Raw genomic sequence first — 112,895 nt, forward strand, 5'->3', positions numbered from 1 at the left:
TGGCGACGGGCGAAAGTTACGATGGCGCGCGGATGCTTGACGCATCGGCAGTCGCCGCTTGAGAGATCGGCCGGTCGGCGTTCGCCACACCGGTTGAGCCGGAGCTGCAAGAGGGGAGCAGATGGTAGGATCGATCGATCCGAGGTGCGAGACAGTCCGTGGGACCCATTGGCCGAAGAAAGGTCGTGAGGCTGTTTGGAGCTCGCGTCGCGGAAACCATCTTGGCCAGCGGTCTAAAACACACCGCATCAACAGGCCGGACATATGGATGCAAGCGATCCGATCAGACCCTGAAGAACTCTTGTGGCACGGGGGCCGTCCACATATGGGTCCCGGCTCGCGCTTCGCTTGGCCGGGACGACGGGAGATTTGTTGTCGGGGCTAACCCACCTTCAGCGTAATCCCGCCATCGACGATCAACTCAATCCCGGTGATGTATTTCGATTCGTCGGAGGCGAGAAACAGCGCCGCGTTGGCAACGTCCCAGGCATCGCCCATGTGCCCCATCGGCACCTGCGCGTCGCGCGCCCGCCACATCGCCTCGACATCGCCCTTGGCATAACTCGCCGCCAGCCCGGCGGAGTGTTCAACCATCGGTGTCTTCATCAGGCCCGGAAGAATGGCGTTGACCCGGACATTTTGCGGCGCGAATTCGACAGCTGTCGTGCGCGTCATCTGGTTCATCGCGGCCTTGGTCGTTGCATAGGAGACATAGGAGATTCCGAGATGGCGGATCGAGGCGATCGACGAAATATTGATGATCGAGCCGCCGCCCTGCCGCGCCATTACCGGAATGACGTGCTTCATGGCGAGATACGCGCTTTTGAGATTGACCGCGAACACGCGGTCCCAATCCGCCTCCGATATTTCGACCACGCTTCCGATTTCGGCAATCCCGACATTGTTGTCGAGCACGTCGATGCGGCCATAGGCCTTGAGGCAGGCCGCCACCATCACCTCGACATCACCGGCGCGGGAAACGTCAGCGGTGAACGCGATCGCATTGCCGCCTTCGGCGGCGATAATTTTGACGGTCTCTTCCGCGGCAGCCGAATTGCGGTCGACGCAAAACACCTGCGCGCCCTCGCGCGCAAACGTCACGGCGGTCGCCTTGCCATTGCCCCAGCCCGGACCGATCGAGCCGGCGCCGACCACCATCGCTGTTTTTCCCTTGAGCCGTTGCATCGACTTCTCCTTTTTGATGTCCGCGAGGCTCCTGTAGCCCCGGCGCCCGAGGCAAGCCGGGCTAGCTACGGCGCTGTTTGATTGCGCGTCTCACGGCTTGCTTGGAATGTCTTGCTTGGAAGGTCTTGCTTGGAATGTGCGGTTGTAGCCCGGATGCAGCACCTGCGAAATCCGGGAGTGCTGGGGGCGCGCGGCGGGGGCGGACATAACGGTTGCCGTCGCAACGGCAACGGTAATCAACCTTGACTTCATAAATAGTTCTTTCCCCATCGATTGGGCCGGAAAGTGACCGGATGAAGGCCCGCGGTCAATCGTTCAATTGCCCAAGGCGCGGAGACCAACGAGCGGAGATGAATCTCCAATAATTCCAAAGTCCCTGCCTATATTCGCTTGCCACGGTAGCCCAAACCGGCATGAATGCGGCCGCAATCAAGACCCCCGGCCAGCCAGCCGGGGTCATGTAAAAAGCGCTCCGGGGGGAAGCATGGCCGCAGAAGGTCGATCGCCAGGCAATTCAACGCCCGACGACAACGTCATCACCGTTTCCGACGAAGCTCTGCACAAGGCCGAGTTATTCGTCGAAGCCGAGGAAGGCGCGACCAACCGCCTGATGGGCTGGCCGGGGCGAATCTCGACGACCATTGCCGTCGTGATGAGCCTGTTTCATCTCTACGCGGCCTACGCGATCGTTCCCACGCAGGAACTTCGCTACATCCATGTCGCCTTCACGCTGGTGCTGAGCTTCCTCTTGTTTCCGCTGGCGACGCGGTTTCGCAACCGTGTCCGCTGGTGGGACGTCGTGCCCGGCATTTTTGCAGTGGCGACCATCGTCTACGCGCTGTGGGGGGGCGAAGATTTTACCGACCGCGCCACCTCACCGGATCGCTGGGACGTCATCGTCGGCATTGTCTTCATCGTGCTGCTGCTGGAGGCGACGCGGCGCACCACCGGGCTGATCATGCCGGTGGTCGCGGTGCTGTTCATCGCCTATGCGATGCTCGGCCCGCATCTGCCGGCGCCGTGGACCCACCGCGGCTACGACCTGCCCCGTCTGGTCGGGCATCTCTTTGTTACCTTGGAAGGCATTTTCGGCGTCGCGGTCGACGTGTCGGCGACCCTGATCATCCTGTTCACGATCTATGGCGCGTTCCTGGCGCAATCCGGCGCCGGAAAATTCTTCATCGACTTTTCGCTGGCGCTGATGGGCGGCAAGCCGAACAGCGCGGGGCGGACGGTGGTGCTGTCCTCGTTCCTGCTCGGCGGTCCCTCGGGCTCGGGCGTCGCCACGACAGTGATGATCGGCACCGTGGCCTCTCCGATGCTGGCCAAGGCCGGCTTCGAGAAAAACGCCGCCGGCGGATTGCTGGCGGCCGGCGGATTGGGCGCGATCCTGTCGCCGCCGGTGCTGGGGGCCGCGGCCTTCCTGATCGCCGAGTTTCTCAAGATCAGCTATCTCGACGTGATCTGGATGGCGACCATCCCGACCTGTCTTTATTACATGTCGCTGCTGTTCATGGTCGAATTGGACGCCAAAAAATTCGGCGCCAAGGACGTGACCTTCGTGCCGGAGATGTCGCTCGGCCAGATGACCAGGCGCTACGGCTTCCACTTCATCTCGCTGCTGGCCGTGGTCGTGTTCATGATTGTCGGCTATTCGCCGTCGCTGTCGGTGTTCTACGCCACGGTGGTCACCTTCGCGCTGAGCTTCCTGCGCAGGGAAACGGCGCTGGTGCCGAAGAAGCTGGTGAAGGCGCTCGCCGACGGCTCGATCGGCGCGCTGAATGCAGCGACCACCTGCGCCTGCGCCGGCATCGTCGTCGGCGTCGTGACGCTGACAGGCCTCGGCCTCAAATTCTCGTCGATCGTGATCAGCTATGCCGGCGGCAGTCTGCTGCTGACCGCGATCTACACCTCGCTGATCGTGTGGATCATCGGTCTCGCAGTGCCGGTGACTGCCTCGTACATCATCTGCGCCGTAATCGCCGCACCGGCATTGATAAAACTCGGCGTGCCTGATTACGCCGCCCACATGTTCATCTTCTATTACGCCGTGCTGTCCGAGGTGTCGCCGCCGACCGCGCTTTCACCGTTTGCGGCAGCCGCCATCACCGGCGGCGATCCCTACAAGACCACGCTGCAGTCGTGGAAATACACGCTGCCGGCCTTCCTAGTGCCGTTCGTGTTCGTGCTCGATCCGCAGGGCGTCGGCCTGTTGATGTCGATCCCCAAGGGCGGCTCGTGGGTCGATATCCTTGAGATCACGATCAAGACCACCATCGGGCTGCTGGCGCTCGCCGCGGTTGCCCAGAACTGGGCCCTGCGACAAAATACGCTGGTCGAGGGCGGCCTGCTTCTGCTATCCGGATTGCTGCTGGTGTTTCCGAGTTTGATCGAAGCGATCATCGAATGGGTCATCGGCCGCGATATCAGCTACACCTACGTGCCGGGCCTGATCATCGGCCTCGGCGTGCTGCTGTGGCAGGCGAGAACGCGGACGCCAAAACAACCGGCGCTTACAACATAGTCAGGGAGTGAGTAGATGATGACGACAATGAAAAAGACCGCGGCGGTGCTGGCCGTTACGATTTCGGCAGGGCTCGCCTTCGCCGGCATTGTCCATGCCCAGCAGAAGACCATGTCGATCGGCACCGGCGGGACCGGCGGCGTTTACTATCCGCTCGGCGGCGCCATCGCCAACGTGCTGTCGAAGAATCTTCCCAACGTGCAGGCCACAGCCGAGGTCACCGGCGGTTCGATCGACAATCTCAAACTGATCAGCACCGGCCAGAGCGAGCTGGGATTCACCATGGCCGATGCCGCACTCGATGCGTTGCAGGGCCAGGACAAGTTCAAGGGCGGCAAGGTGCCGCTGCAGGCGCTGCTCGTGGTCTATCCGAACCGCATGCATGTGGTGACCGTCGAGGGTACGGGCATCGAGACCATGGCGGACCTCAAGGGCAAACGCGTGTCGACGGGATCGCCGGGCGGCGCCACCGAGGTCATGGCGTTCCGCGTCATCGAGGCCGCGGGCCTCGACAAGGATAAGGATATGAAGCGCGAACGGCTCGGCGTCGCCGAGTCCGTCAACGCCATCAAGGACCGCAAGATCGACGCGTTCTTCTGGGTCGGCGGCATCCCCACCGCGGCGGTGACCGATCTCGCGGCAACACCGGGCATGAAAATGAAGCTGATCGACCACGGCGATACGGTCGAGAAGATGAATGCCAAATACGGCAAGCTCTATACATCGGCCAAGATCAAGGCGGGCTCCTATCCGGGCTACGACAAGGATAACGCCATCGCCGAGGTGTGGAATCTGATCGTCACCGGCGACAAGATGAGCAACGACGACGCCTATACGATCGTCAAGACGCTGGTAGAGAAGAAAGCCGACATCGTCGCGGTGCATAAGGAAGCCGAAAGCTTCTCGCTCGACAACCAGGTGCAGGATCGTTCACCGATCCCGTTCCATCCCGGCGCGCTGAAGTACTTCAAAGAGAAAGGCGTCGGCGGTTAACGCCTCGTCTTCGCGCAACGCGGCCGCCACCGGCATCGGTAGCGGCCGCTTTCACGCTGGCCACAATGTGGTTCCCCGCGTATGTTGCGAAACCGGCCCATCAGAGGCCGGTCTTATCGGGGAGAACGCCACAATGCCTGTCAATCAAGCAGTTGGATTATGCTTGGGCGCAGCAATCCTGCTCTGCAGCTCCGCCTTCCATTTTGCCCACGCCAAGCCCTTCATGATCGTCGGCAACGACGAGAAACTCATCTGGGACGATGATGGAAAGCCCGTCCTGTCCGCGCCCGGCAAGGATTCCGTCCTGATCGTCGATCTTGCCGATCCGGAAAATCCAAAGATCGTCGCCACGCTGCCCCTGAAGAATTCGATCGTTGGACCGCCGGTGAATCTCGACATCGATCCGACCGGATCGATCGCACTGGTGGCGGATTCGGTCGATGTCACCAAGGAGGGAGACACGCTGAAACAGGTGCCGGACAACAAGATCTACGTGATCGATCTCAAGGCCAATCCGCCCAAACTGGCGGCGACGGTCACCGGAGGCAAGCAGCCATCGGGCCTGAGCATCAGCCCTTCCGGCAAGATGGCGCTGGTCGGCAACCGCGGCGATAATTCGGTCAGCGTGCTTTCGATCAACGGCACCGACGTCAAGGTTACCGACACCATCGCATTCCCCGACCCTGTCGCGCATGTGGTGTTCACGCCGGACGGCAAGCGGGCGCTGGCCGTGAGATTCCCTGCGCACAAGGTCTCGGTGCTCGATATCGCCGGCGACAAGGTGACCTACAACAAGGTCGACCTGGCGACCGGCCAGTGGCCCTACAACGTCGTGGTGACACCTAACGGCAAGATCGCGCTGACCGCCGACAATGGTGCCGCCGGCTCGTCCGACGGCAGCGTCGACACAGCAAGCGTGATCGATCTCGAAGCCAACCCGCCGCGCATTATCGACCGGGTGGTGGTGGGTGACGGCCCTGAAGGACTGGCGATGCACCCGAAAGGCAATCTTGCGGTCGCCGCCATCCTCCGCGGATCGAACATGAAGAAGGCGTTTTACCATCAGAAGAACGGCAGCATCTCGGTGCTGAAGATCGACGGCAAGAAGGTGACCAAGACCCAGGATATCGAGGTCGGCGGATTGCCTGAGGCCGCAATGTTCACGCCCGACGGCAAGTATCTTCTGGTCGGGAACTACCTGACCCAGGACTTTTCGATCCTGAAGGTCAACGGCACCAAGGTCACGGACACCGGCAAGCGCTTCAAGGTGCCGGGACATCCGGCAGCGGCGCGGATGAGCCACTAAGAGCTGCACGCATCCGGATCGCAACAGCGGGTGATCGTCTTGGCGAAATACCCGCTTGTTGCCAGACCTCGCGCGATACGCTGACCGGCCACTATAGAGGCGTCCGGATCGCCGGAGGACATGCAGCGTTACGTCCTTGCGAAAACCGGGAAGTGGAGCAAGGCCGCCAGGTTTGCCGGCATCAAGCCGGAGTAATCACCGCAGCGGTTCGCGCCCATCACTGAAACGTCATGTCCAGGCACTTCGCGATGTCGGAGCCGAGGCCGGATGAGATGATGATGCAGCCGCGCACTTTCTGCGCGGTGTTGTCGCTCGCCCAGACCGCATAGCCGCCGGTGCCGAAAAACGCATTGGTGTTCGGCGGCTCGGTTTCGGTCGCATCGAACGAGTAATCGGAGTCGGTCTCGAAGATGCGGGGCTTTTTGGTGCAGCCGCCATCGGACTGCACGTTGATCACTTCCTTGTTGTCGCGCGTCAGTGCCAGGCTGACCTGGCACCGGAAATATTCCGAGGTCTTGACGTTGAAGATGTAAGCGTAGGATTTGCAGGTCGCGGTATTGAGCTTGCCGGGGCTTAAGCCGCGGCTGCAGGAAATTCTCTGGTTATTGCTGAGCTTGAATCCGTCCGCCTGGGCCACAGCAACCAGCGTCAGAGACAACAACGCGACAACAAAACAAATTTTGCGAAGCTGGTTCATCCGAATCATCCCTACGACGTACTTGCAAGCACCGGTTCTAGACCGAAACCGGAACATAGTCGCGAAGTCATGAGCGGGAAATCACAAAACGACGCACGCTGCGGCTAAGAGACCCGTCATATTGACGGGGCAATGACGTTCGTGATTTGTTCAAGCGATTGGCGAGGCGCCAACTTTCCGACCGTTGCTGGGAGCATGTACGATGACGAGATTTTCGACCAAAACCCTTTTGATCGCAGCCGCGCTGAGCGCGCTGACGACATCCGCGTTCGCGCAAGCGGCTGCGCCGACGCCCTGGGTGCTGGCGCCGGACACGGCCTATGGTTACGACAAGGAGGGCAAGACGTTTTCCTACAAGCTGGGAACCAACAATGCCGGCCTGCTGTTGAAGGGCGCGAAGAAGGTGCCGAAGGGTACGCTGTTCTTCATCGGCCACAACGGACAGCTCTATATGCGCACCGGCCCGTACCTCGAGGGCGACGGCAAGTTCATGTTCGGATCGAATTGAGCGTCAGTCCACCCGTAGAGCTCCACCCGCAAAGCTATGATGTCATCATCCGCGAAAGCGGATGATCCGGTGCGCCGCGGATTGCCGGATGCCCCGCTTTTCGCGGGGCATGACGGCCGGAGGCTGGAGCTTTCTAAAACGCCGCTGCCAACTCTTTCGCGCCCGGCAGATTGCAGTTGCTGTCCATCCGCGCATCCGTGACCGCCAGCAGTTTCGCCACCGTGTTGTGGCGGATCGCGACCGGGTTGCGCTCGTAACCGCTGCGCTGGAAAAAATTCGAGGTGGGGACTTGGTCGCGCATCGCCTGCGGCATCGTCACCATGTCGAGCCCGGTGCCGTCGCCGGTTAAGTTCATCATTTCCAGTTCAGCGGCGGTCAGGGGGCGGGTATGCCCCTTGGCGCGCGCGAAGATCACGGATGTGAGCAGCTTGTGCGTCTGCAGCAGTGGGCCGACATCGATGTCCAGCACCATGGCATGCATGGCCCAGCCCTGCGGCGTGTTGCCGATCTTTTCGTGGTGCGCCCACTCGTCCGGCACCGAGCGAGCCAATGCCACCATTCGCTTTAAGACCGCGATCTTGTGATCCATTGCCTTGCGCGGCGCGCCGGACAGATGCGCCGCCTTTGCCGTCAGCTCGTGGAGGACTTCGTGGCCCTGCTCGGCGATCAGTTCGACGCTGTTGGTCGTGAGCAACTGATTGTACCCGATCGCGGTCGAGATCGCGCGCGAGCCCGGGCGCGAAGCGCTCAACCCCGATTGCATGTCGTGATTGCCGTTGCCGCCGGTCTCGAACGAATAGACCCGCACCGCCTGCTCGCGGGTCAGCCCCGCCGCGGCCGCGGCGCGGGCATAGGCGCGCTTGAACTCAAGCTCGCTGCCCGGCCGCTGCGGCGCAAATTGAAAATGCTCCGCCGCTGCCTTCAGCAGGTCGGCGACGACAGGAATATATTTGCGCTCGCGCCGCGGCTCCTCGGGCTCGGGCGATGGAGTTACCGGCCGCTTCGGTCCGGTATAAACCGGCGGCTGCGTCAGCACATAGTCATCGAGCCCGATCGATTGGTGTTGGCGCCGCTTGGCGTTTCGGCCGCGCCGCTTCTCGGCGATCGAACTCCAATAGGCGCTGGCTTCCTGCTCGAATGCCGAGCGGACCTCCTGATATTCTTTCAGCTTGCGCCGGTAGTCCGCGATCGCCTGGGGCGAGGCCGCCTGCGCCATCGCCTCGACGGTGGCTGCGCGATGCGTGACGCCTTCGATCGCCGCGGCCTGCGACGCGATCAGCAGCAGCGCAAGCGCGAGATATCTGGGATCACGAATCGAACGAAAGCGCATTGGTTTATTGTAGCAAGCGTGCTGCGCAAGTCAGCTCCGAAATTCGCTCACTCCTGCTCGACGCCGCTGGATTTGACGAGCTGCGACCACTTCTTCTCATCCTTATCGATGAAAGCGGCATAGTCTTCCGGCGTGCCGGGCGTGATCTCGGTGCCATCAAGCCCCAACTGCTTCTTCGCCTCGTCGGAGGCGAGCGCCGCCTGCAATGTCTTGTTGAGTTTATCGATCACAGGCCGCGGCGTGCCGGCCGGCGCTACTAGGCCGTAGTAGAGCGACGCATCGAACCCGGGCAAAACCGACTCGGCAATCGTCGGCACGTCCGGCAGCAGGCTGGAGCGGGTCGTGCTCGTCACCGCCAGCGCACGCAGCCGTCCGGCAGAAACATTGGGATGAGACGCCGGGATCGGCGCGAATGCCATCGGGATGTGACCGCCCAACAGATCGGTCAGCGCCGGACCCGTGCCTTTGTAGGGAATATGCACGAGCTTGATGCCGGCGGACGCGGCGAAATATTCGCCGGTGATATGGCTGACTGTGCCGGCGCCGGCGGAGCCGAAATTGACCTTGCCGGGATTGGCCTTGGCGTAGGCAATCAACTCGCCGATGGTTTTGGCGGGGAATGAGGGATGCACCACCAGCGAGTTGGGCGCATTGCCGATCAAACCGATCGGCGCGAAATCCTTGCGCGGATCGTAGCCGGCATTCTTATAAAGTGACGGTCCGATCGCAAGCGTGCCGGTATATCCCAGCGCAATCGTGTAGCCGTCGGGATCGCTGTTTGCGACCGCCTTGGTGCCAACCGTGCCGCCGGCGCCCGGACGGTTGTCGACCACGACCTTTTCGCCCAGCAACTCGCTCATCTTGTCGGCGATGACACGGCCGACGATCGAGGTTGAGCCACCCGGCGCAAACGGAATCACCAGCGTGATGGCGCGGTTCGGAAAGCTCTGCGCCTGGGCTCGATCGGATGCGCCAGCCAGCCCGAACACTACGATGGCGGCGCAAAACAATGTTTTCCAGACCTGCATTCGAGCCCTCCCGGATTTTCTTTTTGTCTCTTCGCACCGTCGTCCAATCACCCGCTATCCGCAAGCCGGCTTCCGGACAACTCCAGTTTGTCGTCAGTGCAAGGAGCAAGGCGACCAAGCAATCCAGTTCTCGTTGAAGAGCTTCCGGATGGCTTCGCGGAGCCTGTCATCGGGCGCGCATTCGCGCAACCCGTTGGCTTTCAATGACAGCCTCAAACTCGATATTCGTTGGCCCTACTTCCAGGCAAAGACCGGCTGTTCCAGTTCGGCCACGCGGGTGTCACGCCCGGCGAGCACTTCGCGGAACTGGTAGATCAGCGCCGCGGTCGGGGCGTGGATGAACTGGCCGGCATGGTGAAACCGGATCACGCGCCGCGTGCTTTCCACAATCTTGGTGAAGTCGAAGGCGGCGGCGTGCTCGATATCATGGAGCGCGATGCGATGCACCGACGCGACCTCTTGCGGATTGGGTGAAATGCCAGCGCTCGTCGCCGCCCACACCACGACCGGCGTGATCAGATAGCCGGAGCGCGTCGGATAATCGTCGAGCAAACCCAGGACGTCGCCCGCGCCCAGTTCAAGGCCGAAGCTCTTCGTGAAGCTCGCGCAACGCCGCCACCGCGGGCGTCTCACCCTCGTCGCAGCGGCCGCCCGGCAGCGCCCATTGACCGCGGTGGGCACGCAGCCCCGCGGCGCGCAGCGTCAACAGCAACGCCGCGCTATTGGAGCCATCGTCGGCCGCGACGAGCGCGATGGCGACAGCGGCCCGCTTCAGTGCCGGTGCCGGTTCGCTGGTGGGCAGCCGCGCAAATGTCGCGCAGCGGCTTGCGATATTCCGCCTCGTGGCATCGTCGAATAGCCTGGTCATGCAGCTTGACTACAACACGTCAACGCTTGATGAAATGACCGGAAATCAGAATTCATCGCCGAGACCGGAAAGACCTAGCATGACCGACAAGGCCGCGGAGAAACTCAAAGCCTCCGGATGGACCATCGTCGAGACCACAGGCTTCCTCCAGTTGATCGGGCCGCTTTTGGCAACGCGTCGTCAATGGCGAGCATGAATATGCGCTGATAACCCAAGACAAACACCACAACCGCCGCGGCCTGGTGCAGGGCGGGGTGTTGATGACGTTCGCGGACCGTAGCTGCGGCATGACCGCACGATACGTATCGGGCCGGCCCACGCTCGCGACCGTCCAGATGGACACCCATTTTGTCGAGGCCGGCAAGATCGGCGAGATCTTGTTGTCAAAGCCGCACGTGGGTCCGCTCGACCCGCAGCCTGATTTTCGTGAGCACCGAGGTGACGGTCGACAAGCGCTGTATCGCCATGGCCAGCGGTGTGTTTAAGATATTGAAGAACGATTGAGCGCGCGGCGCGTTACCGTTGCCCGTCATTGTGAGGAGCGAAGCGGACGAAGCAATCCATATTGCTTCGCGGAGCCTGTCATGGGGCGGCGCACCGACCCGTTGGTTCGCAATGATGATCCACACTCAGAGGGATTTAAGCTGATGCAATATCGTCAACTCGGCCGCAGCGGCCTGAAAATCTCGCCGATATGCCTCGGCACGATGATGTTCGGCGGGCCGACCGATGAGGCGACGTCGACGCGGATCGTCGCGAAAGCGCGCGAGGCCGGCGTCAACTTCATCGATACCGCGGACGCCTATTCCAGCGGCAATTCCGAGCAGGTGGTCGGCCGCGCCATTGCCAACAACCGGCACAACTGGGTGCTCGCCACCAAGCTCGCCAACGCCATGGGCGACGATCCCAATCGCGGCGGGCTGTCGCGGCGCTGGGTGTTGCAGGCGGCCGATGAAAGCCTGAAGCGACTTGGCACCGACTACATCGACATCTACTATCTGCACAAGGAAGACCATTCGACGCCGCTGGACGAGACCGTGCGGGCGATGGGCGACCTGATCCAAAACGGCAAGGTGCGCTATTTCGGCGTCTCGAATTATCGGGCCTGGCGGGTCGCCGAAATCTGCAACATCTGCGATCGCCTTGGCATCGACCGCCCGATCGCAAGCCAGCCCTATTACAATGCGATGAACCGGATGCCCGAGGTCGAGCATTTTCCGGCCTGCAATTATTACGGTCTCGGCATCGTGCCCTATAGCCCCTTGGCACGCGGCGTGCTGACCGGCAAATACCGTCCCGACGCGCCACCCGACAAGGACACCCGCGCGGGCCGCAACGACAAGCGCATGATGCAGACCGAGTGGCGGCCGGAATCGCTCAAGCTCGCCCAGGAAATCCGCCGGCACGCGGAAGCAAAAGGCATCACCGCCGGCCAATTCGCGGTGTCATGGGTGCTGAACTCTTCCTTCGTCTCTGCCGTGATCGCCGGCCCGCGCACCGAGGAGCAATGGGACGATTATATGCGCGCGCTCGACTATCGCTTCACGGCCGAGGACGAAGCGCTGATCGACCGCCTGGTCGCCAGCGGCCATCCCTCGACGCCCGGCTTTAACGATCCGGCGTATCCGATCGAGGGACGGCGGGCGCGGACGGCTGGGGCACCAAACCCGGACGCTTAGAGAAGCCGAAATATCCCTTGCCTGCCCGCCAGGGTTGCGGATTAATGTTCTGCGAGGATTGCGGGGGCAGGTCGGTGTATCTCAGAGCGTTGGGCGCAATCGCGCTGTTGATAGTATCGGCGTCATCGGTTGCGGCGCGAGGACCTTACGGCTCCGTGGCGATTGGAAACTGGTCCGGCGGCGCCTTCACGAATGACCAGACCGGCGCGTTCATTGGATGTATCGCTTCGGCGAACTACAAAAGCGGCGTCACCATGTTTGTGATGGTGAGCGCCAAAACCACCTGGAACCTAGGCTTTACGCACAACAATTGGACGCTCAAACCGGGCGCGGCATTCCCCATCGTGCTGACGTTCGACGGTCGTCCTCCGGTTAACGTCAACGGCCGGGTCGTTTCCGAGCATACGGTCAACGTCGATATGCCCGACACCTCCGAGTTGATCAGGCAATTCAGAGCGTCGACGACGATGAGCGCCTTTGCCGAGGGCAATCTATTCCAGTTCAATCTCGACAAGACCGGAATCCTGCTTCCGGCGCTGGTCAATTGTGTTGCGACCGTAAACCGCGACGGCATAGCCGCCGCCAGGGATTTTGTCTTGCCGCAGCGAACGCCGGCTGCGGCAGCACGCGCTGCCCCATCGGGGGGAACCGGCAGCAGCCTCGCACCCGCGCAAGGACCCTCCACCCCCGAACTTCAACTCGAGGCGATGGAATTTGCGTCCAACTTTATTTTAAAGGCTGCGCTTAACAATGCGCGTGTCCTCAGCCGGGCAGAGACGCCGCCTACCCTGGTCAGCAACGGCGCGGCCTGGCAATCGGATGACGCGATCGGCTTTGTGCGGATCATTCCGGCGCAGGCTGGCGTCAAAGGTCTGGATGTAGCCTCCGCCGTCGTCGCGAACGATGCGAAGGCCTGCAAAGGCAAATTCGCATCGGCCCGCAACAGCGAGTTGGTCGACAGCGATGTCGTGTTCAGGGGCATGTCGTCGTGCGAAGATTCCGAACGCGCGAGCATTTCGCAGTATTTCATCTTGCCGCGGAAGAAGGGCGGCTTTGTCCTGTTCTCGGTGGTTGCAAATCTGCGGATGGGAGAGGCCCGCAACCCATTGCGCGAGGAAAAGAACAAGGATTTTCGAAAGGCTGCCCTGGTGGCCGTCGGCCCGTAAGGCCGCAATTGTACGATTGTTTAGGCGCGCTCGGCGCCGGGGTTCAAAACAGTGAACTACGCCCTCCCGATCCTTGGCCGCGCGCTGTCATTCTCTCCCGTCAGCGCTCCGCGGGCGCCCGCCTTGCCGAAGCCATAGGGCGGCATGCCGCGGACCTCGGCTTGAAAGAAAGTCGTGGCTATTCGGACACAAAAGGCGCACCGTTGTCAGGTGTTCGCCTCTAGCCGATGCTGGCTGCGTTCCGAGGCTGCGAACAGACGATTTGCAACAAAGCTGGCGAAAAGAGCGCGAAAGCGATTCAATCCTCATGGAATCGTCCGGGCCCCGCCAACTCGAGGTAGGTGATCTTGACGAGGTCGCGACGAGAAACCGTGACATTCAAGCATGCGTTCCGGATCAAGGGCATTGAACGCGAGTTGCCGGCTGGAGCTTACGAGGTCGTGACCGACGAAGAACTGATCGAAGGCCTGTCGTTTCCGTGCTTCCGCCGCGTTGCCACCATGATCATGGTTCCGGCCGCATCGCCGCACCATCAGTCGGTCGAAATGATTTCCATCAGTTCGGTCGATCTCGCCGATGCGCAGCAGGCCGATGCGGTTGCGTCGCGTTGAACGGGCATCATACCACCATCGAAACCACTCTCCGCGCTCCGCAGTAAACGCCACACCTCACAGTTAAGGAACGTCCATGCAAATTCTCTCCCCGCGTCACGTCAAAACCGAAGAGTCGCTGCGTCTTGGCGTCGTGTCGGGCTGGTACAGCACCAAGGTCAGCGGCACGTTCGTCACGGGCCCTCACGCCACGCAGGAAGATTGTCTTTCGAAGATTGCCGAACTCAATCCGGTTGCGGCGAAGAAGAAATTCTAACAGAGGCGAAGCATTTTCCGGCTAAGTGGAACCCGGCTAGCCGCAAGAAAACGCTCCTGACCAAATAACTTGCGCAAGACCGGGATCCACTCTTGTGGAATGCGCGCTGGCTGACAGCCCGCTCAATCGAGGAGGCTCCGATATGGCGCTGACCCAGAGCCACTTTCAGGAATACGACTTCGACCGCATGGTCGTGCGCTTCACGATGAAGAATGATCAGGCCACCGTCGCCTGCGCCGTCTCTACCGACGCGATGGATCAACTTGAAGGATCATCCAGAACGCCGCCGGCGCAGCGCGAGCAGCAATTCCTGAGACTGCGCGACCGCATCGAGGCCCGCGCCGCGCGGAAATTCAGCGATGCCGAGCTGGAGGGCAATCCTCCGGGCGTGATCCTTCGCGGCATCGATTTCCGCTGACCGCAATTATAGTTGGAGTGGGGGAATAAAAACTCAGAAGTGGGGGGTTCCAACAGTTATCCGGTCTCGCCTGGGGCCGAACCGTCGCGTTGTTCGAGGAGAAGCTTGGCGCGCTGTCGCGCCCGGCCTGGAGCAGTCGATCCTGTTCCAGGCCTGTCCGCACGTCGGCATGCCTGCTTCTTCGTGGCGGAACGTCAGCGATGCGCGCCGTTCGCCGCCCGCATGGATTGCACGAAGTCGGTCACCGCCAGAATCATCACCCCCACAACAATGATGATGAGCGGGATTTCCTTGACCCAGACCACCATGAATCCCAGAAATGTCATCACAAGCCCAAGGCCGATGATCCCGGTGATCAGATTGGTCATCGCGCTTTCCTTTTCTCCGCGCCGGGCCCACCGGCCCGGACTTTGCGTCGGCCACCGCGGCTAGTGCGCCCGATGTTCTTGACAAGCCAGTGCGCGGTGCGCAAGAGGCGCACATCGTTGCCGCGACGGCCGACAAGCTGAACGCCCAGCGGAAGGCCGGTTTCAGAACTCATCAACGGCAAGCTGATGGCGGGCACACCGAGATAGCTCCAGGTCGTACAAAAGATCGGGCTGCCGGTCGTCCCGATTCCGGGCGCCTCGCCCGGCGCAGCGGGCGTCAGAACGGCGTCGTATTCGTCGAAAATAAGGTCCAGACTCTGGTTGAGCGGCGTGATGCCGGCCAGGGCGTTGCAATAATCCATCGCGAGATGCGCGCGACCGCGCTCGATCAGCTGCCGCAGCTGGGTGCTGAGCTTGTCGCCGCCTCGCTTGTAATCGCGGCGCAGATTGTGCGCCATCTCAACTTCCATTATGACGCGGTGCATATCGACGGCCTGATCGAAGCTCGGCCCAAGCTCGACTTCGCTCGCGGCCTCGCCCAAAGTCTCGACAAGTTCGCCGAAAGCTTCACGCGTCACCGGGTCGGCCTGCTCCCAGACTGCAGAGCGCAAGAATGCAAATCGCGGCGGCAAGGGCGGCTCGCTCGCCGCAACCGCGGAAAAATGCGGGATAGCGAGCGGCCGGGTGTCGAGGTCTTCCTCATCGAAGCCAGCCAGCGTCTCGGCGAGCAGCGCGACATCCTCAACGGTTCGCGCGAATACTCCGACGTGATCCAGCGTGCGCGACAGCAACAGCGCGCCACTGCGCGGAATAAGGCCGTGGGTCGGCTTGAAGCCGACAATGCCGCAGAATGCCGCCGGCCGGATTACCGAGCCGTTGGTCTGCGAGCCGATCGCACCCGGCACCATGTTGGACGCAACGGCGGCCGCGGAGCCGCTCGAGGAGCCACCCGGCGTACGTTCGGCATCATGCGGGTTGCGGGTCTTGCCGGGATGGAAATAGGCGTACTCCGTGGTGACGGTCTTGCCCATGATCACGGCACCGGCGGACCGCAGCCGGGCAACCGCGGCGGCGTCAGTTCGCGGCGTGCGGCCTGCCCACAACGGAGAGCCGAATTCGGTCGGCATGTCGCTGGTGTCGAAAATGTCCTTGATGCCAATCGGCACCCCATGCAGCGGACCCAAAGCCTTGCCCTGCTTGCGGTGGGCATCGGCCGCTTCCGCCTGTTGCATCGCGTAGCTACGGTCGAGGAAGGCCCAGGCCTGCACCTTTTCGTCCACCGCCGCGACCTGCTTGAGACAATCCGCAGTCAGTTCCGCGGAGGTGATGCGCCCCTCGCGAATGTCCGCCGCGGCCTCGGCAAGGCTGAGTGCGCACAGGCTCATTCATGCACTCCGCGCGTGCGCACCATACCTCTCATCGTACCCCATAGAGATAGTCCGGGAGCCACAGCGCGAGCTGCGGAAAGATGTAGACCAGCGCCATGGTGAGGAACACCATGAAGACGAACGGAAGGGCACCACTGAAGATGTCCGTAAGCTTCACCCAGGACGGCGCGACGCCTTTCAGGTAAAAGGCAGCCATCGCGACAGGCGGCGTGTTGAAAGCGGTTTGCGTGTTCAGCGCGACCAGGATGCCGAAGAAGATCGGGTTGATACCGAAATCATCCAGCAGCGGCAGGAAGATCGGCACGAAAATGATGATGATCTCCGTCCACTCCAGCGGCCATCCCAGGAGAAAAATGATGACTTGGGTGAGCACCAAGAACATCGTCGGAGACAGGTTGAGCCCCAGGATGAAGCTTTCGACGACCGACTGACCGCCGAGCAGCGCGAACACTGACGAGAAGGTCCACGATCCGATGAACAGATAGCAGACCATCGCAGTCGCGCGCGCCGTCAGGTACACGGATTCCTTCATCATCTGGAAATTCAACGCACCATAGGCAAATGCCAGAGCGATGCTGCCGAGAGCGCCGACGCCGGCGGCCTCAGAAGGCGTCGCGAGCCCGAACAGAATTGCGCCGAGCACCGACACGATCAGCAGAGCCAGCGGCAGGAACGATGTCGCCAGCGACCACACCACCTCGCGTAATGGCACGTCGGTCTCTTTCGGCGGCAGCTTGGGCGCGAGCGCCGGATTGATCATCGCCCGCACGATCACGTACAGGACGTAGAAGCCCGCCAGCATAAAGCCCGGTATGAACGCCGCAGCGTACAGCTTGACGGCGGAGACGCCGGCGGTAGCCGCATAGACAATGAGAAGGATGCTGGGCGGGATCAGGATGCCGAGGCAGCCGCCGGCGCAAACCACACCAGCGGAGAGCTTCACGTCATAGCCGGCGCGCAGCATGGCAGGGAACGCCAGCAGGCCCATCAGCGTCACCACGGCACCGACGATGCCGGTCGCGGTTGCAAACATCGCGCAGGTTAGCAGCGTCGCGACGGCAAGTGCGCCAGGCACGTTCTTCATCGATATCTGCAGCGAATGGAACAGGCGATCGAGAATGTTCGAACGTTCGACCACGTACCCCATGAACAGGAATAGCGGCACGGCGGTCAAAACGTCACTCGATGTGACCTCGAAAGTCTTCTGCACCAGCAGCGTGAAGATGCGGTTCTGGAAAAACTCCTGGCCGGGCGTGAAGTAGGCGTAGTAGCCGAACCCGACGCCCATCGCGATGAGCGTGAACGCAATCGGGAAGCCCAGCATGATGATGAAAATGAACAGTCCCAGCATCAGCATGCCGATTTGAGGGTCGGTCATGCTCCAGTCTCCTTGTGGCCCGGCAACGGCTCGTCCGCGAGGCCGGCTGCCGCGAGCTGCTGCTGCTTCTCGCGGATGATTACAGACTCGGTTTCCTCGACGTCGTGCAGGCGTTGCGGCCATTCGCCGTCCTGAATGCACAGGATGCAACGAATGATTTCGGCCACTCCCTGGATGAACAGCAGCAGGCCGGTTAGTGGAATCAAGGCCTTGAGCGGAAACACCGGTACGCCGGCGGGGCTGAAGATGCTTACTTCGCGGAAGCGGACGGACATCTCGGCGTACGACCACCCCGCATACATCCAGGCCGCAACGGCGGGGAAAAAGAACAGGATGTAGAGGACGAGATCCATGCTCGCCTGCATGCGTGGTTTCCAGAACCGGTACAGCACGTCCGCCCGCACATGGCCGTTGCGCGATAGCGTATATGCACCAGCCATCAGGAACATCGCGCCATAACTGATGTAGCTGAAGTCGAAAGCCCAGGTCGTCGGCGCCCCAAACACATAGCGCACCAGCACCTCGTAACTGACGCCCAGCGTCAACACCAGTATCAGCCAGCCGAAGCTCTTGCCGACCCACGCGCTCAGCGCATCGATGAATAACGGGATCTTTCTCATGCTAAATCTGAGCGCAAAAGTTCACGCCGTCCCCCAACTTGTGCCCCAGGCGGCGCGGATGCGCCGCCCCTCCATGACCCGCCGGCACGCGCGTGCCGGGCGCTCCTCTCAGATCGCGAGCTTGCCGAAGTGATGCTCGTAAGCGCCGCGGTAGTCCGTGGCGTTGAACAGGTTGTAGTACACGACGCGCTTCACCCAGGCCTTCTGCGACTCCATGACCTTCTTCATGAAGGGGTCCTTATCAAGTTGGGCGATGAGACCGTCCCAAGCCTTGATTTGGGCATCGAACACATCCTTCGGGGTGCGCAGAATATTGACCTTATCCTTGTCCCGCAGCTCGACCAGGTCCTTCGAGTAGTAATCCATGCCCTTCCACTCGTTGGCGGAGGAGGCGGACTCGGCGGCGTATTGCAGGATCGCCTGATGCTCCTTGGGCAGCGCGTTGTACTTCGTCCGGTTGAACATGATCTCGAAGTACTCTGTTGCCTGATGATGGCTGCCCAGCATGTAGTTCTTGGCGACGTCCTGGGCGCCGAAGCGGCGGTCCGAGGTCGGGTTGTTGAACTCGAAGGCGTCGATCACGCCGCGCTCCATGGCGGGCACGATTTCGCCGCCCGGAAGCTGCGCCACCGCAAGGCCCATGGACTGCATCAGGTCGGCGGCAAGACCGACGGTGCGGTACTTCAGGCCCTTCATGTCGGCCATGCTATTGACCGGCTTCTTGAACCAGCCAAGCGGCTGGGTCGGCATCGGCATCGCGAAGAAGCTCTTGACGTTGACCTTCATGATCTGGGTCTGCAGCTCTTCGAACAGCTCCTTGCCGCCGCCATTGTGGATCCAGCCGAGACCTTCATTGGCGTTGAAACCGAACACCGGGCCGGTGCCGAACAGCGAGGCCGCCTTGTGCTTGCCGTACCAGTACACGGTCACGGTGTGAGCGGCATCGATCTGCCCGCCATGCACGCCGTCCAGCACCTGGAAGGGATGCACGACCGCACCGCCGACGAGGAAGTCAATCTTCAGCCGGCCGCCGGCCATTTCATTGACGCGCTTGACGTAGTCTTCGGCCATCTCGTTGAAGACGTCCTTGGCTCCCCAGGAGCCCTGCATCTTCAAGGTTGCCGTCTGCGCTCGCGAGACCTGCGGCATCGCGATTGTTGCCGCGCCGGTTGCCCCGGCGGCGAGCAAAAATTTGCGACGAGTAGTCTTGCCCTTTTCAGATTTTGCGGTCATGGAGGTCCTCCCTAGCGGCGTTGTTGTTCGAACGGCACTTAAGTGCGCTTTTCGTTGTTAACCGCTGGACGCCCGCCGTATTCCAGCGACCTCATCATAGTTTGGACGTAAAAGAGCGCGAAAGCGATTCAATTTTCATTGAATCGTCCGACCAAATCGCTTGCGCAAGACCGGGATTCACTCTTGCGGAATGCGCGCTGGCTGACAGCCCGCTCAATCGAGGAGGCTCCGATATGGCGCTGACCCAAAGCCGCTTTCAGGAGTACGACTTCGACCGCATGGTCGTGCGCTTCACGATGAAGAATGATCAGGCTACCGTCGCCTGCGCCGTCGCTACCGACGCGATGGATCAACTTGAAGGATCATCCAGAACGCCGCGGCGCAGCGCGAGCAGCAATTCCTGAGACTGCGCGACCGCATCGAGGCCCGCGCCGCGCGGAAATTCAGCGATGCCGAGCTGGAGGGCAATCCTCCGGGCGTGATCCTTCGCGGCATCGATTTCCGCTGACCGCTACTATAGTCTGATGACCGCAACTAAAGTCTGATGACCGCAACTAAAGTCTGATCGCCGGGAATAAATGAGTTAACAGTTTGCTGGCCGTTTCCCGCGTCGAAGAGTCGCATCGTTCGGAACTTTCTTGCCAAATCCCGGCGCAAGCCGTTGTCTCCCTTCGCACAAAAAGACGCGCGATCCCCGGGGGGTCGGCAAACGGGGAGAAAACGAAAACCATGACGACTTCCAAGAAGGACACTACATCCAGCCGCCGTCGCTTTCTGAAAGTGGCCGCCGCAGGCGCCGCCGCGACGGTCGCCGCGCCAAGCATTGCGAGCGCGCAGGGCCCGGTCAGCATGCGCTGGCAGAGCACCTGGCCGGCCAAGGACATTTTCCACGAATACGCGCTGGACTACGCCAAGAAGGTCAACGACATGACCGGCGGCGACCTCAAGATCGAGGTTCTTCCGGCCGGCGCCGTCGTCCCCGCCTTCGGCCTGCTCGACGCGGTGTCGAAGGGCACGCTCGACGGCGGCCACGGCGTGCTGGTCTATCACTACGGCAAGCAAAATGCCCTGGCGCTGTGGGGGTCGGGTCCGGGTTATGCGATGGACGCCAACATGCTGCTCGCCTGGCACAAGTACGGTGGCGGCAAGGAGCTGCTGGCCAAGCTGTATGCGTCGATCGGCGCCAATGTGGTCTCGTTCCCGTATGGACCGATGCCGACCCAGCCGCTCGGCTGGTTCAAGAAGCCGGTGACCAAGGCTGAGGACCTTCAGGGCGTCAAGTTCAGAACGGTCGGCATCTCGATCGACGTGTTCACCGGCCTCGGCGCCGCCGTCAACGCGCTGCCGGGCGGCGAGATCGTCTCGGCGATGGACCGCGGCCTCTTGGACGCGGCCGAGTTCAACAACGCGTCGTCGGATCGCATTCTCGGCTTCGCCGACGTTTCGAAGGTCTGCATGCTGCAGAGCTATCACCAGAACGCCGAGCAGTTCGAGATCATGTTCAACAAGACGAAGTACGATGCTCTGCCTGAAAAAATAAAGGCGATCATCGCGGTTGCCACCGAAGCCGCGGGTCAGGACATGGCCTGGAAGGCGATCGACCGCTATTCCAAGGATTACGAAGAGCTGCAGACCAAGGACAAGGTCAAATTCTACAAGACGCCGGACTCGATCCTGCAGAAGCAGCTGGATATCTACGACCAGGTCGTGGCGAAGAAATCGGCGGAAAACCCGCTGTTCAAGGAAATCGTCGAATCGCAGATGGCCTTCGCCAAACGTGCGACGCAGTGGGAACAGGATACGGTGGTGAACCGCCGCATGGCCTATAACCACTACTTCGGGCCGAACGCCAAGAAGAAGACCTGACGACCTAATCCTTGGGGTTACCGCATCATCCGGGATGGCAATCCCGGGTGATGCTTTGTATTGTTTTTTCAATACTACCCCGACCACCCCTGAATTGGCGGCCGCGACACACATGACGCAGCGTTTCCTGCATTTCATTGACGGCATCAGCACCTGGACCGGCAAGGCCTCGGCATGGCTGATCATCGGGCTGATGGCGCTGGTCTGCGCCGAGGTCTTCAAGCGCTACATTCTCAACATGCCGACGGCCTGGATATTCGACGCCTCGAACATGCTGTACGGCACCTTGTTCATGATCGGCGGCGCCTACACGCTGGCGCAAAATGCCCATGTCCGCGGCGACTTCCTCTACAGCTCGATGCGGCCGCGCACGCAGGCCGGGCTCGATCTGGTGCTGTACATCGTTTTCTTCCTGCCCGGCATCGCGGCGCTGGCTTACGCGGGCTGGGACTACGCTGCGCAATCATACAGCATCAACGAGCATTCCAATGTGACCGCCGACGGTCCGCCGGTCTACCAATTCAAGTTCATGATCCCCTTGGCGGGTGCGCTGCTGCTGTTGCAGGGCGCGGCGGAAATCACCCGCTGCATCGTCTGTCTGAAGACCGGGGTATGGCCAAGCCGCCTGAAGGACGTCAGCGAAATCGATGTCGTCGAGGAGCAGCTGGCACACAGCGAACACGTCGATGACGAAACGCGCAGAAAAGCGATCCAGCATGCGCAGAACATAGAAGAAAGCGCGCGTCAGCGCGGCATGGGCGGAGATTTGCAGCGATGAGCGATCCGGCACTCGGGCTTTTGATGCTCGGCCTCATCGTGGTTGTGATCATAATGGGCTTCCCGACGGCGTTCACGCTGATGGGACTGGGCATGTTCTTCGGCTTCTTCGCCTATTATCGCGGCGGCGAGTCCTGGGCCGACAACCACATCTTCGACCTGATGGTCCAGCGCACCTATGGCGCGATGACCAACGACGTCCTGATCTCGATCCCGCTGTTCGTGCTCATGGGTTACGTCATGGAGCGCGGCGCGCTGGTCGACAAGATGTTCTATTCGATCCAGCTCGCCTTCCGGCGCGTCCCCGCCTCGCTGGCGGTGGCGACGCTGATCGTCTGCACCTTCTGGGGCATCGCCAGCGGCCTGGTCGGGGCGGTGGTGGTGCTGATGGGCGTCATCGCCTTCAACCCGATGCTGAAGGCCGGATATGACGTCAAGCTCGCCTCCGGCGTTATCACCGCCGGCGGCACGCTCGGCATCCTGATCCCGCCATCGGTGATGATCATCGTCTATGCGGCCGTCGCCGGGCAATCGGTGGTGAAGCTGTATGCGGCGGCGATGTTTCCGGGCTTCTTCCTCGCGTTCCTTTATCTCGTCTACATCATCGGCTGGGCGCTGCTGAATCCGAAGATCGCCCCAAAACTCCCCGAGAGCGCAACCCGCGTTCCCGTGCGCCCATGGGTCGCCCAGTTGCAGCAGACCTATTCGCACAAGATGTTGCCGGCGCTGTTCGGCGCCGTGCTGGCGCCTGCAAAGGCCATGAACATCACCGTCGACGGTGCCCGCATCGGTTACCCGATGCTCCTGAAGAATTTCGGCTTCGCGCTGGTGCCGCTGGTGCTGGCATTGGCCACGTTGTGGGCCACCTGGTGGTACGTTGTGATCCACCAGCAGCCGGATATCCAGTCGCCGGTCGCGGCCGCAGCCCAACAGCGCATGCAGGATGCGGCCCAGCCGCTCGGCGCCGGCGCCGGGGCGCAGCCGGTGGAAGAAAATCTCGAGGAGCTCGGCGGCGGGGCCGGCAAATCCACGGCGGCAACGAAGAGCGAGCCGGAAGCGCTGCAGCAGATGGGCAGCGCCGAGCTGCAAAACCAGACCAAGGCCGCGCCGTCAGAGGCCGGGCCGTCGCCGGAGTTTTATACTTATTTCGCGTTTATCGCCGGCATCTTCGGCCTCGTGCTCTTGTACTACTACTGGACCATGGAGGCCGAGCAGTTCGAGGTGCTGCGGCTGCTGATCTCCTCGGTGATGCCGCTCGGCATCCTGACCGTGATCGTGCTGGCCGTGATCCTGCTCGGCATCACCACGGCGACTGAATCGGCCGCGGTCGGCGCCGCCGGCGCCTTCCTGCTGGCGTTCCAGGCCCGGACGCTGGACTGGAAACGCACCAAGGAAGCGGTGTTCCTCACCGCCAAGACCACCTCGATGGTGTGCTGGCTGTTCGTCGGCTCAGCCCTGTTCTCGGCGGTGTTCGCGATCCTCGGCGGTCAGGCGCTTCTGGAAAGCTGGGTGCTGTCGCTCAACATGACGCCGCTCCAGTTCATGATCCTGTCGCAGGCGATCATCTTCATCCTGGGCTGGCCGCTGGAATGGACCGAGATCATCGTGATCTTCGTGCCGATCTTCCTGCCGATGCTGAAGCACTTCAACATCGACCCGGTGCTGTGGGGCGTGATGGTGTTCGTGAACCTGCAGGCCGCGTTCCTGTCGCCGCCGGTGGCGATGTCGGCGTTCTATCTGAAAGGCGTGGCGCCAAAACACGTCACGCTCAACCAGATTTTCGCGGGCATGATGCCCTACATGTTCATCGTCATCGTCTGCATGGTGCTGATGTACATCTGGCCCAGCCTCACGCTGTGGCTGCCGAACTATCTGTACGGGAATTGAGGCGCGGGGGGCTTCGTTCGCCTGTCAAATGGCGAATGGTGCCCAGGGGCGGGATCGAACCACCGACACTGCGATTTTCAGTCGCATGCTCTACCAACTGAGCTACCTGGGCACTGCCCTAGCCTGAGGCCCGGGAGCGCCGGTTTATAGTCAGGCCGGACGGCCCTGTCCACCACGCTTCGCCTGCGGCTTCGCGTAGCGCAGCCACGCCGCAGCCGAAGCGTGTCCGGCATAGCTTGAAGGGCGGCGACGGACGAATTGGCCGCGATTCGCGCAAAAAGCACACGGAATCGCGCTTACTCCGCGTCTTCGTCGTCGTCCTTGGCGGCGGGAATCACGTAGGAATTCGACAGCCAGCGGTTCAAATCGACATCCCGGCAGCGCTCGGAACAAAACGGACGAGAAGCCTCGGTGGCCGGCTTGCCGCAGATCGGGCACCGTTTTGCGGCTGCCTTGCCGGCGCGGGCGGCCTTTTTCGGCTTAGCTGGCATTCAACCACCCGAAACGAATCGGGAAACCCTCCCCACCCAGCAGCCCAGTGGTTTCATAGAGCGGCAGGCCCACGATATTGGTGTAGGAGCCGACCAGCTTGACCACGAACGATCCGGCGATGCCCTGCACGGCGTAGCCGCCGGCCTTGCCGCGCCATTCGCCGGAGCCGATATAGGTCTGGATGTCGTCCTCGCTTAAGCGCTTGAAGCGCACCCGCGTCTCGATGAGGCGCTGGCGAAACGCCACCTTCGGCGTCACCAGGCAGATCGCGGTGTAGACGCGGTGGTTGCGCCCCGACAACAGCCGCAGGCATTGCGCGGCTTCGTCGACCAGATTGGCCTTGGGCAGGATGCGGCGGCCGACCGCCACCACGGTGTCGGCGGCGAGAATGAAGGCGCCGCGCAGTTCGTCGTCGAGCTGCACCGATTTGAGCGCGGCGTCGGCCTTGGCACGGGCGAGCCGGTTGGCGCAGGCGCGCGGCAACTCGCCCCGCTTCGGAGTCTCGTCGACGTCGGCGGGACGCAACGCATCGGGCTCGATGCCGGCCTGATTGAGCAAGGCCAGCCGGCGCGGCGAACCGGAAGCAAGAACGAATTTAGGGCGGCCTAGCATGCGGGCTTTTGTCGGGAGGGACCGGAGGGTGAACGCGCGCGGAACCTATCGGAAGGCATTCCTTTGGACAACCACCGTTGTCGTCCCCGCGCAGGCGGGGATCCATAACCGCAGGCGGCCATGATTGAAAGAAAGCTGCCATGGCCACTGCCTCAAGTCGCAACTTCACGGAGTATGGTTCCCCCCGTTCGCCGGGACGACATCCCGGTTATCAGCCGCATCTCCGACTATCGGCCGCATCTCGGTTATCGGTCGCGTCTTTGGTTCATCAGCCATTCGCCGCGCCGGCTTTCGAAAACCGTTTGCGGATGCGCAGCAACAGGCTGTCACAGACCTCGCGATAGGCTTGCAGCTTCTGCTCGCGGTTGCCCTCGGCGCCGGTGGGATCATTCGTCGGCCAGTATTCCACGTCGGCCGCGTGCGTGCGCGTCAGTTCCAGCGCCTTGTGATGCGCCTCGGGCGACAAGGTGATGATCAGGTCGAAGTTGAGCCCTTCCCAATCGTCCAGCTCTTCAAACGTGATCGGCTTGTGGCTAGAGATATCCTGACCCAATTCGGCCATCACCGCGACCGCGAACGGATCGAGCTCGGCTTTCCGGACGCCTGCCGATTTCACGTAAAGCGCATGCGGAAACATCTGCTGCAGCAGGCTTGCTGCCATCGGCGAACGCACGCTGTTCAGGCCGCATGCGAACAACACGGCCTGCGGAGTGCGTACGCGCGAAGGCGCCTCCACGCGTTTAAGCTTCTTTGATTTTGGGCATGACCTCGAGACAAACGAAATCGTTTGTCCGGGAAAACCGGGGCCCACTCGCGGCCCTTCGGGTCCGGGTCATGCGGACGCTCCTGGGCATGACCTTCTCGAAAAACCGGTATCCACTTTTCCGGGTCATACTGAGTCTTTTTTTGCGCATGACCTGATCCGAAATCCGGTGCTCACTTTTCGGGATCATGTGCTAGCCCTTCCAATGCAGCACGCAGATCAGCGTGAACAGCCGCCGGGCGGTTTCGAAATCGACCCGCACCTTGCCCTTCAACCGCTCCTGCAGCGTGCGCGAGCCTTCGTCGTGGATGCCACGGCGGCCCATGTCGATGGCCTCGATCTTGTCCGGCGTCGCGGTGCGGATCGCCTGATAGTAGCTGTCGCAAATCATGAAATAATCTTTCACGAGTCGCCGGAACGGCGTCAGCGACAACAGATGCGCCACCACCGGCGTGCCGTCTTCGCGGCGAATGTCGAACATCAGCCGGTTGCCGGTAATGCCGATGTGCAGGGTGAACGGCCCCTCGCTCGCGCTTTCCGGCGCGAACAGATTCTCTTCGATGAGGTCGTAAATGGCGATCGCGCGCTCGTGCTCGATGTCGGGGCCGGAGCGCCCGATCGATTCCTCGTCGAGCGTCACCGCGACGATGCGATTTTTGGAATCCTCATCTGGCGGCGGCTTGGTCATGACAGATTGAGGCGCAGTCCGACCGAGCGCGCATGGGCGTCGAGACCTTCGGCCTTGCCCAGCGTCATCGCCGCCGGTCCGAGCGCCCGGAGCTGGTCCGGCCCGCATTTCAGGATCGAGGTTCGCTTCATGAAGTCGAGCACGCCTAGTCCCGACGAGAACCGCGCCGAACGCGCGGTCGGCAGCACGTGGTTGGAGCCGCCGACATAGTCGCCGATCGCCTCCGGCGTATGGGCCCCGAGAAAGATCGCGCCGGCATTGCGGATTTTTTCCGAGAGCGCCTCCGGATCTGCTGTCATGATTTCCAGATGCTCGGCGGCGACGGCGTTTGCCAGCGACGCGGCCTCGTCAAGGTTTTTCACGAGGATGACCGCGCCAAACTCGCTCCACGAGGCCCGCGCGATATCCGCCCGGGGCAGCGTGCTCAATTGCGATTCCACCGCGCGTTCAACGTCATCGGCGAGCGCGGCATTGTCGGTGATCAGGATCGACTGCGCATTGACGTCGTGCTCGGCCTGCGCCAGCAGATCGGCAGCGATCCAGCCGGCATTGCCGGTCTGGTCGGCGATCACAAGCACTTCCGAGGGCCCGGCGATCATATCGATGCCGACCTTGCCGAACACCAGCCGCTTGGCGGCGGCGACATAGGCGTTACCGGGGCCGACGATTTTTGCGACCGGCGCGATGGTCGCGGTGCCATAGGCCAGCGCCGCCACCGCCTGCGCGCCACCGACGCGGTAGATTTCGGACACGCCTCCGAGATGCGCCGCCGCCAGCACCAGCGGATTGAGCTTGCCGTCCGGCGACGGCACCACCATCACGACGCGCGCCACGCCCGCGACCATCGCCGGCACCGCATTCATCAGCACCGAAGACGGATAGGCGGCGGTGCCGCCGGGAACATATAGGCCGACCGACTCGATCGCGCTCCAGCGCCAGCCCAGTTCGACGCCAAGCGCATCGCTGAAGCGATCGTCTTTCGGCAATTGCCGCCGATGGAACACCTCGACCCGGTCGCGGGCGAATTTGAGCGCGTCGATGGTTGCGGCGTCGCAAGCCTTCACCGCGGCGTCGATTTCCTCCGCGGTCACGCGCAAGCGGGCCGCATCGAGGTCAAGGCGGTCGAACTTGCGCGTCGCCTCGATCAGCGCCGCATCGCCCCGCGCGGCCACGTCGTCGACAATGGCGCGGGTGGCGCGCTCGATATCGGCCGATACCTCGCGCTTCATCGCGAGAAATTGCGCGAATCGCTGGGTGAAATCGGCACTGCTGCTGTCAAGACGAACGGGCATGGTGGCTTTCCGGCGGGGGTCTTTATTTAAAGACCTGCTGCTCAATGGCGCGGCGGCAATTAGCCGTCAACCCTTTGGTTTGATGGATTAAGTTAAGCGGATCGAATAGGGGCAGAGCTTATCTTCCGTCATTCCGGGATGGTCCGCGAGGACCAGACCCGGAATCTCGAGATTCCGGGTTCGCTGCGCGCCCCGGAATGACGCTTCTATATTAAGCGCGCACGGCCTCACGCGCCTAGCCCCGACGACTCGGCGCCTTCGCCGGGCTCAGAGGTCCCGAGATCGTCGGTGCCGAGATCGGTCAGCTCGCATTCCAGGCATTCGACGTCGAGCCGCAGCACCGCGCCCTGGCCGAACATCAGGACCGCGCTGCCGCTCGGCGCTTCCCTGGGATGAAACTCGATGCCAACCAGCTCCAGCGCGGCCTCCGGCGCCTCCAAATCGATGTTGCGCGATTTGCACGCCAACACGCGGTCGAAACGAAGCGCCGCGATGAAACGGCGCGGAGCGGTTTCGCCGGCCAGGGTCTGCTCCCAATCCAGCCGGTTCATGCCGATCACCAGCCGCTTTTCGCCCTGCCGCCAGATGATGTCCGCGGTGTACACGCGGGCATCCTGGACATGCGCGGAAATAACGGCGAGGTCGTCGGCATCGAGCGCGATCAATTTGAGCTGAGGCGCCACCGATCACCCCTATAGTTTGCGCGTATTCTATTCGCAAAACCGGTGCCCACTTTTGCGGAATACGCGCCAGTATAATTTGCGCGTATTCTATTCGCAAAACCGGTGCCCACTTTTGCGGAATACGCGCCAGTATAATTTGCGCGTATTCTGTTCGCAAAGCCGGTGTCCGCTTTTGCGGAATACGCGCCAGTGTTCAACCGCTGATGCGCTCGATAGTAGCGCCGCACGCAGACAATTTGTCTTCGAGCCGCTCGAAGCCACGGTCGAGGTGATAGACGCGGTTGACCATGGTCTCGCCTTCGGCGGCGAGCCCCGCGATCACCAGCGACACGGATGCGCGCAGATCGGTCGCCATCACAGGCGCGCCGCGCAGTTTGGCGATGCCCTCGATGGTGGCGGTCTCGCCGTCGAGGTGAATCCGCGCACCGAACCGCGCCAGTTCCTGCACATGCATGAAGCGATTTTCGAAAATCGTCTCGGTGATACGCGAAGAGCCCTTGGCGCAGGCCATCAGCGCCATCAGCTGCGCCTGCAGATCGGTCGGAAAGCCCGGAAACGGCGCGGTCGAAACCCTCACCGGCTCGATACCGGCGCCGTTGCGGGCGACCCGGATGCCCTGGTTGTTGACGGAGATCACCGCGCCGGCCTGCGTCAGCACGTCGAGCGCCGATTGCAAGAGTTCGGGGCGCGCGCCGGACAGTTGCACGTCGCCCCCGGTCATCGCTACCGCCATCGCATAGGTGCCGGTCTCGATCCGATCCGGCAGCACGGTATGCCGCGCGCCGTGCAGCTTGGTGACACCTTCGACGACGATGCGGGGCGTGCCCGCGCCGGAAACGCGCGCGCCCATCTTGTTCAGGCAGTCGGCGACATCAAGAATTTCCGGCTCGCAGGCCGCGTTGGTGATTACCGTGGTGCCCTTGGCCAAGCTCGCCGCCATCAGCGCGACATGGGTGCCGCTCACCGTCACCTTCGCAAAGTCGATATTGGCGCCCTTCAGCCCGCCGGGAGCCTTGGCAATCACATAGCCGCCGTCGATCGTGAGTTCCGCGCCGAGTTTCTCCAGCGCCATGATCAAGAGATCGACCGGCCGCGTCCCGATGGCGCAACCGCCGGGCAGCGAAACCTTGGCCTCATGCATCCGCGCCAACAGCGGCGCGATCACCCAGAAGCTGGCGCGCATCCGCGACACCAGCTCGTACGGTGCGGTCGTATCGATGATATTGGCCGCCGAAATATGCAGGGTCTGGCCCTGATACTCATGGTCGCCGGGGCGCTTTCCCGCCGACATGATATCGACGCCGTGATTGCCGAGAATGCGCTGCAGTTGCGCGACGTCGGCAAGCCGCGGCACGTTGTCGAGGATCAACGTCTCCTCGGTCAGGAGCCCCGCGATCATCAGCGGCAGCGCGGCATTCTTCGCGCCCGAGATCGCAATGGTGCCATTGAGCTTGCTGCCGCCAACGATGCGAATGCGATCCATGCCGCCCCCAGTTTTTGCATGCCCAAAGTATAGGGCGAACAAGGCCCTGATGGCAAAAGCTTGCAGTTTGCGGCTATTTGATGGGTTTTGGGGCGCTTTTGCCTAATTGCACGGCTATTCCCGCGGCGGGCGTGCACATCGGGCCATGCGACATCGCCGACATCGCCAATGCTGTTCCCGGGCTGGCTGCATCTCGTTCCAAATCGTGGTTACATCGCCTTGCTGGAGGCAAGGCGTCGAGCTTCCAGAGATGGATTGCGGTCATTATGAATTGCCGGCGTGTGGTTGCCCTGCACGCGGCCGGCAGCCTGCGCGGGGCGCTGACGGAAATCGGCCAAACCTTCGAAAAATCGTCGCAGCTCAAGGTGCAGGCGAAATTCGGTGCGTCGGGCCTGCTCAGGGACGAGATCGCCGCGGGCGCCAAGGCAGAGGTGTTTGCCTCGGCGAATATGGAGCATCCGCAGGCGCTGGCGACCGCGAACAAAAGCGGGCCTGCGGTTCTGTTCGCGCGAAACAAGCTCTGCGCACTGGTTCGTCCAGGGCTCGCCGTGACCAGCGCTACCCTGCTCGACCGCATGCTCGATCCGGAAGTGAAACTCGGAACGTCGACACCCAGGGCCGATCCATCCGGCGACTATGCCTTTGAAGCCTTCCGCAAGGCGGAAGCAATGCGGCCGAATGCCCGGTCGGCGCTGGAGAAGAAAGCGCTGCAGCTCGCCGGCGGTGCCGCGAGTGCTGCGCCGCCGGTCGGACGCAACGCCTATGGCTGGCATCTCTCCGAGGACCGGGCCGACATTTTCCTGGCCTATTGCACCGCCGCCCGCGATGCGCAAAAGGAGAATCCCGGCCTGCAAATGATCGCCCTGCCGGACGCGCTGGCGGTCAGCGCGGACTACGGCCTGACCGTCATGGCCGATGCTTCGCCCGGTGCCTATCGGTTTGCACTGTTCATTCTGTCGTCAGAGGGACAGCGTATCCTTGCCAGCTACGGATTTTCAGCGCCCAATCTGCCGGAATAAAAAGGGAGAGTTTTCGATGAAGATCAGCGCGCGCAATCAACTCAAGGGCACCATCGTCGACGTGGTGAAGGGCGCAACCACGTCGCATATCCGAATCGATATTGGCGGCGGGGTCATCGTCACGGCCTCGATCACCAATGAAGCCGTTGACGAACTCACGCTAACCAAAGGCAAGGCGGCCGTCGCCGTGATCAAGGCGAGTGACGTGATGGTAGGCGTCGATTGATCGACCGCCGCACTCTGATCGCGGGTCTGTCGGCGGCTTTGTTCACGCCGCGCTGCGCATCGGCGCAGACCGTGAACGATGCGGCGGGGCGTACCGTGCCGGTGCCTGCAAAGGTATCGCGCGTGTTTCCCGCCGGACCGCCGGCGGCCATCCTTCTCTATACACTGGCGCCCGAAATGCTGATTGGTTGGCCGCGCGCCAATCGGCCCGAAGAGTGCGCCTACATGCTTCCGGAGATTTGCACGCGGCCCGAAGTCGGGCGCATCACCGGACGCGGCAACACCGCTAATCTGGAAACGGTGCTCGCGCTCAAGCCCGATCTCATTCTCGACGTCGGATCGACCAGCTCCACCTTCGTGTCGCTCGCGGACCGCGTGCAGGAGCAAACCGGCATTCCCTACGCGCTGCTGGATGGTCGCTTCGCCGGGATTGCCAAGACCTACCGTTCGCTCGGCGAGTTGATCGGCCGCCGCGAGGATGCCGAGAAGCATGCGCGCTACGCGGAAGATACGCTCAAGACGATTCTCGGCCGCATCGACCCGATTGCAACGGGCGAGCGGCCGCGGGTCTATTATGCGCGAGGGCCGCGCGGGCTCACGACCGGGCTCGGCGGCTCGATCAATGTCGAGACCATCGAATTGATCAGCCGCAATGTGGCAGGAGAAACACAAGGCGGTCTCGCCAATGTTTCGATTGAACAGATTCTGGTCTGGAATCCCGAGGTGATCGTGACCATCGATCAGGAGTTCGCCGCGACGGTACGCAACGACCCCTCCTGGGCTTCGGTCAAGGCGGTGCGCGACAACCGTGTGCATCTGTCACCCAAAATGCCGTTCGGCTGGGTGGATTTTCCGCCATCGGTGAACCGCCTGATCGGACTTTGGTGGCTCGCCAAAATTCTCTATCCGCAGCGCTTTCCGGAAGATCTGCGTGCGCTGACGCAGGATTTTTATTCCCGTTTCTATCACGTGACGCCGACGGCAGCGCAAATCGACCATGTACTTGCGGGCCGGGATTGATAGCTTCCACCGCATGAAAAAAGCCCGATCCGCCGTGCCCGGATTTGCGATCGCAACCGCGGTCCTGATCGCAGGACTGTTGCTTGCTCTTACTGTCGGCCGCTATCCGGTGGGACTTGGCGACCTCTTGAGCGTTCTTTATGCGAAGGCTATCGGCCATCGTGCGGACGTGTCGCCCGCGCTCGAAAGCGTCGTACTGCAGGTTCGTGGTCCGCGAGTGATTGCTGCGATGCTGGTCGGCGCGGCGCTCGCGGTCGCCGGCACGGCGTTTCAGGGGCTGTTTCGCAATCCGCTGGTCTCTCCCGACATTCTCGGGGCATCGTCGGGCGCGGCGCTCGGCGCCGTCGTTGGCATCTATCTCTCGCTCGGCGTCTTCGCAATCCAGGCTGTTGCCTTCCTCGGCGGCCTGCTTGCGGTCGGAATCGTTTATGCGATCGGCGCCTCGGTGCGTTCACGCGATCCGATCCTGGCGCTGGTGCTTACCGGGGTTGTAGTCGGATCGCTGTTCGGCGCCGGCGTTGGCCTGGTGAAATATCTCGCCGACCCCTACAACCAGCTTCCGGCAATGACGTTCTGGCTGCTGGGCAGCCTGTCTGCGACCGGGGTTTCGGATCTGCTTCCGCTATTCGGTCGTGTCGCGGCCGGAACGGCGGTCCTGGTCGCATTGCGCTGGCGAATGAATGTGATGTCGCTTCCGGAAGAAGAGGCGCGCGCTCGGCGTCGCCACCGGGCCGTTGCGCGTCGCCATCGTGGCCGCCGCGACGCTCGTCACATCCGCAAGTGTGGCCACCGCCGGCATCATCGGCTGGGTCGGACTGGTCGTGCCGCATCTTGCACGCTCGCTGGTCGGTCCCGATTTTGCGCGGCTGTTACCTGCTGCGGCAATTCTTGGCGGGGGTTATCTCTTGCTGATCGACACGCTGGCGCGAACCATGGCACAGGTCGAAATTCCGCTTGGCATTTTGACGGCCGTCATCGGCACGCCCTTCTTCATCTGGCTGCTCGCCAGCGTGCAAAAGAACTGGTCATGATCCTCGAAGGCCATAAGCTCACCATTGGCTATCAGGACCGCGTCGTCGGCGCCGGGCTCGATGTCAAACTGGAGAAGGGCGAGGTGCTGGCGCTGCTGGGACCGAATGGCGGCGGCAAGACCACATTGCTCAAGACGCTGCTCGGACTATTGACGCCGAAAGCGGGTGAAGTGCGGCTCGATGGAGCGGCATTGTCTTCCCACACGGCTCGAGAACGTGCACGCCTGATCGCATACGTGCCGCAAACCCACGTCGCGACATTTGCATTTTCCGTGGAAACGGTCGTCTTGATGGGCCGCACGGCGCACGGAGATCTGTTCGCCCGGCCGACGTCGAAGGACCGGATGGTAGCTGCGACCATGCTCGACCGGCTCGGTATCGCGCAGCTTGCGCAAAGGCCCTACACCTTGATTTCCGGCGGCGAGCGTCAATTGGCGTTGCTTGCGCGCGCGCTGGCGCAGGAGCCGCAGTTCATCGTGCTGGACGAGCCGACGGCAAATCTTGACTTCGGCAATCAGGGCAAGGTCATGCGTGAGATCCGCGCGCTTGCCAGCTCCGGCCTTGGCGTCCTCTTCACCACCCACGATCCCAACCACGCGCTGCGCACCGCAGATCGCGCTTATTTGCTACGAGGCGGCGAGCGCATCGCGGAGGGGCCGGTCAAACAGATTTTGACGCGGGAGCGGCTGGAAGCGCTTTACGGCGCGCCGGTGCAGATGATTACCGATGCGAGCGGGACGGCGTTTGTGCCGGGGTGATGGAGCGAGTCGTCATTCCGGGGCGCGCGCAAGCGCGAACCCGGAATCTCGAGATTCCCCGGTGCGCACTTGCGCACCTGAGGTTCAGCCCTGTCGGGCTGCCCCGGAATGACCAGTCAGATGGAATTGATATCTTCGCTTTCCAGCACCGGCCGTGGATAGCCGTCGCGCGCGACCCTGATCATGGCGCGGCCGAGCTGCTCGGTCGAGGTCATGTATTTTGGCGCAACACGATGGAGCAGCGTCAGCACTGGCGCCGCTACGACGTAGATCGCCTGCACCCAGGCGGTCTTGGACCGGATGCCGTGCAGCGGCTGGATGCCCGCGGGGCGAAACATATAGGCCGCCTTGAACGGCAATTTCAGCAGATCGTTTTCGGTCTTGCCTTTGACGCGCGCCCACATCAGCCGGCCGTGTCCGCTGGAGTCGGTGCCGCGGCCGCTGACATAGACGAACACCATGCCCGGGTTGAGCTTCGAAAGCATCTTCGCTGCCGCCATGGTGATGTCATAGGTCAGTTGGCGATAGCGCTCCTCACCCATGCCGACCGAAGAGACCCCGAGACAGAAGAAGCACGCGTCGTATCCCGCCAATTGAGATTCGATGGCCGAATAATCCTCAAACCTGTCGTGCAGGAGTTCGCGCAGTTTGGCGTGCCGCCGGCCGGTCGGGCTGCGCACGACCGCAAGCACGCTTTCAACGCCCGCGTCGAGCAGGCATTCGCGCAACACGCCCTGCCCGACCATGCCGGTGGCGCCGAACAGGATGACTTTCATCCTTTGATGAAGGCGAGCAGGTCGGCATTGGTGATGGTTGGCATGGGAGCATCTCCTTTTGCATTCCGTCATTCCGGGACACGCGCCTTCGCGTGGACCCGGAATCCAGAAATTATCAGCGCGAGATTCCGGGTTCGTGCTTCGCACGCCCCGGAATGACGAACTCAGGCGAATGCGGGTATCGGCCGATATCGCCGCAGCGCGCCGATGATCATGATGACGAAGAACACCAGCACGATGCCTTGGGCGATGGCGAACGGCGGCTCGCTCGGCGCCAGCGCATGCAGCGCCGGTACTTTCAGGAAGCTCTGGATCACCAGCACGAACACGTTGAGGTAAAGCGAGCTCAACGCCGTCAGCACATAGATCCAGCGCCACCCGCCGGAAAGCTTCTGGCCGTAAAGCGCGAAACAGGCGACCGCCAGCAGCACCAGCGAGAGAGCGCCGATGATGTGAGACGGCAACAGCTTCTCTGACACCAGAGGCGGAATCAGAAAACCGGTAGCGCTGGTCAAGATCGTGAACAGCAGGAATATCGCGGTCAGGCCCGGCATCCGGTTGGAGCCAAGCATTCCGAACATGACGATAATGCCGGCCACGATGCCGATCAGGCTGATGATAACGTGGACGGTGACAAACATAGACAAACTCATACCCAGGATCATGATGCGCTCCCCATTTTAAAATCAGATCGTACGGCCCCCGACGGGGAATTGCCATTCATCTGTCTGGGATTCGGCGTGCAAATCGCGCGCCGCTTGGCATCCATGGTGCGTGGCGACTTTTGTCGAATCGTCTGGTCAATCCTCAGCGATTGAGGAATTCGACCAGCTTGGGAATCACCTGGTCTGGCGCTTCTTCCATCAGCCAGTGTCCGCTGCCCTTGACCAGCACGCCCTCGACATTGGTCGCGACCATCTTGCCCTGCTCGATCAGAAACGGGCCGCCGGCTTTTTCTCCTGACAGCACCAGCATCGGCATCGTCAGTTTGGTCCTGGCGAATCCCGCGAAGTCTTCGGCATCCTTCGGGAAGGCGCGGAAAACTTCCATCCCGGCCTTCATGTGACCGGGCTGGGCATAGGCCTTAGCGTAGAACTGACGGTCGGCTTCCGAAACGGATTTGGTCGGGTCGGCGGCAAAATCATTCCAGAAGTGTTCAAGATAGATCCGTTCGCGACCGGTGACCAGCGCCAGCGGCGTCTTGCCGTAGAAATGAAAATGCCAGAGGTCGCGCAACAGGAAGACGTTATTCCATTCGCCGACGCCGGGCAGGAACGCTTCCATCAGCACGATACGATCGACCTCAGTGGGATATTGCGCGGCATAGGCATAGGCGACCATCAGCCCGATGTCGTGGCCGACGAGGCGAATGCGGTCGTATTTGAGGCTCTTCACCAGCGCGTGGATGTCCTGCGCCATTGCCGCCTTGGTGTAGCCGTCCGCCGGCGCGGACGATTGACCGAAGCCGCGCAAATCAGGCGCGATCACGGTGTGCTTGTCGGCGAGTTTTGCGATCAGCGGCAGCCACATATGGCTGGTCTGGGCGTAGCCGTGCAGCAACACCACCGGATCGCCCTTGCCGGCCACGAGATAGTGCAGCTTGACGCCGTTGACCTCGGCGAACCTGCTTTGCGGCGCCTGCGCAGAAGCCGCGCCCGGATTGAGCAACGCGACAGCCAGCGCCATCAACATGACCAATAGGATGGCACGGCAAATCTTGACCACGGATTGCATCCGGTTTTCCTCATTCTTCGTTGTAGTAGCGCGGGATCGGTCCGTTGTGCGGAGTCTTTCGACTAGAGAGATCGAACAGCGCTTCGTCGACATAACACCAACCCCAACCTTCGGGCGGGTCATAGCCTTCGATCACCGGATGTCCGGTGGCATGGAAATGCGCGGTCGCGTGCTTGTTAGGGGAATCGTCGCAGCAGCCAACGTGGCCGCAGCTGCGGCAGATCCTCAAGTGCAGCCACTGGCTGCCGCTCTTCAGGCATTCCTCGCAGCCGAGCGCGCTCGGCGTGACGGTTTGGATACCGGTGATATGGGTGCAGCGCTTGGACATATCGCACCGCCTACAGCGCCGGTTTCGCGGCATCCCCGAGGAATCCATGCAGCGCCGCCACCACCTGGGCACCCTCGCCGATCGCACCGCCGACGCGCTTGACCGATCCCGACCGCACATCGCCGACCGCGAACACGCCGGGCACCGAGGTTTCCAGCGTCGATGCCAATTGGCCCTCGCTCTTCTTGCATTGCGCGCCGGTGACCACAAAACCTCCGCGATCGACCATGACGCCGCAGCCCTTGAGCCAATCGGTGGCGGGATCCGCGCCGACAAACAGAAACAGATTGCGGATATCGACGGTGTACTCTTCGCCGGACAAGCGGCTACGCCAGCGCACGCGCTCGAGCGCCCCCTCTTCCGTGCCTTCCAGCGCAACCACCTGCGTATTGAACACCAATTCGATGTTCGGCGTGGCCTCGATGCGCTCGATCAGATAGCGCGACATGCTGACACCAAGGCCGCCGCCGCGGATCACCATGTGGACCTTGCGGGCGTGCCCCGACAAGAACACCGCGGCCTGTCCGGCGGAATTGCCGCCGCCGACCAGGACGACTTCCTGCTCGGCGCAGAGCCTGGCCTCGATCGGCGAAGCCCAGTACCAGACGCCGCGGCCTTCGAACTTATCGAGGTTTGCAATGTCAGGCCGGCGGTAGCGCGCGCCGCTGGCCACCACGACGGATTTTGCGCGCAATAGTTGCCCGCAGTCCGTCGCAAGCGCAAAGAGACCGTCGCTTTTCGAACAATCGAGCGATCTCACCGCGACCGGAATCATCATTTCCGCGCCGAATTTTTGCGCTTGAGTGAAAGCGCGGCCAGCGAGCGCCTGACCCGAAATGCCGGTGGGAAATCCGAGGTAGTTTTCGATTCGCGCGCTGGCGCCGGCTTGCCCGCCGAAAGAACGCGCATCGAACACGGCTACCGACAGACCTTCGGATGCCGCGTAAACCGCGGTGGCAAGACCGGCGGGGCCGCTGCCGACGACGGCGACATCGAATAGTTTTTCATGACTTCTTCTCCCAATCATGCCCACTGCATAGGCAAGCTCGGTTTCGGATGGATTGCGCAACACCGTGCCATCAGGACAGACCACAAGCGGCAGATCGGCAGGTGAAGGCGAATAGCGCGCGATCAGATCGGCCGCATCCTTGTCGGTGGCGGGATCGAGCAGGTAGTAAGGCTGTCCGTTGCGCGCCAGGAAATTTTGCATGTGCGCCACTCTGCCGAGCGAGGCCGCGCCGATCAGCACCGGGCCGCCGACGCCGCCCTGGATCAAGCTGACCCGGCGCAGGATCAGCGCGCGCATGATCCGCTCGCCGAGATCGGCTTCGGCGACCAGCAGGGCGCGCAATCTATCCGGTGGAATCAACAGCGTTTCGACGTCGCCCTCGGCGTGGCCGTCGACCAGGGAGACGCGCCCCGAGAGCTGACCGATTTCGGCGAGAAACTGACCCGGCCCCTGATCGATGACCGGCGTGACGTGCCCAAGGCCGTCGCGCAGGGTGATCGCCACATGGCCCGACAATATGACAAACATGCCGGGCCCGGGCGTGCCGGTCTTGAACAATGTTTCGCCGTGCTTGTATTGACGCAGCTCGCCGAACCGGCGCATGCGCGCGATCTCTTGCGGCGTCAGCGCCGGGAACGTCTGCTCAAGACGCGGGAACGCGGCCGCCAGCGAAACGCTGCGATCCGTTCCGTTTGCTGTCGTGGTGTCTGCACTCATTTCCTTCTCACATCGCTCGACGAGCCAGCTATTGGCCCGGCTTTTTGCCGCTCTCGCCATGTGGTGAGCCATCATCATCATTGGTAGATGCGATGATGACGTCGCCTCGCGCCCTCGCCTGCGATTTTCGCCGCTTGAGATTTTCGCGCAAAGCCAGCTTCAGCCGATCCTGGCGCGGATTTTTCGCTGCGGCTCCGGCTTGCCCGCGTTTATCGTTCTCGTCCTTCATCGTGAACCTGCTAAAATGCCTCGCTTCTCAAGCGACATTCCCGGGAGAACAACCAGATGGGCGAAACCATGCCCTGGCGCCCCAGCCACAGCGGAGTTTGGATGGTTGGCATCGCTTTGTCGCGTCAGGCGATCGCGACCTGCTGGCCTCGCTTCTGTCAGAACATATTGTGTTTCGTTCGCCATTCGTGCAATCGCCGATTCCCGGACATACCGCGACCTTGCTGGTACTGACGACGGTGGTGCAGATCTTCGAAAATTTCCGCTATGACCGCATCTTTATAGCCGGCTCTCACGATGCCGCGCTGGAATTTGCCGCCAATATCGGCAAATGGCAGCTCAAGGGCATCGATCTCATTAAATTCAACGACGCCGGCCAAATGATCGAATTCGAGGTCATGATCCGCCCGATCAAGGCGCTGCAGGCCTTGGGCGAGGAAATGGGGAACCGGATTGGCCCGCAACTGAGCTGGCAAGCAGGCCGCGGGCGTTCAGCGCTGATTGTGGCTGCTTTTTGATGGCCTCGCGGGGGGTCCGCGCGCTTGCGCGCGAGAGGGCCTTGTGGCAAGGATCGGCCGCCTCGTCGGGCCTTTTTGGCCGATTCTCGCATCCGGGCACGCTGCCGTAGCTCAGTGGTAGAGCACTCCATTGGTAATGGAGAGGTCGACAGTTCAATCCTGTCTGGCAGCACCAGCTTTTTCAGGCTTTTCAGCGCTTTAGCGGTTTCGTCCCACACAGGCTTCCCACACAGCGGAAGGCAGTACCTACACTCAGAATGACAGGTAGCGGAGGCGGCGCTGAACCACAAAAATGCAAAGAATCAAAGAAAAAGGCGACTCTCGCGAGCCGCCCGTTTCCGATTTCATATGTCCCTAGGGGGAGGCCTTGCGGCCCGCGTGTCCTAAAGCTCATGTACGTACATGTATGCTACTTTGACGCTCTGTCAATCGAAGTTTAAACGCTTCGGAACGGAACCTATTAACGGTTCCTTATTCGGACACCTGGATGCCAAGAGACTTTTCGCCGCAAGAACAGTTAAAAATTCCTGCAACGCTTTCAACTCCCCGGTTCGCAACGTACTTCGTCGCCTGCAACAACGACAACGAAGCGGCTCTGCGGCTCTATGGGTGGAATGCTCGCGTTTCCAGCGCTTTTCTATTGCCTCTCCATCTCTTCGAAATATGCATCCGGAACGCGGTCGCGAACGCTGCGACGGCCACCTACAGCCCGACATGGCCGTGGGCCGCAACCTTTGAACGCAGCTTGCCTGACTACCGCCACTTCAGCCCGCGTAGGGAGATCGTGAAAGTTAGACAACGACACCATGCGCCACAGAGCACGGGCAAAGTGATCGCCGACCTAAAATTCGCCTTTTGGGTTTCTATGTTCACCGGTCGCCACGACCGTCGGCTTTGGCGGCCGCACCTTAAAATCGAATTCCCAAACGCGCCTCCGGGCATGACGGTTGAGCAAATTCGCACGCGGATTTTCGCTGTAGCAGACGAAGTACGTCAGCTTAGAAATCGCATCGCGCATCACGAGCCGATATTTCGCCGCGACCTTATTGCAAGCTACGAAGCCATTGAAGAGATAATTGGCTACAGATGTTTGGACACGCTGGCATGGATGCGCAGAGCGGAGACGACGACCAATCTGCTCTTGGTAGATCCGTAGGCGGCTGCGAAAAACATCACGCTCGAACCCTGTATTGATTGGACCGTGCCGCGACTCCCGGAAATCAGCCTTTAGCTTACGCGGGAAATTTCATTGCGGCGTTGATCGCTTCCTTGTGGGACGCCCGACCTTTTCCGTAAGTGTTCAGCGTATTTGACAATCCTATAAGCCCTGACGAAGCCTTCCGCAGGTCAAAACCGAACCATCGTAGAACAATGCAGGTTGGCGATTGCGTGTCAGCGAACGCCCGAATCTGTGACGCCAAATCCCGATACTGATGTTCTGCTTCCTCGAGACGTTCGACATTGTCGGGCGTCGTGTCAGTACCAGCGACGGCGACGACCGCATCACCAACCTGTCTCCACCGCGCCCTGATATTGTCGTACAAGATCATCGTGCGACGAACCTCGGTTCTCAGGTCAATGAACCGCAGCAAAGGCTTTCCGATCGCATTAAAAACGATCCAGCTAAAAAGGGCGACCGCGATGGGTCCTAGGTTGCTCACATGCAGGCCCCGCTACAGCGCGCTCAGGTCATCAGGCACGGCGCCAAATTTCCGAATTACCTTTGCGTCGCTAAAATCGCCGGTAGCAGGGTCACCCGTGCGACTAAACGCGACGGCGCCAACGTGCCCCTCTTTGCGCGAGAGCGCTTCCGCGCGCATCACAGCGGCATTTGGATTGAAGCATTCTGTCGGCTCGCCTGCCGCCACACCGTCGTCACTCGCAACGAACGGCAGCGCAACGTAATACGTCACTTCGGCCATGTTCCTCGCCTCAACTCAATCGTATCAATCCTTGCGGTCGCGTGGCGCCGGTTCGAATTTGCCTCGCGCGTAGCCGCTCGAAACAGCAGCGCGCAGTTCTCGCACTTCCGCTTCTAAGTATCCGTTTGCGACGATCAGCGCCTTCACGGCGTCACGCACATCGCCACCGCACGCCGCTATTGCCTGGTCCGTTGCCTCTTCAAGCTGGCCCGCGTCGGCCTGTGGATTTGGCGCGGCGCTCTGCGACATGACCGATTCCGAGTTGACGGGGTCTTGTAATGTTCTCATTATGTTCTTATAGAGTCGAGGTACTAAAACCGCCCGTTTTCGTCGCGTTGGCGTGTCGTCCAACCCAGCACCGACGCGACTGTGGTACCTTGCCGACGTTGCGCTGAGTCTGCGTACTGAGTCTGCCTTTTCAATTTTTGATACGGGAGATTTGATGCCTGAATCCAAGGCGAAGACCGTCACCACGCGCGGCCATTGGGCCAATGTTAGTGACGATCGGCTGATCGACCTTGATCTTGAGATCGACAATCCGGAAACACTCGAAGGCTTAGTGAGGCAGGTACCGGCCAACTACGCAGACGCCCATGTCGAGTTCAAATATGACCTTCGCGGCATGGACATCCCCGAATTCACCTGCGTGCACGGAAGCCATCAGCACAAGGCCGGCTTCGTAATGAATGTCGATGGCACCCGGTTCATGGTGGGGTGGATCTGCGCCAAGACAATCTACAATGAGGACTTTGACCAATACACCGCAGACTTCGAAGCTGCCATCGGTCGTCGCGATGCGCTGCGACGTGTGCGAGAGATTCGAAGTGCAATCACACAGTTCTCCGGTTGGCTCGACCGCATTTCTTCATCGAACGTGTTGCAAGGATTTTCCACCGTTAGCGACCGCTTGCGGAGTCATATGCCTTGGGTGTTCGAAACAGTGCAATCGGCCAACGGCAGAGCGATTGAGGGCATCGCAATGCCCAGGCACCTGTGCTTGGCACCCACGGATATCCTCGCCGAGTTTGACCGGCTGATGAACGCGACTGCGGCAGTCACGATGTCGCTGACTGGCGACGCTCAACGGGTTGCTGCGTCCATAGGTTCGATCAGAACAGAAATCGACGGCCTGATACGCCGAGCGGAATTGATTTTGGCAAAACTGTCTGATCTGGAACTTTTTTTCCAACCAGCCACGCTGCATGCAATTTGCCAACACGCAGAGAAAGCGGTCCCAAGACGGAAGCGTCATTTCGCCGGCCTGATGAAGTTGTCCACGCGCGACGTATTTGTCGAAATGCCAAAGGATTTTGTCATGCCGAGTGCTCGGCCGGTTGAAGCCCTGCGAGCGGCGATTGCCGGAGCTGTTCCCGTACCCGCCGCACGAGAGCCAACCATCGTCACCGTTTCAGGCGAGACTTACTCCGTCAGCACGCATCAAAAGTCAGAATCGATATGGGTTGCCTCCGGAAACTACAAGGGTGTGCATCACCGCACCGAAGACCGGACCGAAGGTGCCGCCGTCAAACAATGGGAGCATTGGGCCGCATACAAAAGCGGCTCAAGAGGAAGACACCGATGATCTTCTCGCTGAAGATCGTTGCGCGTGGCGCCGATAAGGAAGATCGGGCAGCAGCGTGAACGCCATTTTGAGCGGCTTCCGATTCCAGAAACTCGTTTGCTACGATCATAGCTTTCAGCGCGTCTCGCACGTCACCGCCGCACGCCGCAATCGCTTCATCCGCCGCCGCTTCGAGCCGGTCTGCGTCGGCCTGTGAATTTGGCGCGGCGCTCTGCGACATGACCGGTTCCGAGTTGACTGGACGCACGGAATGTTCTCATTCTGTTCTCATGGAGTCAAGCGACCACAAACGCCGATTTCCGCCGCCTGGTCGAGCAGACAAGCGCCGACGTGTACGACGTGCGCGACGCCAACGGCATTCGATTGGCTTCAGTCCACTGCCGGGATGATCTGCAAAAGTGGTCGTTTGGGCATAACCATTTAACGTCCGACGAAGCCAGGCGCATCGCTGCGGCCATCGCGCGCTTGCCTGAAATGCTGATGCAACGGTCCGGCTTTCACTCACGCGACGGGGGTCACGATCGATGGAAGCCGAGCCGCCCCTACCACGTCGCGCTTGAAGACAGCTATGTTCGCGCGCATTGGGACGAAATCAACGCGCTCTGCAAACTGAACAGCATTCCGCTGAACGCGACGGGCGAGAAGATCCGAGACGGAGGTCTCTGGTGCGTTTATGAATTCACCTGGCAGATGGACGCGATCTTGTTTTGGGATAGGTTCGAGGGGCGCTGGCTGCGCGGCACCGAATTCCATTATCCTGAGCGACCGAAAGATTTGCCGTCGATGAAGCCACTCAAGAACTGGCCAGAGTTCGATCCACGAAAAGCGAGGGGATAAGCTGGTGTGCAACCTCTACAGCATCACAACCAACCAAGCCGCCATCATCGCGCTTTTTCGAGTGATGAACCGATACGTCGGCAACCTGCCGCCGATGCCGGGTGTATTTCCTGACTATCCGGCGCCGGTCATCCGCAACGTCGGCGCCGAGCGAGAACTGACCATGATGCGTTGGGGCATGCCGCCGCCACCGCGCGCCGGCGGTTTCCCCGTCACCAATATCCGCAACACCACTTCGCCGCACTGGCGAGGCTGGCTGAAGCCGGAAAGCCGATGCCTGGTGCCGGCGAACAGCTTCGCTGAATATGCACCGGAGACCAATCCTGCGACCGGCAAAAAGGACGTCGTCTGGTTCGCGCTGAACGATGATCGGCCGCTCTTCGCTTTCGCCGGGATCTGGACTGAATTCAGAGGCGACCGCGGCACCAAGTCGAAGCCTGTCCCCGGCCCACATCTGGTCTACGGCTTTTTGACGACGGCGCCGAACGCGATCGTTGAACCGATACATCCGAAAGCAATGCCGGTGATCCTAACGACGGAAGAGGAATTCGACGTCTGGATGCGCGCGCCGTGGGACGAGACGAAAGCGCTGCAACGGCCGTTACCCGATGATGCACTGAAGATCGTCGCTCGTGGCGACGCAAAAGAAGATCGCGCGGCAGCGTGAGGATATCATAATGCGCAGCTTCCTCCTTGCGACGTTGGCCTTCATGTCCTGTTGTGAATGAGCAATTGCAGAAAGCCGGTGTGCGGCTCGTGTCCTTTGATATTGCTTTTGGAAATTGATCATGCCTTGGGCTGAAGGCGAAGAAAAAAAATGACAGATCCCAGTGATCCGCCCACTGCGTCGCAGCTGGCCGAACCAAAGCCCGAGGAAACTCGAGGTATTCCGTCGTTGGGCGCCGGCGGTGGGGACAGAACGGCAGCAGTCATACGTTCCGTGATCTCGAATATTCCGATCGTGGGGCAAGCGCTGGCGGAGGTCATAACTGAGATTGTGCCAAACCAACGGATTGAGCGCGTCGAAAAATACCTCTTGTATCTGAGCGAGGAAATCGACTCGCTCAGAATTGCGAACGTCGACGCCGCAATGAAAAAGCCAGAAAATGTCGATCTAATCGAGGATGGGGCATACCAGGCTGTCCGTGCACTCAGTGATGAACGAAAGCGGTATCTAGCCCGCGCCGTCGCCCAAGGAATTAGGTCTGACGAAAAAGACAAGCTAAACGAAAAACGCGTGCTGGTGTTGATCGGAGATCTCGATGATGGCGATCTGCTGCTGTTGGACGCCTTCGCGTCGCGAAATAAGGGCCGCGAGAAGTTCGCAAAACTTAGACCAGCGCAACCTACAATCAACAATCAAGATCCGCTAGTCAGGGAGCGATGGGGACTGTATCAGGCCTCGATTGATCGGTTAACCCGTTTGTCTCTGCTCAATAAGCACGTTGATCTCGACAGCAAGACCAAACTTCCCTCGTTTGATACCTTCACCGGCGAACCGAAAGGCAATCTTGAAGTGACCGCGTTGGGTCGTCTCGTGCTAAACCGGGCTGGCTTAACTGATCCGAATAACGTTTAGAGCGGGTTGCCAGAAACGAAAGAAAAACTCATGGATATGTCCGCATCGGCTCTAACGGGAGCATTGCGCGTCGGCCTTCAGGTCGTCGTTGCACGAAAACGCCCAGTGCTTGAGATATATCAAACGCTCAACAATACGTTTGGCCCGCCTTTCGATATTGATATGAAAGATCGCACCGGCACGAAGACGTTACGAACGGACCAACACCGCTTTCAGGACATCTTTATTGATCTCACGCTTATCAATATCGGGAGCATCAGAGCGGAAAACGTCACCTTTAAACTAAGCGGTGACTTTAAGCGAGGCGAGCCCCGCGATGCATTTCCTGAGCTGTTCAATTCAAACGTTCGACAGATTGCTCCAGGCCAGCCGCTTTATCTGATGCGCATCGACGACCACGATCTGAACGTCTACTCACCGGATCCGGAAGGAAGCACCACCGCTTTCCGCGCGTCTGGTATCAAAACGACGGTATTGACGATTGCAGTGGAATACGACGGCCCGGCCTCATTCTTTAATTGGCTAATCAGTCGGCATCGGAAATGGCGTGGCTTGAAGCAATACTCGATGCAATTTACTTTTGATCCAATGACCGTGCTCGGCGATCTGCCGCCTGCGAAGTACGCCTAGCGTGAGCCCCATTACAAAACGGCTCTTGGCCGTTCGTGACACAGCCTGGGTTGGCCGCGCTCGATTAACACCGGAACGATTCGACCGGCACCGTCTTGAATTCCACGGTCAATATAAGAATCCAATCCGCGTCGTCGGCTTCAACACCGCTGAAGGCTGGTCCCGGGACGTTTCAGCTGTCCGCGCAGAACAGCCGTTTCATAAACCGGTTTAGGCGAGGCCTTTCGACGAAAGGATATTCCGGCCTCGCAAAGCTTCCTGATCCGCTCCTTACGGGCTGCAGGGGTGGGGTTTCGTGTGGGTTGTGGAGCTTGCGGGGGGTGTACTAATCGGGGTGGTCGGGGTATTCCGGTCCGATGCACGGAAGCCAGCTTAAGGTTCCAATCACGGGCCGCGTCGATCGCTACCGTCCCGATATTGACGGGCTGCGGGCTGTCGCCGTCATTGCCGTGCTTCTATTTCATCTCGGCTTTTCGAAATTTGCTGGCGGCTTCGTTGGCGTCGACGTCTTCTTCGTCATTTCCGGCTACCTGATCACCAGGATGATCAGGGCTGATCTCGAGCTGGACCGCTTCAGAACCATGGGCTTCCTTGCCCGACGCGGCCGGCGGCTCTTGCCAGCAATGTTCGTCGTCATCGCTGCAACGAGCGGCGCCGCGTTTCTTATGCTTTCTCCCGAGCACCTGCGGAGCTTCGCAGCTTCCGCCGCGGCGTCGGTCTTCGGTGTTTCGAATATCCTGTTCTGGCAGGAGAGCGACTATTTCGATCTTTCCGCCCGACTGAAACCGTTGCTGCACACATGGACGCTTGGCGTCGAGTGGCAGTTTTATCTTGTGTGGCCTGCCTTGGTCGCTTTTGCCATGTCAGCCAGGACGCGATGGTCCGCGCCGCAGATGATCGGAGCCGCCGCGATCGTCAGCTTGGCATCGGCCGTGCTTGCGGGATTGTTCTGGCCAGCGGCCACCTTCTACCTGACGCCGTTTCGGGTTTTCGAATTTGCGATCGGAGCGCTGTTGCTTTGGCTGCCACCTGTTCGCGGAGCCCTTGCGGAACTCGCGTTCCTCATCGGCGTCATCCTGATTTGCTGTGCGGTCCTATTCATAGACGGAAAGGTCTTTCATAACCCTGCCGCAATGCTTGTCCCGACGATCGGCGCGGCGCTCGTGATCCTGGGCGGCGAGACAAGCCGCACCGGGATCGTTCTCAGAAACGAGACATCTGCAGCCTTGGGACGCATCAGCTATTCGGTCTATCTCGTGCATTGGCCGCTGATCGTCCTCACGGAATACTTTTTCTTCCGTGGCCTCACAACGAACGAAGCCTTGAAACTGTTCTTCATCTCGCTGGCGTTTGGCGCCGCGCTTCATTACGCGATCGAACGGCCGATCCATAAACGTTGGATCTTCGACCTGAAGCTGCCGTATGTCAGCGCGACGATGATGACCCTTGCGGCTATAGCGATTTCCATTCCCGCGCTGCTGGCGATACCCGACGGCCTGCCATGGCGTGTCGACGCGAACGCTTTGGGGCTGCGCTACCAGAATACAGAAACGCTGGTCTCCAAGGAAATTCTCGGTCACCTGGGCTGCACCGAGCCTTGCGTATTCGGCAAGGCGGACGGCCCGATGATCCTTGTGTTTGGAGACTCGCACGTCGACCACTTCACCAAGACGCTCGATCGCGTGGGCGGCGACCGCTACCGATTCCACTACGCAGGATATGCGAGCTGCTTTAACGGCGCGACACTAACGACAATATCGTCCGCTTCGCCAAGTCTGACGGCTGGTTGTAAAAAGGCCCGCGAGACGCTGCTGGAGTGGGTGAAAACCTACCAGTACAAGGCGGTGATCGTCGGCCAGCGCTGGCTCAACTACGGTGGGGGCGCCCTTTACCGAGGTGACGAGCAAGTAAAAATTGCCGACCAGGCCACGGCAGAGAATACGATGCTGAGTGAAGTGGCCGCGCTGCTTCCCGGTTTCAAGGGGCCTGTCATCATCGCGGGTTGGGCGCCGATCACCAACACCGCCTGTTACACGCGGCCTCACTACCTCCAGATGACGTGCCCTACAATCTCATTCGCGGAATACGATATCTTCCGGAAGGTGGTATCGGAGTTCAAATCCCGCACCACACTCGATGTGCATTTCGTCGACGTTGCCCAGGCAATCTGCCCCAACGGAAAATGCGCCACAACCGACTCAGACGGGCATATTCTCTACACCGATTCCGACCATCTTTCGATCTACGGAGCCGCGCTTATCGTTCCTCAGTTCCTTTCGATCATCGATCGGGATTAAACGATCTGCACGACGTTACCGACCCAATACAATGGCCGGTGGCCAGGCCACAGAGATGGCCACTGCGGCGCTGGCATAGGAAGGAAGAAGGCCCTCCAGCTTATCCGCTCGGGCAACTGGCGCGCCGGCATTCCCCAACGCATCGTGGTGAGCTCGCGATCGGCGCCCGCGCGCGATGACGACGAACATTGCTGGCAAGAGCCCGCCGGCCGCGTCGGGCCGTCGAAAGGCGAGGAAAACCTATGATCAAACTGCCAAAATAAACCCTGCGGGCCATCCTCCCGCGCCGGACCGGCGCGGTGCTGGAGCTCGCTGATATCGCGTCCTTCGTTCGATCGCTGAACAAGCTAATTCGTAGCCAAGCCCTATCGGGGCCCGATCATTGCTGCTTACCCGCATTTAAGTGACCTGCAGCCAATTCAATGCGCCACTCGCCCTCAGCGCGCCATCCGCCATTAAAGACGGCCACGCAACCCGCTGGCACTGTGGGCGGCCGTATCGTCGTAGCATAAACGGGAATGAGCCAGGCTTCCGGGTTAGGATCTGCGCCGTGGCGACCGCGGCGGCGACGCGCTGGCCGTTTGTCGGGTCGACCGTGAGCTGCAAGCCTGGTTCCAAACTGTCGAACGTGACGACGCCGTTCTTCAGTGCGCCGTCAGAGCGACGCACATCCTTAATCGCACCAGGCTCGGCAACGGCCGTTGCCACCCCGGCAAGCTCGTTGTCGACTTGTACGGCCGACAGCGGTGTCGTCGGCGAACTGGTTTGAAAGTTGCTAAAATTGTAGCTGACTGTGTACGGTGCTGGGTCGGCCATGCGCGATCACCTGAAAGCCTGGTGGCTTTGTGTATCTCAGTGATCGGCGGCGAGCCCGATATAAGCGCCGCAATTAGGAATACATCGCAACCGTGAAAGTAAATAGCGCCGGGGCTGTTCTAGGTGGGGTTGTACGTGGTAGAAATGGCGCCGTTTCTCAATCAGGGGCGGCGCAAATGACGAACAATTACGAAGAAATTCTCGATAAAATCGAACAAGAGAAAAAAGATAGCGACCTCTATACCAGGATGCGAAAGGCCGGCGTCGGTCTAAACGACGAAGACCTCATGAGGACGCTTCGAGAGATTGGCCCTGATGGTCGTGAAACCGATGTCAACTTCGATTGGGACTTCGTGCAGCGTGCGCGCCTCGCATCCGACCAAGGTTTCTGCGAATGCACTCACATGGGCTGGGCCAACGAAGAGCATTACGGATTGACAAATAAAGGGCGCGCGCATTTGGGGCTCCCCCTCATCACTCCCGCCCCGTCGCTCTGGCAGCGTTTAAAGTCACTGGTTGTTGCCGCAGACTAAATCGCAGCCTCTATCGCCGCCGCCCAAAGATTTCCCGCAGAAACAGCGCCAGCATCCGAAAGGTGCGTGTTATCCGCTTGGCGATTGACTGCCGTCCCGGTCAGGCTGTCAGTGTCAGCCCCGGCAAAGATGTTCGTTCCGTTCGCCATGCCGATCTGCGCAGCCTGTACAGCCGCTATTACGGTTCCAGCGTTATAGGTGCATTTTCCGATGAACCATGGCGCGTTGAAACCCGCATTGCGAGGGAACGCGATTACCGTCGCCATATCGGCGGCATAGGATGCCTGACTCGTTCCGACCTCGGCTTCGCCCTGCATCCAGAGAAATCCGGTCACTGACCGACCTAGCGCTCCTGCACGCCGAGCAGCAACAACGAGCCGTTGATTCAATGTCGGGTCTGTTGCCCATGTGCGGACGATAGTCCCGCCGATAGCCACAGGGACAAGAATAACATCGGTGTACTTGCCGTCAGTGATAAGCTTATCGGCCATCCGAGTGAACGCATTCCCCGGGCCCCTACCGGGGACCATCTGGCATCCGAGCAAAGGATCAGCGCCGGCGTATAGCCCCCCATCGTACAGGTTGAGGTTATGGATCTTCGAGCCATTAGTTAGCGATGACGCATTTGGCGTGGTGTTGCAGGCATTTGATTGACCTGCAATTACAAACACACCTGTTGTACCGATCGGTACGCTGCGCGGGTCACGTAGCGTTTTCCCTAGCGTGTTGCGATTGCCGCCAACAGGCTGCTGCGCATACTCATTAGGTAACGCCATCGGATCAGGAGATGATGCCGCGCCAAATGTCATGCCAGCATAGATCCCGTGAGTCCTGACGTAAAATTGGCGGCCGTCGTATCAGTGCCGAACCATGTCTGAGTGTCGGCGCCCCCGCCCATCTCAAGCCATGTCAACGAGTGCTTACCCAAGCCGGGATAGCCATTGTAAAACGAGTTGAGTATTAGCGCCGAAGCGTTGCTAACTCCCCCAGCGCCTCCGGTGGCATCAAACGAAGCAATTCCGGAAGTGCTATCAAGGCCGATACCAGATCGAACATTCCGGATCGTGGCTGTGCTGCTCGAGCAAAATGATAGAGATTGAAGAGATACCCCAATTCCACCAAGCCCCAGCAGAACATCAATCTGGTTGCTCGTGCTTCCATTGACCTGACGCCAAGTCGCGGTTGAATAAGTCCAGGTTAGATTCGGATCGGCAACACGCAAAATTCTTGAAGCTTGGTTATAGGCATTGAAAAGCAGGCGTTTGGCCTTGCTGTCCGTGGCCTGACCGTTAGCGGTGGCGCGGAATGATCCAACATATGTCGCCTGATTGGCTGGGACGCTGATCGTGTTTCCCGTTGCCGAACCAAAGCGCAGCGTTAGTGTGTTTTTGTTGGTGGGAATAGCTGATTTGGAGAAATCTAGTTCCGTTGTCCCGGCCCCCGTCCCGCGGTCGGTGTCCGATGACCATGCCGGCCCGGTGCCAAGCCGCACCGTTCCACTGTCACTTGCTATCCAAAGGTCAAAGTTCTTTCCGCTCTGATGGTATCCGGTATCTGTGTTCGTGGAATCGAGCGCAAGCGTTAGTTCGGAGAACGATGTCGGCACGAATGCGGTGCCGTTCCATATGGGCATGGCGCCGCCAGCAACCGGCGTGAAGTAAATGGAAGTCACGCCCGTCACATCGGCCGTGGTGATGGCAACTCCGCTGGTTAGCGTTAGGCGCCCTTGGGGTGCGGCGACGAAAACCCCGTCCGCACCTTTTTGAGCAACCTTTACCCATTTCCCCGCAGCTAGATCAGTCGCGAACGTTCCGGACACATGCGGCACAAGACAAACGTAAGTTTCGCCGCCTTGGACAACTACACTTGCGGGCGGTCCCGCGACATAGGCTGTCGCGGTGAGCCATGCGGCCGGCGCGGTCCATGCGGCGACCCCGTTGGTGCCGTTGGTACCGTCAGCGCCCGCAAGCAGCGCGGCGACAAACACCCATTTCGCCGCCGCGAGATCGTCCGCAAACACTCCCGACGTGTGCGCGACAAGGCCGCGGTATAGATTGCTGTTGATGACGACGGAGTTGCCGACGAGATAGTCGTGCCCAGTAGCCCACGCGTCTGCCGGCGCGAGCCCTGCGGTCTTCAACACCGGCGATAAACTGTCGTAAGTGACGATGCCGTTCTGCAGCTTGCCGTCCGAGCGCATCACGCCCTGAACGAACGTCGAAACATTTCTGATGCTGTCTTCCAACCCCAAGAGATCCGCGTCGATCTGCGTCCCCGGGAAGGCGTTGTTGCCCTGCGACTGCTGAAAGACGCTGTAGCTATAGCTGATGTCGTAAATCGGCGGATAAGGCATAACGGATCACCACGAGCCAAGAGGCTCTTTTGTCGTTCGGGTGATCGGTTAGCGAGGCCGAAAAGATATCGCCGTGTCGAAATTAGCCTTGAATTGTTTATTTACTCTTAGGAGGCCCCAGCATTGCCACGCTACAGGACAAAGGATCTGCAGCGGCGTAGTCAGGCTGTTCGACTGAAAGCCGCCGAAGCTGTAACTGACGATCGGCCATGACGGATCACCGCGAGCCTCGCGGCTCTCTTGTTTGTCGGGTGATCGGTCGCGAGCTGACGAATATCGCTGCTGAAGGTGTAATCTATTTTTGGTTGTTTGCCAAAGTTGCGGCGCGGTGTGATAGCCTTGCGTATTAACCAAAAATTAGCGCGCGTACACCGGCAGCCAAGTTTCTTTCTTTTTGGCTGAACGAATTTCAGGACGGCGAAGATATGAAGCAGATTCATTTTGTAGCCGCGGCGTCGGCCATTGTCAGGTACTTCAACAGCGGAGACGTTCGACGCAGTCTCGTTCTCGTCATCGCGACAGCTATGCTCGCGGGCTGTTCCGAGACTGAGCAGCTTGCGGAGTGTGTCGCCGATACTGAGCCGACGCTGCTTTTGAGACAACTCAATATGGACGGGGGTACCAAAGAAAGATTTAATCAGTGCGTTGCGGCTAGGAACAAGCTGGACTGCCAGACTGCGTACCTTGGTCGAAATAACTTATTGGAAGCCTGCATGAAGCGAAACGGCTTCGTCTCGGCACCTTTGAGGCTGGACTGTCTCTCCAAGCCGGTCGATGAGCTAAAGTGCTTCAGGAAGAAATGGCTGCAAGACGTTCGTTCCGTATTCGCGAGCGATTAGTGGCGCCGCTACGCCTGCGGATCGAAAGCAATACGGTTCGCGCGAGCAGAAAGACGTATCGCGTTCAAAAAAGTTAGAAAAAATCAGAATTTTTGTACGGGCACCCGACGCGGCTTCGGTTTACGGCGCCAAACCGTACCCCGGGGGGCAGGCCGGCCATCGAGCCGGCGCCGAGCCGCGGCCCGCGCGGCAGAACAGGCCGGGCGCCCGTACAGCGTGGCGTGCTGCTTCGAGCGCGAGCAAATCAACTCGCCGCACCTTCGAGCATAGATTTGATGGACGACGGCGAGAACGGCGGCTCGCACCATTCACATATCCGAGGCGCACAAGCTCAGCTAAAACTTCACGGCGCTGAACGCGGGCGAAGTCGCCACACCCGCGGGGGTGATGATGCGGCAGATCCAGCTCGTTTGCACAATGCGAAAAATCCGGCTGTTTTCGAAGCTAACGGGCCGCGGGCGATCGAAAGCGAGCCGGGGGCAAGTGCGCGCGATCTTCCCCGCCGACTGCCTGGCAGCTCGCGATTCGCAACTTCCCGGTGCGGTCGACCACTTCGCTGCGATTCTGAATGTCCTTAGCATTCAGGCGCCGAGCTTCACGCGCTGGCCCTCTTCGCTCTTATCGCTGGCGCGGCTAAAGCCACAAACCGGCCTGCCGAAAATTTTGGAGCAGCGGCGGTGGTGCCGCGAGTCGGTGGTGCATTCGGCGGCGCGAGCCGGCGGCAAGCTGGCCCGATCGGCGCCGCGGCGCGCCAGGCGCAGCGCCTTCGAGGCCGAATAGTCTCATGAATACTAATACAAGCCAGCATTAACAGGCATTAGTCGAACAAGTTGGGCGCGGCTTGCGCGCAACCGGTCAAAAACGCCTCGTTTTCGCAGTGCAGCGGTCCGCGGCGCGAAATGCCTTCAGGCCTAATCGGTCGCGAAACGAAAAAGGGCGCCACCGGCGCCCCGTCGAGTCGTTTTTGATTGGGCCGTTACGCGGCGATTTGTCCCCGAGCGAGTGCCGCAACGCATCTGTCCCGCAACAATGGATTCGCTGTGTTCATCGCCATTCCCTCCAGCTCTTCTAACGCATAGCGGGCTTTCCGCGCACTAGACGAGCGACGGGCGTCCGTCGCGATTTTCCAGAACATAGTAACTTCGGTTTCGGAGAAGATATTGTTCGCCATAGCTGTAGCTTCCTTTCAAGACCGCGTTCTAAGCGGTGATGTCTTCCGGGGCTAGAAACGCCAGCTACAGTTGGCTCCCGCACGTCTTTAGGCTCGCGCCCTGGACATTCACGTGGAGACCCCGGATTTGAAGGAAAGTTACTCCTGTTGCACATGGGGTTTCTAATCCCGCGCCGATGCTAATTAGTTAGAATGGTGTATGTCAAATCTCTCGTTGTCTTAGAACAGCGTGATACAAACTCGCGATTTGACACTGCATCACGCGCGCTGTTTCATCAGCGAATGGACGACACGCCCGCAGAGAATTGCTTGCCGAATCTGTTGCTTGAGGCTGAGGCCGCGGCACTGCTGCGGTGTTCGCGTGGTCACGTTAAACGACTTCGGCTGGAAAGAAAGTTGGGATACATCCCCGGCCGACCAGTCACGATAATGCAAAAAGATTTGGAAATTTACGTCGCCAGCGCGAAAGTGCGTCGAGTCAAAGCACGCGGCAAGTCTAAAGCCTTCGAATTTATTTCGGCCGGTGCATCACCAAAACCTTTCGCCCTCCTAACCTGGACCGAGGCAGCTGTTAAATTCGAGCGCACTCGGCGCCAGATCAGATATATGTGCTTGCAGGGGCGCGTTCCCTATATTTTGGGGCACCCGGCACTGATCGACGAAGCGGATCTAGCTGAATATTTTGAAGGCAAGCGCCTCACTGCTCTGGCGAAAATTCCGCCGGCGCCAGGCACGCCCGAGTTCGAGGCCTTACAAGATAGAAAGGCAGAAGAGAAAATGCGTCATCGCCTCCGGGTGATAAGAACCAGGCGAGAGGTTGCGCGCATTTTGAAAGACATGGAGGCCCGCGCATCAACCGGCACTGTGCAGCCCGTTGGCGGCACGAAAGGACGAAAATAGTTTCAAAAGCTCGTGGCAAACTTTTATTATTTGGATTTTCAGCAGGCCCGCCACGACGCCCCGGGCCCAGTGAATCAACATGGACCCGTTGAGTTGACGCCGGTTATTCGCCAATCGTGGGCGTCCCCGGTGCGATTCATCGAGACCGTTTCAAGCTGGATGCGGCATGCGAAGGTACGGGCGACGCCAGGCGTGAAACCATTCGGCGCCAAGGCGAGCGTTACAGCGGGTCCGTCAACGACAAACACGCGCCCGGTGCTAACATCGTACATCGAGCTCGGCACCATGCCTGTGTCGCGACTGAAGTCCGCCATCGAGCGGCCAACGTGAGTTTGAAGGCGGGCTGCCCGTTCACTCTCGACTTTGGCTTGGTATTCAGCGCCAGTCTGGCAGCCCGCTAACAGCAGGAACGCGACGGCAGCGGCCAGCGGTTTGCGCATGATGCTGCCCCCATTCAAAAAGCGCACTCGGTTGCAAGTGCCCCATTCTTCTAGCACACGTTTGGCGCTCTGGCGGCCCCCGTGCGGCCGAAAATCAATCGAACAGACTTCCCGGCGGCGTGTTTTTCCCAGTCTCCCGACGAGCGAGCGCGGCAGTCGCTTTCCGAAGTGCCGCGTCGACCTCGTCGGGCGTCATCTGCGACAGGTCTTTTCCGCCGTCGTCCCCGCCAAAATTATTAAAGAACCCGCCCGCTCTGAGAAGCGAATTAACTGCCGACGCTTTCGCCGCGGAGGACGCCTTCGGATCTTTGCATATCGAAAGCGCTGTATCGAAGGCGACGCGCGCCCCTTCCGTCCGCATTCTGCGCGTCAGTGCGTCACGTATGCCGCTTTCGTCCAAATCCTCGCTGTCATCCTCAAAGTCGCTCATGAGAAAATCCCCTCGTCCCCGTCGGTCGGTTTGGCGGCTCGCATCTCCAATTGGGCCAGCTTGGCCCGCGCCACCGCGAGCGCCCTCTCGATACGGACCATTTCGGGGTCTGTGGGCCGCTGGCGAGGCTCTGTGTGTAGCAAGCGCTTGGTTTTGGCATTATGGCGCACCCGATCGCGTTCGGCGCTCCTAGAAGCCCGGCTGCCGCCGGGAGAGTGAGACCGGTGCCAGGCGTCATGCTTGACAAGCTGTTCGGGCGTCATGGCGGCCAACCGCAACGCGCGCTTCGCGGCATATCTTTCTTGGTCGCGTAGCTTTCGATTGAACTTGGCTTCGCCGGCGGGCGTAGAGCAATCCGGAAATTGAACGACGTGCCACTGCCGGCCGCTTGGCGTCTTTCCGCCGTGGACGCCGCACCGCCCGTTTTTCATCGCGGGATTGCAGCACGGCTCGCCGTCGCGCTTGCGAGCGGCGCCGCAGCGAGGCGCGGCGTTGAACTTGGCCAGATTTGCCTTTGCGCTCTTCCGCGCGATCTGACGAAACTCGGCAGACTTACGCCACCGATCGAGGCGCGCTGTGCGGGAGCGCGGCGTCATCACAGCCGCCCCGCTGACATGCGCCGATAAGGTATGTCAGCCGTTTGTGTCCGCTGCGCTGTTCGACCTTGAACTTCGGCCTTGCCCACGACCCCAAAACACCGAGGGGAGCGGCCCAAGCCCACAGGCGGCGGCACGCAGGGCCGTTCCCCGTAGGGGTGAACTTTGCAACGACGGCTCTGCAGGACTTTGAAAGCCCGAAAACATTGAGCTTTGCGGGACTTTGCCTGACTTTGCAGTGGCGACGCTTGCAAAGACCCTGCAGCGAGCAAAATCAACGGCTTAAACGGAGCTTTGCAATCGCGGCCCGGGACTTTGCAGCATACGTTTCGCGCTGACATGGCGGTGCTCAATCAAAAATCTTAGACATACTGCCCGGGTCGATCGACGCGGCCGCGGCTAACAGATTGTCCGGCACAACGACATACCCGGTTACGGGCCGACCGTGTCCGTTGTCGCCGACGCGCTGTTCGCGGATTGCACCCCGACGAAGCAGATCGTGCATGGCTCCCACAATCTTCGCGTCGTCGAAGGGCACCAGGCTATCCGGGTCGAGCGACCGTAAAACCTTCACGGCGAAATACTGGCTGTTTGGCGCCATGTTGAGGCGCGCCGTCGGGTTCACCGCCATGACGGACACAATTGCTTGTTCCACCGCTTCGGTGATGCTGACGACCGCCGCTGCGCCGACTGTCGGCGACACGACGGCCGGCTGCGACCCCGCCACCATTTCGAACGCGCCGCGGTGCCAGCGAACGATCAGCTCCGACCCTTTCGGCCCGTAGTTAGCCTTCATGCCTTCGAGCACGCGGGTATTGCCGCGTTCCGACCCTTTCGGGTGCTTCAAATACAATCGGGACCGGGCGGCGTTGCTCCACGCCGTCGAGCCGGACGTGCCGGAGCCAGAGGATTTTCCGGAGAGCGACGGATGACCGAGGGCGAGCACAGAGCCGCCGATCTCTTGGGCGATGCGCCCGAGGCAGGATTTAACAAACGCGCTGACCTGGGCGCGGTCGATTTCCGAACCGGCGAAGACGTCAGCGATCGTGTCGACAATCAGGACGTCCGCCCGGAAAGCCTTCGCAGCCTGCACCAGCTGGTGCCATACTGGCTGAAGCTTCAGCGCGCCAGTCTGCCGGTCCCACAGGGCGAACGTGTTATCGAAGTGCTTCCGGGAAATGAGGCGTAGATCCGCCAATTCGGCAAATTCGACGCCGAGGGCTTTGTTGATATCGGCCTGGCGCCGGAAGAGCTCGTCTTCGCCGTCTTCGCAGAAAAAGCCCATCACACGCGACGGCCGCGTCGTCTGCCCAAGCCACGGCCGGCTTGTGGCCGCGCATGTCGCGAACTGCATCGCGAGCAGCGATTTGCCGACACCACCGTCACCGTACAGCAGCGTTACTTCGCCCTTTGGCATCCATCCGTCGACTACCCATTCGCGCGGCTGCGGCAGTCGGCCCGCCCAAGTGGTCGGGTCGATGCAAACCAGCGGCTCGACTTCGCGGACTGCGTTCGTCACCACGGCCGGCGCGGCGAAGAGGCTTTCCGGCTCGTCCGGCAGAACGTCGAAAAACGCATCAACCTTTTTGAACTGGTCGGGTGCGTGCTGCTCTGCCAACTCAAAAAGCCAACTCGCACCCCGGCGGAATGGCGGCTTGAACCGGCGCCAGTCCGCCGCCACGATATCGGGGTCGTTCACGCCGTCAGTCCAACGGCTACACCAATCGGCGAAAATCTCGAACGCGGCCGGCTCGTCGTCCGGCAAAGCGGCTTTGATCGCGTAGCCGTAGTCTCGATAGCTCTCGCGAGTGCCGAACGCCGCGGAAGTGTTCGGCGTCGCGGCGACGGCCTTGCGCACCGTCTCGATCGAGCCCCACAACGAAGCCTGGCTGATATCAGTCGTCGTGCCTTCCGTTACCAGCGGCTTGGCGGCCGGCAACAACGTGCGAAGCTCCTCGAGAAATGCGACAACTTGCGCCGGCGAGAACATGGGCAGTTGATCGAAAGGCACCAGCGCAAAGGGCCACGAGTACGGTGCTTTGGTCTTGGGGTGGATGCCGGCGAACACCGCTTGGCGTCCCTCGCCTAGGATCTCGACGCGCTCGCCGTGGCCGAAGTCGAGACGGGTGTATTTTAAGAATCCTGACAGTCGTATCGGATAGCCGGCCTTCGGCCAGTTGCCGACTCGACATGCGAGCACGCCAAAGTGTTTGACGATCGTCATCTGAATGATGGCCGCCAGCGCTTTGTCGAGAGTGTCCGCGTCAATGAAATAAAGCGCGCCACCCATTTTAACGCCAATGCTGGCGGCCATTTTCTGCCAACGCTGGCAGTCTAGTTCGTCGGCCTCGTGCGAAACCCAATCGAAGCTGTGCCACTTGCCGTCAGCGCCGCGAACGCCTGGCGTCTTGCCGCGGCCATCCTGCGATGTCCCGACGCGCTTAAACAGCGAAGAGCGTTCGGAAATCGCGGCGGTGGGAGGAACCACGGGCACTAAACGACGATAACCTAGGCGCCAGAACGCCTCGAAGGTTGAGAGTGTGATTTTTGACGGAGCATTCATTTGTCGCGCCTCAACTACGCATGACCGGCCACAGCGCCGGAAGCGCGAGCCCAACTAGGCAACGGAAAGACGATGGCGCGGACACTGCACTTCAGCCGCTTGCGCGTTGTGCCAGTGGAATTCAGGGCGACGGCGAGAACCGGCGTTTCACCGCCGGCGGCGACTTGCGCCAGCTTGATTCGCGTATCCGGAGAAATGAATAAAAGCCCGCCAACCGATACCGTTGCGAGATCGCTCCACGCAGGGGCGCCGCGCCGGAAGCTTCTGCGAGCGTGACGACTCCAATTCGTCCAACCGTGACAGATCGCATCGGAAAGCTGCTTGCCGGTGAACGGTAGCGCGTGGGCTGTCAGGGCCCGCCTGATCTCGTCGGCGCGAACTTCGGTGAGCAGCACTAGCTCGCCCCACAGCACGTCACTGACCACAACGATGACGCGCTTTCGATTGGCGGAAAATAAACCGTCGTGGCCGGGTTGCGACACGGTCGTATCGAGGTGCTGCCCGATGCGCTCGAACACCGGCGCCAACCCGGCCAGCTGCTCGCCGTGGAGGCTACATGCCGCTCGAACCGCGCTCAGGCCTGGGCCGACTATGGAGCTTCCCGCACGCCTCGAAACGTGGAAGCGCGGACTCTGCGAGCTTTCCACCGCCGCGGCACTCAACCTTGCATCGCCGCGCGAGCGATCTCTTTTCGCTTAGCGCGGGCTTCCTTGCCCCGGTCGTAGGGCGTCCAATCTTCGGCGCTCTCGATAAGAGCAATCAAGCTTTTCGTCTCAACCAATGTGCGCCCGCCGAGCCGCCGTAGTACCAGTCGACCTTCATCAGAGAAGCGATATAGGGACGCAATTGAAACGCCGCAGAGTTCGGCCGCCACCTTCATCGGTTGAAGTGGACGCTCGCGCCAAGGTGTTTGCGGCGCGGGGTTTGCCGGCTGTAATGTCGCGGTCGACGTGGGCTTGGTCACGCGCAGAGTCCTCCTGAAAGGAACGGGGGTCGATCGGACCGCTTCAGGAAAACCGTGCAAACTTTTTAACAGGAGAGCGCAGCCGATAGATAGACGATACCAAAAACCATCACAGACGTCTATGGCATACAATAATGATTGTGATTTATGAAATTCAAGTTAGCCAATGAATTAGCATACAAGTGACATACCTAGCTGCCAATTCTCCGCGTTATTCGCGCCGAACGCGCGGAGGAACGCTTTGCGCGGGCCTCTTTTCCGCGGTCAGACGGTGTCCAAATTTCGGCTGCATTCAGAAGCTCGATCAAGCTTGCGGTCACAACGACGGTGCGGCCTTCGAGGCGCCGAAGATGCAGCCGCCATTCGCCCGCCGCACGATAAAGAGACGCCACGGAAATGCCGGCGATCTCGGCGGCAAGTTGCAGCGACAGCATCGCACGGTCTTGCCAGCGTGTTTCGGCAATGCCGACGCTGAGTCTCGACTGCGGATTCGGAAACTCTGCTTTACCAGCTTTCGACGTGTTCTCGGGCATGGCGCGCTCATCAAGATTGCGAGTTTTGCCGAGACTAAATCCGGACCCTGCAGAGGGAAATCGGGCGAGAAACCCCTATTCTGCGGCCTGCAAGACCAGCGTCGTTTCGCCATTCAGCGACATCGCGTGTTTCCGCGTCAATTCGTCGGCCACGTCAACGATGAATGCGGAGTAGTGCTTCTCGATCATGGTGACCGACGTATCGTGAAGAGCCGCGACCAAACGCACCGGAAGGTTGGCCATCAGGCCGCGCACGATCGAGCTGTGGCGCAGAGCGTACATGATCGTATCGTCCGGGACGCCCGATAGCTCGACCACCTTGGCCCACAGGTTTTTTACCTCCGACGCGCGACCCCACGTGCGCCGTTTGTCCTTGATCCAACGCGGCGGGTTGCCGACACGCTTGTGAACCCACCGATACAGCAGAACTTCCGTAGGAGCGCGTCCGGCTAGGAGAGGCCGCAGCCTGTCCATCACTTCTGCGCTGATGGCGATAGCAGCCGGTGGGCGAGGCTTGCGCTTGCGACCTTTTTTCGAGCTCGGCATCATGATCCGGCTCTTGGCTATCTGGACGTCGGCCACCTTCAGTCTAACAATTTGAGAGTGCCTGGCGCCGGTCACTGCTGCAATGAGCACCAGGTAGCCAAAGTCCTCGTCGATCTCGAACGCCGCTTCAATGACGCCGCGAACCTGTGGGTTCAAGAGAAGCTGTTTGCGCGCCTCCTGTTCTATGGGTTCGATACGTGTGCCGGCTTTTATTTCGTCTTTGATGTGGCCAGGCAGTTCGCGGCGGTGCCGCTCCGCTGCGTCGTTCAGGGCGGCGCGAAGATCGCCGAGCAATCTATTGCGCGTCCCCGGCTCAAGCGGCGGCAGTTCCGGCGGCGGATCTCCGCTCTTCCGTTTCTTTTTAGTTTTCGGAATGCGCCGAAGCTGCGCAACCCAATCCTCGATCGTCTTTGCGATCAGCTTCGCCAGGCGTGTCTTTGCGAAGTCGCAGTTTATCGGAATGTGGCTCAACAGGTGAGCTTCCGAACCTTCCTGGCCGGCGCGCTTTTTGCGCTTGGCTGCGTAGGCTTCGACCGCCGACCAAACGGTCGGGACCGTCGCTTCTTTGGCCGCCTCACGGCTGACTTCGACGATCGCAAACTGCTGCTTGCCCCACTGCAAGGCCGCACCGACGGCCGCCGGAAAGCTCAGCGCCTCCGCGCCGGCGCCTTCGTCATCAGCGACGTCGAGCCGCTCTTCCGTCCTCTCCCCGTCGATGACAACCTTCACCACCCAGGTTCCGACGCCGCGGCCCCTGCGATAGCCAAGCGAGACGCCGCCGCGCCCGCCGCTGATGCCCTGCCAGTAGGGGTTTTTTCGCTTGGGCAGTCGCGCGCGTTTCGCGGGCGTATCGACCTGGCGGGCTTTGCCGGCGCGCGCTGTTCCAAGAGTGTTGCTGGCGTCGGTCATCGTGTTTCCCACACAGCCGTCCCACATAGAGGACCGTAATGTTTAGGATGCACGTGAGACCCGAAAACGAAAAGCGCTTTATTTTACAGCGTAATAGGCATCCCACACATCAGGAAACCGCGCCGAAGGGGTTTAGCAACGCATTGGTAATGGAGAGGTCGACAGTTCAATCCTGTCTGGCAGCACCATTTTTCCTAAACGAGATCGGTACTTAGCGACGCGATCGCTGTTCTTTCCCCCCGCGCCTCGGACGCGAACGGGGCGAGAACTGTCGCGCATATCGGGGAAAATACGGGGAGTCTGTTCTCCGCACGTTCTTCGATTGTGTGCTGTGGCAATCACCGGTCGTCGTTCGACTGGCTTACCCCATGCAGATGGTCCGTTCGATCCACCCATCACGGCGTATGACGGCAACCTGCGCTGAGCGGATAGGGACTTCGTGCGCAACAAACGCCTTGTCTGACGCCAGTAGCGCTCGCCGCCGGCGAGCGCGAACAGACAATAATGCGATGGGGAATGCCGCCGCCGACGGCGTTCAACCGGACGGACGCCAATGTTTTCGCTGTTATCGAAGTCATGAATATGGGCGATCACGAAATTATCGGGCGATCCCGAAAGGCTGAACCAAAACGGGCCTTATCTTGTACCTGCGGAAGTCTGAAGTTCAGTTTGCAGGCGCCGCGAATATTAGCCTTTTGCATCTTCGGCACTGAAAGCAGGACACAGGACAGAAGCGAGGCAACCATGCACAAGACGTCGCGGCCCGGGCTCTCGCGTCGTTCCATTCTGCTTTCGACCGCAACACTCTTTATCGCTGGCGCCACAGGAGCGCGCGCCCGCACCATCGCGGGCAGCCTGCCCTGGGAGCCGAACGCGGGAAATCCACTAACACCGGTCAAACTCGGGCCCTGGGAATTCTTCACCGGCGATGAAGGACGCGCGATGGAAGCTCTTGCCGACCGGATCATCCCGCCGGATCCCCAGACGCCCGGCGGCAAGGACGCCGGTTGCGCGGTTTTCGTCGATCGCCAGCTTGCGGGACCGTACGGCAGGCAGGACGGCCTCTACATTCGTCCGCCTTTCAAGGCGGGAGCAAAAAATCAAGGCCATCAGATGGAAGCGGGACCCGGCCAGCAATATCGCCAGGGGCTTGCTGCGCTCGATCGCGCCTGCAAGTCGAAATATGCCGGGAAGCCATTCGCGGAATTGTCCGACAGCGAAAAGGACATCGTCCTCAACGGCATCGAAAGCGGCGATTTCCAGCTCGAGGGCACCGACGGAAAATCATTCTTCGAACAGGCCATCAGGGATGTGCAGATGGGTTTCTTCGCCGACCCGATCTATGGCGGCAATCGCGACATGGTCGCATGGAAGATGATCGGCTTCCCGGGGGCGCGCTACAATTATCTCGACTGGGTAAACCGTCATAACGAACGCTTTCCGCTCCCGCCCGTAGGCATGACAGGCCGGGCGGAATGGACTCCCCAAACACGTTGAGGACCGGTCATGGCGCGCAGGCTTCCGAAGAAAGACGTCGTCATCATCGGCCTCGGCTGGACCGGTTCGATCATGGCTCAGGAACTGACCGACGAAGGCCTCGATGTTATCGCGATCGAACGCGGCCCCTGGCGCGATACGCCGACCGATTTTCCGCCAAGCTACATGCAGGACGAGCTTCGCTATCGCGTGCGGCATGAGCTGTTCCTGCGCCCAGACCAGTTGACGTTCACATTCCGCAACAAGATGGACCAGACGGCGTTGCCTATCCGGAGCTGGGGTGCGTTCATGCCCCCGAACGGCGTTGGCGGCGGCGGTGTGCACTGGAACGCCGAGATGTGGCGCTTCCTGCCATCCGACTTCGTTTTGAAGAGTCATCTGACCGAGCGTTACGGCAAATCGTTCATGCCGGAGGACATGACGATCCAGGATTGGGGCATCACGTTTGACGACATCGAACCGTTTTACGACAGGTTCGAACATCTTTGTGGGACGTCGGGCACTGCGGGCAATCTGAAAGGACAGATTCAGGAAGGCGGAAATCCGTTCGAAGGCCCCCGTTCGCGGCCCTATCCGACCCCCGCGCAGCCGCAACCCTTTAGCCAAACTTTGTTCGCCAAGGCTGCCCGCGAACTCGGCTACAAGCCATTTCCGCAGCCGTCCGGCAATCTGTCGACGGCCTACACCAATCCGCTCGGCCTGCGCATGGGTCCCTGCACCTACTGCGGATTTTGCGAATGGTTCGGCTGCGGCAACTATTCGAAGGCCAGCCCGCAAACGACGATCCTTCCGGTCCTCGTCCGCAAATCGAATTTCACGGCGCAGGACAATTCGGAGGTGGTCAGGATCAACGTCGACCGTTCCGGCAAGCACGCCACAGGCGTTACGTTCGTGGACAGCAGCGGAGAGGAATGGGAGCAGCAAGCGGATCTCGTGATCCTGTCGGCCTATACGATGTTCAACGTCCAGCTTCTGCTTCACTCGAAGATCGGCCAACCGTACGACCCGATCGCCAACAGCGGCGTGATCGGCCGCAATTACACGCATCAGACGACATCGACCGTGAACGGGTTCTTCAACAACAAGAAATTCAATTTCAACCCCTTCATCGCCTCGGGCTCGATCGGCATGTGCATCGACGAGTTCAATGGCGACAACTTCGATCATGGCCCGCACGGGTTCGTCGGCGGAGCGTATATGGGCCAGGTGCAGACCGGCGCCCGTCCGATTGAGAGCACGCTCACGCCACCCGGCACGCCGAAATGGGGTGCTTCATGGAAGAGCGCGGTGCGTGACAATTACCTGAGCACCGTGAAGCCCGGCACAGGTGTGCACGGGAGCTTCTATGCGTACCGCGACAACTATCTTGATCTGGATCCCGAATACAAAGACCGGCTCGGCCGGCCGCTGATGCGCATCACGATGGATCTCCATGAGAACGAAGTGAAACAGAACAGGTTCATGACCGACAAGTTTGCGGAAATCATCAAGGCCATGGGCGCGGACCAACTCGCGAAGCACTATCGCACTGCGCCCTACGACAACACGGAGTATCAGACCACCCATCTCAACGGTGGCGCCATCATGGGTACCGATCCGAAGACCAGCGCGATCAACCGCTATTTGCAGAACTGGGACGTGTCTAACCTGTTTGTCCTCGGCGCAAGCGCATTTCCGCAGAACGCCGGATACAATCCGACACTTACGGTTGGCGCACTGGCCTACTGGGCGGCGGATGCAATCCGCAATCGCTATCTCAAGAACCCGGGACCGCTCGTCGATGCGTAAGACAACAAACGTGCGGTTGCTCGGTGCGCTCGTTGCCTTTGTGGCGGTCGGAGCGAGCTGCTCTGCCCAAGCGGGAGATTCCGACCCTCAGGCATTCACGCAAATCGAAAGAGGTCGATACCTTGCGGTGACGTCTGATTGCGTGAGCTGCCACACCGTTCCGGATAGCAACCAGCCGTTCGCCGGGGGACGCGCGATCGAGACGCCGTTCGGAAACATCTTCGCACCGAACATCACTCCCGATCCGGAGACCGGTATTGGCGCATGGAGTGATGACGAGTTCGACGCAGCCGTTCGCAAAGGGATCGGCCGAACTGGATCGCCGCTTTATCCGGCAATGCCGTATAACGCCTTTACCAAGATGTCCCGTACCGACGTGCAGGCAATCCGGGCCTATCTGAATACGGTCACGCCGGTGCACAATCCGCGGGCCGCAACCGCGTTGCCGTTTCCCTTCAACATCCGCGCAGCAATGCGGGTGTGGAATGCGCTGTACTTCAAGGAGGGGGAGTACACGCCCGATCCGCAAAAATCATCCGAATGGAACCGAGGCGCATTCCTGGTCGACGGACCTGCACACTGCGGCGCTTGCCATACTCCAAAATCGCTTTTGGGCGGCGACAAGCTGAACCAATATTTGCAGGGTTCCTATCTGCAAGGCTGGTCCGCTCCCGACATCACCAACAGCACGAGGTTGGGTCTCGGCCGCTGGGCCGTCGATGACATAGCCGCCTTTCTGAAAACTGGGCACAACCGGGTTAGCGCCGCGACCGGACCGATGGCGGAGGCCGTTAAGCTTTCGACGTCACAGATGACGGATGCAGACGTCAGAGCGATCGCCACTTATTTGAAGTCGCTGCCGGGTGTTGAGGACGACGTCAAACCGCTGCCGCAGGATAACCCGGCAATGGCCGCCGGCGCCGCAATCTACCGCGATCAATGTTCGGCATGCCACGCGCTGGACGGTCGTGGTGTTGCAAAGCTTTTCCCGTCGATTGCGGATTCCTCGATGGTGCGGTCGGCCGATCCCACCACCGCGATCCGCATCGTGCTTCGCGGCGCACGCAGCGTCGCGACCGCCAGCGAACCCACCGCGCCGGGAATGCCGTCCTACGGACGGCAACTCGGCGACGGCCAGGTGGCTGCGGTACTGACTTATATGCGCAACATGTGGGGCGGCGCAGCGCCCGCGGTGGCGGCAAAAGATGTGACGCGGGTAAGGTCAGAGACCGCGTCTCGCCCGGACTAGCGCGTATTCAAGCGAAGTGGAGCCCGGTCGCGTCAAGAAAACGCGTCAAATCAGGAATCCAAAGCCCCGTTTCGATTCCATCGAAACGGAAAAGCTCTAGCGCATGAACCCATAAATCCAGAGGCGTGGGCGAACGTTCGCCTGGGGCGCATTCCGGACTCAAGCACGCCTGAGCCGAACCCCGACATCAGAAAGAAAAACATTGTTTGTTTGGTTCGCGCTTAACGATGACGGTAGCGCGACCGATCTTGAGCACCTTACGGTTGCTTCCATCGCGCGCCGTACTTCCGATAGCGCTGTCGCGCGACCGAACCCGAGTGGACTCCCGGGGCAAAGCAGTAAGGAATTGCAATGAAAAAGAAAAAGATTGTACTCGCAGGTGTCGCGCTGGCCGCCTTGCTCGGTGGCTCCGCGATGGCGGCGGATCTCTCGACAGCGCCGATGTACAAGGCTCCGCCGGCGGTGGCAGTTTGGAGCTGGACCGGATTCTATATCGGCATCAACGGCGGCTACGGCTTCGGCAACAACGACTTCACCCAATCGCTTACTCAGCCAGGCATCGTCGCAAGCTCATTCGACAAACATACGGTCGCCCCCGAAGGGCGGATTGTTCGGCGGTCAGGCCGGCTACAACTGGCAGGTCGGAAATGTTGTCCTTGGCGTGGAGGGTGACGCCCAATGGGCCGACCAGCATGATACGTCGTGCGGCTTTCTCTGCCAGAATCAAGGGGCTTTAACAGCGGGTATTACCGTGAGCCAAAAGCTCGAATGGTTCGCGACCGCGCGTGGCCGCCTCGGCTGGGCCAATGATGGCTATCTGCTCTACGTGACGGGTGGCGGCGCTTGGGGCGGGATTGACGAAAACCAAACGCTCTTCCTCCCTGCAGGGACACTCGGGGGTTCTTCCAGTACGACCAAGAGCGGCTGGACGGTCGGTGGCGGCATCGAGGCGCGACTGTGGGGCAATTGGACCGGAAAGTTCGAATACCTGCACATGGACCTCGGCAACATGACCAGCGTCTTTGTTCCGGATCCGGTCGCGGGGATTACGATCGTCACGACCAGCCATATCCAGAACGATCTGATCCGCGCGGGCCTCAACTACAAATTTAACTAAAGCCCGATCTAGGTTGGGCGGCGCGGTCGTCGCGAGGTATCGATCTTTATCGTCTCAGCAACTTCAAAGCCCCGGCATGATCCGGGGCTTTTTCGTGCCGGAACGTTTCCAAGACCACCAGCTTGATTCGCGGTTCTCTGCGTGACGAGTTCGCTATGGCCTTCCAGGGTAAGAAACCGGCGGCGATCAGTGTAATTTGTTGAGCCGGATCAATCTGATTTGGGTAGTCCAGCCCCATTTGCAAAAATATTCCGCTTCCCGTTTGACCCAAATCACTTTTAGAACCCTCGCCGTCTCACCCCATGAGAGGGGCGTATCGCGATCGTCACGGACGCGGGGTGGGATGCGGTGGACGCGGCAGCGTCGGGCGCGCATTTCGCAATCGCAGGGCGGGTTGAACCTCGTGAGCGATTTGCGGCGCGCAGACGAACGACGCTAACGCGTACGGCAAAACCGTGTGGTCCTGGCACCCGGTGCTGGTGTCAAGTCGGCGGAGGTTTTGCGAGCCCAACCGGGTTCGGCAAAACCCCAATCCGCCGATGACGGTGACAAGACGAATTCGTCGCCGGGGAGAGCACGATATAAGCCGTTAAAACCATTGCGTGCGGGAATGCCGGGTGTTCCGGTGACCTGCGGTGACTACCGTGTGCTTACTACCATTGCACACGGGCTGCGGGTGCACCGTGCACCCGGCATTCCCCACGCCCTCTGTTGGGCGAAAAATTCCAGCACGACTCGGGCGCATCGCGCCGCGGGATCGCGAAGCCGTGTTTGGTGAATACGAACGCGCCACACTTTCAGTCGTCGTCGCCCGCGAAGGCGGGCGATCCAGTATTCCAGAGACGCTGACGATGGAATCGAGAGGCCGCGGCGTACTGGATACCCCGCATGCGCGGGGTATGACGACTCTTGCCGTCATTGCGAGGAGCGAAGCGACGAAGCAATCCAGCTTTTCTATGCTGGCGGCAATTATGGATTGCTTCGCTTCGCTCGCAATGACGGTCTCAACGCGCCACACGCCCAGCCGTCATCGCCGGCGAAAGAGCGTGTGAAGGATACCGACCTCATCCTGAGGAGCTTGCGAAGCAAGCGTCTCGAAGGATGGACGCAAACGCAGGGACTCGCGGCCATCCTTCGAGACGCGCGCGCAGGGCGCGCTCCTCAGGATGAGGGATATGATCACAACCTCGAAAGCGGCGCACCGAAATCCCTTTCTAAAATTCATTTTAATGGTGCGGGCGGATTGGCGACCCTAGATGGGCTTCACGCATCCGACGTTCTAGCAAACCAAAGTGGAGTTTCGCCTTGTCGAACACCTCGGCAAAAATCGCTTTCGCATCGTTACTGATCTTGGCCACCCCTGCCGCTTCATGGGCGCGAGCCGCGGGCGGAGCGGGAATGGGAAATGTGCCCATCAGCGGCATTACGCGGGGCCCGGCAAACGCCGGCGGGATGAACAACGTGACGGTCGATCCGAGCGGGATTGGAAACGCTTCCAGGATGGCTGCGCCGCCGCCGCCGCGCATAACTGTCCCGACGATTCCGCAGTTTAAGTGATGTGAAGATAACTCACGACTTCGATACGCCCGCGCGGCGGCGCCGCTATCGCCGCTTTCACTTCATGGTTCGTCTTAATGTCAGGGGTCGGCGATGAATATCCTTGATCCACAGGGCCCGATCGGAATCGCCGAAAAAACCATCCTGATCGACTCAGTTGCGATCATGCTTGCGATCGTGGTGCCAACCATCGTCGCGATCTTTGCCTTCGCCTATTGGTTTCGGGCATCCAACGCAAAGGCAGCCCACTTGCCGGACTGGGAGTATTCGGGCCGTATCGAGCTTGTCGTCTGGTCGATCCCTACACTCACCGTCATCCTGCTCGGCGGCGTCGCATGGATCGGCGCCCACGAACTCGACCCCGCGAAGGCGATCGACGGACCTTCGCCGCCGCTGACGATTCAGGCGGTGTCTCTCGACTGGAAATGGCTGTTCATCTACCCCGACCAGAAAATCGCGACCATCAATACGCTGACCGTTCCCGCCGGCGTGCCGCTGCAGTTCCAACTCACCTCGGCAAGCGTGATGAACGCGTTCTTCATCCCGCAACTCGGAAGCCTGATCTACACCATGAACGGCATGACCACCCGGCTCAATCTTCGGGCGGACAAGCCCGGGACGCTTCAAGGCCTTTCGGGGCATTTCAGCGGCGACGGATTTTCCGACATGCACTTTGACGTCCATGTCGTGCCATCAGAGGAATTTTCGAAATGGGCGCAGGACGGCTCACAAGTGGAGAAGTCGCTTGACGAGCATAGCTATGAACAGATCGCCAAGCCTTCGATGAAGAACGAGCCGGCAATCTACCGGCTGGCCGATCCGGATCTCTTTCGATCGATCGCGACGCAGAAGATACCGTCTTCCCCAGGAGCGCCGTCGGGCGTGATAGGAGCCGCACTGCCGGGGGTCGCCGATGTTCGGTAAGCTCACCTGGGCAGCGATCCCGATCGATCAGCCGATCCCCATGATCGCTTCCGGCGTCGTCGCGCTCGCCATTCTCGCTATCCTCGCCTGGGTCGTCATCAAGGGGCACCTGCCGTATCTGTGGCACGAGTGGATCACCAGCGTCGACCATAAGCGCATCGGCGTGATGTACACGCTGCTCGCCATGGTGATGTTGCTGCGGGGCTTTGCGGACGCCATCATGATGCGGGCGCAGCAGTCGGTTGCGTTCCATAGCCAAGGTTTCCTTCCACCGGAGCATTACGACCAGATCTTCTCGGCGCACGGCACGATCATGATCTTCTTTGTCGCCATGCCGTTCGTGATCGGGCTGATGAACTTGGTCGTCCCGTTGCAACTGGGCGTGCGCGACGTTGCCTTTCCGACCTTGAACTCGGTCGGCTTCTGGCTGACCGCCACCGGGGCGCTGCTCGTCAACATATCGCTGGTGGTCGGCGAATTCGCGCGCACCGGCTGGCTGCCGTATCCGCCGCTGTCGGAGCTCGCTTATTCGCCCGGCGTCGGGGTCGACTATTATCTTTGGTCGCTCCAGATAGCCGGCGTCGGCACGCTGGTCTCGGGCATCAATCTGGTCACCACCGTGCTGAAGGTGCGCACCAGGGGCATGACTTATCTCCGCATGCCGATGTTCTGCTGGACCGCGCTGGCGACAAATCTGTTGATCGTGGCGGCATTTCCGATCCTGACCGCGACGTTGGCGATGCTGCTGCTCGACCGCTATCTGGGCTTTCACTTTTTTACCAACGACGGCGGCGGCAACATGATGATGTTCATGAACCTGATCTGGGCCTGGGGTCATCCGGAAGTCTACATTCTCGTGCTTCCGGCGTTCGGCATCTTCTCGGAAGTGGTCTCGACGTTCTCCGGCAAGCCGCTGTTCGGCTACCGTTCGATGGTGCTCGCCACCATGGCGATTTGCGTTATCTCGTTCATGGTATGGCTGCATCATTTCTTCACCATGGGAGCCGGCCCCGACGTCAACGCGATATTTGGCATCGCAAGCATGATCATCGCGGTGCCGACCGGCGTGAAGATCTACAACTGGCTGTTCACGATGTATGGCGGCAGGGTACGGTTTGAGACGCCGCTCCTGTGGTCCATCGGCTTCATGGTGACGTTCATCATCGGGGGCTTGACCGGCGTTCTGCTCGCCGTGCCGCCAGCTGACTTCGTCCTGCACAACAGCCTGTTCCTGGTTGCGCACTTCCACAACGTCATCATCGGCGGCGTTCTGTTCGGCGCGTTCGCGGGCTACACTTACTGGTTTCCCAAGGCGTTCGGCTTCAAGCTTCACGAAGGTCTTGGGCAAGCGGCATTCTGGTGCTGGCAGGTCGGCTTCTACGTCGCCTTCATGCCGCTTTATGCAGTTGGCCTGCTCGGCATGACCCGGCGGATGCAGCACTATGACGTGCCGGAATGGCACCCCTGGCTGATCGTTGCCGGGTTCGGCGCAGCCCTGATCCTGTGCGGCATCGTGTTTCAAATCCTGCAGCTTGTCGTCAGCATCCGCCAGCGTGCGCGCCTGGCCGACAAAACCGGCGACCCATGGGATGGCCGCTCGCTCGAATGGGCCACCTCTTCGCCGCCGCCGGTCTTTAATTTCGCTGTGCTGCCCGACGTCTCCGGCGAGGATGCCTTTTGGAGGATCAAAAAGCGTGCGGCGGAGGGGACAGTATCCGACGAAAAGCCGGAGTACCGAGACATTGAGATGCCGCGCAACTCGCCGACCGGATTCGTTTGCGCCTTCTTCGCCACCATGATGGGCTTTGCATTGATCTGGCACATCTGGTGGATGGTTGCCGCAGGAGCGATCGGCGCCTTCGCCACTTTCATCGTGTTCGCGTGGCGTGACCACGATGAGTATGTGATTCCGGCAGACGAAGTCGCACGCATCGACCGCAGCAGCAATGCGCAGCGTCAGGCGATCCTTAGCGCACAGGCTGCCCGATGAGCACAGTTGCCTTTGCAGAAACTCACGACGATCCCAACACGTTGCGGGCTTCCAGTCGCAGCTGGAGCGGCCCCGCGTCGAAGCGCATCGTTACCGGTTACGGTTTTTGGATCTTCATTCTCAGCGATATGGTCATGTTCTCGGCCTTCTTCGCGAGCTACGCCGTCCTGGTCGGGCAGACGGCGGGTGGGCCGAGCGGCCGCGACCTGTTCGATTTGCGCAGTGTCGCGATGGAAACTGGATTCCTGCTGGCGTCGAGCTTTACTTGCGGCCTCGCCACCATCTCCGCCGACGCCCGGCAGACGACCTGGTTCCAACTTGCCATGGCCGTCACCTGCGTGTTCGGCCTCGCCTTTCTCATTCTTGAGGGCAGGGAATTCGCCGCCCTCGTTACACAGGGCGCCGGACCGACCCGGAGCGCCTTTCTGTCAGCGTTCTTCACGCTGGTCGGCTGTCACGGCCTGCACGTCTCGGCCGGCATCCTGTGGCTGCTGACGATGATGGCGCAGGTTTTCACCAAAGGATTCAGGCCGGACATTCAGCGCCGCATCCTGTGCTTCGCGCTGTTCTGGCACGCGCTCGACATCATCTGGATCGCCGTATTCACCATCGTGTATCTGTTGGGAAGCGCAGCATGAGCAACGCACACCATGAGCTCGACGACTGCATCGATCTCGCGCCGGGCGATGAGCACGTAGAGGGTGGCATCGGGCAGCGGGTCATCGGCTATCTCACCGGACTGGGGCTCGCCATCCTGCTGACGGCGACCTCTTTCTTTGTCGCGGGCACCGACCTCGTATGGCAGCCGAGCATTCCGGTGGCACTGATCGTTTTGGCCATTGCCCAAATGGGTGTGCATCTCGTGTTCTTCCTGCACATTACAACGGGGCCTGACAACACCAACAACGTGCTGGCGCTGGCCTTCGGTGTCCTGATCGTATTTCTCGTGATAGGCGGATCGCTGTGGATCATGGCAAACCTCAACCACAACATGATGCCGATGGACGAAATCATGCAGATGCAGCGCTAGCCACGGCGACACAATCCCCGCCCGCCACGCAGCGTGCTGCGTCATCGAAAAATTAAGGCATCTTTAAGGTGTGGTTAGGGGTTCGTTAGTCACGGAAATTTGTTGTAGCCCAAATGGTTGGGTTCTCGGCAGGTGTGACCGATGGGTGACAGCATTTTAGGCAAAAGGTGTCTATCTCCGCCCCCATGGATGGAGCCGGTACGCGGCCCTCCGAAGATCTTGCGGAGAAAAAAACTAATGAAGAAGTTTCTACTCGCTACTGTGGCCCTCGTCGCTCTCGGCGCGACTGTGCCAGCACTTGCAGCCGATCTCGCGGCTCGCCCCTACACCAAGGCTCCGGCTTATGCCCCGGCGCCGATCTACAATTGGACCGGCTTCTACATCGGCGGTCACATCGGCGGCGCTTTCGCGGGCGAAAATAGCTTGACCGGTGACGATGGCCGCTTTTTCGGCGGTGTGCAGGGCGGCGCCGACTATCAGTTCGCCCCCAGCTGGGTGATTGGTGTCGAAGCCCAGTACAGCTGGCTTGGCAGCAACAACAATGGCGTGCTGTTCCCGGGCGGGACTCTCGTGAACTCCAATAGCGACCAGCTTGGATCGGTCACCGGTCGGCTCGGCTACACCTGGGGCCCGGCGCTGCTTTACGCCAAGGGCGGTTATGCCTGGAAGGATGGTAACAACCTCAGCGCAAGGGTCGGCGGCGTGCCGGTGGCTTTCACGACCGACGGCAACAATCGCGACGGCTATACCGTCGGTGCCGGCCTCGAATACATGTTCGCGCCGAACTGGTCTGGTAAGGTCGAATACCAGTACTACAACTTCGGCAGCACCTCGTTCACCAGCGGCCCGGCCGACATCGTCGGCGTCCGCTTCCGCGACGACGAGCATACTGTCAAGGCTGGCCTGAATTATCGCTTCAACTGGGGCGGTCCGGTGGGCCCGAAGTACTGATCGAGTCAGAAGAACTACGGAAAGGCCGGCCTTGCGCCGGCCTTTTTGTTTTGATGCGCAAAAATTGCGCAAATCCTTCGAATGCTCCCGATTTTGTTAACTCCATATCGCGATACTGCCACCCGCAGTTCAACTCTGGTGGACGGGGACAGTATGGCGGCGCGATTCACGACCGGTAACCTTGGTTGGCTCTTGAGGTTCTTGCGTCCGCAATGGGGCGTCCGGGGCAGCCTCTTCGCCGCCTTCGCCGTGATCGCAGGCATGGCGCTCGTCATTAGCAACGGTGCCGGCATCGTGCTGGGGCATCTCGGCAGGTCGATGGTCGACCTGAGCGGGCGGGACATTCCCCGTCTCGCGGCCAGCCTGCAACTTTCAGCGCAGAGCGCAAGCCTTGCCAGTCAGGGCCCGGCACTGCTGGCGTCCGCAAGCCAGGATGCGCTGAACGAGCGCTCCAAGAAAATGAAAGAAACGCAAGCCGTCACGTTCGATACGCTTGGCCAGATCATCGAGCTCGGCGCCGACAAGGCGATCGCCGCAGCCCTCACTCAAACCGTAAAGAACATCGACGATACGATCAACAGCTTAGGCGGGGCGGCCCGCGAACGGTTGGAAGCCTCTGCCCAGCATGAGAAGCTATACGTCGCGCTGCGCAACGCGCAGGCGAGCTTCGTTGCCGCCGCCAGCCCGGCGATGCTGGACGCCCAAGCCCAGCTCAATGCCATCCTCGGCTCTGCCAATCTTTCTCCTGACGACGCAACCGAGGCCGCGCGGACGGTCGAACAAATCGGCAATGTCGTTGCCAGCAGCAATCTGTCGGCATCCGACATGACGGCTGCGCTCTCGGCAAATAGCGGCGACACGCTCGAGGCCATCGAAAAAGAATTCAAGGCGAGCCAGGCGCGTGTCAAATCCAATATCGATCTGCTGCCGAAAAACTCCGCTACTGCGGCGCTTCGAGACGCCGCGCTGAAATTGCTGGAGTTGGGCGAGGGCAAAACCGGCGTTTTCAAACTTCGCCAGAAGGAACTGGACGCTAACGATTACGGCCAGACCATTCTGGAGGAAACTCGCAAGCTCAATGTCGGCCTCGACATCAGCGTGCAGGAACTCGTCCACGGCGTGCAGAGCCAGACCGACGCCGCGACCTGGCAGGCGCGCAAGGAGATTTCGCTGGCCACCACGGTCATGCTTGCGCTTGGCGGCCTCACTTTGATCGGATCGGTGATGTTCGTCTGGCTCTATGTCGGCCGCAACATCCTGCGCCGGATCGGCAACTTGCAGCGCTCGATGCAGCTTCTATCCGACGGCGACCTCGAAACGGAAATCCATCGATCGAGCCAGCACGACGAGATTGCGGCGATGGCGAATTCGCTGCAGGTTTTCCGCGAGAGCATGATCGTGGCCCGCGCGCTCAGCGCCGATCAAGACAAGGATCGCATCGCCAAGGCCGAACGCGCTTCCCGCATGGAGGCGCGGATCATCGATTTCGAAGCCACCGTCCGCACCGCGCTCGACACACTGCAGAAGTCGGCCAATTCCATGCAGGACACGGCGCAAAGCATGTCGGCGACCGCCGATCAATCCAGTGCGCTGGTGACCGCGGTCGCGTCCGCCGCCGAGGAAACCTCCGTCAACGTGCAGACCGTGTCCTCGGGCACCGAGGAGCTTTCTTCATCGATCGCCGAAATCGGCCGCCAGGTGATTACTTCGGCAGAAATCGCCCGCAAGGCCGTCGAAGAAGCCGGCGTCACCGACGCCACCATGCAAGGGCTTGCCGAAAACGCCAGCCGCATCAGCGTCGTAGTTGACCTGATTCAAGTCATCGCCTCGCAGACCAACCTGCTCGCGCTCAACGCCACCATCGAGGCCGCGCGGGCCGGCGAAGCCGGCAGGGGCTTTGCCGTGGTTGCTTCCGAGGTAAAGAGCCTCGCCAACCAGACCGCCAAGGCCACCGACGAAATCCGCTCGCAAATCGCCAGCATGCAGCAGGTGACCACGTCGGCGGTCGGCGCGATCCGCAACATCGGCCAGACCATCAGCGAGATCAACGAAGTCACCGCTGCGATTGCGGCAGCGGTCGAACAGCAGGGCGCGGCGACGCGCGAGATCGCCCGCAACATCCAGCACGCCGCCGGCGGCACCAGCCAGGTTTCCAGCAACATCGTCGGCGTCAGCACCGCCTCGACCGAAGCCGGATCGGCGGCAGGCGAGGTGCTGAGCGCGTCCGGCGCGCTTCGGCACGAAGCCGACGTGCTGCGCTCCGAAATCGACGCCTTCCTCACCAACATACGAGCCGCCTAAAGCTTGTCGCCATGCGGCGCAGGCTTAAGCCTGCGCCGGGAATGCATGGATTGCCTCGCGTTTGCCGGGGGCGCAGGGCCGGCATTCCCCGCGTTTTGTCGAAATCGCCACCGTTTTTCGGCTGGCGCCGCGCCGATTGTGCGGCTAAGCCGATAGAGCGCGATCAGCAGAAGTGGGATCCGGTTTTGCGTTCGATCGTGCTCCGGGTTTCTATCGGGCGCATGATCTCTTCGCCAAACCGCTGAAACTGTGGCGAATCATGCGCCGCAACATTGCGACGCTAACGATGCATTCAAAAACAGACACGATTCAATCCTCGGCCGAGGCGCTGCGCTATCCCTGGGAAGACCATCCCGGCCAGGATCAGGTCGTCGAGGTGATGCCGGGAGTATTGTGGGTCCGGCTCAAACTGCCGTTCCGCCTCAATCACGTGAACATCTATCTGCTCGCCGATGGCGACGGCTGGGCGATGGTAGATTCCGGATTTGGCAACGAGGAGTCGATCGCAGCCTGGACTGCCCTGTTCGAAGGGCCGCTGGCGCATGTGAAGATCACCCGGTTGATCGTGACCCATTCGCATCCCGATCACGTCGGTCTTGCGGGTTGGATCGTCGAGCGCTTCAACTGCTCGCTCCATATGTCGCAGGTGGAATATCTGCAGTCGGTCTACCATCAGAACCGCGGCACCGAAGAGCGCAGAAACGCGCAGCGCCTGTTCTTCCGCCGTCACGGCATGGACGAGGACCTGACCGACAAATTGCTCGGTCGCGGCCAGGACTACCTGAAGCGGGTCTCGATTCTGCCGCCGTCCTACCGCCGCATCTCGCATGGCGACGAAATTTCCATCGGCACGCGGCGCTTCAAGGTCATTACCGGCGGCGGCCATGCGCTGGATCAAGTGATGCTGTATTGCGCCGCCGACAAGCTGTTCCTGTCAGCCGACCAGGTGCTGAGCAAGATTTCGCCCAACGTCAGCGTCTGGGCCGTCGAACCCGACCAGAACTCGCTGGGCGAGTATCTCGCCTCGCTGGCGAGCCTGACCACCACCCTGCCCTATGACGTCATCGTGCTGCCCGGCCACGGGCTGCCGTTTTACGGACTGAAGACACGTATCAAGCAATTGGCCGATCATCACGAGGATCGGTGCCGGCTGATTGCCGAGGCCTGCCGGGACACGCCGCAAACCTCGAAGGAACTGGTGCCGGTGGTATTCCACAAGCACGCACTCGACGTGCATCAGATGGGATTTGCCGCCGGCGAGCTGATCGCCCATGTCAATTACATGCTGGTCGAAGGACGTCTGACCGCCGAGGAGGCCGACGGCGTGCTGCGCTTCAGGACAACCTGATTCCTTGGCGCGACATCGGCTTCGGTCGCCGCAGATACGGAGCGCCGAAAATCGCTCGCAGCTAAAAGCCGATAAGAGCCAGAGCAACCCAGCTGACGGCAAAGGCCAATGGTACGCCGGCCGCGATCGAAACAATGAGCCTGATCATTTGACCGCGCATGGCTATCTGTCCTGATTCGCGTCGCTAACGGAGGTGGGCAACCGGATTGGGAATTCCGAGGGCACGCGAACAGCTGTCGAAGCGGATCAGGACCATTGGCGCCTGCGCTCTGCCCGATGTCTTTGAGCTTTGGTGGCCGTCGATATCCACGTCGCCTCCGCGTGCCGTGGCTACGAAACTCGCTGAGTAAGCTTGATGCCCGCGCTGCAGTCGCGAGTCCTCGCTGCAATCACTTGAACTGCGGAATCGCCGGGACGCTTATGCGCGGCGGCGGTATCGGAGCTACCCTGGAAGCGTTTCCGATCCCACTTGGGTCGACCGACATACCGCTCAACGCGCCAAGTTCAGCAGCGCTTGTTCGGCCCCCTCCGACATGTCCCGTCGCGGCAGGGGCTCCGCCTCGCGCAAACCCCGTCGCGGCCGGGCCTCCGCCTCGCGCAAACGAAGCGGCAGGTGTGGCCAAGACCATGAACAATGCGATAGCGACTTTTACGGAGGTGTTCGACATGAGGAAACTCCACTCACACTTTTACTAGAACGCCGAATGCGTAAAACTGATGTAGGTCCGCAATCCGCCGGCACCATTAGCTAAACTGAATTTTAGATTTCGGTGCGGCCAAGAACGCCGGACGGGAAGGCGATAGCGAGACAAATCGCGCTTACGACTATTTCCCGACCTGGATTTCGCCGATTGCAATCGCGGCTTCCGGGAAACGTTGCTGGCTTCGCGGATCGGGATGGTGCCTCGCCTGCAGCGAGCGCGAGGTTCGCCCTAACCGGGAACCGGGCGTTTTTGAAATTCGTGTTCCAAATACCGACGACACGAATTGCAATTAGCGTATTGATCGAGTTCGAGTTTTAGCCGCGCAGAATCCCACCCGACCCCCCGATCATTTGACTACCTCAAAGGCCGATTCGGCTCGACATCAATCCTGGAAACGCTCTAAAAAGGTCGCGCCGCACCGGCCCAGCTTTCGTTCCAGGTTGTACGATGGATTACAGCAAGTTCTTCAGCACCGCCCTCAACCGCCTGCATGATGAGCGGCGCTATCGGGTATTCGCCGATCTCGAGCGGATCGCCGGCCGGTTCCCGCACGCGGTGTGGCACTCTCCGAAGGGGCCGCGCAATGTCGTGATCTGGTGCTCCAACGACTATCTCGGAATGGGGCAGCATCCCAAAGTAGTCGGCGCCATGGTGGAGACCGCCACCAGAGTGGGCACCGGCGCCGGCGGCACCCGTAACATCGCGGGCACCCATCATCCCCTGGTGCAGCTCGAGCGCGAACTGGCCGATCTGCACGGCAAGGAAGCGGCGCTGCTGTTCACGTCCGGGTACGTCTCGAACCAGACCGGTATTGCGACCATTGGGAAGCTTATTCCGAATTGCCTGATCCTGTCGGATGCGCTGAACCACAATTCGATGATCGAAGGCATCCGTCAGTCCGGCTGCGAGCGCCAGGTGTTCCGCCACAGCGACATGGCGCATCTGGAAGAATTGCTGCGCGCCGCCGGCCCCGACCGCCCGAAACTGATCGCCTGCGAGAGCCTTTATTCGATGGACGGCGATATCGCACCCTTGGCGAAGATCTGCGATCTCGCCGAGCGGTACGGTGCGATGACCTATGTCGACGAGGTTCATGCGGTCGGTATGTACGGTCCGCGCGGCGGCGGCGTCGCCGAGCGCGACGGCGTCATGCACCGCATCGATATCCTCGAAGGCACCCTCGCCAAGGCGTTCGGTTGCCTCGGCGGCTATATCGCCGCGAATTCCCATATTATCGACGCGGTGCGCTCCTATGCGCCCGGCTTTATCTTCACGACCGCGCTGCCGCCCGCGATCTGCTCTGCCGCGACCGCCGCGATCCGGCACCTCAAAACCTCGAGCTGGGAGCGGGAGCGCCATCAGGACCGCGCCGCCCGCGTCAAGGCGATACTGACCGCCGCAGGGCTGCCGGTGATGTCGAGCGACACACATATCGTGCCGCTGTTCGTCGGCGACCCCGAACATTGCAAGCGGGCCTGCGATATCCTTCTGGAAGAGCACAACATCTACATCCAACCGATCAACTATCCGACGGTAGCCAAAGGTACCGAGCGGCTGCGGATCACGCCGTCGCCCTATCACGACGACAGTTTGATCGATCAGCTTGCCGAGGCGCTGTTGCAGGTCTGGGAGCGGCTCGGTCTGCCGCTTCACGAGAAATCCCTGGCGGCCGAATAGGGCCAGCCCAGCGTCCCGCGGCGGAATCCCTCGGCCCGGACCGTCAGTTGCGATACTTCGCCGGCCTAATCCCGCTATACTCCCTCTCCGCGACAGCTGTCGTTGACGGCGGCGCCGGTCAAGGCGCCACCGAAATTGTAAGGGAGTAAGCAGCGATGCTGCACGACTGGGGCGTGATCGCAGCCGCCTTCGGCTACATCGGGTTCCTGTTTCTGGTTGCGAGCTATGGCGACCGCCTCTCGCCGACGCAGCGCGGCCGCGCCAGCGGGCTGATCTATCCGCTGTCTCTGGCGATCTATTGCACGTCCTGGACGTTCTTCGGTTCGGTCGGATTCGCTACCCGCACCAGCATTGATTTTCTCGCGATCTACATCGGCCCCATCCTGCTGGTCGGGCTCTGCACTCCGCTGCTCCGTCGCGTGATCCAGCTGGCGAAATCGCAGAACATCACCTCGATCGCCGATTTCATCGCCGCGCGCTACGGCAAAAGCCAGGCGGTCGCCGGAACGGTTGCGGTGATCGCGATCATCGGCTCGGTCCCCTACATCGCGCTGCAACTCAAGGCCGTGGCGTCGTCGCTCGGAACCATCCTCAGCGAAGACCAGGCATTCTCCTCAATTCCACTCATCGGCGATATGGCGCTGATCGTCACGCTGGCGATGGCGGCATTCGCCGTGCTGTTCGGAACCCGGCAGACCGACGCGACGGAACATCAGCATGGCCTGATGCTGGCGGTCGCAACCGAATCGATCGTGAAACTGGTGGCCTTTATTGCCGCCGGCGTGTTCGTCACGTTCTGGATGTTCGGCCCGACCGAGCTGATCGAGCGCGCGATGAAGACGCCGGAAGCGGTGCGGGCCATCAGCTACACGCCCTCGCTCGGCAATTTCCTCACCATGACGCTGTTGTCGTTTTGCGCGATCATGCTGCTGCCGCGCCAGTTTCACGTCAGCGTGGTCGAGAATTCCAGCGATGCCGAAGTGGGCCGGGCGCGCTGGCTGTTTCCGCTGTATCTGGTCGCGATAAACCTGTTCGTGATTCCGATCGCGATCGCCGGCCTCGTGACCTTCCCGTTCGGCGCGGTCGAAAGCGACATGTATGTGCTGGCGCTGCCCATGGAGGGAAATTCAGCGCTGCTCAGCGTCGGCGTCTTCATCGGAGGCTTGTCGGCGGCGACCGCCATGGTGATCGTGGAATGCGTCGCGCTTTCGATCATGGTCTCGAACGATATCATCCTGCCGCTGGTGCTGCAGCGCAGTCGAGAATCGCGCACCGGCCAGAAGGACTTTGGCGACTTCCTGCTCAGGGTTCGCCGTTTCGCGATTTTCGCCATCATGGTGATGGCCTATTTCTACTATCGCGCATTGGGCAACGCCCAATTGGCGGCGATCGGCCTGTTGTCTTTCGCGGCCATCGCGCAGCTTGCACCGGCGTTTTTCGGCGGTCTGTTCTGGCGGCGCGCGACCGCGCAAGGCGCCATCGGGGGTATGCTGGTCGGTGTCGCCGTCTGGGTCTACACGCTATTTCTTCCGAGCTTCCTCGACGGCAATACCGTGGGCATGCTCTTGCTGCAGAACGGCCCGTTCGGCATCGAGGCGTTGCGTCCACAAGCCCTGTTCGGCGCCGATCTACCGCCGCTGCTGCATGGCGTTCTCTGGTCGCTTTCGCTTAACCTCTTGACCTACGTCACGCTGTCGCTTGCGCGCGCGCCGTCCTCGATCGAACGGTTGCAGGCGGACCTGTTTGTGCCCCATGCGCTCGCGCCGATGACGCCGACGTTCCGGCGCTGGCGCACGACGGTGACGGTGCAGGACATTCAGAGCACGGTCGCGCAGTATCTGGGCCCCGATCGCGCCCGTCATTCGTTCGATGCCTTCGCGGCTACCCACCACATCCGCCTCGAACCTTCGGCGCCGGCCGATTTCGAGCTGTTGCAGCATGCGGAGCACCTGATCGCCTCATCGATCGGGGCGGCGTCCTCGCGGCTCGTGATGTCGCTGTTGCTGCGCAAGCGCACCGTCTCCGCCAAGGCCGCGCTCAAACTGCTCGACGACGCCCACGCCGCACTGCATTTCAACCGTGAGGTATTGCAGACCGCGCTGAATCATGTGCGGCAAGGCATCGCCGTGTTCGACGAGGATTTGCAGCTGATCTGTTCAAACCGGCAGTTCGGCGAGATTCTCGGCCTGCCGCTGCACGTCGTCCAGCTCGGGATTCCGCTGCGGGAAATCCTTGAATACATGGGAGACATTAGCCCCCCGGGCTTCGGCGACAGCGAGGCGTTGATGGAAAGGCGCCTGGCCGCCTATACCACCGAAGGCGAGCCCTATCTGGAACGTCTTCCGGATCGTCACATGGTGATCGAGGTGCGCACCAACCGGATGCCCGGCGGCGGTCTGGTCATCACCTTTACCGACGTCACGCCTTCGTTTGAGGCTGCCGAAGCGCTGGAACGCTCCAATGCCACGCTGGAAAAACGCGTACGCGACCGTACCGAGGAGCTTACCCGCCTGAACTCGGAACTCGCGCTTGCCAAGAGCACTGCCGAGGACGCCAACGTCTCGAAGACGCGTTTTCTGGCGGCCGCGAGCCACGACATCCTGCAGCCGTTGAATGCGGCACGGCTCTATGTGACGAGCCTGGTTGAGCGGCAAAACGGCGGCGAGGATTCCCGGCTGGTCGAAAACATCGACGATTCCCTCGAGGCGATCGAAGAAATCCTCGGCGCTCTCTTGGATATTTCGCGGCTCGATGCAGGCGCCATGACGCCCTCGATCTCAAACTTCAAAATGGGCGACCTGATGCGTTCGCTGGAAATCGAATTTGCGCCGATCGCACGCGCCAAGGGGCTGAAGCTGACATTCGTGCCCTGTTCGCTGCCGGTGGAATCCGATCGCCTGATGCTGCGGCGATTGCTGCAGAACCTGATCTCCAACGCCATCAAATACACGCCGCGCGGGCGTGTGCTGGTCGGTTGCCGGCGCCACGGCCAATCGCTGCAGATCGGCGTCTACGACACCGGCGTTGGCATCCCCGTTCGCAAGCGCGGCGAGATTTTCAAGGAGTTCCATCGCCTGGAGCAGGGCGCGCGGATTGCGCGGGGCCTTGGCCTCGGGCTATCGATCGTCGAGCGCCTTGCGCGCGTTCTCAACCACGGCATCGCACTCGACTCCAATGTCAGCGGCGGTTCGTTTTTCTCGGTAACTGTCCCCATCGCGAAAGCGATCGATCACACCGCGGCGGTCACCAGCGCGACGCCGCTTTCCAAGACGCCGATGAGCGGCTCACTCATCGTTTGCATCGAAAACGATCCGGCGATCCTGGACGGCATGAAAACGCTGCTTACCGCTTGGGATGCCGAGGTCATCGCGGTGGCCGATCCCGACTCGGCGATCGAGGCGATCGAGGCCGCGGCTGGGCCGGTCACAGGTCTTCTGGTCGATTACCATCTCGACCGCGGCAACGGCGTCGCCGCGATCAGAGACATCCGCCGCCAGTTCGGCGAAAGCATCCCGGCGATCCTGATCACGGCGGATCGCAGCCCGCATGTACGGGCTGCGGCGCGTGAGGAGAACATCGCGGTGCTGAACAAGCCGGTCAAACCAGCATCGTTGCGGGCGCTGCTGGGGCAATGGCGCACCCAGCAAATGGTAGCGGCGGAGTAATCAGAGCCTGATCTATTGCGGCGATGGTATGCCTTGCCGCCACTGGCCGCCGGCGATCTTCGCCGCGGCGATCACCGCCTGGGTGCGGCTCTCGACGCCGAGCTTTTGCAGGATCGCCGATACATGCGCCTTGATCGTCGCTTCCGAGACGCCAAGCTCGTAGGCGATCTGCTTGTTGAGCAGCCCTTCCGACAGCATCATGAGCACCCTCACCTGCTGCGGGGTCAGCGTCACCAGCCGGTCGCGGAGCCGCGTCATGTCCGGATCGGCCGCCGATGACAGATCGGTATCCGGCGGTATCCAGACGTCGCCATCCATCACCTTCACGATCGCGTCGCGCAACGTCTCGACCCCGAACCGCTTGGGAATGAATCCGGAAGCGCCGAAATCCAGCGATCGGCGGATCGTGCCGGCATCGTCGCTGGCGGACACGATCACGACAGGGATCGCCGGATACTGCGCGCGGAGATAAATCAGGCCGGAGAAACCGCTGATCCCCGGCATGGTCAGATCGAGCAGGATCAGATCGACATCGGGATCCTGCTCCAGCAGCGCGGTCAGGTCGTCGAACGATCCCGCTTCGTCGATCTTCGCCGAAGTCACGACGCTCGCAACCGCCTGTCGCAACGCATCGCGGAACAGCGGGTGGTCATCGGCAATAACAAGATGGGTACTGGCGGCGGCAGTCATTTGTTCCGGGCGGCGACGAGAGGTCGAGAAAGCATGCAACTATTTGCTGAGTCAGACAGCAATTTAATTGTTCACTGACAGGAAGCGCCTTGCAAGGCAACATTCCCGCATTCCGCCAAGGCAGTTAATCCAGCTAAGAACGGCTCCGGAAATGGTGCGGCGCAAAATCGGAGCGGGTGCCATTCGTCCTGTCCATCGCACCCCCATCAGGCATCGGTGCCCGTACGCGATCGATCCAAAAGTTATGCTGGGGCGCCCGCGATCAGGGACCGTTCCAGCGCTTCCCCGTCCATCCGTGCAAGCAATTCGTCGTGGATGTTGCAAAGGCTGACACGGAGATAATTGCGCGTTGTTGCGAAATCCCGGCCGCGCAATTTCTCGTGGATCGGCATCATGCCAAAATAGGTTTCCGCCAGAGGATCGGGAATGTCCATTACACGCTTGGGCGCGTGCCCTCCGACCAGATCAAGCCGATGCGCAAGGTCGCGCCGCGCTTCAAGCCAGGCTTCTTCTCCGATCGACGGAGGAATCGGATAGCGGTCGAAAACCGAAAGAACGACCATGATCAGCTGGTCGAGAATTTCCCGGCGCTGAATCCCGGCTTGAGAAGCCACGACCCCATCGATCATTTCGCCGACCATCGACAGTCCCAGCGGAAAGGCCTGCCAGCGAGCGTGCTCAACGGATTGCGCAAATCCTTCCTCGGCAAACAGAACCTTAGCATAGTGACCTGCCCGCGCGCGCGAGTATTCGTAAATTCCCTTTTGTACGATGAAGGCCGATTGCGCGTCGATGAAGTCCGCAAGCGCCTCCCGATCGCGAATCGGCGGACGGGGGCGAAACAATTTTTCCAACAGCTTCATCGCATCCATTATCCTGCCAGACGGGCTCAGCTTACCTCGTCCGCCTATTTCAGCATCTGCAAAGTTCAACGTTTCCAATGCAGCATCGCTGTTAGCAGTTGCAACATTTTCTACCCACCGAAAGTATAATAAAGCGGTGAGCAATCGTAATGTTAGCCTTCGTTGTCTCCAAACTGGCGCAAGACCGGTTGGAGCTGCGGCAGGGGGGGCGCCGCGCTGAGGGTTTGCATTCCCCTCGATCATTCAATCCCGCTGCATTTTTGCAGCCGGCGCTTTGAGGGAGGATTGCAACCCATGGTAGATTCTACAAGTATGAAAGAGAAAGAAGAAGCCCACTGGGCAAAGACCTCGCGTCTGATGTTCACGCATCTCGCGGTCTGGTTCTTCTTCGGCTTTATCATCCACATGTTCGTGGTGCCCCTCAACAAGATCACAATTCCGATCCTCGGTTTTCCGCTCGGCTTCTATATGGCCGCGCAGGGATCGCTCATCGTGTTCGTGGTCATGCTGTTCATGTTCGCAAAACAGCAGGACAAGATTGACCGCGAATTCGGCTTTGCCGAGGAAGATTGAGGGAGGATCGACCATGGCTACAAAATCTGCAGGCGGCTCCGACTTTCTCAACAACCTTGGGCGGGTCTACGGCATCTACACCGGTGGCTTTCTCGCCTTCGTCGTCTTGCTCGCGGTGCTCGAACAGGTCGGGGTCCCGAACAAGGTCCTCGGCTACCTGTTCGTGTTCTTCACCCTCGCAGTCTACGCCATCATCGGCGTTCTCTCGCGAACGGCGCAGGTCTCCGAATATTACGTCGCTGGCCGCAGCGTCCCGGCGCTCTACAACGGCATGGCCACTGGCGCCGACTGGATGTCGGCGGCCTCCTTCGTCGGTATGGCCGGCACCCTGTTCCTGCTAGGCTACGATGGCCTCGCATGGGTGCTCGGATGGACCGGCGGCTTTGTGCTGGTTTCGATTCTAATCGGACCTTATTTGCGCAAGTTCGGCGCCTACACGGTGCCTGACTTCCTGGCATTCCGGTACGGCGGCAATTTCGCCCGCGGGCTCGGCGTGCTCGTGCTGGTTGCCTGCTCCTTCACCTATGTGACAGCGCAAATCTACGGCACCGGCCTTATCGCCTCGCGCTTCCTCGGAATGCCCTTCGAACTGGCAGTTTTCGCCGGGCTTGTCGGCATTCTGGTTTGCTCGATGCTGGGCGGCATGCGGGCGGTGACCTGGACCCAGGTGGCCCAGTACATCGTGCTGATCATCGCCTATCTGACGCCAATCGTCATCCTGTCCACCAAGAAGTACGGATTTCCGATTCCGGAGCTCACTTACGGACAGGCGATCGCGGACATTACTGCGCGAGAGCAGCAAATGCTGGCGGCCGGTCTGGCATCGGTCGCAGCGCTGAAACCTCATATCCAGCCGTTCCTCAGCTATAGCCCGCTCAACTTCTTCGCAATCATCCTGTGCATGATGGTCGGCACGGCTTCGTTGCCGCACATCCTGATGCGTTATTTCACCACCCCTTCAGTGCGTGAGGCACGGCAGTCTGTGGCGTGGTCGCTGTTGTTCATCTTCCTGCTGTACTTCTCCGCACCGGCCTACGCGGCGTTCTCGAAGCTGGAAGTTTACACCAACATCATCGGACGGGACCTGACCGCCATTCGTCCCTGGCTGTTCAACTGGGGTGAACTGGGGCTGATCCAGATCTGCGGCAAGAACGCGGCCAATATCGACGCAATCGTTGCGGCCTGCAAAGCGATTGCCGGTCACCCGGGGGTCGTCAGACTGCAGGACTTCGTGATCAACACCGACGTGATCGTGCTCTCCACGCCCGAGATCGCGGGACTTCCGTATGTGATCTCAGGCCTTGTCGCCGCCGGCGGTCTCGCCGCTGCCCTCTCCACCGCGGACGGGTTGCTGCTCGCCATCGCCAATGCACTGTCGCACGACGTTTACTACAAGATGATCGACCCCGGCGCGCCGACCGCGCGCCGGCTGGTCATCGCCCGCGTACTGCTGCTGATGGTCGCTGTGGTCGCGGCCGCGACGGCTGCAACCAAACCCGGCGATATCCTGGCCATGGTCGGCTGGGCGTTCTCGCTTGCAATGGCCGGCAACTTCCCGGCGCTCGTGATGGGCGTCTGGTGGAAGCGCACGACGGCAACGGGTGCCGTCTGCGGCATCATTGCCGGTTTCGGGCTGTGCCTGTTCTATCTCGTGACAACGCGGTACTTCCCAGGCGCCGGCGTGAAGTATTTCGGCATGACATCGCTGATCAACCCGTTGACGGGGGCACCACTGGTCGACATCGCGAAAGCCATGGCACTGCCCAATGCCATGGAGAGCTTCCCGACACTGGCCCACCCGATGGCCAACAAGGTCGGCTGGTTCGACCTCAACAACATCGCCTGCGGTTTGCTGGGAACGCCACTCGGCTTCGCGGTCATCTACGTCGTCAGTCTGCTCGGCAAGGAGCCGTCGAAGGAAATGCAAGCCTACGTCGATGACATCCGAAAGCCGCGAGGCAGGACTGTGCTCGAGGAGAAGACTACCTAACGGCTGCTCAAGATTGAATGTCGACAGACGGGGCCTTTCAAGGCCCCGTCTTTGTTTGTCGCACCATATGCCTTGCCCGGACATCCTGCTCTTGCCATTGTTGGCCGAGCGCGGCGGGTTGAAATGATCGGCTATTGTCTCATCCCGATGCTGTCAGGCTGCCAGGAGAAACGTCCTTGGATACCGCAAGCTCGCTCGCCGCATATTGGTACTTCCATCTCCCTAATTTTATTCTCGCCGCGTTGATGTACACATTGCTTGGCCGCGCACTGCTCGGTCTAATGGTGGATGCAGACTCTCCAAATTACATATGGCGATTTTTTTGCCGGATCACCGATCCCGTCATCGCGATTGTCACAGTTGTGACGCCGAAGGCGGCCGCTCCGGTGGTGCTTTGGCTGTTCGGCTTCGTCTGGCTGTTCTGGCTGCGCGTCGCGCTTCACTACACGTTGTTGTTGTTAAATCTCGCCCCCCGGTTCGGCGGAGCGGCATCATGAACCGAAATTTCTATTTCATCGGAATTGCATTTTTTGGGATGATCAACGGCATCTTCAACCAGTTCGCGTTGATTTTCACGCTGCTGTACGTCCAACTGCTCGCCGGCCCGCTGCTGTTTGGCAGCCTATCTCTGACGCTGATGTTCGCATCGCTGATGGTCTCGACCGCTACCATCATTCTCGGCGGGATTCCGGCGGCAGTCTACGAGCGCATCACCGGCGCCTCGGAATCAAACGACGTATCGCTCTGGATATGGCTTGCTGGAACCGCCATTCTTGCGCTTCCCGCCGCCGGTAACTTTCTCAAGATCGGACTGTAACCGTCGATACGCGGTGTTGAGGACGGGCCGCGCTGCCGCTACGCTGTAGCTGGCTTTTGAATCCGACCTATTTTCTTCCATTGACGGAGTGGCGGATCATGGAAGAGATGCGCCGTATTGCCTATGAAACAGTGCTTCGCGCATGCGGATTCGCATCGCTGGCCATCTTCTGCATCATGATCGGACTGTCCTTTCTGCCGCGCTCTGCCTTTCAGGCTGGAGGTTTTCTCAGCATATTGATGACGCTCGTTCTGGTGCTGAAAGCGCATGAAGCAAGGACCAAAGATCACCGCCGGACCGAGATGTGGCTCTATCTCCCGAAGGAAAGCCGTCCGCCGCAATCCTCCGCGCAAATGGTGATTTCGGCGATCATGTGCGAGACCTATTTGCTGTTCGCACGCTGGACCGCGGTGATCTCCATCGTGTTGTGGAGTATTGCGCTTTTTTTCTCTGTTATTGGACTTTAGTTCGAGACTGCGCCGACCGGCGAGGCTCCGGGTGCGCTCAGGTCTGCTGATTGTTTGTTTGGTGGCTAAATGCAGGGCGGCTCGAAGCGTTGAGAACGGCCTGCAATGCCAAGGCCCTCTGCGTTCCGAAAATCAGCACTGCCCACTGATTGCGCAGGTGGAATCATGCAAGCGCAGCAGCAGAGTCCGACGTCCTGTGCGCAGAGGCTCAACGCCAGCCGAAAGTACTATTGGGCCAAGTTTGGCGAACATGTAGGAACCTTCGAATAAATAAGCGTCAATCTGACGCAACACACATATTTGTGAGCAAAAAGAAAGGGAGCGATCCAAAAATGGCAACAATGGCTGTAACGGAAGTTAGAAGTACGGGGATGACGAAGGACGAACGTTTCGTCATTACCGCCTCATCGCTCGGCACCGTTTTCGAATGGTATGACTTCTATCTCTACGGATCGCTCGCCGGCATTATCGGCGCACAATTCTTCTCGGCCTATCCGCCGGCAACCCGCGACATCTTCGCGCTGCTCGCCTTCGCCGCCGGCTTCCTGGTGCGCCCGTTCGGCGCCATTGTGTTCGGGCGCATCGGCGACATCGTCGGACGCAAATACACCTTCCTCGTCACCATTGTGATCATGGGTCTGTCGACCTTCATCGTCGGCCTGCTGCCCAACGCAGCAACGATAGGCTTTGCGGCGCCGGTCATCCTGATCGTGCTGCGTCTGGCGCAGGGTCTGGCGCTGGGTGGCGAGTATGGCGGAGCCGCCACTTACGTGGCCGAGCATTCGCCGCAGGGCAAGCGCGGTTACTACACCTCGTTCATTCAGACCACCGCCACCCTGGGGCTGTTCCTGTCGCTGCTGGTGATCCTGTTTACCCGCACGGCGCTCGGCGAAGCCGACTTCGCCGCCTGGGGATGGCGTATTCCGTTCCTGGTATCGATCTTCCTGCTGGGAATCTCGGTCTGGATCCGGCTGCGCCTCAACGAATCGCCGGTGTTCCAGAAGATGAAGGACGAGGGCAAGAGCTCAAAAGCCCCGCTGACCGAAGCCTTCGCCAACTGGAGCAACGCAAAGATCGTCATCCTGGCGCTGATCGGCGGCACCATGGGTCAGGGCGTGGTCTGGTACACCGGCCAGTTCTACGCGCTGTTCTTCCTGCAATCGATCCTGAAGGTCGACGGCTATACCGCCAATCTTCTCATCGCATGGTCGCTATTGTTCGGCACCGGCTTCTTCATCGTGTTCGGCGCGTTGTCGGACAAGATCGGCCGCAAGCCGATCATTCTTGCAGGTTGCCTGATCGCGGCGCTGTCGTTCTTCCCGATCTTCAAGATGATCACCACCAACGCCAACCCGACGCTGGAAAAGGCGATCGAAACCGTGAAGGTCGAGGTTGTTGCCGATCCCGCAGGCTGCGGCGATCTGTTCAACCCGGTCGGCACCCGGGTGTTCACCGCGCCATGCGACACTGCCCGCGCCTTCCTGGCTCAGTCGTCGGTCAAGTATTCGACCGTCTACGGCCCCGCCGGTTCGGGCGTGAAGGTTGTCGTCAACGGCAAGGACGTGCCTTACACCGCGGCGGCCGCTTCGAATCCGCAGGTGCTGGCGGCGGTGCAGGGCGCAGGCTATCCAAAGGCCGGCGACGCCCAGATCGTGAAGATGTCGAACCCGTTCGACATCTTCCGCCCGCAGGTCGCGGCGATTATCGGACTGCTATTCATCCTGGTGCTCTTCGTCACCATGGTGTACGGGCCGATCGCGGCAATGCTGGTCGAACTGTTCCCGACCAAGATCCGCTACACCTCGATGTCGCTGCCCTATCACATCGGCAACGGCTGGTTCGGCGGATTGTTGCCCGCGACCTCGTTCGCGATCGTGGCCTCGACCGGCGATATCTACGCAGGTCTTTGGTATCCGATCATCTTCGCATCGATCACGGCGGTCGTCGGCTTCTTCTTCCTGCCGGAAACCAAGGACGTCGATATCAAGACCAACTAAATAGTCTCGCCGGCGGCAACAACCGTTCGGACAAGGCTCAAACACACCGGCCGCGGATCGCTCCGCGGCCGGTTTTTTCTTTAGAGCGTGATGACTTTTCTTCGAACCGCCATCCGCTCTATGTTTTTGTCTGAGCATGATCTCCGCGCAAACGCCTAGCGTTTGTCGCGAGGGAAAACCGGTACCCACTTCTCCGGATCATGTTCTAGCCGGTACCGCCGATGAACTGCAGCACGATCTCACGCCGGTGCGGGCGGGCGCGATGCTCGATCAGGTAGACCGCCTGCCACGTTCCCAGTGCGAGTTCGCCTTTCAGAACCGGGATGTGCAGCGAGGCCGCCGTCAGCATGGTCTTGACATGCGCCGGCATGTCGTCGGGGCCTTCGGTGTCGTGGCTCCATCCGGCGTCCTCGGGCGCCAACTTGTCGAGCGCCGTCGTCAAATCCTCGAGCACCGACGGATCGGCGTTTTCCTGGATTGTCAACGACGCCGAGGTATGACGAATGAACAGCGTCACCGCGCCCTCTCGCGCGCCAGCGTCCTTTACGAATTTCGCGATCTCGGCAGTGAGATCGACAAAGCCGCGTCCGGACGTTTGAACTGTCAGCAGCGATGTCGAGATCGTATTTGCGTCGACCGTGGATCGCGCCGAGCGCGAGAATGATTTAAGTGAGGTCATAAATGATCTCTCGATGTGTCTCCCGGCGAACGCCGGGACCTATCACCACCGGCGTTGGTCATTGCGAAAGGCACAACTTCCATCGCCCAGAATCGCAAGGCCGCGGAGTATGGTCCCGCGTTCGCCGCGACGAGACTTGAATTGAGCCGAAAATCTCAAATTTTGCCGGTGACGTCCTTCTGCACCCGGTTGGCGATCTCGACCAGCCGCCGCCATGTTTGCTCGATGAACGACATCATGCGATCCATATCGCGGTCGCTCGGCAAAGGAATTTCGATCTTACGCTCGCTCTCGGCCACCTTCGGCTCGGCTTTCTTTAATGAGTCGGTTTTCGGCAGCGGTTCGTCGATCTTGCCGGTGACGGTCGGCTCGCGCGCCGCCAACTCCGCTTTGAGCTTTTCGTTTTCCGCCTGGAGCCGACCGATTTCCGCGTTGAGGGCCGCGCCTTCGTCGGGCACCGCATAGCAAGCCCAGCCCGTGCCGGTGTTGGTGCAAGTCGAAACCGCGCCGGTACGGGTATCGAGCCTGAGCACCGCGTCGGCGACCGGCGCCAGCGAATAGCGACCGTTCTCGCTATCCGGCATCGATTGCGCCGCGGCGGCGCCTGGTCCGCCAAGGCAAAAAAACACTGTAGCCGCCGCGATTGCTGTGGAGAATTTCGAGGGCGACGTCGCTGTCATCATGGAGTTGCTCCGCCTCAAAACCGATAAGGTCTTCCGTATCCTGGTGCTCGATCCTACACTTGGGAACGATAGGGCGCGCGACCTGATTTCAACGCATCCGCGAGCAATTCGATCCGATCCTGCCCCCAGAATACCTCGCCGTCGAGCACATAGGCCGGCGATCCGAACACGTCGGCCGCCAGCGCATCCTGGCGGTTTTGCTCGTAGGCCGCGCTGATTTCGTCGGATCCCGAGCGCTCGACCAGCTGCTTGCCAGGAAGCCCCGCATCGTCGGCGATTTTGACCAGCGTCGCGGGATCGGCCAGGTTCAGCTGATCTTCCCACACCGCCGCATGGGCCTTCCGCAGAAACGGATCGGGGTCGCGGCGGGCCTCGACCGCCGCGATCACAACGCCGTCGGCGAGCCGCGGGTTGAACGGCGAATTCGCCGGCTGCAGGTGAAATTTCAGGCCGCGCTTGTCGCGCCAGCGCTGCAGCTCAATCATCCGATAGCGCTCCCGCACCGGATGGCGCTTCACCAGCGGCAGGCCTCCGGTCTCCGAGAACAGATCGACCAGCACCACCGGCTTGTGATTCACTTCCAGATCGTAGGTGCTTGCGACTTCCCGGAACAATTTGTGCCCGAGATAGGCCCACGGGGATTGAAGCGAAAAATAGTAATCGATTTGACGCGGCATGACGGTTAGGCCATTTGATGCGCGCCGACATCCCAACAGACCCGTCAAACCGATGCAAGACGATCGTCGAGAAGTTTTTAGCTGAGCCCGCGGAATTATTTCACTGGAACCGGACGATCAGAGCACGTCGCCCGAACCCCATCCGCCGGAGCAGGCGGTCGTTCCGATCGAGCTGGTGATAGAGCACGGCAAGCAAGAAAGCCGTGCGCCAGAAGGTCGATAAATCGCAAAGCTAGGCGCGGCAGCGGCGCCCGATCCTGAAACTCACTTCTGCTGAGGCCCGCCAAAATTGCCGTCGCATAGCCGGTCTCCCCATCAAAACGACCGGAAAATAGAAGCCGTCATCGGTGACCGGCGCGACAGTCCAGCAGGGCATGACCCGTCGTCGCCGCCGCGGGTCTCATCGTCCAAATGGGCATGACGACGCGCAGCGCTATCAGCGCGAGGATCAATGAAATCCTGCCGATCATGCGCGGAGCTGTTGCAGTGCGGTGATCGTGCGGCGGCCGACTCGCGGCAATTGGAATAAGCTGCGTCAAATCAAAAGCTTAAATGGTTATGACGCAATCTTGACTTGGTTAGATGCGGTCAGTATGGTCCGCGCGGCTTTTGAGGGTGACGGGGCGTAATTTCCATCAACCGCAGCATCGTTTCGGGTCTCCGCAGCATGGCGCAAGGCACGGACAACGGCGGAAGTGGAAGTCACGACAAATCGTCGTCCGACGAAGCTGCGCTTTCCGCAAGGCTCGGAACTCTGGATCACCGCTTGTCCGAAATTCGGGACAGCCGCAAAACCAGGACTGACCAACCCGGATCTGAAAGTGGAAACGGCGCTGCCAGAGCCTCGGCGATGGCGCGTGGTTTCCGGCTTTCCTCGGAGTTGGTCGCCGGCGTTGTTGTCGGAGCGGTGATTGGCTGGGGTTTCGACCGCTTGCTGTCGACATCGCCCTTCGGGCTCATCGTGTTTTTTCTGCTCGGCTTTGCCGCCGGCGTGATCAACGTGATGAGATCGGCGGGGGTGGCTCCGGACAGAACCGGCCGTTAAGGAACGCCGGACGAATTGAATGCAGTGCGCCGGCGTGGCCGGCTGACCAAGAGATGCCGCGCGGATGATCGATCCGATCCACCAGTTCAACATCGAGAAGATCTTCACGATTGGCCACATCGGCAATCAAGAGATCGCCTTCACCAATTCATCGGCCTACATGTTCCTCTCGGTGGCGCTGATTTCGCTGCTGATGATCGGCGGCGTTGCCCGACGGCAGCTGGTGCCCGGACGCTTCCAGTCGATGGCCGAACTGAGCTACGAATTCGTGGCCAACACCATCAGAAGCAGCGCCGGCTCGGAAGGCATGAAGTTCTTCCCGCTGGTGTTCTCGCTGTTCATGTTCATCATGGTCTCGAACATGATCGGGATCATTCCCTACACGTTTACGGTTTCGAGCCACATCATTGTCACGGCGTCGCTGGCGCTCTTGGTGTTCTTCACCGTGCTGGTTTACGGCTTTTACAAGAACGGCCTGAAATTCTTCAAGCTGTTCGTGCCCTCGGGCATTCCGATCGTGATTCTGCCGCTGGTGGTGTTGATCGAGGTGATCTCGTTCCTGTCGCGCCCGATATCGCACAGCGTGCGTCTGTTCGCCAACATGCTGGCCGGCCACATCACACTGAAAGTGTTCGCAAGCTTCGTCACCATGTTGGGGGCGATGGGCTTTGTCGGCTGGGTCGGCGCCATATTGCCGCTGGGACTGACGGTTGCGTTGACCGCGCTTGAGCTTTTGGTCGCGTTCCTGCAAGCCTACGTCTTCACGATCCTCACCTGCATCTACATCAACGATGCTATCCATCCGGGCCACTGACTTGGCCTCTCAAGAAAACCTGCCTCTCTAGCAAACCTCAAGAAGGAGTTCGTTTCATGGATCCGATTGCCGCGAAGTACATTGGCGCTGGTATTGCCTGCATTGGCATGGGTGGCGCCGGCGCAGGCGTGGGCATCATCTTCGGCAATTATCTCGCCGCAGCGGTGCGCAATCCGTCCGCCGCGCAGGGCCAGTTCGGCAATCTGATTTTCGGCTTCGCCGTGACCGAAGCGCTCGGCATCTTCTCGCTGCTGATCGCGCTGCTGCTCTTGTTCGCGCTCTAAGAGACTTAACGCCGAATGGGAGAAGCCTGTGGCTGAAAGTCATGGCGCCGCCAAGGGCACAACCGCCCACACCGAAGCCGATGCCCATGGACGCGCGTTTCCGCCGTTTCAGAAGGACACCTTTGCTTCGCAATTGGTGTCGCTGCTGATCGCATTCGTCGCGCTTTATCTGATCGTCTCGCGAATTGCGCTGCCGCGCGTCGGCAGCCTGCTCGACGAGCGTCAGAACGCGATCGAGGGCGATCTGGCCGACGCACAGAAGCTGAAGGACGAGTCCGACAGTGCGCTGAAGGCCTATGAAAACGACTTGGCTGCGGCGCGCGCCCGCGCACAGGCGATCAGCAACGAGACCCGCGAGAAGTTGAACGCGGCGTCCGAGGCCGAACGCAAGAGGCTGGAAGAGCAGCTGTCGATCAAACTCGCCGGGGCCGAGAAAAGCATTGCATCGACGCGCGAGGCGGCGATGCGCAACGTCCGCGGCATTGCCGCGGAAGCGGCCGCCGCGATCGTGCAGCGGCTCACCGGCGTGCTGCCCGACGGCAAGTCCGTGGACCGCGCCGTTGACGCGTCCTTGAAGGGATAAGTTGATGTTCGCCGAACCGGAATTCTGGGTCGCCGTCGCCTTTTTTATCCTTATGGCGGTATTCGCCTATTTCGGCGTCCATCGCACGGTGCTGACGACGCTCGACCATCGCAGCGAGCGCATCAAGGCCGAGCTCGACGACGCGCGCCGCCTCAAGGACGAGGCGGCCAAGTTGCTCGAGGAATACAAGGCCCGTCACGCCAGCGCCGAGCGCGAGGCCGAGGATATCATCGCCTCAGCCAAGGCCGACGCCGAGCGGATCGCGTCCGAAGCCAAGGCCAAGATGGAAGATTTTGTCGTACGGCGTACCAAGACCGCCGAGAGCAAGATCGCGCTGGCCGAAGCCCAGGCGCTGGCCGACGTCCGTGCGGCAGCCGCCAATGCTGCGGTGAGTGCGGCCTCCAGCATCCTGTCGCATTCGGTGAAGGGCCAGATCGCCGACGATCTCCTGGCCAAGGGCATTGCGGAAGTTCGCGAAAAGCTGAACTGACGAATTTCAATCGTAAACCAAAGCCGGCGCGAGATGATCGCGCCGGCTTTTTTGCTTCCGTACCCTCCCCTCTCCAGGGGAGGGTAAAGGATCGGCATCGCTACTTCTTCTTTCTCGCGGCCTTCGGCTCCGGCTTCAGCGCCTGCGGATCGAAGCCGATATAGAAGATGTAGGAGTCGCCGGTCGCGCCGGGCGGCACCGGATACACCATATCCTCGGCGACCAAGGTAAACGGTTCACTGCCGTCCTCCGACATCGATACGGTCGTCTGGTAGGCTTTGGTCGCGATCGTTTTCTCCTGCACGCCGCCCTGCACCACGGCGACGCGAAGCGGAATCTCGACGCTCGAGGGAGCACCGGCCGGGCCGGCGATGATGCGGCCCTGAATGCCGATCCGCGCGGTGATCTGGTCGCCGGTTTTCGTGCATTCGCGCGCGGTGCGGGTGATCGTCGCCTGATAACGCAGGTCGTTGCCGATCGGCTGCTTGCCCGGTGCTGCCACGGCATAGGTGGACGCCCCGGCGCGAATGCTGACCGGGGGGCAGGTCAGGTCGCTCTCCCCCTCGGCGGCCGGCGGTGGAACGCCCTGGGCAGGTTCCTCCGGCTTTCCGCCGAACAGACTCCTGAAGCGATCGCCTAGCGACTGCGAGGCCGCCGGCGAGGCAAACATGCTGCAGCCTATGACGAATGAAACCGCAGCCAGTATCGCGATTCCACGACCCCTGCCTGACCGAGCAGTCCTTATGATCCCACGTTCGTCACCCATCGATGTTCCCGGCATCCTGCATCATATGACCATCGTCCCTTTAGCCGCGTTATAGCAGGGCATTGGCGGCGAACCCAAGACGCATGTCACAATCTCGAAACCGAGGATTAGCCGCGAAAATCCTCATGCAGCAGGCCGAACAGCAGGTGGTCCTGCCAGACGCCATTGATGCAGAGGTAGCGCCGCGCCAAGCCCTCGCGGCTGAAGCCGCATTTCTCCAGCACCCGAATCGACGGTGCATTCGAGGGGATGCAGGCGGCCTCGACGCGGTGAAGATTAAGTTCGCCGAACAGCGACGGCAGCAGCACGCGCAACGCCGCTGTCATGTAGCCGCGATCCGCATGCGGTTGCCCGACCCAGTAGCCGATGGTACCGGCCTGCACGATGCCACGGCGGACGTTCGCCAGCGTGACGCCGCCGATCATCGCACCATCTGATTCGCGAAATACGATGAACGGATAGGATCTATCGGCGGCGATGTCTTCGGCATAGCGGCGCAACCGCCGCCGGAAGCCGGCGCGGGTAAGATCGTCGGACGGCCAGATCGGCTCCCAGGGAGTCAAATATTCCCGGCTGGATTCGCGCAGATGTGCCCATTGCAGAAAATCGGACATCTGCGGGGCGCGCAGCAAAAGCCCCTGGCCGCGCGGAGCAAGCGCGGCCGGTCCGCTGGATGGCAAACGAAACAGGGCCATATGTGGTACTCCCCGATCCCGAGCCTCGCGCCAGGCCTCTAATGAAGGCGCGCCTTGACTTTTGACTTAGTCAATCCTTCCGCAAAAGCCACCGCCGTGTCCAGACCCCTTCCACTGCCAAGGGCGACGACCGCCGGCCGACTGCGCGACAAGAGCTCCCGCGCGGCGTTGCGCGTCGAGTCGACGCTGACGGCGTCGATCCTCGCGACCAGCTCTTCCACGCTCAGCGGGCGTCCATAGGCCAGCACGTGACGCGCCAGCTGTTCGGCGCGTGAGGTGCAACTTTCCAGCGCCATCAACAGTCCCGCCTTCATCTGCGCCTTGGCGCGCGCGACCTCGGCTTCGGTCAAGGTCTCGACCGCATCATTGATGACATCGACGATGACTTCCATCATTTCCGGCGCATCGCCCGGGTCGGTACCGGTGTAGAGCCCGAAAAACCCGGTGTCGGTGTAGGGCGCGTGGAAGGTGTAGATCGAGTAGCAGAGCCCGCGCTTCTCGCGCACCTCCTGGAATAGCCGTGACGACATGCCGCCGCCGAGCAAATTGGTGAAGACCTGCAAGGAGAACAGCGACAGATCGGTTTGCGGCACCCCCTCCAGCGCCAGCGTCAGATGCGCCTGCTCGAGTTCGCGATGCACCACGCGGGAGCCGCCTTTGCCGAACATCGCAGCTTGAGGCTTTGGCGCGGGCGTCGCGTCGAAGCTGGCAAAGCGCTGCGTCACCTCTTCGACGATCCGCCTGTGATCGATCGCGCCGGCCGCCGCCACCACCATGTCCGGGCCGCGATAATGCGTGGAGAGATAGCCGCGCAGCATGTCGCGGTTAAAGCCCTTCAGGGCCTTTGCCGTCCCCAGCAATGAGCGGCCCATCGGCTGATCCGGGTAACACAGCTCGTTGAGATGCTCGAACACCACGTCGTCGGGCGTATCCTGCGCCGCGCCGATCTCCTGCACGATGACGCTCTTTTCGCGCTCCAGTTCGTCCGGCACGAACGACGGATTGGTGAGAATGTCGGAGAGCACGTCAAGCGCCAGCGGCACGTCGGCCTTCATCACCCGCGCATAATACGCCGTGGTCTCGGTTGAGGTGCCGGCGTTGAGATCGCCGCCTACTGCCTCGATCTCCTCGACGATTTCGCGCGAGGTGCGCCGCGCGGTTCCCTTGAACGCCATGTGTTCGAGCAAATGCGAGATGCCATGCTCGTCCGGCTTTTCGTCGCGACCGCCGACGCCGGCCCACACCCCCAGCGCCGCTGTTTCCAAATGTGGCATGGCGTCGGTGATCACGGTGAGGCCGGAGGGAAGCTTGGTGACATCGACGCTCATCCGGCAACTCCTTGCTTCGCGGCGCGGCTGACCGACCGCACGAACCGCTCGACTTCAACCTGATCGTTCTTCATGACCTTGATGTGCTCCGGCTTGGTCATCAGACCCTCGAGCCAGGCCGGCAATTCGGGGCGCAGGCCACAGGCAGCCTCCACCGCATCGGGAAATTTCGCGGCATGCGCGGTCGACAGCACGATGTTGGGAATCTTCGAATCCGAGGTGTCGCGATCGGCCACCGCCAGCGCCACCGCGGTATGCGGATCGACGAGATCGCCTGCCTCGCGCCAGGCGGCGCGGATCGCCGCGCAGGTTTCGGTCTCATCAGCACGTCCGGCGTCGAATTCCTCGCGGATCGCGGCGAGCGTTGCGTCGGGCAGCACGAAACGGCCGGACTGCTTTAGCGATGCCATCAGCCGGCGAACGGTGGCTGCGTCGCGACGGCTCGCCTCGAACAACAGCCGCTCGAAATTCGACGACACCTGGATGTCCATCGATGGCGAGGCGGTGGCGTGAACTTCGCGCACTTCGTAGATGCCGGTTTTGAGTGTGCGCGGCAGAATATCGTTGACGTTGGCGGCAATCCGCAGCCAGCGGATCGGCAGACCCATCCGCTTGGCGACGAAGCCGGCGAAGATGTCGCCGAAATTCCCGGTCGGCACGGTGAAATCCACGGTCCGGGCCGGTGCGCCGAGGGCGACGGCGGACGTAAAATAATACACCACCTGGGCGACGATCCGCGCCCAGTTGATCGAATTGACGCCCGACAGCGAGACGGCATCGCGAAAGCTGTGATGGTTGAACAGCCCTTTCACGATCGCCTGGCAGTCGTCGAAGGTGCCTTCGATGGCGAGCGCGTGAACATTGCCGGCGCCGGCCGTCGTCATCATGCGCCGCTGCACGTCGGAGATGCGACCGTGCGGAAACAGCACGACCAGATCGACATTGTCGAGACCGGCAAACGCATCGACCGCGGCCCCGCCGGTATCGCCCGAGGTTGCGACCACGATGGTGGTGCGCTGGGAACGCTGCGCCAGCACATGATCCATCAGCCGCGAGATCAGCTGCATCGCCACGTCCTTGAACGCCAAGGTCGGGCCGTGAAACAGTTCCAGTACGAATTGATGGGGACCGATCTGGCGGAGCGGAACCACGGCGGGATGGCGGAACGTAGCGTAGGCCTCGTTTGCCATGCGGCCGAGATCGACGTCGGAAATCTCATCGCCGACAAACGGGCGGATCACCTCGACCGCGACTTCCCAATACGGTCGACCGAAAAATCCGGCGATGGTTTCGCCCGAAAGCTGCGGCCAGGTTTCGGGCACGTAGAGGCCGCCGTCTCGGCCGAGCCCGGTCAGCATCACGTCGCAGAAGCCCAGTGTGGGGGCCTCCCCCCGTGTCGAAATGTATCGCGTCAAACCGCCCTCCAAAGGCGCGGGATTCCGCCAAGCCTTTGATATTGATAGATAATCGAAGTTGCCGATGGCAAGGTCGCGTGGCACCATAAAGCGTTTTCAGGCGAAGGGGAAACCGGTTGTTGTCACGCCCGCCGCTGCCCTCTCATCCAGACCCCGAACGCGAACACGACCGCGCCCGCCAGGCCGAACCAGGTGATGGCGTATTGCAGGTGATCGTCCTTGAGATGGACCTGAAGCGGTCCCGGTTTCGGAATGCCGCTCGCGGGCACCGGCTGCTCCAGGTCGATGTAGAACGCCGCGACCAGCTTGCCGGCCTCTCCCCAGCCGAGCGCCCGCGCCATTGCAAGATGATCCCGCGTGAACCACAGCCGCTTGGCGGGATTTTCCGACGGCGTCAGGGCCCCGGCCGCCTCGGGAAAACGGATGTAGCCGGTCAACGTCACCGGCTCATTGGTGATGAGCCGCGCCACGGCGCGATCCTGCTGCGCCCGATCCTGCATCGTGTTCTGCACGAAGCCGGTGTTGATCACGACGGTTTCTCCGCTCGGCAGGCGCGCCGGCACGAAGGCCCATGTGCCGGGACCGGAAACATCCTCGCGAACGCCGGAACCTGAACTGTAGACCATAGCGTCCGGACCGGGCTGATAGGTTGCTGCAAAACTGACGCGCCGGAATTCGTCCCGGGCCGGCGTGAGCCCGCTCCACTGCGAGGGATAGGGCAACGGTCCGGGTGCTGCCGCGAGGCGCTCGGTCAGGGCCGCGATCAAGGCATGCTTCTCGACCCGGCGCTGCAGCTGCCACAGCCCGAGGCCGACAAACACCGCCACCATCACAAGCGTAAAAATGCCAAAGCCGGCGACGCCGCGCCGGCGTGCCATCATCCCGGTCATTTCGGCTCGCGATCGATCGGCCTGGCTTCCGCGGCCTTGTGATGGAATTGCAGTGCGATCAGAAGCGCCTTCATGGCGCGCAGCGGCAACAGCGTGGTCGCGAGAATCAGCGGCAGCCACAGCACTGCATGCAGCCAGAACGGCGGCTGGTATTTCACCTCCACGATCAGCGCGCAGCCGACCACGATGGCGCCGGCAAGCATGATGATGAAAATTGCAGGCCCGTCGCCGCTGTCGATGAAGGCATAGTCGAGCCCGCAGGCCTCACAGGTCGGCCGCAGCGTCAGGAACCCGGCGTAGAGCTTGCCGCTGCCGCAGCGCGGACATTTGCAGGCGATGCCACGTATCGCGCTCTCGGTCAGCGTGGGCAAAGTCTGGTCCTGCATGCGTTGATCTTCTGCGTTTCGCGAAGCAAAAAGGGCGGCCCTGCGGCCGCCCCTTTGTAACACAGTGGATGGCAATCAATGTGCGCCGTGGGCCATGGTTTCGGCGCCGTGGCCCCAGACATAGATGCAGATGAACAGGAACAGCCACACCACGTCGACGAAATGCCAGTACCACGCGGCGAATTCGAAGCCGAGATGCTGCTTCGGGCTGAAATGCCCGGCATAGGCGCGCGCCAGACAGACGATCAGGAAGATGGTGCCGACCAGCACATGGAAGCCGTGGAAGCCGGTCGCCATGAAGAAGGTCGCGCCGTAGACATTGCCGGCGAAGCTGAACGCGGCATGGGCGTATTCATAGGCCTGCACACAGGTAAAGGCCGCGCCGAGCAGGACCGTCAGGATCAAGCCGTATTTCAGGCCCTTTCGATCATTCTCCAGCAACGCATGGTGCGCCCAGGTCACCGTGGTGCCCGAGGTCAGCAGTATTAGCGTATTCAACAGCGGCAGATGCCAGGGATCGAAAGTCTCGATGCCCTTGGGCGGCCAGACGCCGCCGAACAGCGCTTCACGGGTGGCGTGAACCGGATCGCCGGGAAATAGCGCTGCGTTGAAGAAGGCCCAGAACCAGGCGACGAAAAACATCACTTCGGACGCGATGAACAGGATCATGCCGTAGCGATGGCTGATCTGCACTACGCGGGTGTGATCGCCCTTGTACTGCGCCTCGCGGATCACGTCCGCCCACCAGCTCGCCATGGTATAGAGCACGCCGATAGTGCCGACGCCGAAAACGATCGGCGCGGCGGCAAACATATGATGCATCCAGCCGATCGCGCCGACCGCCATGATGAAAGCCGAGATGGAGCCGACGATCGGCCACGGGCTTGGATCGACGAGGTGGTAGTCGTGATGCTTGACTTGCGCCGTAGCCATTTCGGTCTCTCTCCGTTAGCGATGCCGGTGCTATCCGGCACGTATTCGTCTAAAAAAACAAATTCCAGGAATCTTTTAAGATCCCGGCGATCAAAGGTTTCCCTTGCGTTTGTCCGGCTCACTCGCGGCAAGCGGTTTTGGGGTCGGCTCGCGCACGGGGTAGAAGGTATAGGACAGCGTGATGGTGTTCAGCCCGTCATTGTCGTGTTCGGCGACCAGCGCCGGATCGACGTAAAACACCACCGGCATTTCGCGTTTCTCGCCGGCCGCCATGGTCTGTTCGGTGAAACAGAAGCAGTTGATCTTCTGGAAATACGCGCCGACTGTCAGCGGCGCCACATTGTAGGCGGCCTGCCCGGTCGTCGGCCGCGCCGACTGGTTGGTCACGGTGTAGAACACGGTGACGACTTCGCCGATTTTGACCTCGATTTCGGTCTGCTCCGGCTCGAACTTCCACGGCAACCCGGGCCCAACATTGGCATCGAAGCGCACCGCGATCTTGCGCGCCAGGGGCCCCGATGATGGCGCCGAGGTCGCGACTTGCGTGGTGCCATTAAAGCCGGTGGCGCGGCAGAACCAGTTGTAGAACGGCACGGCCGCATAGGACGCGCCGATCATCAGCACCACGACAAACCCGCAGATCGCAGCCACCGCCGCATCGCGACCGAGCCCGCGATGCGAGCTCGCTTTCTGGTTTCTGATCGGCGCTTGCGGCATCGGCGGCTGGTTCTCCATATCGATCACATCGGCCGCACTAGGACCGCAGGCCCCTTGACCATGGTGACCGCGAAGAACAGCACGACGAGGACGCCGAGCGCGAGCGCAATGGCGATCGAACGCTGCCGGCGGCTTTTCTTCTGCGCCTCGGTGAGGACGATTCCATCTGGCTCATGCTTATCGGCCATTTCCTTGCCACGCGCCCCCTACCAGACCGACGGCGCGACGGCCTGGACGACAACCTCGATCAACAAGGTCGCGAACAGCGCGAACAGATAAACGATGGAAAACGCAAATAGCTTGCGCGTCGCGCGCAGCGCTTCGCGCCCCTCGCGGCGGCGGTAGACGTTGACCGCGAGCGTCAGCATGCCGGCGCCGAGAACGAGCGAGGTCACGCCATAAACCGCATCGAAATAGCCGAGCGGCCACGGCGCGAATGCGACCGCAACCAACACCACCGTATAAAGCAGGATCTGCAGCCGCGTCGCATCGGGACCGGCGACGACCGGCAGCATCGGCACCCCGGCGCGCGCGTAGTCGTCGCTGCGAAACAGCGCCAGCGCCCAGAAATGCGGCGGGGTCCAGAAGAAGATGATCAAGAACAGCAGCAGCGGCTCGACCGACAGCGAGTCGGTCGCCGCCGCCCACGCCACCACCGGCGGCAGCGCGCCGGCGGCGCCGCCGATCACGATGTTCTGCGCAGTCCTGCGTTTCAGCGCCATCGTATAGATCACGACGTAGAAGAAGATCGTAAACGCCAGCAGCGCGCCCGCGAGCCAGTTGACCAGGACACCGAGCGTCATCACCGAGAAGAACGCCAGCGTCATGCCGAATGTCAGCGCTTCCGGCCGGGTGATGCGACCGCGCGGGATCGGCCGGTTGGCGGTGCGCGACATCAACGCGTCGATATCGCTTTCGTACCACATGTTCAGCGCGCCCGACGCGCCGGCGCCGACTGCGATGCAAAGGATCGAGGTGAATGCCAGTACCGGGTGAAAGTGGCCCGGCGCGATCACAAGGCCGACCAGCGCGGTGAAGATCACCAGCGACATCACCCGCGGCTTCAGCAGCGCGATGTAATCGGCAACATCGGCCTCGGAAATCCGCGGTGACAACTCGATGGCGTTGTGATCGACAACCGACAAGTGTGGTCTCGCTTCCTAAAAAGCGCGGCGCAGTCAACGCGCCGCGCATTCTTGTTTACTGCACGCGCGGCAGCACTTCGAACTGGTGGAACGGCGGCGGCGACGGCAGCGTCCATTCCAGCGTGGTGGCGCCCGCTCCCCACGGATTGGCGGCGGCCTGTTGCTTGCGCACGAAGGCGTCGATCACACCGTAGATGAAGATCAAGACGCCGAAGCCGGAGATGTAGGAGCCGAGCGAGGACACCAGGTTCCAGCCGGCAAACGCGTCGGGATAGTCGACATAGCGGCGCGGCATGCCGGAGAGACCGAGGAAGTGCTGCGGGAAGAATACCAGATTGACGCCGATGAAGGTGAACCAGAAGTGCAGCTTGCCGATGGTCTCCGAATACATGTAGCCGAACATTTTCGGGAACCAGTAGTACCAGCCGGCGAAGATGCCAAACACCGCGCCGAGCGACAGCACGTAGTGGAAGTGCGCCACCACGTAATAGGTATCCTGCAGCACGCGGTCGACACCGGCGTTCGCCAGCACGACGCCAGTGACGCCGCCGACCGTGAACAGGAAGATGAAGCCGATCGCCCACAGCATCGGCGTCTTGAACTCGATCGAACCGCCCCACATGGTGGCGATCCAGGAGAAGATCTTCACGCCGGTCGGGACCGCGATCACCATGGTCGCGGCGACGAAATAGGCCTGCGTCGCCGAAGACATGCCGACCGTGTACATGTGGTGCGCCCACACCACGAAGCCGATGCCGCCGATCGCAACCATCGCATAGGCCATGCCGAGATATCCGAACACCGGCTTCCTCGAGAAAGTCGAGACGATCTGGCTGATCATGCCGAACGCGGGCAGGATCAGGATGTAGACCTCGGGATGGCCGAAGAACCAGAACAGATGCTGGAACAGCACGGGGTCCCCGCCACCGTCGGCGGCGAAGAACGTCGTGCCGAAATTGCGGTCGGTGAGCAGCATGGTGATCGCGCCGGCGAGCACCGGCAACGACAACAGCAGCAGGAACACCGTCACCAGGATCGACCAGACGAACAGCGGCATCTTGTGCAGCGTCATGCCTGGCGCGCGCATGTTGAAGATGGTGGTGATGAAATTGATGGCGCCGAGGATCGACGAGGCGCCGGCCAGATGCAGCGACAGGATGGCGAAGTCGACCGCCGGTCCGGGATGACCCGAGGTCGACAGCGGCGCATACATCGTCCAGCCCGCGCCGACGCCGTTGGCGCCGGGTTCGCCCTCGACGAAGGTCGAGATCAACAGCAGCGCGAATGAGGCCGGCAGCAGCCAGAACGAGATGTTGTTCATGCGCGGGAACGCCATGTCGGGCGCGCCGATCATCAGCGGCACGAACCAGTTGCCGAAGCCGCCGATCATCGCCGGCATCACCATGAAGAAGATCATGATCAGGCCGTGCGAGGTCACGAACACGTTGTAGGTATGGCTCTCGTGGAAAATCTGGACGCCGGGATACATCAATTCGACACGGATCGCGATCGACATCGCCGCGCCGATGATGCCGGCGATGACCGCGAACACCAGGTACATCGTGCCGATGTCCTTGTGGTTGGTCGAGTAGGCGAAGCGCCGCCATCCGGTCGGATGGCCGTGCGCGTGATCGTCGTGGGCGTGATCAGTGTGAGCCGGTGTCGCTGTTGCCATTTTTTTAAATCCTGCCTTGCAGTCCTGTTGGACCTCGCGGTCCCGTCGCCCTCGTCCCGTCGATACGCTTAAAGCTCTGGCTTACTGCGTCGCTGCGCCCGCCGAGGCGAACGAGTTCGCCGGTGCGGTCGCAAATTTCTTCTTCGCGCCCTCAACCCAGGCCGCGAATTCCTGATCGCTCACCACCCGCACCGCGATCGGCATGAAGGCATGATCCTTGCCGCACAGTTCGGAGCACTGGCCATAGAACATGCCGAGCTTGGTGGCCTTGAACCAGGTTTCGTTGAGGCGGCCGGGTATCGAGTCGATCTTGATGCCGAACGCCGGCACCGCGAACGAGTGGATCACGTCCGCGCCGGTAGTCTGAATCCGGACCACCTTGTTCACCGGCACCACCATCTCGTTATCGACGCCGAGCAGCCGGGGCTTCTTGTCCTGGGCTAGCAGCGAATCGAATTCGAACTTGCCGTTATCCGGATAGGCGTAGCTCCAGTACCATTGCTTGCCCGTGACCTTGACGGTCAGATCGGCCTTGGGAACGTCGAGCTGCAGAAACAACAGCCGGAACGACGGCACCGCGATGCCGACCAGGATCAGCACCGGAATAAGCGTCCAGGCCACTTCGATCAGGGTGTTGTGGGTGGTCCTGGAGGGGACCGGGTTGGACCTGGCGTTGAACTTCACAACGACCATGACCAATAAAACCAGAACGAACAGCGTAATTGCCGTGATGAGCCAGAACAGGAAGTTATGGAACCAGGTGATGTCATCCATTACCGGCGTCGCGGATTCCTGCAGCGTAAATTCCCACGGCGCGGGCTGCCCCAGTTCGGCAAACGCCGCCCCGCAGGCGACCTGCGCAACGCCTGCCACCGCAAATCCCAGCAACCGCCGGCCCGTTCGGCCCTTCGACATCTTCATGCCGCTCGCGCTCCCTTGATAAATTCCCAAAGCATTCTGCCGGATGGCGGAAAATGCTGCACGATCCGCCCTGACAAACGGCCTTGCGAGGTACTTTAGGAGTACTTGGGCCAGATCGCTAGAACGCGTCGAATCCAGCCTCTCAAACCATAATTCGCCGGCTCTCGCAATGCAGTAGTATGCCATGGAGCGATGCGCCGCCGGCTATTCTGCCGATGTCACATTTTCCCGTGAAATCAAGCAAAAGTACCACTTTTGCGCCGCGTCACAGCTTGACAGCCGGATTGCCCGATGTAGGCACAGATCGGGCGCTACACAGGAACCTGATTCGCAAAACAGTGGGGTGGCCTGTCCCGGCGCAAGGATGGCTTGAAGATCGCCTTCAAGGCGCCGTCATTGCCATATCACTGCATTGTTCGAACCGACTTTGCCAAAGGCATATCAAGGGATCGACCCGGATGGGGCCTTTCAAACACCATGCGAGAAGCGCCGCCAGCCGCGGCAACCCGTTTGCCAGCAGCTTCGGCCGCTGGCTGGCGGGCGGTCTTGCGATTGCGGTCTTGCTCGGCCTGACCGCTTCTGCCAGCGCCCAAGGCGCGGTCCGGTCGGTCCATGGCGACTGGCAGATCCGCTGCGACACGCCGCCTGGCGCGCAAGGAGAGCAATGCGCCCTGATCCAGAGCGTGGTGGCGGAAGACCGCTCCAACGCCGGCCTGACCGTCATCGTGCTGAAAACCGCCGACCAGAAGAGCAAGCTGATGCGGGTGGTGGCGCCGCTCGGCGTACTGCTGCCGTCGGGGCTGGGCTTGAAGCTCGACAATCAGGATGTAGGCCGGGCCGGCTTCGTGCGCTGCCTGCCCAATGGCTGCGTCGCCGAAGTCGTCATGGACGACAAGCTGTTGGGCCAGCTGCGCACCGCCAAGACCGCGACATTCATCATTTTCGAGACCCCCGAAGAGGGCATCGGCTTCCCCTTGAGTCTGAACGGGATTGGCGAAGGCTACGACAAGTTGCCGTGAGAGGTGGTCCGTCGTCGATCCCGGACCCCTCCCTATTCGCGGCAATAATGCCTATCTTCATCACCGTCGTCCCGGCCAAGTGCGAGCCGGGCCCATAACCACAGGTTACCGTGTTGTAAGGCGACCCTTCCGCGAGCGTCTGCTTAAACACCAAGACCTGTAGCTATGGGTCGCCGCGTTCGCGGGGGCGACCAGAACGACATCGGAGCCTTCATGACCAATCCTGCCACAACCTCCCTGCTCGACCGCGCCAACCTCGACCGCGATTCCGTGCGCCATCAAGTCGCGCGGGGATTGGAGGGCGCCGACGACGGCGAGTTATTTCTGGAATTCAGTCAGACCGAAGCGCTGATGTTCGATAATGGCCGCCTCAAGCAGGCGACCTACGATACCTCGCAGGGTTTTGGCCTGCGCGCCGTGAAGGACGACGCGGTCGGCTACGCGCATTCCTCCGACGTCTCATTGCCGGCGCTGATCCGCGCGGCGGATGCGGTGCATGCGGTGCGCGGCGGCTATAGCGGGAATTTCGCGGCGGCACCCGCGCACACCAATGTGCGGCTTTACGGCGACGACAATCCGCTGGATGCGCCGGGCTTCGAATCCAAAGTGAAGCTGCTCGCCGAGATCGACGCTTATGTCCGCGACAGGGATCCGCGGGTGCGGCAGGTCACCGTTAGCCTGGGTGCGACCTGGCAGGTGGTGGAAATCCTCCGCCCGGATGGCGAAAGCTATCGCGACATCCGCCCCCTGGTGCGCGTCAATATTTCTGTGGTGGCCGGCCAGGGCGATCGCCAGGAGAGCGGCAGCAAGGGCTATGGCGGCCGCGAAGGCTATGCGCGCTTCATCGAGACCAAAGCGTGGCGCGAAGCCGCCGACGGCGCGATCCGCGAGGCGCTGGTCAATCTCGAATCCGTGCCGGCACCCGCCGGTGAAATGGACGTGGTGCTCGGCGCCGGCTGGCCCGGCGTTATGCTGCACGAAGCGGTCGGCCACGGGTTAGAAGGCGATTTCAACCGCAAGCAAACTTCCGCTTTCGCCGGCCTGATGGGACAGCAGGTCGCGGCCAAAGGCGTCACCGTGGTCGATGACGGCACCATTGCGTCGCGGCGCGGCTCGTTGTCGATCGACGACGAGGGCACCCCGACCCATCGCACTGTGCTGATCGAGGACGGCATCCTCGTCGGCTATATGCAGGACCGCCAGAACGCGCGGCTGATGAACATGAAGCCGACCGGCAATGGCCGCCGTCAGGGCTATGCGCATGTGCCGATGCCGCGCATGACCAACACCTACATGCTGGCCGGCCAGCGCGATCCGGCTGAAATAATCGCTTCGGTGAAAAAAGGGGTCTACGCCGCGAATTTCGGCGGCGGCCAGGTCGACATCACCTCGGGCAAATACGTATTTCAGTGCACCGAGGCCTACAAAATCGAAAACGGCAAGGTCGGCGCGCCGCTGAAGGGCGCGATGCTGATCGGCAACGGGCCGACCGACCTGCATCGCATCACCATGATCGGCAACGATCTGGCGCTGGATTCCGGCATCGGTACCTGCGGCAAGAACGGCCAGGGCGTGCCGGTCGGCGTCGGTCAGCCGACCTTGCGGATGGAGCGCATTACGGTCGGAGGAACCGGCGGATGAGCATCGAGAACCAATCTGTCGCCGCGAAGAGGCAAGGCTGGTGTGCCCAATTGGTTCAGCTCGCAGCCATCGTGCTGATCGTTTTCGTAGCCAAGGGCGCGCTCGCCGAGCCGTTCTACGTACCGTCAGGTTCGATGGAGCCGACCCTTCAGATTGGCGATGCGCTGCTGGCGTCGAAATATCCCTACGGTTACAGCACCGCTTCGCTGCCGATGCAGATCAACCTGCCCGAAACGGGGCGCGTGTTCGGCGAAACGCCGAAGCTCGGCGATGTCGTCGTGTTCCGCTGGCCGGGTGACCGGTCGCAGGCCTGGGTAAAGCGCGTTGTTGGTCTGCCGGGCGATCGCATCCAGATGCGGCAGGGTCAGCTCTTCATCAACGACCATGCGGCATCGCTGAAGCCCGACGGCATTGGCGAGGCGGAAGACGATAACGGCGGGAGAGAACCGGTGTATCGCTACATCGAGACCTTGCCCAATGGCGTTTCGCACGAGATTTTCAAGTTCCGCGACAACGGCCGGCTCGACAACACGCCTGAAGTAACCGTGCCGCCCGGCCACCTGTTCGTGATGGGTGATAACCGCGACAATTCCGCCGACAGCCGCGTTTCCGTGCGAGATGGCGGCGTCGGGCTGTTGCCGATCGATAACCTGATCGGCCGTGCCGACGCCGTGGTCGGATCGTGGGATCTCGGCATGCGTAACCAGCCGGTATGGACCTGGCTGTCGGGTTTCCGCGTCGCGCGGTTCTTCACCGCGGTGCATTGAAGAAGACCTCATGACGCCACTCGTCGGGGTGAGGGATAAGCTTAGCCGTGACCTTCGACGACGTCAGAAAGATTGCGTTTGCCTGGCCGGAGGTCGAGGACGGCACCTCTTACGGCACAGTCGCGCTCAAGGTGCGCAAGAAACTGCTGGTGCGACTGAAGGAAGATGGCGACAGCCTGGTGGTGCCGGGCGTTCCGCATGAGGAACGCGACATGCTGGTGGAGAGCCAGCCGAAGGTGTTTTACTTCACCAATCACTACAAAGATTATCCGATCGTGCTGATCCGGCTGTCGAAGGCCAAGCGCGCTACCGTCGAGCCGCTGCTGCGCCGGCAATGGCGGTCACTGGCCTCGAAAGCGGCGGTCGAGTCGATGGAATCGTAGGGTGCCCAAAGCGCAAGCGGGCCCACCGTTGAGATGAAGCCTGCCGACTTTGAATGGTGGGCACGCTTCGCTTTGCCGGCCCTGCGCACTACGACTGAACTCTACCTCACCACGCCCGAGACAAATCCGGCCTTGCGTCGCGGCGGCTTGATTTCTTTTTTCAAGAAGCAGTGCGCCTCTCGTCCGACATATCCCGGCCGCGCGTAGGTCCAGGCCCGGCATTTGTTGTCGGCGGAGCAGGCGGCCTTGCAGGCCTCGACGTCTTCACCGTTTTTGAGGTCGAAATTGCGGTAATCGCCGCCGAACCGGTCGATCGACGTTTCGACGGCGCCGTTACGCGGTTCGACCACACCTGCGCCGCGCACGCCCGAGACGCAGCAATTATGCTGGACGCGCGCAGGCACGTTGCTCTTCAGCCAGCAGACCGCGCCGCCGACGAGATCGGTCGGATAGTTAAAGCTCCACGCGCGGCAGCGCCGGTCGCGTTCGCACACCAACGCACAGTCCGCGGGATCGCCGGTCGGCACCACCGCACTCTGATAATCGCCTCCCGGACGATCGAAATTGGCCTGCGCTTGTGCCGGTCGCACGGCCATCACAGCCAACGAAAAGGCAAGCATCACCAAACACGCCCTCAGAAGGCGACCTCTCCACATACGCTGTTGCTTTCGAATGATTGCACGCACTGCAGTTCGCGATGCCATTGGATCGCCATCAACCTGTACCGCTGATGAACGGCGCAAAGCCCTCGGCGGACAGTTCTAGAACGCGTATTCCTCGTAGGTCGGCTCTACCGAGCCCTGCCAGGGGCCGTGGAACTTCTCCAGCATCTCTTCGGCGGGAGTATGTCCGGTATCGATAATCCGCTCCAGCGGCTCGAGGTGACGGCTTTCATCGCGCCCGAGGTGATCGACGCGGCCGCGCCGCCTTAGGCCCGAATGCGCCAGCGCCAGGCATTCCTTGGCGATTTCGAACAGATAGCGATCCTTGATCCTTGCCTTGAAGCCCAGGCGCGGCACCTCGTCGCGCAAGGCCTGCCGCTCATGCGCTTTCCAGTGTTTGACGATATCCCAGGCGGCGTTCAGGCTGGTGTCGTCGTAGAGCAATCCGACCCAGAACGCCGGCAGCGCCGGCAACCGCCCCCACGGCACGCCGTCGGCGCCGCGCATTTCCAGATAGCGCTTCAACCGCACCTCGGGGAAAATTGTCGACAGATGATTGGCCCAATCCGACAGCGTCGGCCGCTCGCCGGGTAATGCGGGATTTTTGCCATCGAAAAAATCACGGAACGATGTTCCCGCGACGTCGATATAGGCTTCCCCGCGCTTGACGAAATACATCGGCACATCCAGCGCATAATCGACCCAGCGTTCGAACCCCATGCCGTCCTCGAACGCCCATGGAATCATGCCGGCGCGCGCATTGTCGGTGTCGCGCCAGATCTCGGAGCGGAACGACAGGAAGCCGTTGGGCTTGCCCTCGGTGAACGGCGAATTGGCGAACAGCGCGGTCGCTACCGGCTGCAGCGCAACCGATACCCTGAGCTTCTTGACCATGTCGGCTTCCGACGAGAAGTCGAGATTGGTCTGCACCGTGCAGGTCCGGTACATCATGTCGAGGCCGTATCGGCCGACCTTCGGCATGTAGTTGGTCATGATCTTGTAGCGGCCCTTGGGCATCATCGGAATCTGCGCCCGCGACCATGACGGCGTCATGCCGAGCCCGAGAAACCCGATGCCGAGGGGAGTTGCGATCTCGCGGACCTGCGCCAGATGCGCCATCAGTTCGGATTGGGTCTGATGCACGGTCTCGACCGCCGCGCCCGACAGCTCGAATTGCCCGCCGGGCTCCAGCGAAATCGC

General features: G+C 60.9%; 115 protein-coding genes, 2 tRNA genes and 3 pseudogenes (1 of these 120 running past the window's edge). 61 read left to right on the forward strand and 59 right to left on the reverse strand.

From position 1 onward, the window contains the following. Positions 1-381: 381 nt before the first annotated feature. Entirely contained in the window at positions 382-1,185 is an 804-nt protein-coding gene (locus N554_RS0104175; RefSeq protein WP_029582330.1) for an SDR family NAD(P)-dependent oxidoreductase, read from the reverse strand. A gap of 484 nt (positions 1,186-1,669) precedes the next feature. Between N554_RS0104175 and N554_RS0104180 the strand changes: the two genes are divergently transcribed. The 3 genes from N554_RS0104180 to N554_RS0104190 all read left to right on the forward strand — a co-directional run bounded on the left by N554_RS0104180 (position 1,670) and on the right by N554_RS0104190 (position 6,008). Continuing rightward, positions 1,670-3,709: a TRAP transporter permease gene (locus N554_RS0104180; protein WP_029582331.1), complete on the forward strand. Its 2,040-nt coding sequence runs from the start codon at positions 1,670-1,672 to the stop codon at positions 3,707-3,709. An 18-nt stretch (positions 3,710-3,727) separates the two neighbouring features. Continuing rightward, positions 3,728-4,702, forward strand: a complete 975-nt coding sequence (locus N554_RS0104185; RefSeq protein ID WP_029582332.1) for a TAXI family TRAP transporter solute-binding subunit — start codon at positions 3,728-3,730, stop codon at positions 4,700-4,702. Positions 4,703-4,865: 163 nt separating this feature from the next. Continuing rightward, positions 4,866-6,008: a lactonase family protein gene (locus N554_RS0104190; protein ID WP_245283516.1), complete on the forward strand. Its 1,143-nt coding sequence runs from the start codon at positions 4,866-4,868 to the stop codon at positions 6,006-6,008. Between the two features lie 217 nt (positions 6,009-6,225). Here the strand turns inward: N554_RS0104190 and N554_RS0104195 are convergent, their stop codons facing one another. Next, complete coding sequence (locus tag N554_RS0104195) at positions 6,226-6,705, reverse strand: hypothetical protein (protein ID WP_029582334.1); 480 nt, start codon at positions 6,703-6,705, stop codon at positions 6,226-6,228. A gap of 202 nt (positions 6,706-6,907) precedes the next feature. Between N554_RS0104195 and N554_RS0104200 the strand changes: the two genes are divergently transcribed. Next, positions 6,908-7,213 (forward strand): hypothetical protein, encoded by a 306-nt coding sequence (locus tag N554_RS0104200; protein WP_029582335.1) that lies wholly within the window; start codon positions 6,908-6,910, stop codon positions 7,211-7,213. 133 nt (positions 7,214-7,346) lie between these two features. Here N554_RS0104200 and N554_RS0104205 read toward each other — a convergent pair whose 3' ends face one another. The 3 genes and pseudogenes from N554_RS0104205 to N554_RS35350 all read right to left on the reverse strand — a co-directional run bounded on the left by N554_RS0104205 (position 7,347) and on the right by N554_RS35350 (position 10,439). Then, the gene (locus N554_RS0104205; protein WP_029582336.1) at positions 7,347-8,543 is read right to left on the reverse strand and encodes a hypothetical protein; all 1,197 of its coding nucleotides are present in this window, start codon (positions 8,541-8,543) and stop codon (positions 7,347-7,349) included. Positions 8,544-8,590: 47 nt separating this feature from the next. Then, the gene (locus N554_RS0104210; RefSeq protein WP_029582337.1) at positions 8,591-9,571 is read right to left on the reverse strand and encodes a Bug family tripartite tricarboxylate transporter substrate binding protein; all 981 of its coding nucleotides are present in this window, start codon (positions 9,569-9,571) and stop codon (positions 8,591-8,593) included. Positions 9,572-9,805: 234 nt separating this feature from the next. Continuing rightward, positions 9,806-10,439, reverse strand: a pseudogene (locus N554_RS35350) (CoA pyrophosphatase). A 79-nt stretch (positions 10,440-10,518) separates the two neighbouring features. On the opposite strand from N554_RS35350, the pseudogene N554_RS35355 reads away from it, so the two are divergent. The 6 genes and pseudogenes from N554_RS35355 to N554_RS0104245 all read left to right on the forward strand — a co-directional run bounded on the left by N554_RS35355 (position 10,519) and on the right by N554_RS0104245 (position 14,569). Beyond that, positions 10,519-10,943: pseudogene (locus N554_RS35355) on the forward strand (PaaI family thioesterase). A 143-nt stretch (positions 10,944-11,086) separates the two neighbouring features. After that, on the forward strand, positions 11,087-12,118 hold the full coding sequence (locus N554_RS0104225; RefSeq protein WP_029582338.1) for an aldo/keto reductase: 1,032 nt from the start codon (positions 11,087-11,089) through the stop codon (positions 12,116-12,118). A gap of 74 nt (positions 12,119-12,192) precedes the next feature. Beyond that, complete coding sequence (locus N554_RS0104230) at positions 12,193-13,284, forward strand: hypothetical protein (RefSeq protein ID WP_029582339.1); 1,092 nt, start codon at positions 12,193-12,195, stop codon at positions 13,282-13,284. A 344-nt stretch (positions 13,285-13,628) separates the two neighbouring features. Beyond that, entirely contained in the window at positions 13,629-13,895 is a 267-nt protein-coding gene (locus N554_RS0104235) for a hypothetical protein (RefSeq protein ID WP_029582340.1), read from the forward strand. Positions 13,896-13,971: 76 nt separating this feature from the next. Next, entirely contained in the window at positions 13,972-14,151 is a 180-nt protein-coding gene (locus N554_RS0104240; RefSeq protein WP_029582341.1) for a hypothetical protein, read from the forward strand. Positions 14,152-14,293: 142 nt separating this feature from the next. Further along, on the forward strand, positions 14,294-14,569 hold the full coding sequence (locus N554_RS0104245; RefSeq protein WP_029582342.1) for a DUF1488 family protein: 276 nt from the start codon (positions 14,294-14,296) through the stop codon (positions 14,567-14,569). A 194-nt stretch (positions 14,570-14,763) separates the two neighbouring features. Here N554_RS0104245 and N554_RS39550 read toward each other — a convergent pair whose 3' ends face one another. The 5 genes from N554_RS39550 to N554_RS0104270 all read right to left on the reverse strand — a co-directional run bounded on the left by N554_RS39550 (position 14,764) and on the right by N554_RS0104270 (position 19,556). Next, entirely contained in the window at positions 14,764-14,937 is a 174-nt protein-coding gene (locus N554_RS39550) for a hypothetical protein (RefSeq protein ID WP_156041767.1), read from the reverse strand. Continuing rightward, the gene (locus tag N554_RS0104255; RefSeq protein ID WP_029582343.1) at positions 14,934-16,322 is read right to left on the reverse strand and encodes an amidase; all 1,389 of its coding nucleotides are present in this window, start codon (positions 16,320-16,322) and stop codon (positions 14,934-14,936) included. Before N554_RS0104255 ends, N554_RS39550 begins: the two co-directional genes overlap by 4 nt. Before the next feature lie 31 nt (positions 16,323-16,353). Continuing rightward, positions 16,354-17,703, reverse strand: a complete 1,350-nt coding sequence (locus N554_RS0104260) for a TRAP transporter large permease (protein ID WP_029582344.1) — start codon at positions 17,701-17,703, stop codon at positions 16,354-16,356. After that, positions 17,700-18,323: a TRAP transporter small permease subunit gene (locus N554_RS0104265; RefSeq protein ID WP_051677311.1), complete on the reverse strand. Its 624-nt coding sequence runs from the start codon at positions 18,321-18,323 to the stop codon at positions 17,700-17,702. Before N554_RS0104265 ends, N554_RS0104260 begins: the two co-directional genes overlap by 4 nt. A gap of 108 nt (positions 18,324-18,431) precedes the next feature. Continuing rightward, entirely contained in the window at positions 18,432-19,556 is a 1,125-nt protein-coding gene (locus N554_RS0104270; protein ID WP_029582346.1) for a TRAP transporter substrate-binding protein, read from the reverse strand. A gap of 233 nt (positions 19,557-19,789) precedes the next feature. Here N554_RS0104270 and N554_RS42865 point away from each other — a divergent pair, with 233 nt between their 5' ends. The 4 genes from N554_RS42865 (at position 19,790) to N554_RS0104290 (ending at position 24,086) form a co-directional block, all read left to right on the forward strand. After that, the gene (locus N554_RS42865; RefSeq protein ID WP_371259453.1) at positions 19,790-19,960 is read left to right on the forward strand and encodes a hypothetical protein; all 171 of its coding nucleotides are present in this window, start codon (positions 19,790-19,792) and stop codon (positions 19,958-19,960) included. Positions 19,961-20,285: 325 nt separating this feature from the next. Beyond that, positions 20,286-21,422 carry a TRAP transporter substrate-binding protein gene (locus N554_RS0104280; protein ID WP_029582347.1) on the forward strand — a complete coding sequence of 379 codons (1,137 nt, stop codon included), beginning with the start codon at positions 20,286-20,288 and terminating at the stop codon, positions 21,420-21,422. Between the two features lie 112 nt (positions 21,423-21,534). Beyond that, on the forward strand, positions 21,535-22,200 hold the full coding sequence (locus N554_RS0104285; protein WP_029582348.1) for a TRAP transporter small permease subunit: 666 nt from the start codon (positions 21,535-21,537) through the stop codon (positions 22,198-22,200). Continuing rightward, positions 22,197-24,086, forward strand: coding sequence for a TRAP transporter large permease (locus tag N554_RS0104290; protein ID WP_029582349.1), 1,890 nt, complete (start codon positions 22,197-22,199; stop codon positions 24,084-24,086). The genes N554_RS0104285 and N554_RS0104290 overlap by 4 nt, the downstream gene beginning before the upstream one ends. Before the next feature lie 36 nt (positions 24,087-24,122). On the opposite strand, the gene N554_RS0104295 is transcribed toward N554_RS0104290, so the two are convergent. From N554_RS0104295 to murA, 8 genes are all read right to left on the reverse strand, one after another. Beyond that, positions 24,123-24,198 (reverse strand) — tRNA-Phe (locus tag N554_RS0104295). A gap of 184 nt (positions 24,199-24,382) precedes the next feature. Next, positions 24,383-24,577, reverse strand: a complete 195-nt coding sequence (yacG, locus tag N554_RS0104300; protein WP_029582350.1) for a DNA gyrase inhibitor YacG — start codon at positions 24,575-24,577, stop codon at positions 24,383-24,385. Further along, the gene (locus N554_RS0104305; RefSeq protein ID WP_029582351.1) at positions 24,567-25,190 is read right to left on the reverse strand and encodes a Maf-like protein; all 624 of its coding nucleotides are present in this window, start codon (positions 25,188-25,190) and stop codon (positions 24,567-24,569) included. Before N554_RS0104305 ends, yacG begins: the two co-directional genes overlap by 11 nt. A 268-nt stretch (positions 25,191-25,458) precedes the next feature. Then, positions 25,459-25,926, reverse strand: coding sequence for an arsenate-mycothiol transferase ArsC (locus N554_RS0104310; protein ID WP_029582352.1), 468 nt, complete (start codon positions 25,924-25,926; stop codon positions 25,459-25,461). 220 nt (positions 25,927-26,146) lie between these two features. Further along, positions 26,147-26,641, reverse strand: a complete 495-nt coding sequence (locus N554_RS0104320) for a UPF0262 family protein (protein ID WP_029582354.1) — start codon at positions 26,639-26,641, stop codon at positions 26,147-26,149. Beyond that, the gene (hisD, locus tag N554_RS0104325; protein ID WP_029582355.1) at positions 26,638-27,933 is read right to left on the reverse strand and encodes a histidinol dehydrogenase; all 1,296 of its coding nucleotides are present in this window, start codon (positions 27,931-27,933) and stop codon (positions 26,638-26,640) included. The genes N554_RS0104320 and hisD overlap by 4 nt, the downstream gene beginning before the upstream one ends. Positions 27,934-28,160: 227 nt before the next feature. After that, on the reverse strand, positions 28,161-28,616 hold the full coding sequence (locus N554_RS0104330) for a DUF2948 family protein (RefSeq protein WP_029582356.1): 456 nt from the start codon (positions 28,614-28,616) through the stop codon (positions 28,161-28,163). 193 nt (positions 28,617-28,809) lie between these two features. Then, a complete protein-coding gene (murA, locus tag N554_RS0104335; protein WP_029582357.1) occupies positions 28,810-30,099 on the reverse strand; it encodes a UDP-N-acetylglucosamine 1-carboxyvinyltransferase in 1,290 nt (429 codons plus the stop codon). A gap of 266 nt (positions 30,100-30,365) precedes the next feature. On the opposite strand from murA, the gene N554_RS0104340 reads away from it, so the two are divergent. From N554_RS0104340 to N554_RS0104360, 5 genes and pseudogenes are all read left to right on the forward strand, one after another. Then, on the forward strand, positions 30,366-31,118 hold the full coding sequence (locus N554_RS0104340; RefSeq protein ID WP_051677324.1) for a molybdate ABC transporter substrate-binding protein: 753 nt from the start codon (positions 30,366-30,368) through the stop codon (positions 31,116-31,118). 16 nt (positions 31,119-31,134) lie between these two features. Next, positions 31,135-31,344 (forward strand): TOBE domain-containing protein, encoded by a 210-nt coding sequence (locus N554_RS0104345; RefSeq protein ID WP_029582359.1) that lies wholly within the window; start codon positions 31,135-31,137, stop codon positions 31,342-31,344. After that, entirely contained in the window at positions 31,341-32,363 is a 1,023-nt protein-coding gene (locus N554_RS0104350; protein WP_029582360.1) for an iron ABC transporter substrate-binding protein, read from the forward strand. The genes N554_RS0104345 and N554_RS0104350 overlap by 4 nt, the downstream gene beginning before the upstream one ends. A gap of 13 nt (positions 32,364-32,376) precedes the next feature. Then, a pseudogene (locus N554_RS35365) lies at positions 32,377-33,394 on the forward strand (FecCD family ABC transporter permease). Next, entirely contained in the window at positions 33,391-34,152 is a 762-nt protein-coding gene (locus N554_RS0104360; protein WP_036052407.1) for an ABC transporter ATP-binding protein, read from the forward strand. The pseudogene N554_RS35365 and the gene N554_RS0104360 overlap by 4 nt, the downstream one beginning before the upstream one ends. 116 nt (positions 34,153-34,268) lie before the next feature. On the opposite strand, the gene N554_RS0104365 is transcribed toward N554_RS0104360, so the two are convergent. The 5 genes from N554_RS0104365 to N554_RS0104385 form a co-directional block, all read right to left on the reverse strand. Beyond that, positions 34,269-34,928, reverse strand: a complete 660-nt coding sequence (locus tag N554_RS0104365) for a Rossmann-fold NAD(P)-binding domain-containing protein (protein ID WP_029582362.1) — start codon at positions 34,926-34,928, stop codon at positions 34,269-34,271. 164 nt (positions 34,929-35,092) lie between these two features. Then, positions 35,093-35,593: a hypothetical protein gene (locus N554_RS0104370; RefSeq protein WP_029582363.1), complete on the reverse strand. Its 501-nt coding sequence runs from the start codon at positions 35,591-35,593 to the stop codon at positions 35,093-35,095. A gap of 142 nt (positions 35,594-35,735) precedes the next feature. Further along, the gene (locus tag N554_RS0104375) at positions 35,736-36,662 is read right to left on the reverse strand and encodes an alpha/beta fold hydrolase (protein ID WP_029582364.1); all 927 of its coding nucleotides are present in this window, start codon (positions 36,660-36,662) and stop codon (positions 35,736-35,738) included. A 10-nt stretch (positions 36,663-36,672) separates the two neighbouring features. Then, on the reverse strand, positions 36,673-36,990 hold the full coding sequence (locus N554_RS0104380; protein WP_029582365.1) for a UBP-type zinc finger domain-containing protein: 318 nt from the start codon (positions 36,988-36,990) through the stop codon (positions 36,673-36,675). Positions 36,991-37,000: 10 nt separating this feature from the next. Beyond that, positions 37,001-38,716 (reverse strand): FAD-dependent oxidoreductase, encoded by a 1,716-nt coding sequence (locus N554_RS0104385; RefSeq protein ID WP_029582366.1) that lies wholly within the window; start codon positions 38,714-38,716, stop codon positions 37,001-37,003. A 44-nt stretch (positions 38,717-38,760) separates the two neighbouring features. Between N554_RS0104385 and N554_RS42870 the strand changes: the two genes are divergently transcribed. The 4 genes from N554_RS42870 (at position 38,761) to N554_RS41455 (ending at position 41,114) form a co-directional block, all read left to right on the forward strand. Further along, complete coding sequence (locus N554_RS42870; protein ID WP_371259454.1) at positions 38,761-39,462, forward strand: nuclear transport factor 2-like protein; 702 nt, start codon at positions 38,761-38,763, stop codon at positions 39,460-39,462. Positions 39,463-39,562: 100 nt separating this feature from the next. Beyond that, positions 39,563-39,637 (forward strand) — tRNA-Thr (locus N554_RS0104400). A 312-nt stretch (positions 39,638-39,949) separates the two neighbouring features. Then, positions 39,950-40,618 carry a hypothetical protein gene (locus tag N554_RS0104405; RefSeq protein ID WP_029582369.1) on the forward strand — a complete coding sequence of 223 codons (669 nt, stop codon included), beginning with the start codon at positions 39,950-39,952 and terminating at the stop codon, positions 40,616-40,618. Positions 40,619-40,895: 277 nt separating this feature from the next. Next, on the forward strand, positions 40,896-41,114 hold the full coding sequence (locus N554_RS41455; RefSeq protein ID WP_156041768.1) for a hypothetical protein: 219 nt from the start codon (positions 40,896-40,898) through the stop codon (positions 41,112-41,114). Between the two features lie 21 nt (positions 41,115-41,135). On the opposite strand, the gene N554_RS0104415 is transcribed toward N554_RS41455, so the two are convergent. After that, positions 41,136-41,384, reverse strand: a complete 249-nt coding sequence (locus N554_RS0104415; RefSeq protein ID WP_029582371.1) for a hypothetical protein — start codon at positions 41,382-41,384, stop codon at positions 41,136-41,138. 24 nt (positions 41,385-41,408) lie between these two features. Then, positions 41,409-41,633 (reverse strand): hypothetical protein, encoded by a 225-nt coding sequence (locus N554_RS0104420; protein ID WP_036052412.1) that lies wholly within the window; start codon positions 41,631-41,633, stop codon positions 41,409-41,411. Positions 41,634-41,826: 193 nt separating this feature from the next. Between N554_RS0104420 and N554_RS0104425 the strand changes: the two genes are divergently transcribed. Then, on the forward strand, positions 41,827-42,966 hold the full coding sequence (locus N554_RS0104425; protein WP_029582373.1) for a hypothetical protein: 1,140 nt from the start codon (positions 41,827-41,829) through the stop codon (positions 42,964-42,966). Here the strand turns inward: N554_RS0104425 and N554_RS37840 are convergent. Beyond that, the gene (locus N554_RS37840) at positions 42,908-43,186 is read right to left on the reverse strand and encodes a hypothetical protein (RefSeq protein ID WP_081851106.1); all 279 of its coding nucleotides are present in this window, start codon (positions 43,184-43,186) and stop codon (positions 42,908-42,910) included. The genes N554_RS0104425 and N554_RS37840 overlap by 59 nt on opposite strands. A gap of 110 nt (positions 43,187-43,296) precedes the next feature. Between N554_RS37840 and N554_RS35370 the strand changes: the two genes are divergently transcribed. The 5 genes from N554_RS35370 to N554_RS37150 all read left to right on the forward strand — a co-directional run bounded on the left by N554_RS35370 (position 43,297) and on the right by N554_RS37150 (position 48,309). Beyond that, complete coding sequence (locus N554_RS35370; RefSeq protein ID WP_245283517.1) at positions 43,297-43,803, forward strand: hypothetical protein; 507 nt, start codon at positions 43,297-43,299, stop codon at positions 43,801-43,803. 4 nt (positions 43,804-43,807) lie between these two features. Further along, the gene (locus N554_RS0104440) at positions 43,808-44,470 is read left to right on the forward strand and encodes an SOS response-associated peptidase (RefSeq protein ID WP_029582374.1); all 663 of its coding nucleotides are present in this window, start codon (positions 43,808-43,810) and stop codon (positions 44,468-44,470) included. Between the two features lie 150 nt (positions 44,471-44,620). Next, the gene (locus tag N554_RS0104445; RefSeq protein ID WP_029582375.1) at positions 44,621-45,382 is read left to right on the forward strand and encodes a hypothetical protein; all 762 of its coding nucleotides are present in this window, start codon (positions 44,621-44,623) and stop codon (positions 45,380-45,382) included. Between the two features lie 30 nt (positions 45,383-45,412). After that, positions 45,413-46,012, forward strand: a complete 600-nt coding sequence (locus N554_RS0104450; RefSeq protein ID WP_029582376.1) for a hypothetical protein — start codon at positions 45,413-45,415, stop codon at positions 46,010-46,012. A 356-nt stretch (positions 46,013-46,368) separates the two neighbouring features. Continuing rightward, positions 46,369-48,309, forward strand: coding sequence for an acyltransferase family protein (locus N554_RS37150; protein WP_051677312.1), 1,941 nt, complete (start codon positions 46,369-46,371; stop codon positions 48,307-48,309). 399 nt (positions 48,310-48,708) lie between these two features. On the opposite strand, the gene N554_RS0104460 is transcribed toward N554_RS37150, so the two are convergent. Continuing rightward, positions 48,709-49,125 carry a hypothetical protein gene (locus N554_RS0104460; protein ID WP_029582378.1) on the reverse strand — a complete coding sequence of 139 codons (417 nt, stop codon included), beginning with the start codon at positions 49,123-49,125 and terminating at the stop codon, positions 48,709-48,711. Positions 49,126-49,301: 176 nt separating this feature from the next. On the opposite strand from N554_RS0104460, the gene N554_RS0104465 reads away from it, so the two are divergent. Beyond that, a complete protein-coding gene (locus N554_RS0104465; protein ID WP_029582379.1) occupies positions 49,302-49,658 on the forward strand; it encodes a hypothetical protein in 357 nt (118 codons plus the stop codon). On the opposite strand, the gene N554_RS37845 is transcribed toward N554_RS0104465, so the two are convergent. The 3 genes from N554_RS37845 to N554_RS39560 form a co-directional block, all read right to left on the reverse strand. Then, positions 49,655-50,467: a sialate O-acetylesterase gene (locus N554_RS37845; protein ID WP_081851107.1), complete on the reverse strand. Its 813-nt coding sequence runs from the start codon at positions 50,465-50,467 to the stop codon at positions 49,655-49,657. The genes N554_RS0104465 and N554_RS37845 overlap by 4 nt on opposite strands. Continuing rightward, positions 50,464-52,011: a hypothetical protein gene (locus N554_RS0104475; RefSeq protein WP_029582381.1), complete on the reverse strand. Its 1,548-nt coding sequence runs from the start codon at positions 52,009-52,011 to the stop codon at positions 50,464-50,466. The genes N554_RS37845 and N554_RS0104475 overlap by 4 nt, the downstream gene beginning before the upstream one ends. A gap of 161 nt (positions 52,012-52,172) precedes the next feature. Then, positions 52,173-52,613 carry a hypothetical protein gene (locus N554_RS39560; protein WP_156041770.1) on the reverse strand — a complete coding sequence of 147 codons (441 nt, stop codon included), beginning with the start codon at positions 52,611-52,613 and terminating at the stop codon, positions 52,173-52,175. A gap of 720 nt (positions 52,614-53,333) precedes the next feature. Here N554_RS39560 and N554_RS0104485 point away from each other — a divergent pair. Continuing rightward, entirely contained in the window at positions 53,334-53,630 is a 297-nt protein-coding gene (locus tag N554_RS0104485) for a hypothetical protein (protein ID WP_156041771.1), read from the forward strand. 196 nt (positions 53,631-53,826) lie between these two features. Here N554_RS0104485 and N554_RS0104495 read toward each other — a convergent pair whose 3' ends face one another. Continuing rightward, positions 53,827-54,021 carry a hypothetical protein gene (locus tag N554_RS0104495; protein ID WP_029582384.1) on the reverse strand — a complete coding sequence of 65 codons (195 nt, stop codon included), beginning with the start codon at positions 54,019-54,021 and terminating at the stop codon, positions 53,827-53,829. 192 nt (positions 54,022-54,213) lie between these two features. Here N554_RS0104495 and N554_RS37155 point away from each other — a divergent pair, with 192 nt between their 5' ends. Continuing rightward, entirely contained in the window at positions 54,214-54,921 is a 708-nt protein-coding gene (locus tag N554_RS37155) for a hypothetical protein (RefSeq protein ID WP_210165369.1), read from the forward strand. Between the two features lie 74 nt (positions 54,922-54,995). Here N554_RS37155 and N554_RS0104505 read toward each other — a convergent pair whose 3' ends face one another. From N554_RS0104505 to N554_RS0104540, 8 genes are all read right to left on the reverse strand, one after another. Continuing rightward, entirely contained in the window at positions 54,996-55,361 is a 366-nt protein-coding gene (locus N554_RS0104505; protein WP_156041772.1) for a lipoprotein, read from the reverse strand. A 94-nt stretch (positions 55,362-55,455) separates the two neighbouring features. After that, positions 55,456-55,791: a hypothetical protein gene (locus tag N554_RS0104510; protein WP_029582387.1), complete on the reverse strand. Its 336-nt coding sequence runs from the start codon at positions 55,789-55,791 to the stop codon at positions 55,456-55,458. Continuing rightward, positions 55,788-56,390, reverse strand: a complete 603-nt coding sequence (locus N554_RS35380) for a hypothetical protein (protein WP_156041773.1) — start codon at positions 56,388-56,390, stop codon at positions 55,788-55,790. The genes N554_RS0104510 and N554_RS35380 overlap by 4 nt, the downstream gene beginning before the upstream one ends. Before the next feature lie 346 nt (positions 56,391-56,736). Further along, positions 56,737-59,004 (reverse strand): AAA family ATPase, encoded by a 2,268-nt coding sequence (locus tag N554_RS37160; protein ID WP_156041774.1) that lies wholly within the window; start codon positions 59,002-59,004, stop codon positions 56,737-56,739. Then, complete coding sequence (locus N554_RS0104525; protein WP_029582389.1) at positions 58,965-59,477, reverse strand: hypothetical protein; 513 nt, start codon at positions 59,475-59,477, stop codon at positions 58,965-58,967. Before N554_RS0104525 ends, N554_RS37160 begins: the two co-directional genes overlap by 40 nt. Positions 59,478-59,608: 131 nt before the next feature. After that, complete coding sequence (locus N554_RS0104530; protein ID WP_156041775.1) at positions 59,609-59,914, reverse strand: MerR family transcriptional regulator; 306 nt, start codon at positions 59,912-59,914, stop codon at positions 59,609-59,611. A gap of 191 nt (positions 59,915-60,105) precedes the next feature. After that, positions 60,106-60,447: a hypothetical protein gene (locus N554_RS0104535; RefSeq protein WP_029582391.1), complete on the reverse strand. Its 342-nt coding sequence runs from the start codon at positions 60,445-60,447 to the stop codon at positions 60,106-60,108. Between the two features lie 75 nt (positions 60,448-60,522). Continuing rightward, complete coding sequence (locus N554_RS0104540; protein WP_081851109.1) at positions 60,523-61,902, reverse strand: site-specific integrase; 1,380 nt, start codon at positions 61,900-61,902, stop codon at positions 60,523-60,525. A 744-nt stretch (positions 61,903-62,646) separates the two neighbouring features. On the opposite strand from N554_RS0104540, the gene N554_RS0104545 reads away from it, so the two are divergent. The 5 genes from N554_RS0104545 (at position 62,647) to N554_RS35385 (ending at position 67,553) form a co-directional block, all read left to right on the forward strand. Next, positions 62,647-63,399: a gluconate 2-dehydrogenase subunit 3 family protein gene (locus N554_RS0104545; RefSeq protein WP_029582393.1), complete on the forward strand. Its 753-nt coding sequence runs from the start codon at positions 62,647-62,649 to the stop codon at positions 63,397-63,399. Between the two features lie 9 nt (positions 63,400-63,408). Further along, complete coding sequence (locus N554_RS0104550; RefSeq protein WP_029582394.1) at positions 63,409-65,187, forward strand: GMC family oxidoreductase; 1,779 nt, start codon at positions 63,409-63,411, stop codon at positions 65,185-65,187. Then, on the forward strand, positions 65,180-66,436 hold the full coding sequence (locus tag N554_RS0104555) for a c-type cytochrome (protein ID WP_029582395.1): 1,257 nt from the start codon (positions 65,180-65,182) through the stop codon (positions 66,434-66,436). Before N554_RS0104550 ends, N554_RS0104555 begins: the two co-directional genes overlap by 8 nt. Positions 66,437-66,787: 351 nt before the next feature. After that, positions 66,788-67,108 carry a hypothetical protein gene (locus N554_RS41710; RefSeq protein WP_245283518.1) on the forward strand — a complete coding sequence of 107 codons (321 nt, stop codon included), beginning with the start codon at positions 66,788-66,790 and terminating at the stop codon, positions 67,106-67,108. Beyond that, a complete protein-coding gene (locus tag N554_RS35385; protein ID WP_371259455.1) occupies positions 67,020-67,553 on the forward strand; it encodes an outer membrane protein in 534 nt (177 codons plus the stop codon). Before N554_RS41710 ends, N554_RS35385 begins: the two co-directional genes overlap by 89 nt. A 1,226-nt stretch (positions 67,554-68,779) precedes the next feature. On the opposite strand, the gene N554_RS0104575 is transcribed toward N554_RS35385, so the two are convergent. Then, positions 68,780-69,079: a hypothetical protein gene (locus N554_RS0104575; RefSeq protein ID WP_029582398.1), complete on the reverse strand. Its 300-nt coding sequence runs from the start codon at positions 69,077-69,079 to the stop codon at positions 68,780-68,782. 124 nt (positions 69,080-69,203) lie between these two features. Here N554_RS0104575 and cyoA point away from each other — a divergent pair, with 124 nt between their 5' ends. The 9 genes from cyoA (at position 69,204) to N554_RS0104625 (ending at position 83,700) form a co-directional block, all read left to right on the forward strand. Beyond that, entirely contained in the window at positions 69,204-70,034 is an 831-nt protein-coding gene (cyoA, locus tag N554_RS0104580) for a ubiquinol oxidase subunit II (RefSeq protein ID WP_051677316.1), read from the forward strand. Then, positions 70,024-72,024, forward strand: a complete 2,001-nt coding sequence (gene cyoB, locus N554_RS0104585) for a cytochrome o ubiquinol oxidase subunit I (RefSeq protein ID WP_029582400.1) — start codon at positions 70,024-70,026, stop codon at positions 72,022-72,024. Before cyoA ends, cyoB begins: the two co-directional genes overlap by 11 nt. After that, positions 72,021-72,662: a cytochrome (ubi)quinol oxidase subunit III gene (locus N554_RS0104590; RefSeq protein WP_029582401.1), complete on the forward strand. Its 642-nt coding sequence runs from the start codon at positions 72,021-72,023 to the stop codon at positions 72,660-72,662. The genes cyoB and N554_RS0104590 overlap by 4 nt, the downstream gene beginning before the upstream one ends. Further along, entirely contained in the window at positions 72,659-73,054 is a 396-nt protein-coding gene (gene cyoD, locus N554_RS0104595) for a cytochrome o ubiquinol oxidase subunit IV (protein WP_029582402.1), read from the forward strand. Before N554_RS0104590 ends, cyoD begins: the two co-directional genes overlap by 4 nt. A 237-nt stretch (positions 73,055-73,291) precedes the next feature. Continuing rightward, positions 73,292-74,005: an outer membrane protein gene (locus tag N554_RS0104600; protein WP_029582403.1), complete on the forward strand. Its 714-nt coding sequence runs from the start codon at positions 73,292-73,294 to the stop codon at positions 74,003-74,005. A 153-nt stretch (positions 74,006-74,158) separates the two neighbouring features. After that, positions 74,159-76,306, forward strand: coding sequence for a methyl-accepting chemotaxis protein (locus N554_RS0104605; protein WP_029582404.1), 2,148 nt, complete (start codon positions 74,159-74,161; stop codon positions 76,304-76,306). A gap of 286 nt (positions 76,307-76,592) precedes the next feature. After that, the gene (locus N554_RS0104610; protein ID WP_029582405.1) at positions 76,593-77,654 is read left to right on the forward strand and encodes an MBL fold metallo-hydrolase; all 1,062 of its coding nucleotides are present in this window, start codon (positions 76,593-76,595) and stop codon (positions 77,652-77,654) included. A gap of 1,151 nt (positions 77,655-78,805) precedes the next feature. Next, the gene (hemA, locus tag N554_RS0104620) at positions 78,806-80,035 is read left to right on the forward strand and encodes a 5-aminolevulinate synthase (protein ID WP_029582406.1); all 1,230 of its coding nucleotides are present in this window, start codon (positions 78,806-78,808) and stop codon (positions 80,033-80,035) included. A 155-nt stretch (positions 80,036-80,190) separates the two neighbouring features. Further along, entirely contained in the window at positions 80,191-83,700 is a 3,510-nt protein-coding gene (locus N554_RS0104625) for a PAS domain-containing hybrid sensor histidine kinase/response regulator (protein ID WP_029582407.1), read from the forward strand. 12 nt (positions 83,701-83,712) lie between these two features. Here the strand turns inward: N554_RS0104625 and N554_RS0104630 are convergent, their stop codons facing one another. Then, positions 83,713-84,390 carry a response regulator gene (locus tag N554_RS0104630; protein WP_029582408.1) on the reverse strand — a complete coding sequence of 226 codons (678 nt, stop codon included), beginning with the start codon at positions 84,388-84,390 and terminating at the stop codon, positions 83,713-83,715. Positions 84,391-84,632: 242 nt separating this feature from the next. Then, on the reverse strand, positions 84,633-85,397 hold the full coding sequence (locus N554_RS0104635; RefSeq protein WP_156041776.1) for a hypothetical protein: 765 nt from the start codon (positions 85,395-85,397) through the stop codon (positions 84,633-84,635). Positions 85,398-85,547: 150 nt separating this feature from the next. Here N554_RS0104635 and N554_RS0104640 point away from each other — a divergent pair, with 150 nt between their 5' ends. The 6 genes from N554_RS0104640 (at position 85,548) to N554_RS0104665 (ending at position 91,097) form a co-directional block, all read left to right on the forward strand. Next, positions 85,548-85,826 carry a DUF4212 domain-containing protein gene (locus tag N554_RS0104640; protein ID WP_245283520.1) on the forward strand — a complete coding sequence of 93 codons (279 nt, stop codon included), beginning with the start codon at positions 85,548-85,550 and terminating at the stop codon, positions 85,824-85,826. Positions 85,827-85,839: 13 nt separating this feature from the next. Further along, on the forward strand, positions 85,840-87,816 hold the full coding sequence (locus N554_RS0104645) for a sodium:solute symporter family protein (protein ID WP_029582411.1): 1,977 nt from the start codon (positions 85,840-85,842) through the stop codon (positions 87,814-87,816). Between the two features lie 176 nt (positions 87,817-87,992). Next, positions 87,993-88,313 (forward strand): hypothetical protein, encoded by a 321-nt coding sequence (locus N554_RS0104650; RefSeq protein ID WP_029582412.1) that lies wholly within the window; start codon positions 87,993-87,995, stop codon positions 88,311-88,313. Beyond that, positions 88,310-88,633, forward strand: coding sequence for a hypothetical protein (locus tag N554_RS0104655; protein ID WP_029582413.1), 324 nt, complete (start codon positions 88,310-88,312; stop codon positions 88,631-88,633). Before N554_RS0104650 ends, N554_RS0104655 begins: the two co-directional genes overlap by 4 nt. Before the next feature lie 98 nt (positions 88,634-88,731). Continuing rightward, positions 88,732-89,100, forward strand: a complete 369-nt coding sequence (locus tag N554_RS35390) for a hypothetical protein (protein ID WP_036052417.1) — start codon at positions 88,732-88,734, stop codon at positions 89,098-89,100. A 332-nt stretch (positions 89,101-89,432) separates the two neighbouring features. Continuing rightward, a complete protein-coding gene (locus N554_RS0104665) occupies positions 89,433-91,097 on the forward strand; it encodes an MFS transporter (protein WP_029582414.1) in 1,665 nt (554 codons plus the stop codon). Between the two features lie 205 nt (positions 91,098-91,302). On the opposite strand, the gene N554_RS0104670 is transcribed toward N554_RS0104665, so the two are convergent. From N554_RS0104670 to N554_RS0104680, 3 genes are all read right to left on the reverse strand, one after another. Then, complete coding sequence (locus N554_RS0104670; protein WP_029582415.1) at positions 91,303-91,776, reverse strand: secondary thiamine-phosphate synthase enzyme YjbQ; 474 nt, start codon at positions 91,774-91,776, stop codon at positions 91,303-91,305. 155 nt (positions 91,777-91,931) lie between these two features. Further along, positions 91,932-92,459: a hypothetical protein gene (locus N554_RS0104675; RefSeq protein WP_029582416.1), complete on the reverse strand. Its 528-nt coding sequence runs from the start codon at positions 92,457-92,459 to the stop codon at positions 91,932-91,934. Between the two features lie 53 nt (positions 92,460-92,512). Next, a complete protein-coding gene (locus N554_RS0104680; RefSeq protein ID WP_029582417.1) occupies positions 92,513-93,136 on the reverse strand; it encodes a 2-hydroxychromene-2-carboxylate isomerase in 624 nt (207 codons plus the stop codon). Between the two features lie 667 nt (positions 93,137-93,803). Between N554_RS0104680 and N554_RS0104690 the strand changes: the two genes are divergently transcribed. The 5 genes from N554_RS0104690 to N554_RS0104710 all read left to right on the forward strand — a co-directional run bounded on the left by N554_RS0104690 (position 93,804) and on the right by N554_RS0104710 (position 96,352). Continuing rightward, positions 93,804-94,181, forward strand: a complete 378-nt coding sequence (locus N554_RS0104690) for an AtpZ/AtpI family protein (RefSeq protein WP_029582418.1) — start codon at positions 93,804-93,806, stop codon at positions 94,179-94,181. Between the two features lie 64 nt (positions 94,182-94,245). After that, positions 94,246-94,995, forward strand: a complete 750-nt coding sequence (locus N554_RS0104695) for a F0F1 ATP synthase subunit A (RefSeq protein WP_029582419.1) — start codon at positions 94,246-94,248, stop codon at positions 94,993-94,995. Between the two features lie 56 nt (positions 94,996-95,051). Continuing rightward, positions 95,052-95,279 (forward strand): F0F1 ATP synthase subunit C, encoded by a 228-nt coding sequence (locus N554_RS0104700; RefSeq protein ID WP_009796340.1) that lies wholly within the window; start codon positions 95,052-95,054, stop codon positions 95,277-95,279. 28 nt (positions 95,280-95,307) lie between these two features. Further along, positions 95,308-95,862 (forward strand): F0F1 ATP synthase subunit B family protein, encoded by a 555-nt coding sequence (locus N554_RS0104705; RefSeq protein WP_029582420.1) that lies wholly within the window; start codon positions 95,308-95,310, stop codon positions 95,860-95,862. A 4-nt stretch (positions 95,863-95,866) separates the two neighbouring features. Continuing rightward, positions 95,867-96,352, forward strand: coding sequence for a F0F1 ATP synthase subunit B family protein (locus N554_RS0104710; protein WP_029582421.1), 486 nt, complete (start codon positions 95,867-95,869; stop codon positions 96,350-96,352). A 100-nt stretch (positions 96,353-96,452) separates the two neighbouring features. Here N554_RS0104710 and N554_RS0104715 read toward each other — a convergent pair whose 3' ends face one another. The 12 genes from N554_RS0104715 to coxB all read right to left on the reverse strand — a co-directional run bounded on the left by N554_RS0104715 (position 96,453) and on the right by coxB (position 107,223). Continuing rightward, complete coding sequence (locus tag N554_RS0104715; protein WP_029582422.1) at positions 96,453-97,118, reverse strand: hypothetical protein; 666 nt, start codon at positions 97,116-97,118, stop codon at positions 96,453-96,455. A 107-nt stretch (positions 97,119-97,225) separates the two neighbouring features. Further along, on the reverse strand, positions 97,226-97,813 hold the full coding sequence (locus tag N554_RS0104720) for a GNAT family N-acetyltransferase (RefSeq protein WP_029582423.1): 588 nt from the start codon (positions 97,811-97,813) through the stop codon (positions 97,226-97,228). Positions 97,814-97,851: 38 nt separating this feature from the next. Beyond that, on the reverse strand, positions 97,852-99,141 hold the full coding sequence (locus N554_RS0104725) for a M16 family metallopeptidase (RefSeq protein ID WP_029582424.1): 1,290 nt from the start codon (positions 99,139-99,141) through the stop codon (positions 97,852-97,854). Further along, positions 99,138-100,556: a threonine synthase gene (thrC, locus tag N554_RS0104730; protein WP_029582425.1), complete on the reverse strand. Its 1,419-nt coding sequence runs from the start codon at positions 100,554-100,556 to the stop codon at positions 99,138-99,140. The genes N554_RS0104725 and thrC overlap by 4 nt, the downstream gene beginning before the upstream one ends. A gap of 122 nt (positions 100,557-100,678) precedes the next feature. Beyond that, positions 100,679-101,446 (reverse strand): SURF1 family protein, encoded by a 768-nt coding sequence (locus tag N554_RS0104735; RefSeq protein WP_029582426.1) that lies wholly within the window; start codon positions 101,444-101,446, stop codon positions 100,679-100,681. After that, entirely contained in the window at positions 101,443-101,832 is a 390-nt protein-coding gene (locus tag N554_RS0104740; protein WP_029582427.1) for a DUF983 domain-containing protein, read from the reverse strand. Before N554_RS0104740 ends, N554_RS0104735 begins: the two co-directional genes overlap by 4 nt. A gap of 75 nt (positions 101,833-101,907) precedes the next feature. Then, on the reverse strand, positions 101,908-102,765 hold the full coding sequence (locus tag N554_RS0104745; RefSeq protein WP_029582428.1) for a cytochrome c oxidase subunit 3: 858 nt from the start codon (positions 102,763-102,765) through the stop codon (positions 101,908-101,910). A 90-nt stretch (positions 102,766-102,855) separates the two neighbouring features. Further along, on the reverse strand, positions 102,856-103,500 hold the full coding sequence (locus N554_RS0104750) for a cytochrome c oxidase assembly protein (protein ID WP_029582429.1): 645 nt from the start codon (positions 103,498-103,500) through the stop codon (positions 102,856-102,858). Positions 103,501-103,505: 5 nt separating this feature from the next. Next, a complete protein-coding gene (locus N554_RS0104755; protein ID WP_029582430.1) occupies positions 103,506-103,670 on the reverse strand; it encodes a hypothetical protein in 165 nt (54 codons plus the stop codon). 18 nt (positions 103,671-103,688) lie between these two features. After that, positions 103,689-104,627 (reverse strand): heme o synthase, encoded by a 939-nt coding sequence (locus N554_RS0104760; protein ID WP_029582431.1) that lies wholly within the window; start codon positions 104,625-104,627, stop codon positions 103,689-103,691. A gap of 55 nt (positions 104,628-104,682) precedes the next feature. After that, positions 104,683-106,302 carry a cytochrome c oxidase subunit I gene (ctaD, locus tag N554_RS0104765; RefSeq protein ID WP_029582432.1) on the reverse strand — a complete coding sequence of 540 codons (1,620 nt, stop codon included), beginning with the start codon at positions 106,300-106,302 and terminating at the stop codon, positions 104,683-104,685. Between the two features lie 81 nt (positions 106,303-106,383). Then, positions 106,384-107,223, reverse strand: a complete 840-nt coding sequence (coxB, locus tag N554_RS0104770) for a cytochrome c oxidase subunit II (RefSeq protein ID WP_029582433.1) — start codon at positions 107,221-107,223, stop codon at positions 106,384-106,386. A gap of 458 nt (positions 107,224-107,681) precedes the next feature. On the opposite strand from coxB, the gene N554_RS0104775 reads away from it, so the two are divergent. From N554_RS0104775 to N554_RS0104790, 4 genes are all read left to right on the forward strand, one after another. After that, positions 107,682-108,242, forward strand: a complete 561-nt coding sequence (locus N554_RS0104775; protein ID WP_245283523.1) for an invasion associated locus B family protein — start codon at positions 107,682-107,684, stop codon at positions 108,240-108,242. Positions 108,243-108,455: 213 nt separating this feature from the next. Further along, complete coding sequence (gene tldD / locus N554_RS0104780) at positions 108,456-109,883, forward strand: metalloprotease TldD (RefSeq protein ID WP_029582435.1); 1,428 nt, start codon at positions 108,456-108,458, stop codon at positions 109,881-109,883. Beyond that, positions 109,880-110,650 carry a signal peptidase I gene (lepB, locus tag N554_RS0104785; protein WP_029582436.1) on the forward strand — a complete coding sequence of 257 codons (771 nt, stop codon included), beginning with the start codon at positions 109,880-109,882 and terminating at the stop codon, positions 110,648-110,650. Before tldD ends, lepB begins: the two co-directional genes overlap by 4 nt. Before the next feature lie 47 nt (positions 110,651-110,697). Then, positions 110,698-111,033, forward strand: coding sequence for an MmcQ/YjbR family DNA-binding protein (locus N554_RS0104790; RefSeq protein ID WP_029582437.1), 336 nt, complete (start codon positions 110,698-110,700; stop codon positions 111,031-111,033). Between the two features lie 101 nt (positions 111,034-111,134). Here the strand turns inward: N554_RS0104790 and N554_RS0104795 are convergent, their stop codons facing one another. Next, complete coding sequence (locus tag N554_RS0104795; RefSeq protein ID WP_245283524.1) at positions 111,135-111,653, reverse strand: PAN domain-containing protein; 519 nt, start codon at positions 111,651-111,653, stop codon at positions 111,135-111,137. Positions 111,654-111,794: 141 nt separating this feature from the next. Further along, positions 111,795-112,895, reverse strand: partial view of a glutamate--cysteine ligase gene (locus N554_RS0104800; protein ID WP_029582439.1) — the 3' portion only. It continues 270 nt past the right edge of the window; the window shows 1,101 of its 1,371 coding nt (coding positions 271-1,371); the start codon falls outside the window, past its right edge; the stop codon is at positions 111,795-111,797.

It is taken from the genome of Bradyrhizobium sp. URHD0069, assembly GCF_000701345.1.
Classification (GTDB): Bacteria; Pseudomonadota; Alphaproteobacteria; order Rhizobiales; family Xanthobacteraceae; genus Bradyrhizobium.

What these genes read in the sequence shown, in the direction of transcription:
- N554_RS0104180 (WP_029582331.1), top strand. Translation starts at nt 1,670, where the DNA reads ATGGCCGCAGAAGGTCGATCGCCAGGCAATTCAACGCCCGACGACAAC.
- N554_RS39550 (WP_156041767.1), bottom strand. Translation starts at nt 14,937, where the DNA reads ATGACCAATCTGATCACCGGGATCATCGGCCTTGGGCTTGTGATGACA.
- N554_RS0104710 (WP_029582421.1), top strand. Translation starts at nt 95,867, where the DNA reads ATGTTCGCCGAACCGGAATTCTGGGTCGCCGTCGCCTTTTTTATCCTT.
- N554_RS0104285 (WP_029582348.1), top strand. Translation starts at nt 21,535, where the DNA reads ATGACGCAGCGTTTCCTGCATTTCATTGACGGCATCAGCACCTGGACC.
- N554_RS0104625 (WP_029582407.1), top strand. Translation starts at nt 80,191, where the DNA reads ATGCTGCACGACTGGGGCGTGATCGCAGCCGCCTTCGGCTACATCGGG.
- N554_RS0104255 (WP_029582343.1), bottom strand. Translation starts at nt 16,322, where the DNA reads ATGAGCCTGTGCGCACTCAGCCTTGCCGAGGCCGCGGCGGACATTCGC.
- yacG (WP_029582350.1), bottom strand. Translation starts at nt 24,577, where the DNA reads ATGCCAGCTAAGCCGAAAAAGGCCGCCCGCGCCGGCAAGGCAGCCGCA.
- N554_RS0104175 (WP_029582330.1), bottom strand. Translation starts at nt 1,185, where the DNA reads ATGCAACGGCTCAAGGGAAAAACAGCGATGGTGGTCGGCGCCGGCTCG.
- N554_RS0104640 (WP_245283520.1), top strand. Translation starts at nt 85,548, where the DNA reads ATGGTAGATTCTACAAGTATGAAAGAGAAAGAAGAAGCCCACTGGGCA.
- N554_RS0104610 (WP_029582405.1), top strand. Translation starts at nt 76,593, where the DNA reads ATGCATTCAAAAACAGACACGATTCAATCCTCGGCCGAGGCGCTGCGC.
- N554_RS0104795 (WP_245283524.1), bottom strand. Translation starts at nt 111,653, where the DNA reads ATGCTTGCCTTTTCGTTGGCTGTGATGGCCGTGCGACCGGCACAAGCG.
- N554_RS0104240 (WP_029582341.1), top strand. Translation starts at nt 13,972, where the DNA reads ATGCAAATTCTCTCCCCGCGTCACGTCAAAACCGAAGAGTCGCTGCGT.
- N554_RS0104265 (WP_051677311.1), bottom strand. Translation starts at nt 18,323, where the DNA reads ATGAGAAAGATCCCGTTATTCATCGATGCGCTGAGCGCGTGGGTCGGC.
- N554_RS0104425 (WP_029582373.1), top strand. Translation starts at nt 41,827, where the DNA reads ATGCCTGAATCCAAGGCGAAGACCGTCACCACGCGCGGCCATTGGGCC.
- N554_RS0104645 (WP_029582411.1), top strand. Translation starts at nt 85,840, where the DNA reads ATGGCTACAAAATCTGCAGGCGGCTCCGACTTTCTCAACAACCTTGGG.
- N554_RS0104305 (WP_029582351.1), bottom strand. Translation starts at nt 25,190, where the DNA reads ATGCTAGGCCGCCCTAAATTCGTTCTTGCTTCCGGTTCGCCGCGCCGG.
- N554_RS0104665 (WP_029582414.1), top strand. Translation starts at nt 89,433, where the DNA reads ATGGCAACAATGGCTGTAACGGAAGTTAGAAGTACGGGGATGACGAAG.
- N554_RS0104380 (WP_029582365.1), bottom strand. Translation starts at nt 36,990, where the DNA reads ATGTCCAAGCGCTGCACCCATATCACCGGTATCCAAACCGTCACGCCG.
- N554_RS0104750 (WP_029582429.1), bottom strand. Translation starts at nt 103,500, where the DNA reads ATGGAGAACCAGCCGCCGATGCCGCAAGCGCCGATCAGAAACCAGAAA.
- N554_RS0104510 (WP_029582387.1), bottom strand. Translation starts at nt 55,791, where the DNA reads ATGAGCGACTTTGAGGATGACAGCGAGGATTTGGACGAAAGCGGCATA.
- N554_RS0104365 (WP_029582362.1), bottom strand. Translation starts at nt 34,928, where the DNA reads ATGAAAGTCATCCTGTTCGGCGCCACCGGCATGGTCGGGCAGGGCGTG.
- N554_RS0104655 (WP_029582413.1), top strand. Translation starts at nt 88,310, where the DNA reads ATGAACCGAAATTTCTATTTCATCGGAATTGCATTTTTTGGGATGATC.
- N554_RS0104700 (WP_009796340.1), top strand. Translation starts at nt 95,052, where the DNA reads ATGGATCCGATTGCCGCGAAGTACATTGGCGCTGGTATTGCCTGCATT.
- cyoB (WP_029582400.1), top strand. Translation starts at nt 70,024, where the DNA reads ATGTTCGGTAAGCTCACCTGGGCAGCGATCCCGATCGATCAGCCGATC.
- N554_RS37840 (WP_081851106.1), bottom strand. Translation starts at nt 43,186, where the DNA reads ATGTCGCAGAGCGCCGCGCCAAATTCACAGGCCGACGCAGACCGGCTC.
- cyoD (WP_029582402.1), top strand. Translation starts at nt 72,659, where the DNA reads ATGAGCAACGCACACCATGAGCTCGACGACTGCATCGATCTCGCGCCG.
- N554_RS0104420 (WP_036052412.1), bottom strand. Translation starts at nt 41,633, where the DNA reads ATGTCGCAGAGCGCCGCGCCAAATCCACAGGCCGACGCGGGCCAGCTT.
- N554_RS0104270 (WP_029582346.1), bottom strand. Translation starts at nt 19,556, where the DNA reads ATGACCGCAAAATCTGAAAAGGGCAAGACTACTCGTCGCAAATTTTTG.
- N554_RS0104505 (WP_156041772.1), bottom strand. Translation starts at nt 55,361, where the DNA reads ATGCGCAAACCGCTGGCCGCTGCCGTCGCGTTCCTGCTGTTAGCGGGC.
- N554_RS0104740 (WP_029582427.1), bottom strand. Translation starts at nt 101,832, where the DNA reads ATGCAGGACCAGACTTTGCCCACGCTGACCGAGAGCGCGATACGTGGC.
- N554_RS0104195 (WP_029582334.1), bottom strand. Translation starts at nt 6,705, where the DNA reads ATGAACCAGCTTCGCAAAATTTGTTTTGTTGTCGCGTTGTTGTCTCTG.
- N554_RS0104575 (WP_029582398.1), bottom strand. Translation starts at nt 69,079, where the DNA reads ATGCGCGGCGGCGGCGGCGCAGCCATCCTGGAAGCGTTTCCAATCCCG.
- N554_RS0104715 (WP_029582422.1), bottom strand. Translation starts at nt 97,118, where the DNA reads ATGGGTGACGAACGTGGGATCATAAGGACTGCTCGGTCAGGCAGGGGT.
- N554_RS37155 (WP_210165369.1), top strand. Translation starts at nt 54,214, where the DNA reads ATGGTGTATGTCAAATCTCTCGTTGTCTTAGAACAGCGTGATACAAAC.
- N554_RS0104360 (WP_036052407.1), top strand. Translation starts at nt 33,391, where the DNA reads ATGATCCTCGAAGGCCATAAGCTCACCATTGGCTATCAGGACCGCGTC.
- N554_RS0104735 (WP_029582426.1), bottom strand. Translation starts at nt 101,446, where the DNA reads ATGACCGGGATGATGGCACGCCGGCGCGGCGTCGCCGGCTTTGGCATT.
- tldD (WP_029582435.1), top strand. Translation starts at nt 108,456, where the DNA reads ATGACCAATCCTGCCACAACCTCCCTGCTCGACCGCGCCAACCTCGAC.
- N554_RS0104545 (WP_029582393.1), top strand. Translation starts at nt 62,647, where the DNA reads ATGCACAAGACGTCGCGGCCCGGGCTCTCGCGTCGTTCCATTCTGCTT.
- N554_RS0104245 (WP_029582342.1), top strand. Translation starts at nt 14,294, where the DNA reads ATGGCGCTGACCCAGAGCCACTTTCAGGAATACGACTTCGACCGCATG.
- N554_RS0104675 (WP_029582416.1), bottom strand. Translation starts at nt 92,459, where the DNA reads ATGATGACAGCGACGTCGCCCTCGAAATTCTCCACAGCAATCGCGGCG.
- N554_RS0104630 (WP_029582408.1), bottom strand. Translation starts at nt 84,390, where the DNA reads ATGACTGCCGCCGCCAGTACCCATCTTGTTATTGCCGATGACCACCCG.
- N554_RS0104755 (WP_029582430.1), bottom strand. Translation starts at nt 103,670, where the DNA reads ATGGCCGATAAGCATGAGCCAGATGGAATCGTCCTCACCGAGGCGCAG.
- N554_RS0104670 (WP_029582415.1), bottom strand. Translation starts at nt 91,776, where the DNA reads ATGACCTCACTTAAATCATTCTCGCGCTCGGCGCGATCCACGGTCGAC.
- N554_RS0104465 (WP_029582379.1), top strand. Translation starts at nt 49,302, where the DNA reads ATGACGAACAATTACGAAGAAATTCTCGATAAAATCGAACAAGAGAAA.
- cyoA (WP_051677316.1), top strand. Translation starts at nt 69,204, where the DNA reads ATGAATATCCTTGATCCACAGGGCCCGATCGGAATCGCCGAAAAAACC.
- N554_RS0104450 (WP_029582376.1), top strand. Translation starts at nt 45,413, where the DNA reads ATGGATATGTCCGCATCGGCTCTAACGGGAGCATTGCGCGTCGGCCTT.
- N554_RS0104370 (WP_029582363.1), bottom strand. Translation starts at nt 35,593, where the DNA reads ATGATCCTGGGTATGAGTTTGTCTATGTTTGTCACCGTCCACGTTATC.
- N554_RS0104280 (WP_029582347.1), top strand. Translation starts at nt 20,286, where the DNA reads ATGACGACTTCCAAGAAGGACACTACATCCAGCCGCCGTCGCTTTCTG.
- hemA (WP_029582406.1), top strand. Translation starts at nt 78,806, where the DNA reads ATGGATTACAGCAAGTTCTTCAGCACCGCCCTCAACCGCCTGCATGAT.
- lepB (WP_029582436.1), top strand. Translation starts at nt 109,880, where the DNA reads ATGAGCATCGAGAACCAATCTGTCGCCGCGAAGAGGCAAGGCTGGTGT.
- N554_RS0104550 (WP_029582394.1), top strand. Translation starts at nt 63,409, where the DNA reads ATGGCGCGCAGGCTTCCGAAGAAAGACGTCGTCATCATCGGCCTCGGC.
- N554_RS0104600 (WP_029582403.1), top strand. Translation starts at nt 73,292, where the DNA reads ATGAAGAAGTTTCTACTCGCTACTGTGGCCCTCGTCGCTCTCGGCGCG.
- N554_RS42865 (WP_371259453.1), top strand. Translation starts at nt 19,790, where the DNA reads ATGGCGCTGACCCAAAGCCGCTTTCAGGAGTACGACTTCGACCGCATG.
- N554_RS0104590 (WP_029582401.1), top strand. Translation starts at nt 72,021, where the DNA reads ATGAGCACAGTTGCCTTTGCAGAAACTCACGACGATCCCAACACGTTG.
- N554_RS37150 (WP_051677312.1), top strand. Translation starts at nt 46,369, where the DNA reads ATGCACGGAAGCCAGCTTAAGGTTCCAATCACGGGCCGCGTCGATCGC.
- N554_RS0104340 (WP_051677324.1), top strand. Translation starts at nt 30,366, where the DNA reads ATGAATTGCCGGCGTGTGGTTGCCCTGCACGCGGCCGGCAGCCTGCGC.
- N554_RS0104460 (WP_029582378.1), bottom strand. Translation starts at nt 49,125, where the DNA reads ATGGCCGACCCAGCACCGTACACAGTCAGCTACAATTTTAGCAACTTT.
- N554_RS35390 (WP_036052417.1), top strand. Translation starts at nt 88,732, where the DNA reads ATGGAAGAGATGCGCCGTATTGCCTATGAAACAGTGCTTCGCGCATGC.
- hisD (WP_029582355.1), bottom strand. Translation starts at nt 27,933, where the DNA reads ATGCCCGTTCGTCTTGACAGCAGCAGTGCCGATTTCACCCAGCGATTC.
- N554_RS0104725 (WP_029582424.1), bottom strand. Translation starts at nt 99,141, where the DNA reads ATGAGCGTCGATGTCACCAAGCTTCCCTCCGGCCTCACCGTGATCACC.
- N554_RS0104345 (WP_029582359.1), top strand. Translation starts at nt 31,135, where the DNA reads ATGAAGATCAGCGCGCGCAATCAACTCAAGGGCACCATCGTCGACGTG.
- N554_RS0104535 (WP_029582391.1), bottom strand. Translation starts at nt 60,447, where the DNA reads ATGCCCGAGAACACGTCGAAAGCTGGTAAAGCAGAGTTTCCGAATCCG.
- N554_RS0104775 (WP_245283523.1), top strand. Translation starts at nt 107,682, where the DNA reads ATGGGGCCTTTCAAACACCATGCGAGAAGCGCCGCCAGCCGCGGCAAC.
- N554_RS0104695 (WP_029582419.1), top strand. Translation starts at nt 94,246, where the DNA reads ATGATCGATCCGATCCACCAGTTCAACATCGAGAAGATCTTCACGATT.
- N554_RS0104205 (WP_029582336.1), bottom strand. Translation starts at nt 8,543, where the DNA reads ATGCGCTTTCGTTCGATTCGTGATCCCAGATATCTCGCGCTTGCGCTG.
- N554_RS0104475 (WP_029582381.1), bottom strand. Translation starts at nt 52,011, where the DNA reads ATGCCTTATCCGCCGATTTACGACATCAGCTATAGCTACAGCGTCTTT.
- murA (WP_029582357.1), bottom strand. Translation starts at nt 30,099, where the DNA reads ATGGATCGCATTCGCATCGTTGGCGGCAGCAAGCTCAATGGCACCATT.
- N554_RS0104445 (WP_029582375.1), top strand. Translation starts at nt 44,621, where the DNA reads ATGACAGATCCCAGTGATCCGCCCACTGCGTCGCAGCTGGCCGAACCA.
- N554_RS0104605 (WP_029582404.1), top strand. Translation starts at nt 74,159, where the DNA reads ATGGCGGCGCGATTCACGACCGGTAACCTTGGTTGGCTCTTGAGGTTC.
- N554_RS0104385 (WP_029582366.1), bottom strand. Translation starts at nt 38,716, where the DNA reads ATGAGTGCAGACACCACGACAGCAAACGGAACGGATCGCAGCGTTTCG.
- N554_RS0104540 (WP_081851109.1), bottom strand. Translation starts at nt 61,902, where the DNA reads ATGACCGACGCCAGCAACACTCTTGGAACAGCGCGCGCCGGCAAAGCC.
- N554_RS0104320 (WP_029582354.1), bottom strand. Translation starts at nt 26,641, where the DNA reads ATGACCAAGCCGCCGCCAGATGAGGATTCCAAAAATCGCATCGTCGCG.
- N554_RS41710 (WP_245283518.1), top strand. Translation starts at nt 66,788, where the DNA reads ATGAAAAAGAAAAAGATTGTACTCGCAGGTGTCGCGCTGGCCGCCTTG.
- N554_RS0104745 (WP_029582428.1), bottom strand. Translation starts at nt 102,765, where the DNA reads ATGGCTACGGCGCAAGTCAAGCATCACGACTACCACCTCGTCGATCCA.
- N554_RS0104260 (WP_029582344.1), bottom strand. Translation starts at nt 17,703, where the DNA reads ATGACCGACCCTCAAATCGGCATGCTGATGCTGGGACTGTTCATTTTC.
- N554_RS0104225 (WP_029582338.1), top strand. Translation starts at nt 11,087, where the DNA reads ATGCAATATCGTCAACTCGGCCGCAGCGGCCTGAAAATCTCGCCGATA.
- N554_RS0104680 (WP_029582417.1), bottom strand. Translation starts at nt 93,136, where the DNA reads ATGCCGCGTCAAATCGATTACTATTTTTCGCTTCAATCCCCGTGGGCC.
- N554_RS37845 (WP_081851107.1), bottom strand. Translation starts at nt 50,467, where the DNA reads ATGACATTTGGCGCGGCATCATCTCCTGATCCGATGGCGTTACCTAAT.
- N554_RS0104210 (WP_029582337.1), bottom strand. Translation starts at nt 9,571, where the DNA reads ATGCAGGTCTGGAAAACATTGTTTTGCGCCGCCATCGTAGTGTTCGGG.
- N554_RS0104415 (WP_029582371.1), bottom strand. Translation starts at nt 41,384, where the DNA reads ATGGCCGAAGTGACGTATTACGTTGCGCTGCCGTTCGTTGCGAGTGAC.
- ctaD (WP_029582432.1), bottom strand. Translation starts at nt 106,302, where the DNA reads ATGGCAACAGCGACACCGGCTCACACTGATCACGCCCACGACGATCAC.
- N554_RS0104200 (WP_029582335.1), top strand. Translation starts at nt 6,908, where the DNA reads ATGACGAGATTTTCGACCAAAACCCTTTTGATCGCAGCCGCGCTGAGC.
- N554_RS0104405 (WP_029582369.1), top strand. Translation starts at nt 39,950, where the DNA reads ATGCCAAGAGACTTTTCGCCGCAAGAACAGTTAAAAATTCCTGCAACG.
- N554_RS41455 (WP_156041768.1), top strand. Translation starts at nt 40,896, where the DNA reads ATGTTCTGCTTCCTCGAGACGTTCGACATTGTCGGGCGTCGTGTCAGT.
- N554_RS0104720 (WP_029582423.1), bottom strand. Translation starts at nt 97,813, where the DNA reads ATGGCCCTGTTTCGTTTGCCATCCAGCGGACCGGCCGCGCTTGCTCCG.
- N554_RS0104495 (WP_029582384.1), bottom strand. Translation starts at nt 54,021, where the DNA reads ATGGCGAACAATATCTTCTCCGAAACCGAAGTTACTATGTTCTGGAAA.
- N554_RS0104690 (WP_029582418.1), top strand. Translation starts at nt 93,804, where the DNA reads ATGGCGCAAGGCACGGACAACGGCGGAAGTGGAAGTCACGACAAATCG.
- N554_RS0104375 (WP_029582364.1), bottom strand. Translation starts at nt 36,662, where the DNA reads ATGCAATCCGTGGTCAAGATTTGCCGTGCCATCCTATTGGTCATGTTG.
- N554_RS0104185 (WP_029582332.1), top strand. Translation starts at nt 3,728, where the DNA reads ATGACGACAATGAAAAAGACCGCGGCGGTGCTGGCCGTTACGATTTCG.
- N554_RS0104555 (WP_029582395.1), top strand. Translation starts at nt 65,180, where the DNA reads ATGCGTAAGACAACAAACGTGCGGTTGCTCGGTGCGCTCGTTGCCTTT.
- coxB (WP_029582433.1), bottom strand. Translation starts at nt 107,223, where the DNA reads ATGAAGATGTCGAAGGGCCGAACGGGCCGGCGGTTGCTGGGATTTGCG.
- N554_RS0104290 (WP_029582349.1), top strand. Translation starts at nt 22,197, where the DNA reads ATGAGCGATCCGGCACTCGGGCTTTTGATGCTCGGCCTCATCGTGGTT.